We start from the raw sequence: 115,343 nt of genomic DNA on the forward strand, positions 1-115,343 counted from the left end.
CAGAATGGTACGGCGACGATATTTCTGGTTAAACAAAATACTGTACGCCCCTTCAATTTTGACTTTTTGTTCACCTTCTGGCTGCTGTTGGATTTGTTCGCCCACAGAGGCATCAATGCCATAACGCTGCTTTAACATCTTACATGACAACGCATATTTACCCACCCTGGCTGCCCACATGGCAGACTCACCAATAAATACATAGCGTAAAATCATGACCAGTACGGCGAAGCCTGCACCAATAAAGATGCCGTAACGCCATAACTGACCATCCGCTACTTCAGACAGATGTAACGGAATCAATACCAGATACACAATGGTAGTGGATACATACCACCCCATTTGCCACAAGTTGACCGAAGAACCCGACTTTTTCGACGACGTTCCGCGCAATTCAGCCACTGCACTGGTTGCCAACGGGAAGTCGATACCCAGGCCGAATCCCATAATCACCCGCGATACCAGAACCCACCAGATATTAGGTGCAAAAGCCACCGCCGCTGCCCCAATGGTGCATAGCCCCATGCCAATCAAAAAGGCTTTACGTTGACCAAAGGTGTTAATCACCCGGTTTGCCAACAGACCACCAATAAGCGCCGCTACCAACACTGAGGCGTTAACGGTCGCCGCCAGCCCTGGGGAAATACCAAACTCTGCTGCAATAAACTTGTTACCAAAACCTACCATCGCTGCCTGATAGGCATCGATTAAAATTCCACCCAGCGCAATCAGAACAATGCCAATATTCGAGCGCAGTGCCGCATGATTATTGACAATATCAATGACATCCTGAGGGCGACTTATCCGATATGTCGTTCGGGCTGAAGTCTGTGTCATGTTTGTATCCTTACTATTCCAGTAATAGATTAATTTTTGTTTTCAGCTGAAAAGCCGGTAAGCCGGGCAGATAGGTTCTGTTTAATTCTTTGGTTATATTCAGAACTCAGCCACCCGGAGATAAACAAACAACAAGGTTATAAGTAGCCAGACAACAGCCGGTTATTGTTCAAACTTAATCAGTACTTTGATTGAGGTTGGTTGCTTAGCACGGGCAAATGCTTCCGATGCCTGACTGACCGGGAAAACATCCGTTACCAGATCGGTGGTATCGAACAGGCCATCCGCCAGCCAGCCAATAACCACGTCAAAATCTTCCGGCACATACATACCTGAGCTAATTAAATCCCGTTCGAAGCGCTGCATGCTTGGTAATGGAATTTCACGCGGACCGCTCGGTACGCCCATACAAACCACGGTTCCTCCCGCCATGACTTTGGTACAGGCATCCGTTATCGTGGCCTGCGAGGCAACAACATCAATCACGCCAGTAAAGCGTTCATCATCCGCCAGCTCTCCCGGAGCCAGCGCCCGGTATGCACCATATTTAATGGCCAGTTCGCGTTTTTTGCTGTCCGGCTCCACCACCGTGATTTTTTCTGCACCCATAATGCGCAGTGCCTGAATCACTGACAGACCAATGGTACCGGCACCGATAACCAGCACGATTTCACGCGACTCTTTAGGCATACGGTTAACGCAGTGGCGGGCACAAGCCGCAGGCTCGGCAAACGCCAGTACGTTCATCGGTAATGATTTTGGTGCGATATGCAGGTTTCTGGCGGGGACTACATGGGAAGATCGGGCAAAACCCGGCGCCCGGAATCCGGCAACCTGAGGCGGTTCACACAGATTAAAGCGCCCGGCTTTACAGGCCCTGCACTCCATACAGGCCATAATCGGGTCAACCACCACATGATCCCCAACGCTGACATTAGTGACGCCAGAGCCAATTTCTTTAACTACGGCGGCAATTTCATGTCCCGGAACAATGGGCGGTTTAGCGAACGGATGACCATCAGCCAAAACATGGAGATCGGAACCACAAATCCCCAGATAAACGGGTGCAATACGCACTTCGTGGGCCGCCAGAGGCTTCACCGGCAGATCGTGATATTCAGTGGTCACTTCCCCTACCGCTGAGAATAAGACATTTGTGACTTTGCTCATCATAAAGATCCTTACCAATCATAAAGAAGCTGTTATTCAGGCCATCGGGTGATGGTTACCCGATGGTCATCAGAAAAGTGAAACTATGCGGTCGGTCAAAACTCCGCCGCTTTACCGCTACTGCCAAACAGGCGAATCTTTTCTCTTACTCGCTGTTGCATAAACTCAGAACCGCGCCCCAAAGAGATAGCCAGGGTGTACTCATCAGGATCTTTAGCTAACACATCCAGCACGCCTTCAGTAAATGCCTGACGCAGTTCGGTATCCACATTCACTTTGGCTACGCCCAGTGAAATTGCCCGGCGAATTTGCTCATCGGGAACACCAGAACCGCCGTGCAGCACAATTGGTTTTTTCACCGTATCGCGAATCTCACTTAAACGCTGAAAAGCCAGCTTGGGTTCCTGCTTATACATGCCATGAGCAGTACCAATCGACACTGCCAGATAGTCCACGGCTGTTTGTTCGGCAAACGCTAACGCCTCTTCACAACTGGTAATAAAGGCATCTTTCTCATCAACGGAAATATCATCTTCCGTTCCTCCGATTTTACCGATTTCTCCTTCAGAACCTATATCTAAAGCGTGTGCAACCTGCGCAACTGCATGAGTAATTCTCACATTCTCTTCAAAGCTCAGGTGCGAGCCATCAAACATCACCGAATGGAACCCGGCCCGTACTGCCTGCATGGTTTGTTCAAAGCTACGGCTGTGGTCCAGATGAATACATACCGGCACTGAACACTCCGCCATAAACGCATCCACCATCTCTTTCATTGGTTGTAAACCCAGAGTATTAATTACCCGCTGACCAATCTGGATCATCACCGGTGACTGTTCCTGTTCGGCTGCCAGCAAAATAGCGCGAATAGTTTCAGCGTTATGTGCACTAAAGGCACCAATGGCGTAGCCCCCTTTCCAGGCCTGCTGAATCATTTGTTTACCCGATAAATACGGCATTATTTTCTTCTCCCTTAATTTCTGTTTACGATTAGGTTATGGGGTTTGGGTTATGCTTCACTACGGCCGGAAATTTTTCGCACATGGGCCAGAATTGCGGTCCAGTCTTGTCTGCCTCGCCCCGCAGCTCTGGCCTGGCTGTATACTTCGCGCGCCGCCGCGCCAAGCGGCATAGGCACATGCAGTTGATTGGCTACGTCCAGCGCTATGCCTAAATCTTTGTGGGCAAGATCGATCATAAAGGCCGGGCTGAGGTCACCTTTCAGCACTTTATTAGGCCAGCTGGTCGTAAAATGCCCTTTTCCCACTGGCGTGTTGGACATCACCTGAATAGCAACATCTAAAGGCAAGCCAAGGGCCTCACACATCACAGCTGCTTCCGCTGACAGGGCATTCAAGGCAATACTCATATAGTTATTAATCAGTTTGACCCGAATCCCCATACCCGGGCCGGAACAATTCACCAGCTCGGAGCCCATACACATCAGAACAGATCTGGCTTTTTCCACCTGCGCCTCCGTTCCACCCGCCAGAATCAACAGCGTTCCGGCAATGGCATGGTCAGAGGTGCGTCCTACTGGCGCATCCATATAGCTGAAACCCTGTTGTGACATTTTTTGACACAAACGATCGCTGTGTAATGGATGGATGGTGGACATATCAATCACCAGTGCCTGTTTTGACAGCGATTCATTTACCCCGCCATCACCAAACAGTACCTGCTCAACCAAATCGCCGTTGGGCAGCATAGTAATGACAAACTCGGCACCTGAAGCCGCAGCTGATGGGCTATCCGCACTTCTGGCCCCTAAGCCCGTTAACACTTCAACCGCCTGACGATTAACGTCGTATACACAGAGCTGATGCCCTTTTTTAATCAGGTTAGCGGCCATCGGAGCGCCCATCTGTCCCAATCCAATAAATGCTACGAATGCCATCCCCTACCTCCTGATCATTATTGATAGAAATTGTTCGTTTTTGTCATTTTTGAAATTGAATTTGATGTTATTTGTAATTTTAAGTAATTAAAGTGACGCAAATCACTCTTTCAGCATTTATTTGAATTAAAATGGACAGCAATACGACAATATCTGACAATAATGAAAAAGGAGCCTGACAATGATAAAGATCGCCTGTATTGGTATTGCGGTTCAGGACCGCCTGTATTACGTGGAAAAGCTGCCTCAGGGCGGCGGAAAATATGTTGCACAGGACTACAAAGAAATTGGAGGTGGACCCGCAGCAACCGCAGCGGTTGCCATTGCCCGACTGGGGGCTCAGGTCGATTTCATCGGCAGGTTAGGTGATGATGCAACAGGAAAAACCTTGCTATCAGAGCTGGAATCATCCGGTGTAAATACCTCGCTGACCAAAATCTTCAGTCAGGCTCGCTCATCTCAGTCGGCGGTATTGGTAGATCAACAGGGTGAACGCATTATTATTAATCACCCAAGTCCTGACCTTTCTTATGACCCGGACTGGATGAAACAGATTGATTTCAGTCAATACGATTTGGTACTGGCGGATGTTCGCTGGCATCAGGGGGCTGAATATGCCTTCACTCAGGCCAGAGCAGCCGGGGTTCCTACCTTGCTGGATGCGGATATTACCCCACAAGACATCCTGCCATTAATCCAGTTGGCGGATCATGCTGCCTTTTCTGAACCAGGATTAATCAAAGCTACCGGTGAAAACGATGTGACAAAAGCGCTCACTCTGGCAGACCACATGACACCGGGAACCGTATATGTCACCAGGGGAAAATCCGGCTGCTTTTGGCTGGAGCAGCAAGAGCTACAACATCAGTCTGGTTTTAGCGTGAATGTGGTAGACACGACCGGAGCCGGGGATGTATTCCACGGCGCGCTAGCTTTCGCACTGGCAGAAAAACAGCCGTTGGCGCAGGCAGTACGTTTTGCCAATGCGGTTGCCGCCTTAAAATGTACCCAGCCGGGAGGACGAGCCGGCATTCCGGATCGCCATCAAACTGACGCCTTTTTGTCACTTTGTGTATAGAATAGTCACCATTAAAGCGAAGCGATGTCAATTTATGGGAGACAGAGGATGGAATTGACGGAACTAACGGGTAATCCGAGGCACGATCATCTGATTACGCTGATAGCCGAACACGGTTATATGAATATTGAAGATCTGGCGCAGATTTTAGATGTATCTACCCAGACGGTACGGCGGGATATCCGTAAGTTAAGCGAGTTAGGGCTGATTTCCCGACATCATGGCGGGGCTGGCCGACCTTCCAGCGTGATGAACACCGCTTTTGAACAGCGTGAAATTTCCTATACCAATGAGAAAATTGCCATTGCCCGCAACATTGCTGAGTACATCCCTGATGGCTGTACTCTGTTTATGACCATTGGTACCACGGTGGAACACGTCGCCAGAGCATTAGAAGTACGTAAAAATTTACGGGTTATCACTAACAGCCTGCGCGCCGCCCATATTTTGTATAAGCATACTTCGTTTGAAGTGATGGTTCCAGGTGGAACTATTCGCCCGCATAACGGCGGAATCATTGGCCCCAGTGCGGTGTCGTTTGTTGAGGGTTTTCGCGCTGACTATCTGATTACCAGCATGGGAGCCATTGAGAACGACGGCAGCATTCTGGAGTTTGATGTTAACGAAGCGGCGATAGTGAAAGCGATGATCGCACATTCCCGCCATATGCTACTGGCGGCGGATCACACCAAATATCATGCTTCTGCAGCCGTAGAAATTGGTAATGTAAATCAGGCTACCGCCCTGTTTACCGATGAAATGCCGCCGGTACAGCTGGCTTCTTATCTGAAGCAGCAGCAGGTTGAGATCCACGTTTCTCCCCCGGAGAAATAGTTTACAACCTTACTATTGCCCGCTGATGCTTTTATCAGAGGGCAATATTTTCCTCCCATCTCAAGCTCAATCTTTCTCCCATTTTTCCCTAAAGATTTATCGATTCAAATCACACTTTAGCTAATTAATAGCCAATTTTTCGAATAATGGTTGAATTGTTTTTCCTCTCTCTATATGTTTTCTGTAACGGTTCACTAAAACGTTACAGAAGAAAAAATGAACAATGCTTTAAAGGATAAAGTCTGATGGTATCCGCCCTACCGGAAAGGACTTTATTACTTAAAAATCAATAGCGTGAAGACTACAGGAAAATAATCATGAGCGACAAGATTCAGCATTCTTTACGAAAGACTTTAGTGTGTACCTGCATGGGTTTAACTATGATGGCAGGATCGGCCATTAGCAGTCTGGCTAATGCCGCCCCAACCGTCTCATTTCGCGTTTACTCCTCATTGCCTGCTGACGAAAACTCAGCTCACTACGTTTGGTTTCAGCGTTTCCAGAACAATCTGGAAGCCAATGAAAATTTAAAAGGCAAAATCAAACTGAATTACTTCCCTAACGGTATGTTAGGCAAAGAGGCCGACGCGACTCAACAAGTGCGTATCGGTGCTATCAATATGATGATTTCCGGCAGCTCCATTTGGGCCACACTGGTACCTGAAGTGGGCGTGCTGGACTTAGGTTATCTGTTTAAAGACTACGAGCACGTTGGCCGTGCGCTGGATGGTAAGCCGGGCAAACAGCTTTCCGATATGATGATGCAAAAAGCTAACGTGATGGTTCTGGGCTATGGCTATAGCCTGGGAGCCCGCAATATCTACACCAAAAAAGTGGTGGATAGCCCTGCCGATCTGAAAAACTTAAAAGTGCGCGTATTACCGGTGCCTAACTTTATTGCCACATTAAACAGTATGGGAACCGTCGCCATTCCAATGCCCGGTGGTGAAGTTTACTCCGGCTTGCAAATGGGTGTGATTGACGGCGTAGAACACGATGCGGCTACCGTATTTGCCAGCAAATATTATGAAATTGCCAAAAACGCCACCCTCACCCAGCACATTTACAACCCGGTGCTGATTGCCATGAACAAAGCCTCATTTGAACGCATTCCGGAAAACCTGCGCGCCGATGTACTGGCAGCGGCAACCGAAGCCACCAACTACGAGCGTCAGCAATCACAATCGATGGAAAAAAATGCCATTGTTGAACTGGAGAAAAAAGGCGTGGTGTTTAAAACCACTGACCGGGACTATTTCAAACAACAGGTTCAGCCGGTATGGAATGAATTTATTACCAAATATCCGGATATCAAACCTATTGTTGATGAAATTACCAGCGCTGAAAATAAATAATTAATTAGAAAGGTTATTCCAGAAATAACAGCTGGGCGCAGAGAAACTCCACTCTATCGCTCCGGGGATCCCTGCGCCGTTATTTCACTGATTGACCACCGACAGAGGTACATTATGTCAGACTCCTCTCTTATCGAAAAAGAGATCGGCACGGCGGAAAACGCGCCAGCACAAGGCCCGAGAGATATTATGATTCTCAGTAGCCTGAGTCGATTCCTTACCAAAATTACCGCCGGTGCGGGAGCCCTGGTGCTGTTTATCAACGTAGTGGTGGTATTCGCCTCGGTTATCTGGCGCTATGCCCTGCACTCACCGCTGCACTGGGCAGAAGAAGTCGCCAGAGCCTTAATGATTGCGCTGGTCTTTTTTGGTGTTGCCACCTCAACCGGTCGCGGAGGCCATATCGGCGTAGATCTGTTTTTACGCTTTCTGCCGCCGCACGTTCGCCCTTATGTGGTACATGCCAGCCGCTGGATACTGTTTATGGTTTCTATCGGCCTGGTGATTTCAAGTTACGATCTGGTTCAGGCCGCCCGCCTGCAAACCACCGAAACCGGTCTGCCGCAGGTTATCTATGTTATTCCTGTATTTATTGGCTCGGTGGTAATGGTGGTTGCCGCGCTGGAACATGCGCTACGGGAAAGGCTAAGAGTGGTGGTGCTGAGCGCCGTGGCGATCGCCATATTAGTTGCCATCGGTTACGCCAAACTGTCGTTTATGGATGATCCTTCCTCTGCGGCGGCAGTATTAATGCTCTCCTGCTTTGTGCTGGGTATTCTGGCCGGTGTACCAATTGCCTTTACGCTCGGCATGTCAGCCATGGTGTTCTTCATTTGTGATCCGTCACTGCCGTTTGTCTTCTTCTCCCAGCAGGTTGCTGCCGGTGTTGACCACTTTGTGCTACTGGCGATTCCGTTCTTCCTGCTGGCCGGTGCCGCCATGGAAGTCAACGGCATGTCCACCCGGCTGGTGGAGCTGATTGTGCGCGGTATGGGTAAATTCCGCGGCGGTCTGAATATGACCACGGTGCTGGCCATGGCGTTCTTCTCCGGTATTTCCGGCTCCAAACTGGCGGACGTCGCCGCTGTGGGCGGGGTATTAATGCCAGCAGTGCGTCGTGCCAAACAGGATAGTGAAGAAGCCGCCGGCGTGTTTGCCGCCTCGGCCATGATGGCAGAAACCATCCCGCCATGCGTTAATCTGATTGTATTGGGCTTTGTCGCCAACATCTCCATTGGCGCACTGTTTATCGCCGGTCTGGTGCCCGCCGCCTGTCTGCTGGTGCTATTACTGATTGCCGCTAACTTCTTTGGTAAACGTATCAGTATTTCTGATGCCTACCCGATTCTACGTCCACGTAAGCAATTACTGCTGGGTGCGGCGGTTGGCCTGATTATGATTCTGATGATTGGCCGTGGTGTGGTTGCCGGTATTGCGACCTCTACTGAAATCTCCGCCTTTGCTGTGGTATATGCCCTGGTGGTTGGTCGTCTGGCCTTTGGTGAACTGACCTTAAAAGCAACGGTAAAACTGTTTGTGGATATCGCCGCGATGTCCGGCGTACTGCTATTTATCGTGGCCTGTGCCACCAGCCTCTCTTATGCCCTGACTATCCAGATGATTCCGCAAATGATTGCCGACGCACTGGTTGCCATCGGCTTTAGCCACGGTGCCTGGCTGTTCCTGATACTGACTATCGTGATTCTGATTATCTTTGGTGCAGTACTGGAAGGTGCTCCGGCGCTGATTATCTTCGCTCCGATTCTGGTACCGATTGCGGTTCAACTGGGTTTCGATCCGCTGCACTTCGGTATTGTAATGGTGCTGGCAATGGGCTTTGGCCTGTTTTCACCGCCAATCGGGCTCGGACTCTATACCACTTGCGCCATTTGCGGCGTAGAGATGAAAAACGTAATTCGCCCGATGCTGAAATATCTGGCCGTGGTTATGGTCGGGATCATCGTAGTAGCCATGGTGCCAACTATCACAGTTTGGTTGCCAAGACTGATGGGCTACTGACAGTAATTTGCGGCAATGCTCGATATTGCGAAATGTATAAACAATAAATTAATCATTAAAAACAACCGAGGTTTATTATGTTAAGAGAATTAAAAGGAAAACGCGTTCTGATCACCGGTTCAACTGCGGGTATTGGACTGGCAACCGCCAAACTGTTTTTACGCTACGGGGCTAAAGTCGGTATTAACGGGCTGAGCGGTATTGATGATGCTAACACGCTGGCGGAACTGGATCAGTTACCGGGTGAATATTCACTCTTCCCTGCGGACCTGACTAAAAGCGACCACTGTGAAAAACTGGTAAGCGATTTTATCACTCAGTTTGGTGGTATGGATGTGCTGATTAACAACGCCGGTGGCCTGGGTGGACGCAGCAATCTGGAGAATATTGACGATGCGTTTTACGACCACGTCATGGATCTGAACGTACGCTCAGTGCTGATGGTAACCAAATATTCCATCCCGCATTTACGTGCAGCAGCCAAAGAGACCGGCCTGACTACTGCAGTGCTCAGTACTGGCTCGATTGCCGGACGTGACGGTGCCGGTATCGGCGCGGGTATTTACGGCAGCGCCAAAGCCTGGGTTCATAATATCCATCGCAACTGGGTAAAAGAATTTACTAAAGATAATATCCGTTTCAACATTGTCTCACCGGGCAGTATTGATACCGCCTTCCATCACGGTAAAAGTGAGGAAGTGCTAACTAATATGCGCAACTCTATTGCCATGGGCCGTTTTGGCACCATTGAAGAAGTGGCACCAACCTATCTGTTTCTGGCGACCCATGCCTTCAGCGGTTATATCACCGGACAGATTGTGGATGTAAACGGCGGCCAGATGGCGCCATAAGCGTTCTGATTTGCGATAGCGGGCCCAGTGAACCGTGCTGTCGTAAATAGATATCGCTTACGGATAAAAAACCTTTAGAATCATTGATAAAAATAAACCAGCAGCAGGGAATAACATGGCAAATATTCGTGATGTAGCAAGTCGTGCAGGCGTATCGGTCAGTTCGGTCTCCAATGTTCTTAATGGGCGAACCGATCAGATGCGTCAGGAAACGCTGGAGCGCATCGAAAACGCCATGCTGGAACTGAACTATCACCCGAATCGGGCGGCCCAGCAGTTAAAAACCGGGCACGCCAAAATGATTGGGCTACTGGTCCCTTCTATCGTGAACCCCAGCTTTGCAGCGCTGGCGCGGGAAGTGGATCTGGCGGCCAAAAACAATCATGGCTATCGGGTGCTGTTGGGAAATACCTACCGGGAAGAGGACGAAGAGCAGGCTTTTCTCACCGATTTAATGTCCCACGGCGTACGTGGCGTTATTGTGGTTTCCAGTTCTATCGAAAAGAGCCACTTTTCCGAAGCGGCAGAAAACGGTCTGGTGATGGTGAATTATGACGGAAGTTCGGTAACCGATGCGGAGTCCAGACAAATTCTGTATGACAGCGTTTCGATGGATAACCGACAGGCCGGGCGTATTGCCGCTCAGTACCTGATCGATCAGGGCTGTCGCGAAATCGCCTTTGTCACTGAAACCACCCGTACCATCAGCCGTTGCCACAAGATAGAAGGCTTTCTGGCACTGTCTGCAGAAAAGGGAATGAAAACCCATGCCCGGGTGATTGAAGGCAAAGCCACCAAAGCTTACGGTGATACTGAAATGGTTGAGCTGGGAAACCAGCTGGCGGCAACCATTAGTGAATTACCACTAAAGCCGGATGGCATTGTCGCGATTAACGACGTGCTGGCCATTGGCCTGATTGCCGGTCTACGTAGCAAAGGGATTCGGGTTCCGGAAGATATCTCCATTGTGGGGATCGATAATATCTCACTGTCGGGATTAATCACCCCTGCCCTAACCTCGGTGGCCCCGCCGCTGGCGGATATGGCAACCGTTATGGTGGAACGGCTAATCAGCCGCCTGAATTCTCCCAATATCAATGCTGAAGAGTTTTTATTTACACCGACTCTGGTAGTCAGAGATTCTGTAATTAAACGCCCGGATAAATAACGCAACACCTGCGTTTTTCGCGGCACAAAGACTAATAAACACTGTACCAGGCTGATGATAATCAATTATCTGCCGGGGTAACTATGACCTGAATTTACTATGGAGCCGTTATGAGCAATGCATCTTGTGGCTATTGCCATCCTGAAAATGAGTATGTGCTGTGGCGCGACGACCAGTGTCGGGTACTGTTTGTGGAACAGACCGATTTTACCGGCTGGTGCCGGGTAGTGTGGAATGAACATCTGGCTGAATTAAGCGATTTGGATCAGCAGCAGCGCAATCGCATTATGCAGGTGGTGGCTGAAGTAGAGAAAAATATTCGCCAGTTACTCAGCCCGAAAAAAATGAATGTCGCCAGTCTGGGTACCGGCCTGCCGCACCTGCACTGGCATATTATTCCGCGTAATGAAGACGACAGCCACTTCCCGGAGCCGGTGTGGTGTCAGCCGCTGCGTCAGGGCGTGGTACGTCCATTACCGGAAAACTTTGTCGCTGAGATGAAAGCACGCCTGAATGCGGCGCTGTAAGTCTCAACGAAAGTAATTCAGCCTCTTCATTGTTCCGATGCGATGAAGAGACTGTAAGGCACACAGAGGACCAGAAGACCGCTGTGTGCCGCCAGCAGTAAGAAGTACCGATGTAGCAACCAACATGGCTAACGTCTCTTTGTTTGTTACCAGCAATAAAGAACACCGATGCTATTACGATTGCGCCAAAGTAGTACCCGGTGGCCGCAAGGCCACCAACTATTGCTTATCGGCTATTTTCAAACCAGTTAGATGAAATTTAAGGGATAACGCTTGCGCGGTGTTGTCTGACAGGTATAATGCCGAAGTTTTCCGCATTCTGCTCAGTGCCTGAGTGGCGAAATCGGTAGACGCAGTTGATTCAAAATCAACCGCCTTCGGGTGTGCCGGTTCGAGTCCGGCCTCAGGCACCATCTTGTTGTCCATAGACGTATCAATCAGTCTATAACATGATGAAAAATAGAGTAAAATATACATTCACATTCCATTAATGTCTTACTGAGTCTATTGACAGCCATTCTTTTTGGGGGTCATATTAGGGGTCAGGATGATATCATTATGGAGTGCTCCCAATGCCGCTAAACGATACCCAAATTCGCAACTACAAGCCTAACGAAAAATTATATAAGAGAGCTGATGGTCTTGGCCTCTATATTCAAGTAAATCCTAACGGTTCAAAACATTGGTATCGAAAGTATTCCTTTCAAGGAAAAGAAACTCGAGCCTCATATGGTCGATATCCTCAAGTATCTTTAGCTGATGCCAGAAAAATGCGTGATGCTGATATAGCCCTATTGGCAAAAGGCATCAATCCTAATACTGAGCGTCAAAGTAAAAAAAGAAGCCCAAAATATAGATAATTCTTTTGAAGTTATCGCAAGAAAATGGCATTCAAATCAAACTTGGTCTAAACATCACTCAGACAGAATTCTAAAAAGAATGCAGTCCTATTTATTTCCAGAGATTGGAAAACATAATCTTCCAGACCTTAAAACTAAAGATCTTCTCGAAGTTGTCGAAAAAGCAGTTGAAAAGGGTTACTTAGATGTAGCTTCTCGATTACAGCAATATCTTACTGCTATCATGCGTTATGCTGTGCAAATTGACATAATTCAATCTAACCCCGCTCGAGACTTAGCGGGTGCATTTCCTACTAATAAAGCACAACATAGAGCCGCACTGCCTTTAGAAAAAATACCTGATCTGCTACAAAGAGTTGACTCATTTAAGGGAAGAAATTTAACGAAACTGGCTATTAAATTAACGTTACTAATCTTTATCCGTTCCAGTGAACTTCGCTTTGCTCGTTGGTCAGAAATCGATTTTGAAAAAAAACTTTGGACTATACCAGCAAAAAGAAAACCTATTGAAGGTGTTAAATATTCACATAGAGGGACAAAAATGCACGACACTTCACATTTAATTCCCCTTAGTGCTCAAGCTATCTCCATATTAAAAGAAATTAAAACAATAAGTGGAGAATATGAATTTATCTTTATCGGTGCCCATTCACCAAAGAAGCCAATGAGTGAAAATACAATAAATAAGGCATTAAGAACGATGGGCTATAACACACAAACAGAAGTATGTGGACATGGATTTAGAACAATGGCTTGTTCGACCCTTTTAGAATCAGAACTATGGGATTCTGAAGCAATAGAACTACAAATGAGCCATAAAGAAAGAAACTCCGTAAAAGCAGCTTATCCGGTGTGCCGTAAAACCCTGTCCTTCAGGGCGGGGATATAAGGCACGGTTTTCTACCTAACTAGGTGTTTGCTGTTGCTCAATGTACTGTCGGATGATGGATATTGGCGCACCACCGCAACTACTAGCAAAGTAGCTCGGAGTCCACAGAACACCTTTGTAGTAATACCGTGCACCAATATCTGGACGGTCACGGCGGAGTAACCGACTGGATACCCCTTTGAGGCTGTTGACTAAACTGGATACCGCTAATTTTGGCGGGTAATTGACCAGCAAGTGAACGTGATCTCCTTCACCATCCATCTCGACCAGTTCAACATCAAAATCGGCGCATACGCTAGCAAAATAGCTCCGCAACCTATCGATAGCATCCTGATCAAATATTTTACGTCGATACTTGGCAACAAATACCAAGTGAACATGCATCAGGAAAGTACAGTGTCTTCCTCGACGAATATCGGTTTCTTTTGTCATAGGCCAAAAGTATAATCTTCCATATGAAACGACTACAAGCCTTCAAATTCCAGTTAAGACCTAATGGTCAGCAAGAGCGCGATATGCGTTGCTTCGCTGGGGCATGTCGTTTTGTGTTCAACAAATCGTTGGTCTTGCAGAACGAAAACCATGAGGCGGGTAACAAATACCTTTCCTATGTAAAAATGGCGGCATGGCTGGTTGAGTGGAAAAAAACACCTGAAACGCAATGGTTGAAAGAAGCACCATCCCAGCCTTTGCAACAGGCTTTAAAAGATCTTGAGCGAGCCTATAAAAACTTCTTTCAGAAACGGGCGTCATTCCCACGGTTTAAAAAACGGGGGCAAAGTGATGCATTCCGCTACCCGCAGGGTGTGAAACTGGATCAAGAGAACAACCGTATATCGCTGCCAAAACTGGGCTGGATAAGTTATCGCAATAGCCGTGAAGTCATTGGAGAAGTGAAGAACGTCACTGTCAGCCAGTCATGCGGTAAGTGGTACGTCAGCATCCAGACGGAATATGAAGTCACTGAACCAGCTCATGTTTCAACATCGATGGTTGGTCTTGATGCTGGCGTGGCGAAGCTAGCTACACTATCAGATGGCACCATTTTTGAGCCTGTACACAGCTTTAAAACCAATCAAAAGAAGCTCGCCAGACTCCAGCGTGAAATGAGCCGCAAGGTGAAGTTCAGCAATAACTGGAAGAAGGCTAAACACAAAGTACAAAACCTGCACTCTCGTATCGCGAACATCCGCCGAGACTACCTTCATAAGGTCAGCACGACAATCAGCAAAAACCACGCCATGATCGTCATTGAAGACTTAAAGGTTGCCAACATGTCAAAGTCAGCCGCGGGTACGGTCAGCCAGCCGGGGCGCAACGTCCGGGCAAAATCAGGCTTAAACCGTTCGATATTAGATCAGGGTTGGTACGAACTGCGCCGCCAGCTTGAGTATAAGCAGCTCTGGCGCGGTGGTCATGTGCTGGCGATTAATCCGGCCTACACTAGCCAGAAATGTGCTTGCTGTGGTCATACAGCGAAAGAAAACCGCCAGTCCCAAAGCCTGTTTGAGTGTCTGGAATGTGGATATACAGAGAATGCCGATATAAACGGCGCTCGTAATATTTTAGCGGCGGGGCACGCCGCGTTAGCCTGTGGAGAGATGGCAGCTTTAGGCCGTTCGATGAAGCAGGAACCCACCGAGGCGAGTCAGACTTCGGTCTGAACGCTGTAGGAATCCTCGCCCTTTAGGGCGGGGAGGATGTCAACTATTTTATCTCTATTAATTATTAATCTATTTAAATCAGAAGAATAAACTTCATAACTAAATGTTCTATTTGATAGAGCCGATAGAATATTAACTGCTATTCTTTTAAGGTACTCATTTTCTATTCCAGGAGTTTTAAATAATGTAGCCAATTGAAAGTCAGCAGATTTATTTCTATATTCGTGAGATAACATTAACTCCTCACTTTCAATTAATGTTACAAAGCAATTGTTATTTTTTAGATTTGATATTATTTGAGGTGAGTGTGTAGCAATAATAAAATGACATCCTTTAACATGCGTAAATACCTCCATTAGTAAATGTATATATGTTTCCTGCCACTCTGGATGTAAACTTATTTCAGGTTCATCGATTAATATTAATGAGTCATTTTCAATACTTACTGCAATACCAAGAAAATTTAATAAGATACACTGTTGACCAGAACTAGCATCATTAATACTGAAAGATCTATTATCTCCTTGCCACAAATACCATTCAGTACTAACTTGACTTATTTGGTTATTCTCACATTGGACATGAACTACAACATCATGAATACTTAATAGACCTATATCAGAAAGTATTTTTATACCTGATAAAAATTCTCTATCCTCCTCACTTACTTCTTTAGTAAAATCCATATAAAATGGAATAATTCTGTAAGAATCAACTTTTGCACAATATTCATATAATGAAGTAAAAGCAGAGCATAACTCCTGATAACCTACCCCATATTCTTTTTCTAAATATATTCTACTTTTCTTTGACATATTTTCAATATAATCCATGAAATCATCTGGTATCATTTCACGTAAATTGACCATGAATTTATTTATTTCACGTTTAAGTCTAAAGCTTAAGTCAAATACAGGGTAAAAACCTAGAAAAGATAATAATCTAACAACAGTATCTTTATCTCTACCTAATAAATCTCTATTGATTGAAAAAAATAATTTTTCGACAAGAGATAATACTGCCCTACTTTTTGCTTTATCATTTAAACCATAATAATGATAAAACCTATTATTTGATTTATTTTCTGGAGAAAAATACACACTTTCTTCAGGGAACTTATCAAATGGGCTTGTTGAAACAGCAATTAACCTTTGAGGGCACAATAGTTTTTCTTTATAAAGATAGCCACTTAAACCAATGCTACGCCCATTAACATCAACTTCATACTCGTTATTATCTGAAATAATTGTCAATGAAGAATAATGATAATCTTGACTATATTGTCCAACTGTTCCTATATTTCTTTTAAGTAGCTTATTTCCAACAAAAACTGAACAAAGAATATTAGTTATAGCACTTAACACCCTACTTTTTCCAGAACCATTTTTACCAATTAAGACAGTATATATATTATCACTATTATCATTTTTCTTTATACAAAGAGGAATTTCATTCCCCTCAAAATTAACATTGTTGATTTTATAACTCATAACATATCCTCGGGATAATTATGTTTATTTAAAATAAATACTGTTTTAGAGCTATTACATCAATGATATATCATTAAAAACTTAATTCAAACGACGCACATTACATTTATAATAATACTATATGATTTTTTGGCGGAAAGTCACAGGAGTCGAACCTGCCAGGGACCGCTGGCGGCCCCATCTGGATTTGAAGTCCAGCCGCCCCACCGGGGACGATGACCTTCCGTTTTAGAAGCAACAGAAGTGCTGTAACAGATGAGCCCGTCGATTATACCGTTAAACGAATGGGATGGAACTGCTAATTTTCCTCGTATCTCGCGGTTTTTGCTCATGCTCACAACTACCGTGAAACCGCAATCAGTACACCAGCTCGCCGAACTTATCCCGATACTCTTTTGGTGTGATGCCGTACTCTTTCTTAAACACCGAATAGAAATACTGTAACGACGGATAGCCGCACATCTGGGAAATCTCGTTAATCGACAGGGTACTGGCGGCTAAAAACTCACTGGCGCGATTCAATTTTTCCTGATGGATCAGGCCATGAATGGTGTTGCCGGTTTCATCACGAAAGCGCTTCTCAAGATTAGAACGGGAGATACCTACCGCATCCAGCACCTGCTCCACTTTAATTCCCTTACAGGCATGGTAACGAATAAAATGCATTGCCTGAATCACCGCCGGATCGTGCAGAGAACGATAGTCCGTGGAGCGGCGCTCCACTACTTTCACCGGCGGCACTAAAATGCGCTGAACCGGAAAGTCACCCTGCTTCAGTAATTTATGCAACAGCTTAGCTGCCTGATAACCCATCTGGCGTGAACCTTGTGCCACCGAAGAGAGCGCCACCCGTGACAAATAGCGGGTCAGTTCTTCATTATCAATGCCGATAACGCACATCTTCTCCGGCACCGCGATATCCAGATGCTCGCATACCTGTAGCAAATGGCGGGCTCGCGCATCGGTAACGGCGATAATCCCCGTATGGGCAGGCAGATTCTGTAACCAGTCCGCCAGACGGTTCTGGGCGTGTTTCCAGTTCTCCGGTGCGGTTTCCATTCCCTGAAAAATGGAGTGACGGTAATTTCCTTCGGTAACTAACTGACGGAAAGCGTGCTCCCGTTCCGTTGCCCAACGATGAGAGATATGGTGCGGTAATCCATAAAAGGCAAAGTGGTTTAGCCCCTTCTCCTTTAAATGCATAAAGGCAGTGCTCACCAAAGCATGGTTATCAGTGGCAATATAATGAACCGGAGGATAATCCTCTGGTCGATGATAAGAACCGCCAACCCCAACAACCGGAATATTCGCCTGGCTTAACGCCAGCTCGATTTCCGGATCGTCAAAATCGGCAATCACTCCATCACCCAACCAGTCTTTAACGCTGTCTATCCGGCAACGGAAATCCTCTTCGATAAAGATGTCCCAATCGCATTGAGAAGCCTGTAAGTACTCGCCAACACCTTCAATAATCTGCCGGTCATAAACCTTATTGGCATTAAACAACAGCGTAATACGGAAGCGTTTTTCAAACATGGCGTTCAATTTCCCGATCAACACACAAGATAAATCACCACTGCCGCTGGGTCGGCAACCCTCTGTTCAGGTTGAATTGAGTAACACAATTATCCATAGCCTGTCAGGTCACACTGCTGAAAGTACAACGCTCCGCACACTTTTCAGCTAACCAATAAACACATAGCTGAAAATATGTACGGAGCCTTTGGGTCGATCTATCAGGCACGTTTTTTGGTTGCTGAATCCATCCATACCGCCAGCAGTAAAATGGCGCCTTTAACGATGTACTGCCAGAAGGTAGGAACGTCCAGCATACTCATGCCGTTATCCAGTGATGCCATGATAAATGCCCCCATCACTGCACCGGCCACGCTGCCTACACCACCTGCCAGACTGGTTCCACCAATAACGCAGGCAGCAATAGCGTCCAGCTCGGCAATGTTACCGGCAGAAGGCGAACCAGCCCCTAAACGAGAACTAAGGATCAAACCGGCAATCGCCACCATCAGCCCGTTAATAGCAAACACCGCCAGTTTGGTGCGCTCAACGTTAATACCCGACAGTCGGGCCGCATCAATATTGCCACCAATAGCGTAAATACGACGGCCAAACGCGGTGCGGGTTGCCATAAAAATCCCCACCATCATCAGTGCAGCCAGTATTAATACCGGCGTTGGAACACCACGATAATCATTCAGAAGATAGATAGCGCCCAGCAAAATCACTGCGGTGATGGCCTGACGACCCACATCGCTGCCTTTACCCGGCACCGGTAATCCCAGCGCTTCCCGATGCGCACGCTGACGCCATTGCCAGATGACAAACAGCACCATTACGCCGATACCAATACCAAAACCCAGGCTGTCCGGCAGATAGCTCTGCCCGATTTGCGACATGGCATTACTGGTTGGGGAAACGGTGGTACCGTTGGTGATCCCGACCAGAATTCCGCGGAAGGCCAGCATTCCTGCCAGCGTAACGATAAATGATGGCACTTTGCGATAGGCAACCCACCAACCATTCCATGCGCCTAACAACAGGCCCATAACCAGCGTGACAATGATTGTCAGCGGCAGAGGCCAGCCAAACCAGACGTCAAAAATCGCTGCCGCGCCGCCAAGTAGTCCCATCATTGATCCAACCGACAGGTCAATCTCTGCGGAAATAATGACAAATACCATCCCTACCGCCAGAATGCCGGTAATCGCCGTCTGGCGCAGCAGGTTAGAAATGTTACGTGCGCTGATGTAGGCTCCATCCGTCGCTACGCTGAAAAACAGAATGATCACCACGATGGCGGCCAGCATCACAAAAACCTGCAGGTTAACGCGCTTAGGCTGAGCCGGGCCAGCTGCTTTTCCGCCAGTGTTTCCCGTGGTTGATAATGTTTCATTAGACATGTTGTTCACTCCTGAGTGCCGCTTCCATAATCTGTTCTTGTGTCAAAGACCGGTTGGCTAAATCCGCTTTAATACAGCCTTCGTGCATCACTAATACCCGGTCGCTAAGGCCCAGCACTTCGGGTAGTTCTGACGAGATAACAATCAGGGCAATACCCTGTTCAACCAGTTGATTAATCAGCTTATAAATTTCATATTTGGCACCGATATCAATGCCCCGGGTTGGTTCATCCAGAATCAGAATTTTAGGATTAAGTAACAGACACTTAGCCAGAATGGCTTTTTGTTGATTACCGCCGCTCAGGCGGGCAATGGCTAATTCCGGCGATGAGGTTTTTACCTTCAGCCGCTCGATTGATTGCTGGATAATGGACTGCTCTTTGGCATCGTCCAGTATGCTCAGCCAGCCGCTAAAATCATCCAGCGCCGCCAGCGTCATATTGGCACCGACGCCCATCACCGGGATAATTCCGTCCTTTTTACGGTCTTCCGGCACCATCGCAATGCCGTGGCTGATGGCGTCCTGACAGTTGCGAATTTTTACCGCTTTGCCACCAACTTTAATTTCCCCTTCCCAGCGCCCGCGATAGGCACCAAACAGACACTGGACGGTTTCGGTTCTTCCTGCTCCCACCAGACCAGCAATACCCAGAATCTCGCCTTTATGCAGTGAGAAAGAGACGTTATTCACCCGACGAATATGGCGGTTAATTGGGTGCCAGGCGGTCAGGTTATCCACCCGCAGCACCTCTTCACCAATGGTATGTTCTGACTGAGGGTAGAGCTCTTTCAGCTCGCGGCCTACCATCATGGCGATAATATCGTCTTCGGTCATCTCGCTGGCCTGACGGGTACCAATATGTTTACCGTCACGAATCACACAGATCAGATCGGAGATGACTTTTACTTCGTTCAGTTTGTGGGAGATATAGATACAGGCAATATCGTGGCTTTGCAGGTCGCGGATAATATTCAGCAAAATCTCGGTTTCGCTTTCTGTCAGTGATGCGGTTGGTTCATCCAGCACCAACAGGCGTACCTGCTTATTCAGCGCTTTGGCGATTTCCACCAGTTGCTGTTGGCCTAATCCCAGTTCACCCACTTTGGTATCAGGGCTTACCGCCAGCTTCACCTGTTGTAACAGGCGCTGGCAGCGTAAAAACATGCTGTCGTAATCCATGATGCCGAAACGCCCGCGCTCCGAACCAAGGAAAATATTCTCCAGCACGGTCATCTCTTTCACCAAAGCCAGTTCCTGATGGATGATGGCAATGCCTTTCTGCTCGGTATCGCGAATGGTTTTTGCCTGTATCACATCACCGGAAAACAGAATATCGCCCTGATACTGGCCGTAAGGATAGATGCCGCACAGCACCTTCATCAGCGTTGATTTACCAGAACCATTCTCTCCACACAAAGAGAGCACCTGCCCGGCATCTAACGTTAACGAGATGTCATCGACAGCTTTGATATCACCAAAAGCTTTGGTGATATTTTTCATTTCTAACAGATGTGGCATCACATGTACTCCACAAAGAGATAACGACCATTAAGCTGATACTGGGTGCTGCTTATGCAGCACCCGATTGCAGGTAAATCAGTTATAGATGCTCTCTTTGCTGTGGAAGCCATCGGCCACAACCGTTGAATCGATGTTGGATTTATCTACCTGAATTGGTGTCAGCAGATAAGATGGCACATCCTTTTTACCATTATTCAGAGTGGCGTTCGCTTTTGGTGTCTCGCCTTTACCCATTTCTACCGCGATCTCCGCCGCATCATTTGCCAGCTTGCTGATTGGCTTATACACCGTCATGGTTTGAGTACCGGCAACGATACGTTTGATACCAGCAAGGTCAGCATCCTGACCGGAGATGGCAACTTTACCCGACAGCCCCTGAGCTACCAGTGCCTGAATCGCGCCACCGGCAGTGGCGTCATTAGAAGCAACGACGGCATCAATTTTATTGTTGTTAGCGGTTAAGGCGTTCTCCATGATTTTCAACGCGTTCTCTGCTAACCAGGCATCAACCCATTGGTCGCCAACTATCTTGATTTTTCCTTCTTTAATCAGTGGATTAAGCACGTTCATCTGCCCCTGACGGAACAGCTTGGCGTTGTTATCCACCGGTGAGCCTCCCATCAGGAAGTAGTTGCCCTGAGGCACACGTTCAACCAGGCTTTGAGCCTGTAGCTCACCCACTTTTTCATTGTTAAAGGAGATATAAAAATCGATATCCGCATCGTTAATCATGCGGTCATAAGCCAGTACTTTGATGCCTTCACGTTTAGCTTCTGCAATAACGTTACTCAACACCTGACCGTTGTAGGGAATGATCACCAGTACGTCTACGCCACGGTTGATCATATTTTCAATCTGCGACATTTGGGTTTCTTCGTTACCGTTGGCAGACTGTACGAATACTTTGGCCCCTAATGACTCAGCTTTGCTGACAAAGATGTCGCGATCTTTCTGCCAGCGTTCTAAACGCAGATCGTCAATCGCCATACCTATTTTAACTTCTTTGGCATTTACCATGTGTCCTGATAGCGCCAGTGATGCACAAACGGCAAGTAAAACATGCTTTAATTTCATTTGATAACATCCTATTTTGGTTAAGCTATTTCAGTGAAAGCGGGTATTTCCCCGTTTCTATTTATTACCGATAAATATTTAACCACTATAGTGTTATCAGTTATAACCAGAGTATCAATTACAGATTCTTACCCCGTTATTACGTTTTTTAGTTTATTTTCATTTTTATGAGAGAGGTCATGTTTTGCTGAGTAAATAAAAATAGCAATCAATGTTTTTATTTCAAAAATAAATCATAACAAACTGTATATAAAAGAAATATTTAAAATTAATGATAAAAACAAACACCATTAAAAATAATTTCCTTACCGTTTTAAGGTTTATTATTGTGAGCATAATCACAGTAGTTAAATTTCATAACTCACTATTCAAATCTAGGAATAACCTTCATTTTTTTAAATCTCTATGATTCCGACAATATAAAACAAATAGCGCTAAAACTGCGTCAATTTATATTTTTAAGAAATGTAATAACGCAATTTTATTATTTATTGAGCGAGCAGTTTCAGTGATAAATAAATCGCGCTAAATGCTATTTGACCGAATGACCTAAATACATCGCTTAAAGGAAACCACCATGACTCAGTATTTCGATAAACTTGACCAGGTGCGCTACGAAGGCACCGCCAGTAACAATCCACTGGCTTTCCGCCACTACAACCCGGATGAGTTGGTTCTGGGTAAGCGTATGGCTGACCATCTGCGCTTTGCCGCCTGTTACTGGCACACCTTCTGCTGGAATGGTGCCGATATGTTTGGCGTAGGTTCATTCGATCGCCCATGGCAATCGGCGGGTGATGCCATCAAGCTGGCAAAAGCCAAAGCAGATGTTGCCTTCGAGTTTTTCCATAAGCTAAATGTACCTTTCTATTGCTTCCACGATGTGGATGTATCCCCTGAAGGCAGCACCATTAAAGAGTATCTGAATAATCTGGCGCTGATGACCGACGTACTGGCAGAAAAACAACAGTCAACCGGTGTGAAACTGTTATGGGGCACGGCGAACTGCTTTACCAACCCACGTTACGCTGCCGGTGCGGCAACTAACCCGGACCCGGAAGTATTCGCTTACGCCGCCACTCAGGTGGTCAGTGCCATGCAGGCCACCCAGCGTCTGGGCGGTGAGAACTATGTGCTGTGGGGGGGCCGTGAAGGGTATGAAACCCTGTTAAATACCGACCTGCGTCAGGAGCGCGAGCAGCTTGGGCGCTTTATGCAAATGGTGGTAGAGCATAAACATAAAATTGGTTTTAACGGCCCCCTGTTGATTGAACCAAAACCACAAGAGCCAACCAAACATCAGTATGACTACGATGTGGCAACGGTATATGGCTTCCTGAAGCAGTTTGGTCTGGAAAAAGAGATTAAGGTCAATATCGAAGCTAACCACGCTACGCTGGCAGGTCACAGCTTCCACCATGAAATCGCCTCTGCCATTGCGCTGGGTATTTTCGGCTCGGTTGATGCCAACCGTGGCGATGCTCAACTGGGTTGGGACACCGACCAGTTCCCGAACAGCGTGGAAGAAAACGCACTGATTATGTATGAAATCATCAAAGCGGGCGGTTTCACTACCGGTGGCCTGAACTACGACGCTAAAGTCCGTCGCCAGAGTACCGATAAGTACGATCTGTTCTACAGTCATATTGGCGCGATGGACACCATGGCACTGGCGCTGAAAGTTGCCGCTAAAATGGTACAAGACGGCAAACTGGACCAAAAAGTCTCCGAGCGCTACGCTGGCTGGAATGGCAAACTGGGTCAACAAATCCTGGAAGGCGAAAGTTCACTGGAATCACTGGCAAAATATGTGGAAAGCAATAACCTGCAGCCACAGCATAAGTCAGGACAGCAGGAGTTACTGGAAAATCTGGTGAACCGATATTTATTTGGATGATCCAAAAATCAGTATCAGTGTATATTTCGTCCGTAAAAGTGCAGTGTCTAAATTAGCTATCGTGTAGCGGCCGAGTAAGGGGCGTTAAGGCGAACGCCCCTTACAACCCCGCGCCTACGCTGCCGAATGTTGACCGCAGCTTTGCTGCGGCAACCTCAGTCAGCCTGAAGGCTTAACGCACCGACATAGAGCCGCTCCCGGCGGCGCTATGTCTTTCGCAGCATCCATGCTGCTCATGCTACCTTCAGTCCTCCTTCGGCAACATTCGGACGCTTGTACTAAAGGTCAAGGGCCTATTACTCCCTACAACAAGGATCTCTCACCATGTACATCGGTATCGACCTCGGCACTTCCGGCGTAAAAGTTATCCTCCTCAGTGAGCAGCAACAGGTTATTGCCACTCACTCTGAAGCGCTTTCTATTTCCCGTCCTCATCCCCTTTGGTCAGAGCAAAATCCTGATGACTGGTGGCAAGCCACCGATAAAGCGATGCAGGCGCTGGCGGCTCAGCACGATTTAAGCTCAGTTAAAGCCATGGGCCTGACCGGGCAAATGCATGGTGCAACCCTGTTAGATAAACAGATGAAGGTATTGCGCCCTGCCATTTTATGGAACGATGGCCGCAGTGCCGCCGAATGTGCCGAGCTGGAAAAAATAGTTCCTCAATCTAGAGCCATTACCGGCAACCTGATGATGCCAGGCTTTACCGCCCCAAAACTAAAATGGGTGGAAAAACATGAACCTGCTGTTTTTCAGACAACAGACAAAGTGCTGTTACCAAAAGATTATTTACGCTTGCTGATTACCGGCGAGCTGGCCAGCGATATGTCCGATGCGGCTGGCACCATGTGGATGGACGTTGGCAAACGTGACTGGAGCGATGAGATCCTCGCCGCCTGTAACCTAAGCCGCGATAATATGCCGACACTATTTGAAGGCTGCCAGATTACCGGCAACGTTAAAGCAGATATCGCCGCTCGTTGGAAGATTAATCAAATCCCGGTGGCGGCCGGTGGCGGTGATAACGCAGCCGGTGCTATCGGTATTGGGCTGTATCGTGAAGGTCAGGCGATGCTTTCTCTGGGAACTTCCGGTGTTTATTTTGCCGTCAGCGATGGTTTCCTGAGTAATCCGGAAAGCGCGGTTCACAGCTTCTGCCACGCGCTGCCAAACACCTGGCACCTAATGTCAGTAATTCTCAGTGCCGCTTCCTGCCTCGACTGGGCTTGTAAGTTAACCAATATTTCCAGCGTGCCAGCGCTACTGAAAGCCATTGAGCAAACGCCTCCTGCCGATACGCCAGTATGGTTTCTGCCCTATCTTTCCGGAGAACGCACACCGCACAACAACCCGGCAGCTAAAGGCGCATTCTGGGGGCTAACTCATCAACATAATGCAACCGATCTGGCCAGAGCGGTACTGGAAGGTGTGAGTTTCGCGCTGGCAGAAAGCATGGACGTATTACACGCTACTGGTCTGAAACCCACTCAAATTGCACTGATTGGCGGCGGAGCCCGTAGTCCGTACTGGCGTCAGCTTCTTGCTGACATCAGCGGTCAAACGCTGGAATACCGTACCGGTGGCGATGTTGGCCCGGCATTAGGTGCAGCCCGACTGGCACAAATTGCCATGAACCCTGGTATTGCGCTGGCAGACCTTTGCCCGGAACTGCCATTGGAACAACGCCATCAACCAAATCCTGAGCTTTATGCTCACTATCAGGAAAGAAGAGCTACATTTAAAACGCTTTATCAGCAACTTCTGCCATTGTGTTAATTAAATCCAAACCTGCTCGTCAAATTCATATGGCGAGCAGATTTAATCAACCAAATGAATAATAAAGAATTATCTCTCCTTTTCGGTTCTTCATGTCGATAAATTTTTCTGCCCCTCTGTGTCACTTTATTACCACAAGGACTATGCTTATCACGTTTTCCGCTATTTAAAGGGAGTAATTGTGATGCGTATTTCTTCTGTATTACCCGTTGTATTAAGCCTTTGTTTTTTATCCGGTGCAGCAATGGCCGCCGACACAACAGCAAAAGAACCAACCAAAGCTCAAACTGCCCAGCGCGATAAAATGAGCAGTTGTAATAAAGAAGCAACAGATAAAGACCTTAAAGGGGATGAGCGTAAAACCTTTATGAGCAACTGTCTGAAAGCTAAGCCAGCAGAAAGCGAAAAGAAAATGACCGCTCAGCAACAAAAAATGGCCGACTGTAATAAAGAAGCCGGTGATAAAGCCCTGAAGGGTGACGATCGCAAAGCCTTTATGAGCAGTTGCCTGAAAGGCAAAGCGGATACCGCTGAAAAGACGATTACCCCACAGCAACAAAAAATGGCCGATTGTAATAAGGAAGCCGGCGATAAAGCACTGAAAGGTGACGATCGCAAAACCTTTATGAACACCTGCCTGAAAAAAGCCGCCTGATTCTTCCCGACATAACAAAGAATATCCCGCCACAAGGCGGGATATTCCAGATTTGAGTTTTAATATAGTCAATTGTCGGGAGGGGCTCCCGTGGGGGTCGACTTGGCGTAAGCCAACGAAGCGCCCGTAGGGAGGCCAGGCCCGACATGCACTGAAGCCAAGTACAAGCGGTCTTCCGGTCGAGCACAAAGCCAATATAAGCACTTAATATTTTACGACCGGAATATTCAGTGAGGCCAATTTATCTGGTTTGTTAGCCGTCTCATATACCTCACCTGACACCTTCACTTCCCACTAATAACACGATCATTTTTTATCACCCACTAATTGACCCTACCTCAAGGTCAGTGCATACTTGTAATTGTTATATTATAACATATCAATTCAGGAGTTATCATGCAGGTACTAAGTTCTCTACGCTCCGCTAAACAGCGCCATCCAGACTGCAAAGTAGTACGCCGCCGGGGTAAAATCTACGTTATATGCAAAACCAACCCACGATTTAAAGCAGTACAGGGTGGAAAGAAAAAGCGTTAACCATTATCCCTTTCGATTTAGTGAAAAGCACTCTCCCAGTGAGTGCTTACTAACTATTTATCTTTACCCATTAACTTTTCAAGTAATCCGCATCAAATACTGAAAAAATAAATATCCATAATAATCATGATAATAATTTTATCTTCGCAATTAAGTTAGTAACCACTAACTTAATCGGTATCTATCCCCCTGTTTATTGCTCGCTTTTTAACCTCATTCAACACACTTTGTATTTAATCCGTTCACATAACGCTCTATTGTTAATACCAAGAGGCTATTTACAATACTTAAAAACGATCTAATAGCGGGAGGATGTCGCAATGTTGGCTGGATTAGAACAAAAAAAATGCAAAGTTAATCATATAGATATTAGTTATCGCACTACCGGTCAGGGGCCTGCACTGCTGATGCTGCATGGTCATCCCCAAACCCATATGATGTGGCATAAGGTGGCTCCGGCTCTGGCACAGCACTTTACCATTGTGACTGCCGATCTGCGTGGATACGGTGACAGTGACAAACCGGTGTCACCACCAGACCAAAGCCTCTATTCCAAACGCCTGATGGCTCAGGATATGTATGAGTTGATGAACAAACTGGGATTCTCTCAATTCTATGTATTGGCGCACGACAGAGGCGCTCGCGTAGCCCACCGTCTGGCTTTAGACCATCCAGACGCAGTATCAGGAATGGTACTGCTGGATATCGCCCCAACGCTGGCGATGTATCGCCAAACCGATGAAAAATTTGCCCGCGCCTATTGGCACTGGTTCACATTGATTCGCCCTACCCCTTTCCCGGAAAAATTAATTGAAAGCGATCCCTTACTTTATCTGCATAGCGTAATGGGCGTTCGCAGTGCCGGAATGGCGTCATTTACCCCACATGCACTGGCTGAATACCAACGTTGCCTGAGCCTTCCCGGTAGCGCTTATGGCGTTTGTGAAGACTATCGGGCCAGCGCCGGTATTGACCTGGAACATGACCAGCACGATCTGGATAGAGGACACCAGGTTACCAGCCCGATGCTGGCGCTGTGGGGACAGCACGGAGCAATAGAGCAATGCTTTGATGCGCTGGCAGAATGGAAAAAAGTGGCGACCAATGTTCGAGGCAAAGCCATGCCGTCCGGTCACTACATTGCTGAAGAAGTTCCTGAGCAGCTCACCCGAGAAGTGCTGGACTTTTTTGCCTCCATTCGCTGAGGGGCGTGGCCTTTTCAATGCCAACCATAAAATTAATCAAGAGAACAACACCATGGCTTGTGCAAAAACCTTATATCGAAAACTGATTGATTCCCATACTGTCCGTGAACTGGACGATCAGGGCAATGTACTATTGTATATCGATCGCTCCATCCTGAATGAGTACACCAGCCCGCAGGCATTCAGCGGACTAAGAGAGAAAAACCGCAAGGCATGGCGACCAGAAAGCGTCTTGCTGAACGTGGACCACGTAAACCCTACCCGTCCAGTGCGCGATGACAAAATGACCGATCCTGGCGGCCAGTTGCAGGTTGATTACTTCCGTGAAAACAGTCGCGATTTTGGTATAGAGCTGTTTGATGTTTTAGATACCCGTCAGGGCATTGAACACGTAGTCGCACCGGAACAAGGTTTTGTATTACCCGGCATGGTGATTGCAGCGGGTGACAGCCATACCACCACTTATGGTGCCCTCGGCGCTTTTGGTTTTGGTATTGGTACTTCTGAAATTGAGCACTTTCTGGCAACCCAAACTCTGGCCTACAAGCGACTGAAAACCATGCGGGTTAAGGTCAGCGGTAAACTCGGCCCGGCGGTGACGGCCAAAGATATCATTATGCTGCTGATTCAGAAGATTGGCGCTTCCGGCGCTACCGGTTTTGCCATCGAGTTTACCGGCCCGGTAATTACTCAGCTCAGTGTTGAAGGTCGAATGACCATCTGCAATATGGCGGTAGAAGCCGGTGCACGAGGTGCCTTTATGGCGCCGGATGAAAAGGTGTATCAATATCTGCAGGACAAGCCCCGTGCACCAAAAGGCGAAATGTGGGAATTAGCACTGCAATCATGGCAGAACTTATATACCGATGAGGGTGCGGAATTCGATCGGGAAATAGAACTGGATTGCGATAAGCTCGAACCCATGGTGACTTGGGGTATCAGCCCGGATCAGGCCGATAATATCAGCGGCGTACTACCTGACCCGGCAGATGAAAAAGATCCTCAGAAGCGTCTGGCTCAGGAAAAAGCGCTGGCCTATATGGCGCTTAAGCCAGGTACGCGTTTAACCGATATTCCAATTTCTCACGCCTTTATTGGTTCCTGTACCAATGGGCGGATTGAAGATCTTCGTCTGGCGGCAGAAGTGCTGAAAGGTAAGAAAATTGCCCCACACGTAAGAGGCATGATTATTCCCGGCTCTACACTGGTACGGCAACAGGCGGAACAGGAAGGTCTGGCGAAAATCTTTATCGATGCCGGTTTCGAGTGGCGTCAATCGGGCTGTTCTATGTGTCTGGCGATGAATGAAGACGTACTGGAACCCGGCGATCGCTGCGCCTCCAGCACCAACCGTAACTTTGCCGGTCGACAGGGTGCCGGTTCCCACACCCATTTAATGAGCCCGGCGATGGTCGCGGCGGCGGCAATCGCCGGACATCTGGCCGATGTGCGTTCAATCAACGGTGGAGAACAATAATGCAAACTTTCACAGTAGTAACAGGGAAAGTGGCACCGATGATGGATGCCAATATTGATACCGATGTCATTATGCCAAAGCAGTTTTTGAAGGGTATCGATCGTCAAAATCTGGATCGCGGCCTGTTCTTTGACCTGCGTCTGTTGCCCGATGGCCAGCCCAATCCGGAGTTTATCCTCAATCGCCCGGAGTGGCACGGTAGTTCATTTATGGTGGTTGGCCCTAACTTTGGCTGCGGCTCCAGTCGTGAGCATGCAGTATGGGGCTTGCAGCAAACCGGCATTCGCGCCCTGATTGGTACCTCATTTGCCGGTATCTTTGCGGATAACTGTCAGCGCAACGGCGTACTGCTGATTTGCTTAACGCCGGAGCAGGTTGCGGAAGTGGCAGCGGTGGCTGGTGAACCACAACACAATACGATCAGTATTGATTTGTCGGTGCAACAGATTCAGTTGGATGATGGTCGGGTAATTGGCTTTAAGCTGGATGAGAGAAACAGGCTGGCGCTGATGAAGGGATTGGATGCGATTGGGGTGACGATGGAGTATCAGGGGGAGATTAGAGATTTTGAGAAGCGGTATGGGGTAGGGAGTCCTTGGTTGGGGATTAATTGAGAACTGTAAATATTTAGCCCGGATCAATTTCGTCCACTAATCGTGCAGAATATAGATTAGCTTTCGTGCAAGTGGCCGAGCAAGGGGCGTTAGGGCGAACGCCCCCTGCACCCCCGCGCCTTCGCACCCGAATCCAGGTCGCTACGCGACTTCCCTCCGCCTTCATTCAGCCTTAACGCACCGGCACTGATTCGCTCCAGGCGAAGCAGTGCCTCGCCAAACATCCATGTTTGGCGTGCTGGCTTCTCTCAGTTGTCGGCTGGAATTCCAGTGCTTAATGAGAAGGGCAAAAACAAGGTCAAAATTAAGAGCAAAAGCAAATTGGAGAGTGGCTCTTCACAGAAAGGATTTATTCCTCTATATCTGCCCACTTAAAATAGAGTTGCAGGAATTCTACGCAGACTTTTAGTTTGGCGGAGTTTGAGAGGCGCATGGGGTATACCGCCCAGATGTCGGCATTTTGGGTATATTCTGGTAGTACGTTGATCAGTTTGCCTTCGTCAATATAGCGCTTGGCATCCCACATGGAGCGCAGGAAGATACCGTGGCCTTCCAGGCCCCATTGCAGCACGATAGCACCACTGTTGGAGGAAAGTCGGCCGTCAACCCGGATAGTTTGTGGTTTTTCATCTTTGTCACTTAATAGCCAGCTGCCAAAAGGGGTATCCCGCTCTTTGATCACCAGACAGTCGTGATGGACTAAATCATCCAGGGTTTCGGGCTGGCCTTTAACGGCCAGATAGTCTGGTGAAGCGCAAAGCACACGCTGGTTATCCAGCAGTTTTTTTGCCATATATTGATTCGGCAAATCGCTGCCGACGCGGATTTCTAAATCAAAGCCCTCTGCAACCAAATCGATAACGTGGTCTGAAGTAACCAGTTGGATAGCCAGATTAGGATACTGCTTTGCCAGTTGGGAAATTGCCGGGGCGACAAACTGGCGACCAAAGCCAAAAGAGCTGACAATACGCAATGTGCCCTGCGGTTCATGGCGCGCCTCTGAAACGTCACTGATAAAGTCGTCGAGATCCCCCAGAATCCTGTCTGCCCACACCCTGGCTTTCTCGCCCTCTTCTGTTAATACAATGCTGCGGGTACTGCGATGAAACAGTTTTATATCCAGTACCTTTTCCAGCACATTAATCCGTTTACTGATGTAAGCGGGAGATACTCCCAGCTCAACGGCAGCTTTAGCAAAGCTATGCTTTCTGACTACGGTGAGAAAAACCCGTAAATCTTCATTTAACGGCAATGGAGAGCGGCTAATCGACATAAAAATAACCCTGAAGTAAAACGATACACCTTAAAGCAAACTGCCAGATGGGCTTTCTGTTTTATTATTGTTTAAGGTTCTATGATTTTATAAACAGAAACCCCGATTAACTCAGGAATATCCTGATATCTGACTATATTTTAACCCTGCTAACAATGCTATGGGAGCACTCGATTAAAGTGTGATAAACTTCACATTAATTAGTGACTGAAACAGCCATTCCCGAAATGACCTGATCAAGAGTATCTCTGAACCAACCTGAGTGATGCGATTCACTTCTCACGTTTTATTATCTGCAAAAAAATAACATTGTTTTCTGTAAGGAAATTCTGGTCATGACATTTTATTGGGCCGCGCAGGCCGTGGGCGGCGTGGCGTTTCTGGTAGGTATTACCATGTTTTTTAACCGCAACGAACGCGGTTTTAAATATCAACTTTCTGCCTACTCAACCATCATGAGCTGTCACTTCTTTATGATGGGTGCCAATGCTGCCGCAATGAGCGTACTACTTAGCGCAATACGTACTATCACCTCTATCTGGTGGCGTAATCTTTGGGTAATGATGATTTTTATTACTCTGACGCTAATCTTAGCCACCATGAAAATTCAGCACCCGATTGAGGCACTGCCAATTGCCGGGACTATTGCCAGTACCTGGGCGATGTTCCGTACACATGGTTTAAAGATGCGCAGCATTATGTGGTGCTCAACCGCCTGTTGGGTTACCCACAATATTTGGGCTGGCTCCATTGGCGGAACCCTGATTGAAGGGAGCTTTCTGCTGATGAACGGCTTCAACATTATTCGCTTCTACCGTATGCAAAAACGCGGTATCGACCCATTTGCCATTGAAAGCAAAGTGGTTAAAGCGGCAGAAGAAGAAAGAGCATTAGAAGAACAGCGCCCGGAAGAAAAAGTAGTAGAACAAAAGTAAGCCCGCGTTTTATCGCGTGGGCTTAACAGACTGATGACAAAGTCTACTAGCTCAGTTTAGTCCCTTAATAGAGCCAATCGATGGGAGGGACGGGTGTTGGGGTCGACTTGGCGCAAGCGCTGGCCCGCAGGGTGAAACACCGCAAGGTGTTTCATAACCGCCCCTAACCCGGCCAAGCCCATCGCGCTCCGTAGCTAAGTACAGAGTGTTTACCGACCGTTATCGGGGCCGATATAAGCAGAGAGTTTTTACGGTCGGAATATTTGCAGATGCTAATTTATTAGGTTTGTCAGCAACCTAATCCAAAAACAACCCCTGATCGCGAAGTAAGTGGTCGTTGCCACGCCGGCGGGTAAAGCCGCTGCGGTCAAAAAACTCCAGAACCTGAATCGCCAGCTTACGCCCTACTCCCAGCCGATCGCGAAAATCGGCTGCGCAGGTGCTGCCCTGCGTGGTGTGCATAGTACGAATCAAATCGGCAAACTGGCGAATACGACCACTCAGATAATAGCGATCGCGAACCACTGCGGTAATGTGACCCAGCTGCGCCGCTTTACGCAATACGCCTCTCACCAACTGCTCATCCAGCGCCAGCTCGGCGGCTAAATCCCGCACCCAGTAAGGGTCATCACCAAATATCTCTTCTATACGTTGCCATATCGCCTGTTCATCAGGAGTGAATGCCAGACTAAACTCCGGCAGATGCAACCATCCCCGGCTGTTGCTCAGACGCTTGTCTGCCAGCAGCATATCAATCAGCGAGAACACCAGCGCTTCCGGCTCAGAGGGTAACGCCATGCGACGTAGTCTGGCTCGCCCTACACCCAACTGATCTAAATGTTGCTGATGGAAATCTCTCAGAGTATCAATCAACCGTTGTTGGAACTCCTGCACTTTTTCCTGTTGCAGAGCGGTATCACCCACCACTTTACAGCCTGATGCCGTTAACAGTATTTGCAGCCCATCGTCAGTTAACTGACGCGCCCAGCCAAATGCTTTAAGGGATAAACTGCCTTCTGCCAGACGCAGCTGTAAAGCCTGCATATCATTTTGTGCCTGACTGAGCTGGTTAAGCTTTTCAAGATATTCCGGCTGGCGCTTACCTCTGCGCGGTGGCTGAAGTAACAACACTCGCGCACCGCCCAACGTTTCACGGGCGCTGATATCACGCACAATAATGCGATCGTTCTCCGCCAGCAGTAAGGCTTCATCCAGCACCAGCTCCACTAATACGTCACTGCCAGCGCTAACCGCCCCTTCCTGTAACAGAGAAATACGGCCGGTAATATGGTTAACTGAATGATGCAAATGTACCGACTGCCAGTGGCGAAGTGGCTTATCACAATGCAGGATCGCAAGGACCCGGTCTCCGGCTTCTGGTGGCGTTTGCTGCAATAGCCAGTCTCCGCGATTTACATCCTGCTTACCCATATCGCCGGTAATGTTTAACGCAATACGCTCACCGGCACCCGCCCGCTCTGCCGGTTGATTCTGAGCGTGGATACTTCTTACCCGCACCGGTCGATTAACCCCCGTCAGCCACAGGGTATCCCCTACGCTAACCTGTCCGCTAAATGCGGTGCCGGTGACCACCAGGCCGCTACCTTTGATAGTAAAACTACGGTCAACCGCCAGGCGAAAGCGATGGATTGATGCTTCATTATCTTCGATTCGGTGCTGATATAAATTAATTAAATGCTCGCGCAGTTCCGGGATACCCGTCCCCTGTGGAGCCGCGGTGACAAAGATCGGGCAATCATCCCAACCCTGAGTACTTAGCTCATCGGTAATCTGGCTTTTGACGCTGGCAATACGCTCAGGCGTGACCCGATCCGCCTTGGTTAAGGCGACGGTAATGGCAGGAATACCCACCAGGCGTAAAATCGCCAAATGCTCCCGGGTTTGCGCCATGATGCCGTCGTCACAGGCCACCACCAGCAGGGCATGTTGAACACCGTCAACACCAGCCAGCATATTTGCCAAAAACTTTTCATGACCCGGAACGTCGATAAAACCCAGCACCTGACCATCTTCCAATGGTAAGAAGACATAGCCTAAATCAATGGTCATTCCACGGCGTTTTTCTTCCGGCAGGCGATCGGTGCTGCCTGCTCCGGTCAGTGCTTGCAGCAGCGTGGATTTTCCGTGGTCAACGTGTCCGGCGGTGGCAATAATCATGCTAACAACATCTCCAGCAATTCAGATTCATCTTCAAGGCAGCGCAAATCCAACCATAGCTTTCCTTCCTGTATCCGACCAATCACCGGTTTTGGCAGCGCGCGCCATTTTTCCGCCAGCGCTTCCAGCGTTCGGCCGCGGCCATCTTTTGGCTCGAAAGTCAGGGCATAGCTGGGCAGACGATCGACCGGTAATGAACCGCTGCCAATTTGTGACAGGCAAGGCTCTGTCTGTACGGTGAAATGTCCGCCGTAACAGGCCTGTAATGGCGATAATAACTGCATTGCCATTCCTTGCATTTCAGCCGCATCACGGCTTAACAAACGTAGAGTCGGCAGGGAATAAGCTAAACGTTCTGGCTGTTGGTAAAGGCGTAATGTAGCTTCCAGCGCCGCCAGCGTTAGCTTTCCGGCGCGCAGGGCGCGTTTTAATGGGTGACGCTGGATTTTCTCAATCCACTTTTTCGAACCAAGGATAATCCCCGCCTGCGGGCCGCCCAGCAATTTATCACCGGAAAATGTCACTAAATCCACACCCGCCGCAATCAGGTCTTGGGGCATTGGCTCAGCAGGTAAATCATACTGCTGTAAATCGATTAATGAGCCGCTACCAAGATCAGTGGCTACCGGCAAATTCAGCTCTCGACCCAGTGCCACCAGCTCCGACTCATCAACCGCAGCAGTAAAACCCTGAATACTGTAATTGCTGGTATGCACTTTCATTAACAACCCGGTGCTTTCGCTCACCGCATCACGGTAATCACGCAGGTGGGTACGGTTGGTCGTACCCACTTCCACCAGCTTACACCCCGCCTGACGCATCACATCCGGCACCCGGAATGCGCCGCCAATTTCCACCAGCTCACCACGAGAAACGATAACTTCTTTATCTGCTGCTACCGCAGCCAGCATCAGCATCACCGCAGCGGCATTGTTATTCACAATACAGGCCGCTTCAGCGCCAGTTAATTCACTCAGCAGCTCGGAAATCACATTATCCCGATGGCCGCGCCCGGCACCGTCCAGATCGTACTCCAGCGTCACCGCATGACGCATGGCGCTGGCAACTTCATCAATCGCCTCTTCTGCCAACAGCGCCCGCCCCAGATTGGTATGCAGCACGGTTCCACTCAGGTTGAATACCGGTTGTAAACCGCTGCGCTGTTTCTGCGTCAGATGATGGCTAACCGCCTCAATCCAGTTGTGGCTCCACTCAGGTAATCGATTGAACTGGCTAATCTCCTGTCGGGCCTGCTGCTGTAAATGACGCAGCGACGCCACCACCAGATGTTGACCGAATTGAACCAATAGCGGCTCCATATCCGGCTCATTAAGTAAGCGATCCACCGAGGGAAGCTGGCTGTACAGGGATTGAGTTTGATTATTCATGAGTGCGACCTGTTAAAAATCAATGACGCTAATATATCGGCTCAGCGCCATAACGTGAAGCGTAAGCTGCTCAGGGCGTGAATGATATCGATGAAATGGTGAAATCAGTCAATGGCGGCTACGCTTAATAGCAGTCAGCATAATTTTTATGCTGTATGGATGCGGCCCGTTTTACTTCCGCTCATCCCTCTTTTTATTCCGTCAGCGCTACAAGGTGATAATCACTATGACTATGAATATTCGCAGCTTTGCTGCCACTTCCGCTACGTCTCCCGTTGCTCTTCACGCCATTATTCGTCGTGACCCGCGAGAAGACGATGTAGCAATCAAGATTTTATACTGTGGCGTTTGCCACTCTGATATCCATCAGGCCCGCAATGAATGGCACAACACCATTTATCCGGTAGTTCCCGGCCATGAGATTATTGGTCAGGTAACCGCCGTCGGCAAAAACGTCACTCATTATAAACCGGGAGATTGGGTTGGCGTTGGCTGTATGGTGGATTCCTGCCAGCATTGCGCCTCCTGTCAGGATGGCCTTGAACAGTTCTGTGAAAACGTGGCTACTTTTACCTACAACGGCAAAGACCGCCATGACGGCACCATTACATATGGCGGCTATTCTGAATCTATCGTGGTTTCCGAGAAGTTCGTGTTGCGCCTGCCGGAAAAACTCGACCCTAAATCCGCCGCACCTTTGCTGTGCGCTGGCATTACTACTTACTCACCGTTACGCCACTGGAAGATTGGCAAAGGCCATAAAGTGGCAGTGGTCGGCTTAGGTGGTTTAGGCCATATGGCACTGAAATTTGCCAAAGCCTTAGGCGCTGACGTCACCCTGTTCACCCGTTCAATGAGCAAGGCCTCGGAAGCCATCCGACTGGGAGCCGACCATGTAGTACTGTCCTCCGATGCCGATCAGATGAAAGCGGTAACAAACCACTTTGATTTCATTCTGGATACCGTTCCTCAACAGCACGACCTTAACCCTTACCTCGCCACCCTAAAACGCGACGGCACCTGCGTACTGGTTGGCCTGCTGGAACCGGTCGAACCACCCATGAACAGCGGACTGCTGGTGATGGGCCGCAAAAGCCTGGCTGGCTCCCTGATCGGCGGCATCGCTGAAACTCAGGAAATGCTCAACTTCTGCGCCCAACACAACATCACCAGCGACGTAGAAATGATCAACATTCAGGAAATCAACCAGGCCTACACCCGAATGCTAAAAAGCGACGTCAAATACCGGTTTGTCATTGATATGAAATCGATAGAGACAGAAAACCTGTAACCCCAATCCTTACCCTTTAGGTCCTTATCCCTTGACCTTCAAAAGAGCACTGGAATTCAGCCGACAACTGAGAGAGGGTAGCACGCCAAACATGGATGTTTGGCGAGGCACTGCTTCGCCGGGAGCGAATCAGTGCCGGTGCGTAAGCCCGAACGAAGGCGGAGGGAAGTCGCCTAAGCGACCTGGATTCGGGTGCGAAGGCGCGGGGGGTGCAGGGGGGCATTCGCCCAAATGCCCCCCTGCTCGGCCACACCCACCACAGTCAATCTGTACGCTGTACTATTCGTGGACGAAACCCACTCAAAACCAAATATCCACATATTAATCAACAAATTAAACAATAACCCCTAATTAACTCCATAAAAACCATTCCCTAACTCCCAAAAATCTCTTCCCCCCTCAAACACCTCATGCAAACCTTAACAACTCAACAACAATAACTTTAATTCCATCACATTTAATTAACAATCGCTCATCCTCACCTTGTCATACCCCCCTTTCCACCCATACTTAATTTTGTCTATAACCTGATAAACAATGGGAATACTAGCATGTCCAGGAAATCAAATTTATTCATCGTCAGTATGCTAACCCTGTCCGTTGGTTCCGCTCTGGCTGCCCCTGAAAACTACCCTGCCGACTACCAAAAAATTATCGATGCTGCCAATAAAGAGGGCAAAGTGGTGATCTATTCCACCACCGATACCGCCGCCGCTGCACCGATTATTAAAGGGTTCGAAACGCTGTATCCAAATATCACCGTTGAATATAACGATATGAACAGTACTGAACTGTATAACCGTTATATCAGCGAACAGGCTTCATCCAGCGGCAGCGGCGATGTGGTCTGGAGCTCTGCAATGGACACCGGCCTGAAGCTGGCAACCGACTATGCATTAACCTATAAATCACCGGAAGCCGGTAAGATCCCAACCTGGGCGGTATGGAAAGATACCGCTTATGGCACCACCTATGAGCCGTTGGTATTTATCTATAACAAGCGCCTGATTAAAGAAGATGAAATTCCTAAATCTCACGCCGCTCTGGGTGAACTAGTGAAAAGCCAGTCGGACAGATTTAAAAACAAAGTCACCACTTACGATATCGAGAAATCCGCTCTTGGCTTTATGCTCTCGGTTGAAGATATGAAAAACGATCCTAAATACTGGGATCATCTGAAAGACATCTCCAGCGCGGGAATGGTGGTTCAGTCATCAACCGGTACTATGCTTGAGCGCGTCTCTTCCGGAGAGAATCTGATCGGTTACAACATTCTGGAACCCTACGCTAAAACCCGTGCGGCTAAAGATCCATCCTTGGGCATCGCTTATCCATCGGATTACACCCTGGTACTTTCCCGCGTGACCTTTATCAGCAAGCAGGCGAAAAACGTTAACGCCGCCAAGCTATGGCTGGATTATCTGCTGTCACAAAAAGGCCAGGATATTGTCGCCAATCAGGCCAACATCACCTCTATTCGTGACGATATCAACGGCGATAACGACGTAGCGGGCACCACTAAATTACTGGGTAGTTCACTGAAACCTATTCCGGTTAATGAAACGCTGCTGGAATATCTGGAGCAGAATAAGCGTCTGGATTATCTGAAAAAATGGCGTTCTGTCACCGGTAAATAATAACAAACGACTCTAACGACAGGGGTCATGGTGCCCCTGTCGTTAACCTTCTCTTTTCTACAGGGTTTTATCATGTACTCGTTGCGCAAAATAAAGCAGAGCTTGCCGCGCGGTGTAGTAGTGATGCTAACGGCACTGTTTATCTACGGACCCTTAGCGCTTATTGTCACCCAAAGCTTTCTGTCTGCTCCTTTTTTTGTTCCTGACAAAACCTTCAGCCTCGACGCCTACCGCTTCGTTTTTGACGATCCGGACGTTTATAAGGCGCTAAAAAGCGGCTTTATTCTGGCTATCGGGCTGGTGGTCATTGTTATTCCTCTGGGCGGTATTCTGGCTTTCCTGATTGTCAGAAGCGATCTGCCGGGCCGTCGTTGGATAGAACCAATGATTCTGGTGCCGGTGTTTGTCTCTCCAATGGTATTGGGGTTTGGCTATGTGGTTGCCGCCGGTCCGGTTGGCTTCTTCTCCCTGTGGATGCAGGATCTGTTTGGATTTGTGCCGTGGAACATCTACTCTATGACCAGCATTATCATTATTGCTGGTCTGATGCATGTGCCACACGCCTATCTGTATATCTCATCTGCATTACGCAATATGGGTTCTGATGTAGAAGAAGCGGCGCGCATCTCTGGAGCATCGCCGTTTCGCGTGATGGTTTCTGTGAGCCTGCCGATGGTCAGACCAGCGATTCTGTACGCCACCGTGTTGCTGTTCTTCCTCGGTCTGGAAGTGTTCGGCCTGATGTTAGTGCTGGGAGATCCTGAAGGTAACCTGGTGCTGGCAACCTACTTATACAAACTGACCAACAAACTGGGTATCCCTTCTTACCATCTGATGGCGGTGGTCGCGGTAGTTCTGATCAGTATTACTATTCCGCTGATCATGCTACAACGCCGCTTAATGCGCACCGCGAATCGCTTTGTCACAGTAAAAGGCAAAGCGTCACAGGCGCACGTGCTGCCACTGGGCAAATGGCGCTGGGTATCTGCGGCCGTGGTTATCCTGTGGTTGATTGTAACCATTTTTGTACCGCTCACCGGCATACTGCTGCGGGCATTTGTCTCTAACTGGGGTGTGGGCGTTTCGCTGTTTGATCAGCTATCGCTGGATACCTTCCGCACCGTGTTCTCACAGCCAAACCTGATTCGGGCCATTATCAACTCGGTGGCTATCGGCGTGTTCGGCGGAGCGCTGGCGGTAATCTGTTACACCTTTATTGGTCTGGCAATGCACCGTAAACCGGATCGCACTACCCGTTTTCTCGACTATAGCGTGCTGATCCCTCGGGCGGTGCCGGGAATACTGGCCGGTCTGGCTTTCTTATGGGTATTCCTGTTTACCCCTATGTGGATGGACAAGTCTCTGGCTGATGGCTATATGTCGGTTCTGCCCGGCGCCCAGTGGATGCGGGATAACGTCATTGTCTGGATGCGGGCAACCCGCAATACCATTTTCAGCGTCTGGTTAGCTTATACCGTGGTATGGCTGGCTTATGGTCTGCGGCTTATCTCCTCAGCGCTGTTACAGGTAGGTGCCGAGCTGGAAGAAGCCGCTCGCAGTACCGGCGCACAGCGTAGTCAGGTTACCCGACAAATTACCGTACCGCTGGCCCGTTATGGCCTGATTGGTTCCTGGCTGCTGATGTTCCTGATCTTTGAGCGGGAATATTCAACGGGCGTGTATCTGCTATCGCCGGGTACGGAAACCATCGGTTCGATGCTGGTTTCCCTGTGGGCTACGGGTGCTGTCGATATCGTCGCTGCCCTGTCATTTATCAATATTGTTTTAGTCATGTTCGGCTTAGGCATCGCACTGCGTTTTGGAGTAAAACTCAATGACTGAACTCACTGTAGAGAGTCTGCATTTAAATTACGGCACTAACCCGGTATTAAAAGGGGTTTCGATGCAGCTAAAAAAAGGCGAGGTTGTCACCCTGCTCGGTCCATCGGGCAGTGGAAAGACCACGCTGTTACGTGCCGTCGCCGGGTTGGAAGCACCCTGTCAGGGTCGTATTATCATTGGGGATCGCGTGGTGTATGACGGCAACACCAACCAGGAGATCCCGGTGGAAGAGCGCAATCTGGGGCTGGTTTTCCAGTCTTATGCCCTGTGGCCCCATATGACCATTTTCGACAATATTGCCTATCCTCTTAAACTACGCAAAACCCCAACTGCCGAAATGAAGCAGCGGGTTCAGGCGGTACTGGATCAGTTAGGGCTGGGTCACTTAGGCCAGCGTTATCCTCACCAGCTATCGGGCGGACAGCAACAGCGAGTGGCGATTGGTCGGGGGCTAGTTTATAACCCGCCGGTGCTGCTGCTGGATGAACCGCTTTCCAATCTGGATGCCAAACTGCGTGAAGAAGCACGGGTGTTCCTGCGCAGTTTGATTGTTGATTTAGGGCTATCGGCACTGATGGTAACCCACGATCAGAACGAAGCTATGGCGATTTCCGATCGCATTCTGCTGCTGAATAATGGCGTGATTGAGCAACAGGGCACCCCACAGGAGATGTACTCTACGCCAACCACCCTGTTCAGCGCTGAATTTATGGGCAGCAACAACCGGCTTTACGGCCACGTTGCCGAACTTGCGGGCGACTATGCCTGCATTCAGGGAAGCAGTTGGAAGCTGTGGGGAAAACCGGGTGGCGCACTGAAAGTCGGCCAAAACGTCACGGCGGTGATTCGCGTTGAGCAGGTGAAACTCAATGATGTCGCCGAACAAAACAGTCTGGAACTACCGCTGCTGACCGGTATGTATCTCGGTAGCCACTGGGAGTATCTGTTCCGCGAGTCTAACGAAGACTCTCCGGTACTGCGGGCTTTCGGTACCACCAAGCCGGCCAGCGGAAGCCAGTGTCGACTGTCTATGCCTGCGGATCAGGTGTGGATATTTCCTGGTTAATTGTTTTTTGTGTTAACCAATAAGCAGTCTCAGCGCTTTTATGGCGTAAGGAGCGCTGAGATTGATGACAAATCAGATAAATTGGCTTTAGTGAATATTCCGGCCGGGCACAACGATGTCGCTCAAATCATCGTTGTGCCCGGCCGGAAGACCATCTGTACTTAACTGTAGAGCGCTCCATTTCACCAATGAGGTGGGCCTCATCAAGCGGGCGCATTGAGATAAAATTCCATACCCCTCCACCGTCATTCTGTCTTAATATGCATTCGATATGAGTTTAGCTAATCAATGGAATGAACTATGGTCATAGCGATCTTCGCGGGTATCGTTTTTATTATTATCGCTCGCGCATTTATTAAATCGGTACGGGAAAATCTGAAGAAGCTGAATACCGATAAGCTGATGCAGCAACGAAATGAGTGCTCACCGGCAGAACTCAAACTGGTTGCCTGCGCACAGCCACTGCGCTGTTTAGAGTTTTTCTTTAATAACCAATTCACCCCCGAAAATCATATGCCGGGATATTATCTGGCAGAGCAAAAGGCCCAATTAACAGGGATTCTGGCGGATGACTTTGGCGTTACCGGCGCTAGCGATGTGAATGACTATCGGGCCGCCGTTCTGTGGGATCTGCTATTAACTTACCTCTCTCCCCAGCAGTTTATTGAGCTATTCCACGTATCGCCCCTGTCGCTGATTGCGATTAAGCAGAACTGTTCAGCGACGGAATACCAGAACCTGCTGACTGAAATTAATATCCATACCATCAACGACGCTCTACAGGCCATTGCACAAATTCATCCTAAAAAAATGGCTCCACTGCTTACAGATAAACATTTGGCTGACCATATCCGGCATATTGAAATCCTGTATAAAGCTCATGTTTATACTCTGGCCTGTGAAGTGGGTTATCTGGGTAAGGCGCAACTGATGCAGATGACGGCGGATATCGGCGGGCAAAAAATTAACTGGAAACAGTACGATCGATCTTTTGCTTTCCTGAACCGCATGATGAAGACCGGTCTTTTTACCAACTATATGATTGAGCGGAAAAAGGAAAAGGTATGCTGGAATGAGTGCGGAGTCTGGACTTTACAGCAGCAACAGGGGTTTCAGCAGGAATCTGACGCTGGAGTAGCGTTTTCCCACCTTCAATAAATGATGAAACCGTTATTCCGATAACAATCGGAATAACGATTAAAATACCGCGGAGTTAAACTACTCTCCCGAAGGGAACAGGAATGGGTTTAGCGCGCTGCGGGCAAAACCTTCTTCCTCTACCTTGGCATCCAGCACCAGCGAGGCTAAATCGTCAGCTACTGGCTCAACATACTGATCTTTCTCCTGATATAAAATCTTCAGGTAGCTTCCGCAGTCGCCACAACTTTCGGCTCTGACCGGGGCAGTTTCACTGTCCAGCGACCAGTAATTCAGCTTACCGGTTTGTTCGCAGTTAGAGCACTTCACCCGCACCATATGCCATTCGCTTTCGCACAGGCTGCAATGCAGGTAGCGTAAGCCTGCTTCAGTACCGATATGGACCATGCTGGCAACCGGTGCACTGTCGCAGATTGGGCAGTTATGACGGCCTTCACCATAGTCTGCACGCGCTTTGCCTGGTATTTGGGTCGCCATTTGCGCCCAGTAAACCGACAGAGCCGCCCACAGGAATGGTGCTTTATCACTACCCACTTTACCGATTTCGCCGGTTAGCAGGTCAGTGGCCAGATTTTCCAGCTCCTGAGTCCCCATCTTCTTCAGCGATTCCAGAACCGGTAATACGTGTTCTGGCGCTTCCGGCTCCAGCTCGGCAATAATGGCCGACAGCAGCTGTTGCCAGTGCTGAGTACGCGGAAAATACTTCACCGACAGAGGTGGATTTCCGGTGGCCGCCGAGATTTTCAGCGTTTCGGACAGGTCGATGCTTAACGGATGGTCATGCTGAGCATGGCTCTGGGCATCCACCACCGTCGCGACAAACTTCAGGTAGTCGCCTAACGGATGGTTTTCAGCCAGCTGACGCAGGCGCTCAGCGCGACGGGAATAGAGACTCTTTAAATTGGCAAATAACAACGGCGGGATTGCTCCCGCCGTTTTTGCCACTTCGTCCGGGGAGACGATGCGGATACTACTCATTCTTTTTTTCTTCCTCGGCTACAACTTCACGATACCAACGAGGATGATGCTTGGCGGCCCACTTGCGGCTGACCTTGCCTTCTATCATCCCGGTAATAGAACCTTTCACCCAGAATGCCATATAAATATGGATAAGGATAGCGTGAATCAGCACGATAGCCGCTACGGCATGGATCATTAAACCTAAGCGGATAGCCCATATTGGGAAGAACTCAGCAAAGTAAGGACGCCAGATAATCACGCCGCTCACCAGCAAAACAAGGATTAACCCCATAATGCTCCAGAACATCGCCTTCTGACCCGGGTTATATTTACCCACGTCAGCCACTTCATGCTCTTTGCCTTTCAGTACATCAACAATATGGACGAACCAACTGATATCCTCTTTCTTCGGGATGTTGTGTTTCACAAAGCGGAAAAACATCAGTACCAGCACACAGAAAATCAGTACGCCAAAGAAGGGGTGCAAAATACGCCCCATCTGTGGTGTACCAAAAGTCTGAGTTAACCAGCTCAGGGTCGGGAAGAACATCGCGATGCCCGACAGCGCCACCAGAAAGAAACAGATGACCACTGTCCAGTGACACGCTCGATCGATAAACGAGACTCGTTTAATCATCTTACTTTTCTTCATGATGATCCTCCTCGTCATCGTCTTCATCTACTTTGTTCGGCCCAACGCCGATGTAGTGATAAATCAGGCCTGCGAAGCTGGCAACAAACGCGGCTGCTGACAGCGGTTTCAGAACGCCTTTCCAGAAGCCAACCACCGGACTGATCGTTGGATCGTTCGGTAAGCCGTGATACAGCTCAGGACGGTCAGCGTGGTGCAGCACATACATCACATGCGTACCGCCAACCCCTGCCGGGTTGTACAGGCCAGCGTTCTCATAGCCGCGAGTGTGCAGCTCAGCAACGCGTTCTTCTGCCAGTTGAATCATTGCCTCTTTGGTACCAAAGTGAATGGCACCCGTCGGACAGGTTTTCACACAGGCAGGTTCCTGACCTACGGTTACCCGATCGACACACAGGGTACATTTGTACACCCGGTTATCCTCTTTGTTCAGACGAGGAACGTTGAACGGACAACCGGCGATGCAGTAACCACAGCCGATACAATGTTCTGACTGGAAGTCGACAATACCGTTGGCATACTGAATAATCGCACCCGCAGACGGGCACGCCTTCAGACAGCCAGGGTCGCTACAGTGCATACAGCCGTCTTTACGGATCAGCCACTCCAGCTTGCCGTTTTCTTCCACTTCAGAGAAGCGCATCACGGTCCATGATTTGGCAGTCAGGTCAGCCGGGTTGTCGTAGACACCTACGTTATGACCGATTTCATCACGAATATCGTTCCACTCTGAACAGGCCACCTGACAGGCTTTACAGCCGATACAGGTGGTTACATCAATCAGTTTCGCCACTTCTTCCTGGTGATGACGCACCTGTGGAGGCGGCGTCAAAGCGTTGGTGGCGGAACGCTTAATAATGTCTTGAGATTGCATTGACATATTTTCTCTCCGTTACACCTTTTCTACGTTAACCAGGAACGCCTTGTACTCTGGCGTTTGCGTGTTGGCATCACCGACAAACGGTGTCAGGGTGTTGGCCAGATAGCCTTTTTGAGCTGCTCCGACAAATCCCCAGTGAATCGGAATACCGATGGTTTCCACATCCTGACCGTTAACTTTCAGGGTGCGGATACGTTTGGTCACTACCGCCTTGGCTTCAATATAGCCACGCTGGGAACTGACTTTCACCGTATCACCATGCTGAATACCTTTCGCCTGCGCCAGACCTTCACCGATTTCAACAAACTGTTCCGGCTGAGTAATGGCGTTCAGTACCGAGTGCTTAGTCCAGTAGTGGAAGTGCTCGGTTAAACGATAGGTGGTACCCACGTATGGGAAGTCTTTCGCCGATCCCATATTGGCCAGATCCGATTTAAATACACGGGCAGCCGGGTTAGAGATCACATCTTTATGCAGCGGGTTAGTGCTGATTGGCGTTTCAAACGGCTCATAGTGCTCAGGGAACGGACCTTCAGCCATTTTATCGGTAGCAAACAGACGGCCCATACCCTCGTTTTGCATGATAAACGGACCGACGTCGCTGCCCGGAGGTGCGGCGCTGTAGTCAGGAATATCAATACCTGTCCACTTAGTACCATCCCACTCAATCAGCTTACGTTTTGGATCCCATGCTTTACCCTGTGGATCCGCTGAGGCACGGTTGTACAGAATGCGGCGGTTAAGCGGCCATGCCCATGACCATGCCAGCGTGTTACCCAGACCGGATGGGTCAGAGTTATCGCGACGGGCCATTTGGTTACCGGCTTCAGTCCAGCTACCGGTATAGATCCAGCAGGCGCTGGAGGTGGTACCGTCATCCCGCAGTTGAGCAAAACTGTCGAGCAGTTGGCCTTTCTTAAGGATCACTTTGCCGGTGGCATCGGTGATATCAGCCAGCGCACGACCGTTAGACTCTTTCGCCATCTCTTCTGACTGAGGATGCATTGGCTCCAGATAGTTCCAGGTCATATTCATCAGCGGCTCAGCACCGACGGCGTTAGCGCCATCCTGTGCGTACAGCTCACGGATTTTGAATAACAGACCGGCCAGAATTTCGCCATCGGTTCTTGCTTCTCCTGGTGGTTCGCCGCCCTTCCAGTGCCACTGCAACCAGCGACCGGAGTTAACGATAGAACCATCTTCTTCGGCAAAACAGGTACAAGGCAGACGGAACACTTCGGTTTGGATTTCCGCCGGTTTCACGTTGTTTTGCATACCATGATTTTGCCAGAACTCTGCGGTTTCAGTGTTCAGCGGGTCAATGGTCACCAGATACTTCAGTTTAGACAGTGAACGAACAACTTTATTTTTGTCCGGGAATGAGGCAACCGGGTTAAAGCCCTGGCAGATATAGCCATTCACTTTGCCCTGATCCATCATGTCAAAATACTTCAGAACGTCGTAGCCCTGATCCCATTTCGGTAACCAGTCATAGCCCCAATCATTGTCTTTCTGGGCTTTATCACCATAGAAGCTCTTCATCATACTGATAAAGAATTTCGGATAGTTGCCCCAGTAGTTCACCTGATCCGCCAGTGCTTTTTTCGGCGTGCTGGCATCGAGGTAGGTTTGCAGCGTTGGCTGTTTCTCTGACGGTAAAGTCAGATAGCCAGGCAGAGACTGTGACAGTAAACCAAGGTCGGTCAGACCCTGAATGTTGGAGTGACCACGTAAGGCGTTAACCCCGCCGCCGGCCATACCCATGTTGCCCAGCAGCAGCTGGATCATTGCCATGGTACGGATGTTCTGAGAGCCAACGGAGTGTTGAGTCCAGCCCAGGGCGTACAGGAACGAGGTGGTTTTATCGACGGCGCTGGTTTCAGCAATCAGTTCACACACTTTGATAAAGTCATCCTGTGGCGTACCACAGATATTACTGACCACTTCAGGGGTGTAGCGACTGACGTGTTTTTTCAGCAGGTTCCATACGCAGTTTGGATCGGTCAGCGTCGGGTCGCGCTTGGCGAAGCCGTCTTCACCAACCTGATAGTTCCAGGTGGTTTTATCATACTGACGTTTTTCTGCGTCATAGCCGCTGAACAGCCCGTCTTCAAAGGTAAAGTCTTCACGCACCAGCAGACTGGCGTTGGTGTAAGCCTTCACATATTCAGCATTGATCTTGTTGTTTTCCATCAGGTAAAGGATAACCCCTGACAGGAACGCAATATCAGTACCGGAACGAATAGGCGTGTAGAAATCGGCAACGGAGGCCGTACGGGTGAAGCGTGGATCGATGACGATCAGCTTAGCGTTGTTATGGATTTTCGCTTCCATTGCCCAGCGGAATCCTACCGGGTGTGCTTCAGCTGCGTTACCGCCCATCACGACGACGAGGTTTGCGTTTTTGATGTCAACCCAGTGGTTGGTCATCGCACCGCGACCAAATGTTGGAGCAAGACTTGCTACCGTTGGTCCGTGTCAGACGCGTGCCTGGTTATCGACTGCGAGCATACCGAGCGCCCGCGAAAATTTCTGAGTCAGTAAACCATTTTCATTGCTGGAAGCAGAGGCAGCGAGTAATCCGGTGGTTAACCAACGGTTGACGGTTACGCCACTTGCCGACGTTTGCTGGAAGTTTGCGTCACGGTCTGCCTTCATTAATTTGGCGATACGGTTAAAGGCATCGTCCCAACTGATTCTCTGCCATTTGTCAGAGCCCGGAGCACGATATTCCGGATATTTCAGGCGACTTGCGCTGTTAACATAATCGATAAGCCCTGCCCCTTTAGGACAAAGCGCGCCACGGTTGACCGGATGATCCGGATCTCCCTCTATGTGGAAGATACTGGCTTTGGCATTTTTGGCACCATCACCCATGCTGTACATTAACAGACCACATCCCACCGAACAGTAGGTACAGGTATTACGTGTTTCCTGAGCGCGTAATAGCTTGTAGCTACGCGTCTCTGCCAGCGCCATCGAGGGGGCGAACCCCAGCGCTGCTGCCGTTGTACCTGCCATACCGCCAGCGCAGATTTTAAAAAACTGCCTTCTGCTGACCTGCATGGTTTTCTCCTTTTTTCTTATTACTGTTACATTGCTCGAATAATTTACGTACAAACACTTTGCTGGTTACTTGCTTAAGGATTATTTAGCAATTTGTTACTGCTTTCTTAGCAAATCGAACCAAAAAAGAAAAAATACAACCAAATAGACTGTCTTTTTCACCTGGTGCGCCAGTTGTTCCAACTAACCAATAAAGACATTATTATTGTACGAAGATAGAATAGTGATTAACTTGATCCATCTCGTAAATGTTACAAAAATTAACTTTTTGTTGGCTATTTTCGTTGCATTTGTACCTCTAATGTTAACCCGAAAATAATATTCATCAAGTCCCCAATATTTGAAGGTCTATACGTGAAAACCGATATCCCTGTGCAAAACGACTGTTCTCAATCTGTTGTTGGCGTGAAGCAACTCACTGTGCGTCGACACAACGCTTTAAATGCACCAGAGCCAGACTGGGTTGCAGAGGAGGTTCCGGTTGCCCTGAGCTATAACGGTATCTCTCATGTGGTGATGATGGCTACGCCAAAAGAGCTGGAAGAATTCGCTATTGGTTTTTCTCTGGCGGAGGGAATTATTGAGTCGCCGCAGGAAATTTATGGCATCGATATCAGCAACGGTTGTAACGGCATTGAAGTTGAGATTGAGCTGGCTACCCGTCGTTTTGTTGGTTTGAAGGAGCGGCGTCGGGCCATGGCCGGACGCACCGGCTGTGGTGTATGTGGCGTTGAGCAGTTGGGTGAGGTGTTACGGCCGCTTAAGCCGCTGCCGTTTACTCAAAAGTTCGATCTGGGTCTGTTGGATGGGGTGTTGCCGCAGCTTAATAAGGTGCAGATTGTTGGTCAGTTGACCGGTTGTACTCATGCTGCGGGTTGGGTCTCTTCTGACGGTCAGATGCTGGGGGGCTGTGAGGATGTCGGTCGTCATGTGGCGCTGGATAAGCTGTTAGGCGTGCGGGCTAAGCAGGGTTGGCAGCAGGGTGCGGTGTTGGTTTCCAGCCGTGCCAGTTATGAGATGGTGCAGAAAGCGGCGATGTGTGGGGTGGAGATTTTGTTTGCGGTGTCGGCGACTACGTCGCTGGCGGTGAAGGTGGCGGAAGAGTGTAATTTGACGTTGGTGGGGTTTAGTAAGCCGGGGCGGGCGACGGTGTATACGTGTCCGGAGAGGATTATTGTTAGTTAGATTTTGTGGATATTCCGGCCGTAAGTAGCAATGTGAGGATATAACCGTTGTGCTCGGCCGGTAGACCATCGGTACTTTAGCCCGGAGTGCGTCGGGCCTACCTTTCCTAGGGGCGCTTCGTTGGCTTACGCCAAGTCGACCCCAACGGAAAGCTCTCCCTCCGTTTGGCTTTTAGGGCTAATAAAACCGTTATAGTTTGCCCTGAACTGCCAGCGTTTTTAGGGTATCCATCCGCTGGGTCATTTCAGCATTATTGATAAACTCTGCCTTTTCTTCATTGTAGCGGCTGAATGTCTGATTTATCTGTTGTTCCAGCCAGTTATCATCAGTGTTGTTTTGGGGTTCTTCATCTATACAAAAATGGATTGTAGCCATAACACGCCTTCCTTGGTTGTATCATTGGGATATCTGCATTTTGTTCTATTTAAAGGGATAGCTATGGCTATCCCTTTTTCGTATTGATTAACCGTGATTCAGGTTTTGGTTTTGGTTCTGCATCTGAAATAGCCGGGTGGTTGATTGTTCGTATAGCTCAAGCAGTATGGGAATGATGTGGGCAGAGGCTTTTAGCCATGCGCCGATTTGTCCGAGGTTTTGTGGTTGGGTTTGAATTCCGTTTTCCAGTGATTCTCCGGTATACAACAGTCCGTGGCATAGCCCTTCGATGGATTCGGCGGCAATGCTGCTGAGGTCGTGTAGCTCGATGTCGCTAAGTTGGGTGAATTTTAGATCGGCGATTAGGGTGCGGAGGATGGTGATTGAGGTGTCGGGGGTGGTTTCAGTAAGAGTGTTAGTCATCATTAGTATCTCGTGTAAGTAAGATTCAGATAACCACCCAAGACGCTAAACTCGGGCGGTAGCTCAGACGAGGTTAGCGTACCGGCTTACACGAATCCGGCGCTTCTTTCGAAGCCCCCGCCTGAGCCACCATTATTTGGGGTGAATCAAAGCGCATGACATTATCACATAATGTCATCGTGTAAGTCTCGGAACGCTAACTCCGGCTACGGATTTTGCCGTAGTGGGGTGACTATATGCTTGGGGTTTTGTTAATGGAATAGGTTGAGGGGATTTACATGGAGTTGTATGCGGAGATGGAATGTGTATCGCAGGAAATGGGGTAATTCGTCAATTTAATTAGATTCTAAATTGCTATGAGTAGGTCTTGATTTGTATTAGTTCATACTTGAGCTAATACTCTTGTTACTTTAAATTCAATCAGAGCTGACTATTTGCTTAGAGTGCCAGAAGAGGAAATTGCAAGGAGTAGTCTATGTCGATCAATAGGAAGTAGGTCAAGTTGTGTAATTTGAGTGGCAGTAATGGGTAGTCCTCATTCATAAATAATCACTTTACAGAGCATAGCCATCTGGCTTGTTCATCCTGTATTCTGGCTTTGTGACTTCCTCAGCAAGGATGAAATATGTACAACAATAAATTAAAAGTATTTGCGCAAGCGCAGGAGCAAAAGTTGATCGACGCCCTGGCAAGTACCAGAGAACACTCTGGCCCCCATTTTGAAGCAAGAAACCGAGATGACTATCAGCGGGATTACGCTCGCATTCTGTATTCATCATCATTTCGCAGATTGCAAGGAAAGATGCAGCTCTTTGAAGTCGATCCTGAAAAATTCAACAGAAACAGGTTAACGCACAGTCTTGAGGTAGCGCAGATCGCCCGGGGTATCGCATCAGACCTCGAACTGGTTCATCCCGTGGTGGTTGAGCTGGCAGCTCTGGCACATGATATCGGCAATCCCCCTTTCGGTCATTCAGGTGAAAAACTGCTTAACGAGCTGTCTGAGGATATCGGCGGTTACGAAGGTAACGCCCAGGCGTTGCGCATCTTGAGGAGACTTGAAAAAAAATACGCAGACTGCAGCGGGTTGAATCTGACTCATCGCAGCTTGCTTTCGGTTGTCAAGTATCCCAATTCCCGGTCCACTTCTGACAAATTTATTTATGATGACGACTTTGATTTTTACACTAGCCTGCTTGCTAAATACCAGCTCAATCTGCAATCTGGAGAGAAAACGATTGATGCGCAAATAATGGTTCTTGCGGATGAAATTGCTTATGCAGCACATGACCTAGAAGATGCTCTAAGCAGAAACATGGTCACGATCGAAGATATTGAGTATGAGTTTCTGATTTCTGGCAAATTCCAGAGCGCGTTGGGCCAATTCAGGAAAATTGTTAATAAGTCTAAAAAAACAGCCTTTCAGGCAAATTCACTCAAGACCTCAGAAGAATTTGCCATGATTTTCCGTAAGGAGTTGACCTCCAATATTGTCAATCGCCTCGTCACGGATATTTCTATCATTAAGAACGAAAATGGCTTTCGCGAGCTTGGGTTCGGAAAACTGAATACGTTATCTGAAGGGCTCAAAAAGCTTCTTTTTAAAGTCATCATGCGAAAACGCAACATACTCACCTATGAGTTCAGAGGGAATGTGATAATCAGGGACTTATATGTATTCTACAATAAGGATGAAAATTATAAGTTCCTCTCCCCTGAACTTAAGTTTTCCTTGCCCGAAAAAAAACTGATTCGTTTGAGGCCAAGAAAAAGCGGGCAGTGGTTGACTATATTTCAGGCATGATGGACACGTTTGCTATAAAAGAATGGGAAACGCACTGCCTGAAATAATATAATTAGTTACCGGAGGCGTGAATATATATCACAGTTGTTCTGTCTTCATGCCTTTCGGTAACTGGCTGTCTTTAAAGGCTGTGAAATCATGTATGCGGCGATCGTTCTTTTCGTTTCTCTTCTTATTTAGCTTAACCGATCTATGCTCCTTCTCTTAACAGAACTTCCATGATTTCATCCTTTCGTGGAAGGTATTAGTTTTACTGTTTGTGGAATGTCTCCTCTTCGCTCAAAGCTGTCCGTCAACTTCTGCCTACTTAAAAAACAGTCTTAATGTGGGATATTTTCCGTTTTCCATGCGGCCCCTAGTTGGGGGACAAGCAGCTTACTTACTATTTGTTTTTAGTTGGTTTTGATCTATCAATAGCCTCGCAATCGGCTAAAACCTGAGTCAATTGCGATGGGTCATCAAAACAATTTGCTTCTTTTATGATAATCGTGGGGGGTGGTGGGTAAAAGCGCCTCCAATTTTGACTCAACTTCATCCATAATAGGCTTTAGCACTTTTAAATCTCGGTCCATTATTTTTTTTGCCTCCTCTAGGGAGTGGATACCATTATGGATTCTTTCAAGTAGCGATATTTTTTGAGCTAAAAAAAAACCATCTCCATATACCTCTGAATAATCACCTCTGAGAACCTTATCCGCTGTGTCCAACAGAGTTTCCGAAACTTGCCTTAACATCACATCTTTTGGCAAGACAGTGTCAGGAAATAATTTATCAATCAGCGATTTCGGTAAGTCTTTAAAATTACATCTGGATGCTAGTCGCCTAAATAAATAAGGTTTCCAAATCTGCGAACTGAATCTATGTATTTCATTATTGTCAACCAAGGGGCGGCAATAATAAGACTCCATAATCTCCACCTGATTACCGATAAAACTTAGCATTGACTCGTTCAGCGTCATCTTGATTTCAGCAACCTGTTTTAACAAAGACCTAAGCTCTTCAGGTTGTAGATAGCGGAAAAAATCTTTACTGAAACCGAAAAAATCTACAAACCCTAGCCGTACCCTTTTATTCGGCATCTGCTCACCTATACGTTGCTGTATGATCTTCAAATCTTCATCTGTAAGCAACTTCAAACCGTGATCTTTTAACGCCTTTCTTATTATCCGTTCTGCTCCGCTGTTATCAATAACGGTTCGAATGTTAAAAAACTCTTGCAGAATGTCAGTATATTTTGATACACGACCGGAAAGGTCTGAGCCGTTTGAAAAATGAACAGTTATAGATCTTAATAGTGTGCTTAGCTCATCTAAAGGTATGGCACCCCGAAAACTAATAAAAGCCTCATAGTCTTCACTCACGTCTTTTGCATATTTTTCAATAATGCCGCTGTTTATATGGACGTCAATTTCGTGTCGAAATCCGTAGATTAATTTCAAAGCCTGTTCATTGCAGTCATTTGAAGAATAGATGTGGTAAATGAAATTTTTCGAATTCGGAATAATTGAACTATCTAAAATTGAATGCAGTAGAAGCTTTAGTAGCTCTTTCAATACGTGGGGTAAAGTCAGCCTACCAGAATACTTCTTACATTGAATAACACCGTTAGGGATGTTGCTCAAATATAGTGTACAGTCCCGTCCGCGATCTCCCACTCCTTGCATCAAGGCGACCTTGTCCGACGTTATAAATACCCCTTCCTCAATCTCTCGCTTAACTAATTTGTAGCATAAAATCTCAAACTCCCTATCGCTTAGCATCGACAGGGGTAATGACTGAAAGCTTGCATCAGTGGCTGTTGGCTTATATCCAATAGAACTCTCTTCTTGAAGTTGCTCAGCTGTAATTTCGTATCGCAAATCTCACCTCCGATCTTAAATTTTTTCGGATTTTAACCTTCCTAGAAGAAGCTATAATAGCTTTAGCAGTAAGAGCTAAAATATTCCTGCACAACTCAAACAACACACGACGGTAAGTGGTCGGCAAACACGCCTTCAAAGCATCAAGAACGCAGAGAGGGCGCTATGTCACTATGTATTTGACTACTATCCACAGGAGATAGATCCCTATTGTAATCTATACAATCCGGATTCCCCATAGAGTATATTGCCACGTATGGCGTTCGATAGCGTCAACCTCTGCTACAGCCGGATAGTATGGCGACTTTATCGTCAGGTGTTCAAGCTGATGTCCGCTTTTCGCTCTTAACCGACATTCAATCCATATGTAACCGAAGTATTCCTTAAGTAATAGACCTCTTACAAAGCCAAAGTAAATTTTGTCGATGTCGTACCACAAGTACAACGACTACGACTCACACTGAATATGCCTTTTGCAGAAATCAACGACCCATGCGGATTCTGCAAAGACGTCTCCAACGTTGGTCGCTGGGGTAGTGGTGATGTTGAGCTAGGGTTTGAAAACCTGGAAGACCTTCCGCAAATCATGACACTAGTCATTCAGGCATTTGAGTGGCAAATGAACAACTAACATCCTGAAAGCAAACTACTGGCGCGGATACCCCTCCAACCGCGCCAGCCATAAAACAGCAAAAACACTACGGCAATTTAAAACACGAACCCGGCGTTTTATCACAATCAATAACCTGTTGAATCGTATGCCCACCACCTTTCTCAAATTCAACTACCCACGGAGCAGGAACAGGCCGATCGCTCGTATCCATTGCCGCCGATCTTAGCGCCCCACCCGACACCGGATATATAACCCCCCGATACCCAATCGCCAACGGTGCATCATAATAACGTTTCAAACTCACCGCCGTATCCGACTTATAATTGATCGTGGCCGCTACGCCAAAACCCTCCATCGGCGTTCCCGCAACAATATCGTTGATATTCACTTTATTATCGCTGGTGGTCACTTTGAATTGTTGTGTGGTTCCATCCTTCTTCTCTAAACTTTCATTGATGCCGCCACTGGCTTCAAAACTACCGCTCATACTGATGTCAAATACGCTGGAATAATAAACCTCGGTTGGAATCACTAATGTTAACTGGCATCCTTTCAGGCTACGGCATATATTGCGGCCCACTTCTTCTAAATTATCCAGGCTGCCGCTGGAGATAGGGATATATTTTTTTACGCTTTCGGTCGGGTCTAAAGCGGCAAAACTCAACTCCTGATAGGTCAGCTTCTTATTAAATTCCAGCGGTTTCTTCTGATTAAAAACAGACAACAACGCCGACTGGCTAATACCGTAATAAACCGCCGAAGGCACAGAAACAGAAAAGGTATCCACTTTTTTGGCCGAAACTCCAAATCGGGATAATGCTGCGGTTGGTAATACAGCTCCCAGACTTCCACCGGCATTTTTCTCTACCACATAATCAGGGAAACCGACTTTTTTCAGCCGGTAATTGTTTTTGATACTGGTAATATCGCCGTCGTAATAACAGCTGGATAAGGTTTCGGGCTTAACCTGAAGGGTTTTGGTTTTTCCGTCAGCACTGGCGACTTCTTTAAAAACGTCTTTGCATACTCTTGGGTCCACCTTAAATGCCGGTAAATCCTTATTGTTATCTTCAATAAGATATTTCAGTAAATCTTTATCAACGGTGGCGACTTTCACTGATGCAAACTGGCATCCTGATTTCTCCTCTCCTTTTTCACACTCTTGTGAACGAGCCTGTAAATAAATCCCCCCCACATACACATCCTCTCCCTGTCCGGCGCATCCCGTTAAGACAATAAAACAAACCATCAGATAGCGTTTCATGTGACCACCATAAAAATTAACTGAATTACTTTAAGCATTGGTGTGAGAAACAAGGGCAACCATCATACTTTTTTATCAATTTATCGTTGGAGAAATACATGGGTATTTTCAGTAGCTGAATAATCTTCAGGAAATTAAACCAACAGCCCCAATTTATACCGGGAAGTTATTTAGATATAAGATCGATATGGCAGGAAATAATAAATAACCAGTCGGAAGGTAATTACCGTGTTTCTTCACTTAACGCCAATACCTGCTGGCGACAAACCCCCAACACCACCCCCCTCAACCAACGATGCCCCGGATCCACCTCTGCCCGAGGATGCCACATCTGCGACACAGTAATCCCTTTAGTTTTTACCGGCAGCTCAAAACAACAGAGTGTGGCTGCCGCTCCAGCCATTGACTGATTAATCAGAAAAGAAGCCGGAACCAGCGCCACCAAATCAGATGCCTTAGCCACCGCCAGCGCTGCCGGAAAACTGGGAACCACAGCGGCGACCTTGCGCTTTAAACCTGATTCAGCCAGCGCTTCATCCACTGGCCCGCTGATATGTTCACGGCGGGAAGCAACCACATGCCCGAAAGCGATATATTGTTCGACGGTAACCTTAGCGTCTGACTCAAGGGGATGCCCCTTTCTGACCACGCCCACAAACCTGTCTCTGAACAGCGCCTGTAAACGAATTTCTGGCCCCATCACCCCTAAAACACCGATTTCAAGATCCACCAGCCCTTCACGCAAATATCGGGAACTCTTCTCTGGCTTGGCAACAAAACGCAGGCACACCAGAGGAGCAACCTGCGCAGCGGCGGCAATCAGTGAGGCACCAAAAGCCTCCACAAAGCCATCGTTAGCCCGAATGGTAAAGGTTCGTTCCAGCGTTGATAAATCCAGCGCTGTTGATGAGGGGCGAAGTAAAACCTGCGCTTCAAACAGCGCGTTTTGAGTACGTCCGCGTATCTGTTCAGCATAAGGGGTTAATACCATATGACGTCCGGCCCGAACCAACAGAGGATCGCCGGTAGCGGTACGCAGGCGGCCGAGGGTTCTGCTCATAGCCGAAGCGCTTAACCCTAAACGGCGGGCAGCACCAGCCACGCTCCCTTCGGCAAGAAGCACATCAAGCGCGATGAGTAAATTAAGGTCCGGTTCAGTCATACTGGCATAGTACTCCGGGCGGATAAATAAGAGAAGGCGTCTGATGCAGGTTATAAATGCAAATACTGCGTCTTCCGCCATATCTTTAACAGGATTATATTTGCTGAACTAATCTCAACTAACCAGCCACCGCGGCATTAACAAAGGCAACACCCGTATGGAATTATTTTCTGACCTGCCAGGCGATGAAGGGCTTCCCGGCCGTCAACGTCGTTTAGCCATGATGGCGGTAATGACCATGACCACCATGGCCGTATTCGATGGCTCGATGATTAACATCGCCCTGCCTCAAATAGCGCGGGCGTTAGGGGTTTCCTCCAGTGATGCGGTCTGGGTTTCTAACGGATATTTGTTATCAGCAGCAATGACGCTGGCGATATTTGCCGCCATTGCCAGCCAGATTGGCTTTCGGACCCTGTTTGCCATCGGTTTAAGCGTATTCACGCTGGCATCAGTAGGCTGTGCCCTTTCGTCATCGCTGGAAATGCTGATCGTTATGCGCATATTGCAGGGCATTGGCGGTGCGGCAACATTGAGTATTGGCCCGGCAATCCTGCGATCCATTTTTCCCAACCGCCTGTTGGGGCGAATACTGGGGCTGAACGCTTTACTGGTTGCCGCCAGCACCGCTATCGCTCCGGTGCTCGGCGGTACCATCTTATCCGCCCTGAGCTGGCAATGGCTGTTTGCCATTAATATTCCATTGGGCATTATCGCCATCGTACTCGCACTGCGGGTTATTCCCGGTAAACAAACCACCGTACGGGAGCCGTTCGATATTGCCGGAGCGGTGCTGTTAGGCGCACTTATTATGGCGGCAGGGGCATTTTCACGCCCTGAGGGTGTAGAGTATTCATTTAGCCCACTGATAACTTCTGTAGCCTACGGGCTAACCGCGATTGTAGCCGGACTGGCCTTTATCTGGCGTCAGCGTCGTGCGCCTAAGCCTCTGCTTCCCCTTAGTATGTTTGCTTCTTCACGATTTTCATTGGCGGCATTAACCTCTCTGGCTTCTTTTGTCAGTCAGGGCATTACCTTCGTTGCGTTACCGTTCTTATTTCAGAGCGTTTATGGCTACAGCGCGTTTATGTCAGCGCTGCTTTTTACCCCCTGGCCAATCGGTATCATTCTGGCGGCTCCTTATGCAGGACGACTGGCGGATCGCTATCCGGCTGCCATCATTTCTACCGTAGGGCTGTGCCTGTTTGCTATCGGGCTGGTGTTGCTGGCACTGTTGCCCGCTCAGGCTCATGAATGGGATATTGGCGCTCGTAGTTTGCTGTGTGGTATCGGCTTTGGTTGTTTTCAAAGTCCGAATAATCGGGAAATGTTGTCAAATGCATCCCGTGAGAACAGCGGCTATGCATCCGGCGTGCTGGCGATCATGCGGACGTTCGGCCAGTGTCTGGGCGCGGCGTTTGTGGGAGCCATTTTATCGGCCTATGCGCAGTCCAACAGCGAGCCGATAAAGCTGGCGATGCAGGAAGCACAAGCGGTAAGATTGAGCCTTTGGGTAGCGGTGGCAGCGACAATATTGGCCATTACGATTAGCTATATGCGTAATACTAACCGCAGTGAGAAGCAAGCCTGAGTTCAGACAAACGAAGTCACTATCTGGCTTTATGACGCACCATAAAGCCAGATGTTCAGATGAACCATTAGTCCCCTAACAGCACCGAATCCATGGCGATTTCTACCATCTGATTAAATGAGGTCTGGCGCAGTTCTGATGACAGCGCTTCTTCGGTACGAATATGGTCGGAGACAGTGCAAATACACAGCGCTTTAGCGCCATATTCTGCGGCCACGCCATAGATACCCGCCGCCTCCATTTCGATACCCAAAATGTTATATTTTTCCATTACGTCGAACATCTGCGGGTCCGGGTTATAGAACAGATCGGCAGAAAACATATTGCCAACGTGAACCGGAATGCTCTTCGCTTCTGCTGCGGCAACCGCATGGCGTAATAAATCGAAATCAGCAATGGCCGCAAAGTCGTAGCCCTTAAAGCGGGTGCGGTTAACGCCCGAATCGGTACAGGCTCCCATTCCAATCACGATATCCCGTACTTTTACCTGCGGTAACAGAGCACCACAGGAACCAATACGAATAATCTTATCCACCTGATATTCGGTAATCAGCTCTTTGGTGTAGATAGAACAGGAAGGGATCCCCATACCGTGCCCCATCACCGAAATACGCCGCCCCTTATAAGTACCGGTATAACCGAGCATATTTCTGACGTCGGTGACTAATCGCGCATCCTGCAGCATAGTTTCTGCAATATGTTTCGCTCTGAGTGGATCGCCGGGCATCAAGACAACATCAGCAAAATCACCCGGTTCAGCATTAATATGTGGCGTCGCCATATCCGTTTCCTTTCACAAAGTGGTTAAGATTTTTAAAATAATGTTTTGCCGTAATCCATCGCCGACAGATCCAGGTGCTTCGCTACCGTTTGCCCGATATCCGCAAAGGTATGTCGCAGCCCCAGCGGACCGGGTTTCACTTTCGGACCATATACCAGTACCGGAATATGTTCCCGAGTATGGTCGCTACCGGCCCAGGTAGGATCACAGCCGTGATCGGCGGTCAGAATCAGCAAGTCATCTTCACCAATCAGTGACAGCATTTCCGGCAGGCGGCGGTCGAAATGTTCCAGCGCAGCAGCATAACCGGCAACATCACGGCGATGACCATAAGAAGAGTCGAAATCAACAAAGTTGGTAAACACAATGGTGTTATCACCCGCCTGTTTGATTTCCCGCAGCGAAGCGTCAAACAGCTCATCGATACCGGTGGCTTTAACCTTTTTGGTAATGCCTTCATCAGCATAAATATCGGCAATCTTACCGATGGAGACAACCTGCCCCTGCTTCTCCTCAACCAGTTTGTTCAGTACGGTGGGTGACGGAGGTTTTACCGCATAGTCATGGCGATTACCGGTACGTTTAAAGTTCTCCGGTTTATCACCAACGAAAGGTCGGGCGATAACCCGGCCAATGTTATAGCCGCCTTCGGTGAGTTCTTCACGCACCAAAGCACACAGCTGATAGAGATTCTCCAGACCGTAGGTCTCTTCATGACAGGCGATTTGAAATACTGAATCCGCAGAGGTATAGAAAATCGGTTTACCGGTTTTCATGTGCTCAACCCCCAGCTGTTCCAGAATGGCGGTGCCGGAAGCATGACAGTTGCCCAAATAGCCCGGCAGTTTTGCCCGATCCACCAGTCGCTGTAATAGCTCCACAGGGAAGCTATTATTGACATCGCTGAAATAACCCCAGTCGAACAGCACAGGCACACCGGCGATCTCCCAATGACCGGACGGCGTATCTTTACCGGAAGAGAGCTCTTCCGCATAGCCATAGGCACCTATAATTTCTGCCTGTGGATCAAGCCCCGGAGGAAACTGGCCTGAAGCCTGCTCATTAGCCTTACCTAAGCCTAACCGGCTTAAGTGAGGTAAGGTTAACGGACCGCTGCGACCAATATCCGCCTCCCCCTTTTGGCAGGCCTGCGCAATGTGGCCTAACGTATTTGAACCCACATCACCAAATTTATCCGCATCTCGCGTAGCGCCAATACCGAACGAATCGAGAACCATAATAAAAACACGTTTCATTGCTCATATCCTTCAGATAGTCGTCACTGGCATTTTGGCAAAAACCAGCCGTATGGCAGAGAGGGGCTGTATCAATACAAAAGCCGGGTTCCCTGCTGTTTAAAATAGTGCAGCCAGGCGCTGTCAGGCTGACGGTCGGTTACCACGCAGCTAAACGCATCCAGAGAGGCAAAACGCCCCACTCTTACCTGTTCAAATTTATTATGATCGGCAACCAGAATACTTTGTGCCGCCGTTGCCATTGCCTGAGCCTTTAACGCAATTTCATCGAGAATAAAGGTAGTTACTCCCTGCGTTAATGAAACGCCAGCGGCAGAAATGAAAGCCTTATCGGGGCGCAGATAATTCAGCTCATTATGACCACCAACGGCGGTAAAAATATGGGTGCTGGTTTTAAATTCACCCCCGCACAGGATCACTTTACAGTGCGGTTTTTCCTGCAGGGCCATAAAGGTATTTAGTGAGTAACAGATGCCGGTGAAACGGCGCTCATCCGGGATACTTTCAATAATAAACGGTACCGTAGTGCCCGAATCGAAAAGAATCACTTCGTCGTCGTTAATCAGTTGAGCAGCCAGTTGACCAATATGGCGCTTTTCATCAATATTTTTAAACTGCTGTTCACAAAAGAAATATTGATTAGCGCCATTCACTTTCGGATCGGTGACAATATATCCACCCAGTAATATCAGTGATGAAGGTTCTGCGTTCAGGTCGCGGCGAATGGTCATTTCCGACACATTCAACTGCTGGGCCGCATCGCGTACATAGACCTTATCGGTATCTTTTAAAATCTGGGTAAGTTTATAGATTCGCTCCGTCCGACGACTGCTCATTGGTACTCCTGCCAGGTTAGTAATCTTTCTGTTCGCCCACCTGCCCCGACACAATACTTACGCCCGAGCTGGTACCGATCCGAGTGGCGCCAGCATTGATCATCTGAGTAGCCGTTTCTCGTGAACGTATACCACCGGATGCTTTAACGCCCATTTCTTTCCCGACAGTGTTACGCATCAGTGACACATGTTCAACTGTTGCACCACCGCTGCTGAATCCGGTCGATGTTTTAACAAAGCCCACCTGCAAATCGCGACATATTTCGCAAACCTTAACGATTTCTTCATCAGTAAGCAGGCAGGTTTCCAGAATCACTTTTAGCGTAACCTCACCACAGGCTTGTTTAACTGCCTTGATATCCGTGGCTACGTCATCAATCCAGCCACTTTTAAGCCAGCCCACATTGATGACCATATCGATTTCCTGTGCCCCTGCTTCAATCGCGGCTTGAGCTTCATAAACTTTCACTCTGGTCAGACAGGCTCCTAACGGAAAACCAATTACACTACACACTTTTACCGGACTTGCGTTTAATTGCTTGCTGACTAATGGCACATAACCTGAATTAACACACACCGCAGCAAAGTTATATTTCAGCGCTTCGCGACAAACCTGAATAATTTGTTCCGCCGTGGCATTCATTGCCAGCAATGTATGATCAATATATTGCTCATAACGTATTGATTGACTCATTATTTTACCTTTTTTATTCAGTCCGACAGGAAAGTCTCGCCAATATAATCACAAAATGTTATTTAAATAACATCACACAAAATCATTAAAATCAATAATATTGATATTTTCATATTGAGATAAATGTCACAGTAAAAACATTTGTGAATAATTAATGTTACTCCGCAAACAATAGACCACATTAATACTGGAATCTCAATTTTCATTAATCATGAAAATGTGCCCCAGTGCTTATTCTATCCGCTGTATTGGCTATCGCGAATTACGGAGTGTTCTGTGAAATATCTTATTGGAATAGCAGGTATTATTGTTATTTTAGCGCTGGCGCTATTAGTCAGTAATAATCGAAAAAAGGTCAGATATCCTTATATTTTTATTATGCTTGGCCTGCAATTCTTATTGGCCTTTTTGCTATTAAACACCACTGGTGGCAGCACGCTTATTGGGGGAATTGCCAGCATTTTTGATAACTTATTGAAATATGCAGCAGAGGGCGCGAATTTCGTTTTTGGTGGTTTGCTAAACGAGAATAAATTTTCTTTCTTTATCATGGTATTAATGCCTATCGTTTTTATTTCCGCGCTTATTGGAATAATGCAGTATATCCATCTGCCGAGCCGGGTGATTATTATTCTCAGTGCGTTATTAAGAAAAATTGGTTTAATTAAGAGTAATGAATCCGCCTCCTTTTTAGGTCAGTCATTTTTGACCATGATTATTAAAGGCATCGGTATTCTATTAAGTAAAGTGAACGGCATGGGCAAGCTGGAATCTTATAATGCCGTAGCCTCTGCCATTCTTGGTCAGTCCGAAGTTTTTATTTCAGTAAAAAAATCATTGGGTTTTCTTCCACAACATCGTCTCTACACATTATGTACTTCGGCTATGTCGACGATTTCTATGTCCATCGTCGGTGCCTATATGACGCTGTTAGATCCGGTGTATGTGGTTACCGCCATTGTGTTAAACCTGTTTGGCGGATTTATTATTGCTTCCATGATTAACCCTTATCGGGTTGATCCTGAGGAAGATGTTTTGGAGGTGGTGGCAGAAGAGAAGCAGAGCTTCTTTGAAATGTTGGGGGAATATATCCTCGATGGCTTCAAAGTTGCCATTATTGTGGGCGCAATGCTGGTTGGTTTTATTGCCATCATCGCCATGATCAACGCTATCTTCAGCTATTTATTTGGTATTTCTTTCCAGGATTTCCTGGGCTATGTGTTCTCGCCGCTGGCCTTTTTAGTCGGTATTCCCTGGGATGAAGCCGTTAGCGCCGGTAGCCTGATGGGAACCAAGCTGGTGAGTAACGAGTTTGTGGCGATGGATCAACTTAAGCAGGGAATAGATAACGGTACCTTCCTGTTTTCGGAACACACCAAAGCCATTATTTCGGTGTTTCTGGTCTCTTTTGCTAATTTCTCTTCTATTGGCATTATCAGCGGCGCCATTAAAGCGCTGAACCCTCAGCAGGGCAATGTGGCATCACGCTTTGGTTTGAAATTACTGTATGGTGCAACCTTAGTTAGCTTCCTGAGCGCTGCCGTTGTCGGGCTGATTCATCATTAGAATGCTGTATTTTTGCCGGTCCTGATGACCGGCATTCAGATAATTTTAAACCGGCGTTATTAGCCGTTTTACTCAATAAGAAGGTAAATACTATGAGAATCGTTGATCTGATTGCCAAAAAACGCGACGGCAAAGAGCTCTCCGCACAAGAAATCGAATTCTTCGTCAAAGGCTATACCGATGGCTCCATCCCTGACTATCAGGCCAGCGCTATGATGATGGCAATTTACTTTCAGGATATGACCGATCGCGAGTGCGCAGACCTGACGATGGCTATGGTGAACTCCGGTGATACCATTGATTTATCGGCAATTGACGGTATCAAAGTGGATAAGCACTCCACCGGTGGCGTTGGTGATACCACTACGCTGGTGCTGGCTCCATTAGTTGCTGCTCTTGATATTCCGGTGGCGAAGATGTCGGGCCGTGGTCTGGGGCACACCGGCGGTACACTGGACAAGCTGGAGTCAGTAAAAGGCTTCCATATTGAGATCAATAAAGACCAATTTATCGACTTAGTGAATCGCCACAAAGTGGCCGTTATTGGTCAGTCGGGCAATTTAACCCCGGCGGATAAAAAGATGTACGCCCTGCGGGACGTTACCGGCACCGTTAACTCTATTCCACTTATCGCCAGCTCCATTATGAGCAAGAAGATTGCCGCAGGTTCCGACGCCATTGTGCTAGATGTTAAAACCGGCGCTGGCGCATTTATGAAAACCGATGAAGATGCCATTGCGTTAGCCAAATCGATGGTGCGTATTGGTAACAATGTGGGTCGACATACCATGGCGGTAATTTCTGATATGTCGCAACCTCTGGGCTTCGCCATTGGTAATGCACTGGAAATGCAGGAAGCCATTGATACTTTGCGAGGTAAAGGTCCGGCAGACTTGACTGAACTAACATTGGTATTGGGCAGCCAGATGGTGATGTTAGCTAAAAAGGCCAAAACTCTGGAAGAAGCACGCCAGATGCTGCTTGAAGTGATTAACAACGGTAAGGCGCTGGAGAAATTCAAAGAGTTTTTAGCCAATCAGGGCGGTGATGCGTCGGTTGTCGATCATCCGGAGAGATTGCCTCAGGCGAAATTCAAAATTGAAGTACCGGCCAAAACGGCTGGCGTGGTGGCAAACATTATCGCAGATGAAATTGGCGTTGCCGCCATGCTGCTGGGAGCAGGTCGAGCCACCAAAGAAGATGATATCGATTTAGCCGTTGGGCTGATGTTGCATAAAAAAGTCGGTGATAGCGTGCAGACAGGTGATTCACTGGTCACCATTTATGCCAATCGGGAAGAGGTTTCCAGCGTGATGGACAAGATCTATAACAGCATAGAGATAGCCAAACACGGGCAGGCACCGAAACTGATTCATACGGTTATTACCCAGTAATCCATCGGGTAACCTGCCATCTTTTTATCACAAGGAAATTACCATGACTGATAATGAACTGATTGAACAAGCGAAAAAAGCCCGCCAATCCTCCTACAGTCCCTATTCTAATTTCGCCGTTGGCGCAGCATTACTGGCGGATAATAATCAGGTTTTCCTCGGCTGCAACGTTGAGAATGCTTCCTATGGCCTGACCAACTGCGCAGAAAGAACCGCCATATTCAAAGCAGTATCGGAAGGTCAACGCCAGTTCAAAAAACTGGTGATTATCGGCGATACCGAAGGCCCAATCTCCCCGTGTGGCGCCTGTCGTCAGGTGATTAACGAATTCTGCGCTCCGGATATGCCGGTTTTGATGGTGAACATGAAGGGTGAGGTAAAACATACGTCGATTGCTGAGTTATTGCCATATTCATTTGGGCCAGCAGACCTAAGTTAAGACAAAGCCCTTAGCAGTTGACCTTATCTTTTGGTCTTTTGGTCTTTTGGTCTTTTGGTCTTTTGGTCTTTTGGTCTTTTGGTCTTTTGGTCTTTTGGTCTTTTAATAGAGCACTGGAATTCAGCTGACGACTGAGAGAGGCCAGCACAATCCGCAGGGATGCGGATTGAGGCGCAGCGACGTCGGGAGCGGCTCTGCGCCGGTGCGTTAAGGCCGAACGAAGGAGGAAGGAAGTCGCCTAAGCGACCTGGATTCGGGTGCGAAGGCGCGGGGGTGCAGGGGGCGTTCGCCTTTTAACGCCCCCTGCTCGGCCACTCGCACATCTGCCTATTCATCCACGATACTCTTAGTGGACGAAACTTACCCCAGACAGAATCACCTATCACACCAATAGAAAATAACCCTACAAACGATAATGATTATCAATTCATATTCAGTGCTATACTGATAACCCAGCACGAAATTGAAATGAGCTGTCTTATAAACAGCATAAACCACCTTTGAGGAGTGATACGATGAGTTATACCCTTCCTGCCCTGCCTTATGCTTACGATGCTCTGGAACCTCACTTTGATAAACAAACCATGGAAATCCACCACAGTAAGCATCATCAGGCTTATGTAAACAATGCGAATGCTGCACTGGAAACGCTGTCTGACGATCTGAAAAAACTGTCGGCAGAAGAGCTGATCGCTCAGTTAGATAAAGTGCCTGCAGAGAAACGCACCGTATTAAGAAACAACGCGGGCGGTCACGCTAACCATAGCCTGTTCTGGAAAGGCCTGAAAAAAGGCACCACTCTGCAGGGCGATCTGAAAGCGGCAATCGAACGTGATTTTGGTAGCGTTGATAGCTTTAAAGAGAAGTTTGAGCAAGCTGCCGCTACCCGCTTTGGTTCTGGTTGGGCCTGGCTGGTATTAAAAGATGGCAAACTGGCCGTGGTTTCTACCGCCAATCAGGATAGTCCTCTGATGGGTGAAAGCGTATCCGGCGCATCAGGCTTCCCGATTGTAGGTCTGGACGTTTGGGAACATGCTTACTATCTGAAATTCCAAAACCGTCGTCCTGATTATATTAAAGAATTCTGGAACGTGGTGAACTGGGACGAAGCTGCCAAACGTTTTGCTGAAGCAAAATAATAAGCTGATGTTTTAAGTTTCATATAAATAATGGAGATGATAGTAGCTAACCTGCTATTGTCTCCTGAATAAACATTGTGTTATCCAGCTCTCAATCAGATTTCCTCTCCTGCGTCCTGAAAAGATAAATGTTCTTTCAATAAAAAAGTGATTTTTCGCTATGAAAAATTATTTTCCCTACAGAGCATTTCCTTCGCCAGCTATCACCTTCATAAGCCGACGGTTTATCCATGTGATAAAAGTGGTCATTTGTAGTAGAATAGCGCCCTGATTTTATTCACATTCTATTTTTAGGGAAATTGACATGAATTCTATTCCAGCCTGCCCGGTCTGCTCATCAGAAAATACCTATCCGGACGGAGCCATGTTCATCTGCCCTGATTGTGCTCACGAGTGGAACCCTTCAGAGCCAGAGTCAGCAGATGGTGATGCAAGAGTGGTGAAAGACAGTAACGGTAACGTATTAGCTGACGGCGACTGCGTAACCCTGATTAAAGACCTGAAATTAAAAGGCTCTTCAACCGTACTGAAAGTGGGTAGCAAGTCCAAACCTATTCGTCTGGTTGACGGTGACCATGAAATCGACTGCAAAATCGATAACACCAGCATTATGCTAAAAGCCTGCTTCGTTAAGAAAGTCTAAACAGATAAGCAGCAATGAAAGCCACCGCTTTTTCTGAAAGCCGTGGCTTTATTTTTTCTTTCTCTCACCAACGTTAGCCGCACTGTCCCTAAATCAAAAACTGGATATGACCTGTAACAGTCAGTATGCTGAAATGAAATAGTCACTCAGTAATACCGGCGGTTACCATGCACTCTCCCCCTCGTCTATATTGGCAAAATTAAACCCTATTATGACCACTCTCCCAGCGCCATCGATAAGCGTGCGGTTGATGGTGAGCTGATACTCACTCCACTGGGTTTTGAAGGCGACCAGCAGGCAGACCCCCGTCATCACGGTGGTGCCGATCGCGCTTTGTGTCACTATCCACGAGAACATTACGATTACTGGAAGCAACGTTTCCCTGAGCAGGCGGATCAATTTACCGCCCCGCTGTTTGGAGAGAATCTCTCTACCCAAAATCTGACCGAGGAAACGGTTTTTATCGGCGATATATTCCGTTGGGGGCAAGCATTAATTCAGGTTACTCAACCCCGCTCTCCTTGTTATAAACTGAATTATCACTGTGCGATTAATGGATTCGCCCGCATCATGCAGGACAGCGGTCGCTGCGGTTGGCTCTATCGTGTAGTTTCAGCCGGTAAGGTCAATCCCGGCCAACCGCTGGAGCTGGTAAGCCGTAACAGCGATGTTTCCGTTGCCGAAGCCATTTCTATTGCTTTTAACTCCCCTTTTGATGAAGAGCAGTATCGTCGCTTGCTGTCTGCCAGCTGGAGCAAGAATATGCAGATGAGAATCCTGACTAAACGTATCGAAGATATGGAGAGTCGACTGGTAGGCGCTTCTGGTGATTAATGAATACATAATCCGTGTTACGATAGACCCGCTTTCAGGTAGTTCCCTGTCTCTTGATAACTGATGATGGATATGTTGATGACGAAAACCACTGCACCTTCTATGGCAGAATCCCTGACGCGCGATATTGCTATTCGCATTATGCGTGGTGATTTATCACAAGTGCCGTCTCTGCCGGGCGAAAACGAGCTGGCACTGCAATATCAGGTTTCACGAACCACCATTCGAAATGCACTGCAGGTTCTTTCAGCCAAGGGTATGGTCTCTATTCAGCCCAAACGCCGTAGCGTCGTCACTCCCCGCGAACAGTGGAACTTCCTTGATTCTGAAGTTCTTCTCTGGCTGACGGAAGGCGGAATGGATCAGGAAATGGTTGAACAACTCATGGTTACCCGCCTGATCTTCGAACCTAACGTTGCTGCACTGGCAGCGGCTAATGCCACCGGTCGGGATTTAGCCGCCATGGAAGATGCCTGCCACTTAATGTCTGAGGGGCAGCAGCAGAATTCCCGTGAATTATTTGAACGAGGCGATCTGGCCTTCCACCTTGCGCTGCTGCGCGCCAGTCATAATCCTTTTCTCCTGTCGCTCAGTAATGCGCTCTCTTCTGCGATGTCGCTCTCTTTTAAACAAACGCTGGAAGAAGATGTCCGTCTGACCAAAGAGGCGGTCACTCAACACGTCACTTTATTGGATGCCATTCGCCTTAAGCAGGTGGATACCGCCAAGCTGCGGATGCGCGATATCCTGTTGAAAGCAGCGCAAAAACGGCTACAGGACCATCAGCCAGAAATCTTTACCCACATCGACTAATTGCTGAATTTTTTCACAATACGATCTGCTTCACAGATCGTAATATCCTTTTGCCTTACGCTTCTTGTATTACAAGATTGAAAAGGTTGTCATACTAATGACCAAATGGATTGCTGTTGATTGGGGTACCACTAACTTCCGGGCATTTTTAATGCAAGGGAGCAACTGTATTGAACGCTGTGCCCGGGGGCCGGGCTTACTACAAATTGAACCGGGAAACTTCGAAGCAGAACTATTCCACCTGTTACAAAGCTGGTTTGCAGAAGCACCCTATCCAATGGTTATGGCCGGTATGGTCGGTTCACAGCAGGGGTGGCATGAAGTGCCTTACGTAGAAGCTCCCTGTACTTTTTCTTCATTAACAAAACAGGCGTACGCTTTCACTACCCGCTGGTCGAGCCCGGTATGGATCATTCCGGGGGTTCGTTGCCATAGCCCTTACCAACAGCCGGACGTGATGCGCGGAGAAGAAGTGCAGTTAGCCGGGCTTTCAGCTATCAATGGGCCCGGAAAATATCAGGTTATTTTACCCGGCACCCATAGCAAGCATGTATTGATGGATAACCAGTCTATCTCTCACTTTTCTACTTATATGACAGGCGAGCTGTTCGCTTTATTAAGCCAGCACTCCATTCTCGGCAGGGCACTTCCTCCACAAGAGGATAATTTAGCCGTTTTTCATTCCGCTATTGAAGTCGCCCAGCGTAAAACACCGCTCAGCCACCAGCTGTTTTCAGCCCGGACTTATCGCTTAAACAAAGAGATAGCAGAACAGCATATTCACAGTTACCTCTCAGGTTTGCTGATTGGCGCGGAACTGGTTAACTGCGAAACAACGCAATCCGTATGGTGCGTCGGCTCAAGCAAACTCACAGAAAACTACTCACGAGCCGCTAAATACCTGGGTATAAATCTTCATACCATTGATGGAGATGAATGTTTTATTCGGGGAATTAGCCATCTGTACCAACATATCGCAGGAGAACAGTAATGACCGCTGAACAGTTTCATAATCAATTACGCCAGAGCGAATTACCGTTGATCGCCATTTTACGCGGCATCACCCCAGATGAAGCTCATGACGCGGCTCAGCTACTGGTGGAATGTGGATTTCGCTTCCTTGAAGTTCCGCTTAACAGCCCGCAGCCGTTAAAAACAGTAAAAATGATGTTGGACGCCGTAGCCGGAAAAGCGCAAGTGGGAGCCGGAACGGTGCTAACGCCTGAACAAGTTAAGCAAGTTCATGATGTTGGTGGTCAGTTAATCATTTCACCCAATTATTCTCCTGCCGTAGTTAAAGCCAGCGCGGAACTAAAGTTAACCAGCCTGCCCGGCGTAGCGACGCCATCAGAAGCGTTTGCTGCCATTGAGGCTGGTGCCTGTGGTTTGAAACTTTATCCCGCGGAAATACTGCCGCCATCGGTGATGAAAGCCATGCGCGTAGTACTGCCTAAAACCATTGCCTGCCTGCCGGTTGGCGGGATTCAGGCCGACGCAGCACAAATGAAAGCCTATTGTCAGGCTGGTGCTGACGGTTTCGGATTGGGCGGAGGGCTCTATCAGGCTGGCATGAGCATGAAAACGCTGGAAACCAATGCATTACGCTACCGTGATGCCTGGATAAATAGTCTGAAAGGATAATCAGAACCTTGACGAATTAAAAAGAATAAAGCAGTTATCGCTTTATAACAGATGAAATGCTTTCTGATATTTAACCGGGAGCCATTTATCTTCTTGATATGACGTAGTAATCAAAACAAACGATTCATTTCTTAACGTTTAAGAAAAGAAGGGCAACCATTTCTCTTTTTTAAGCAGGAATCGTAATATTTAACCAGAAATATAATAAGGACAACCTATGTCTGAAATCACAATAGAACAGGCGCAATCGGCCGCTTCGGCAGAAAAAAGCGTCTACCAAAAAATAACCCGAAGGCTAATTCCTTTTCTAATCCTGTGTTATTTCTTTGCCTATCTGGACCGCGTTAACGTCGGCTTTGCTAAATTGCATATGCAGGATGCACTCAGCTTCAGTAATACCGTTTACGGCTTAGGTGCAGGTATATTCTTTCTTGGCTATTTTATCTTTGAATTACCCAGTAACCTGTTAATGCAGAAATACGGGCCACGTTTTTGGATTGCCCGGATTATGGCAAGCTGGGCAATTATTTCAGCGGCAATGATGTTTGTTACCACACCAACCTCATTCTATATTCTACGTTTTTTACTGGGTGTCGCTGAAGCAGGCTTTTTCCCTGGCATCGTTTTCTATCTCACCCTATGGTTTCCATCATGGCGTTCAGCCAGAACACTAGGCTTGTTTATTCTGGTCACGCCACTTTCTACCATTATTGGCAGCCCGCTCTCCGGTCTGATCCTCAAGCTGTTTGAAGACGTTGGTGGCCTGCATAACTGGCAGTGGTTGTTTCTGGTAGAAGCCATTCCCTCTTTCCTGCTGGCTTTTGTGGTACTGCGCTTTTTAGATAATGATGTGAAATCGGCCAAATGGCTAACCGATGAAGAGAAAGCCATTGTGATTCGTGACCTGGCAAAAGATCAGGAAAATAAACGCATCGCTAACCACGGGAAAATGGATACCAGCCTGAAAAGCATGTTGAGTAACCCTTATATCTGGTTACTGTCGCTGATTTTCTTTAGCTTCAATATTGGCTACTACGGGATTAACTTCTGGTTGCCATCCATTATTAAAACTTCCGGCGTCACCGATGACTTCCATATTGGCCTGCTGACTGCACTGCCTTATCTGTTTGGTGCCTGTGTCATGGTCTGGAACAGCCGCCATTCTGACCTGAAAAATGAACGCCGCTGGCATATTGCCATTCCGGCCATTATTGGCTGCGTTGGTTTGGTACTCAGTACTTACTACAACGGTTCAACGTTCTGGATGATGGCCTGGATTTGCGTGGCCATGTGCGGAACGTTGGCGCTTATTCCAACTTACATCAGCCTGCCGGGTTCTATTCTGTCAGGTACCGCTGCCGCCGCAGGGATTGCCGTGGTGAACTCTATTGGTAACCTGGCGGGATTCTTCGGCCCTACTGTTCTTGGCTGGCTGAAAGATCAAACCGGTCGCACCGATATGGGGCTATACATTCTGGCTGGATTCCTGCTGCTTTGCGCTCCGTTGATCTTCACGCTCCCAGCTCGTCTGGCCAATCCACAGAAAAAGATTTAATCGTAATAACGTTTGCTCAGGCACGACCGATAAGGCGTGCCTGATAATCAAAAAACAATAAACACAGAGAGTTTGCTATGAGTCAATGTGGAGGCTGTTCCAACTGTGGTTCTCATTTTAACCCGGTACTGGAAGGCGATGATGGCGCGTTAAAGCGAGCATTATATAAATCAATGGGGCACACCGACGAACAGTTACGCAAACCGGTGATTGCGGTGGTCAACAGCTATACCAATGCTACCGCTGGTCATGCCAACCTGAATGACCTGACGGCAAAAGTGCTGGAAGGTATCGAAGAAGCTGGCGGCGTAGGTATGGTATTCGGCACTATTGCCCCTTGCGATGGTATTGCCGAAGGCCATTTAGGTATGCGCTATATTCTGGCTGCCCGCGAAGTTATCTGTGCATCAATTGAAGTGATGATGCGGGCACATCGCTTTGACGGTATGGTACTGCTCGGTTCCTGTGACAAAATTGTACCCGCCATGCTGATGGCCGCCGCCCGACTGGATGTGCCTGCCATTTTAGTTAATGGTGGCCCGATGTATCCCGCTGAATACAAAGGCAAACACTGGGACGGCAACATTGTTACTGAAGCCATTGGCTGGAAAAAGCGGGGAGAAATCAGTGAAGAAGAATTCGCCCATATTGAAAATATTGCAGAGCCCGGAGTGGGTTCCTGCACCATGTATGGCACAGCAAATACCATGTGCTGTATCGCCGAAGTTTTAGGTATGAGTCTGCCGGGTAGCAGTACCCACCCGGCAATATCACAAGCCCGACGAGATGTGGCGGTTGAGAGTGGAAAAACTGCCGTTGATCTGGTTAAGCGCGGCGTTAATGCCCGGCAGATCTTAACTCCGGAAGCAATTCGCAACGCCATTATTTATCTGCTGGCTACCGGCGGTTCAACTAACGCTATTCTTCACCTACAGGCTATTTACTACGAAGCAGAGTTAGGGCATTTACCGCTATCTACCTTTGATGAACTCAGTCATCAGGTGCCTTTAGTTGCCTCGCTGTATCCTGCATCCGAATATGACATGATCGATTTCTGGGAAGCCGGTGGCGTACAGGCCGTTGAGTATGAAATCAGCCGATTAATGGATACCAGCGCTCTGACAGTGAGTGGACAGACCAAAGCGGAAATCTTGAGTATTGCCCGGCGCACCTCCCGTCCTGAAGTGATTCATACTCTGGCGATTCCGGTACGCAATGAGTCCGGCGTGGCCGTATTGCACGGAAATATCTCTCCATTAGGCTGCGTAGTGAAACCTGCCGCAGTACCGGATCATCTGATGAAGTTCACTGGTCCTGCCGTCATCTTTAACAGTGAGCAGGAATCAGTAGATGCCATCATGTCAGGTGAAATTAAACCCGGTAGCGTGTTAATTCTGCGCTATGAAGGCCCTAAAGGCGGCCCGGGTATGCCAGAAATGTACAAACCAATGAAAAGCCTTGAAGGCATGGGGCTATCAGACAGTTGTGCTCTGATTACCGATGGTCGCTTCTCTGGCTCGAATCGGGGTCTGTTCGTTGGTCATATTTCACCGGAAGCCAGTGATGGCGGCGTGTTAGCGCTGGTTGAAGAAGGTGATTTGATCACCATCGATATTCCTGAACGTTTACTGGATCTGCATGTAGATGAAACCACACTGGCAACCCGCCGTACACAGTGGAAACCTATAGAGAAGCAGGTACCACGCGGTTTCCTTCGCCTTTATCGCCGTTGGGCATTACCCGCCGCACAGGGCGCAGTACTGGCAGACAGAGAGGATGATGAATAATGGCTCGTTATAACTCAAATGATATCTACGGTGTAAACCCCATTGCCGCCATGCCTTTCACCACCGCGGGGGAAGTGGATGAAAGCAGCTTTATTCGTATGCTGGAGCACCTTGCCCACAGTGGCGCTAATGGCGTAACGTTGTTTGGCATTGCCAGCGAATTCCCAAAGCTGGAGGACTTTGAGCGCCAGCGTCTGGCTGAGGTATTTATTCATACGCTACAGGGCCGTTCACTGTATCGGGCCATATCCGTTACTGCACACAGTACAGAAGTGGCCGTAAAATGGGCCAAACGCTACCAGACAATGGGAGCCGACGCGTTAATGCTGCTGCCCCCCTTCTTCCTACAGCCCAGTCCACAGGCAATACAGCAACATATTTTCAGCGTGCTTGAAGCAGTAGAGATACCGGTACTGGTGCAATACGCCCCCGGAGAAACCGGACTGCCCATTACGCCACAGCAACTTGCCGATGTATCGAAACGCTACCCTCATGCGGTGTTTAAGATTGAGTGTAATCCTCCGGTAGACTACACCCGTGAGTTCTTACAGCTGGCACCACAGGCATCAGTACTCAACGGCTATGCGGGTCTATATATGCTGAAAATGCTGGCAGCAGGTGGTAAAGGCGTCATGCCCGGCTGTTCATTTACTGAGATCTATGTGCGTATTTATCAGCACTGGAAACAGGGAGAAATAGAACAGGCAGAAGCGCTGCATGCCGCACTGCTCCCCTACATACAACAATGGATGACCCACTGTGAATATATTATTCAGGTGGAGAAAAACATCCTGATGCGCCGGGGAATAATCAGTAACGGCTATTGCCGCCTTCCGGGATGGTCACTTACTCAGGACGACTATCAGCGTATAGAACGGTTTATTGAAGAGTTTCAGCTGCATTGTTGATAAGTCCAATAAATCAGCGCATTCGAATATTCCGACCGTAAAAACAGGGTGCTTATATCGACATCGAGAACGGTCGGTAAACCATCTGTACTCAACTATTGAGCGCGTTGGGTCTGGCCGGGTTAGGGGCTGTTATGAAACACCTTGCGGTGTTTCACCCTTCGGGCCATAGGAAAGGTAGGCCCGACGCACTCTGGAGTTAAGTGCAGATTGTCTTCCGGCCGCACTCAATGGATATATAAGCACTCTGTTATTACGGTCGGAATATCCGCTGATGCCGGTTTATCAACAACAATCCTAAAACTTACCCCTGGCATACCCGGTAACCTCTTTCAGCCCCATCTCACGCCCCAGCGCGGTCATCGGGTGAACGACTTCCAGTCCTTTTACCGTTTTCTTTAATGCGCCCATATCGGCCTGCTCTGCCTTAGTAATAGGACGACTAAACGGCATCTTTTGTATTTTTTGGGCTTTAGCGCTCAGAACCTGGCTCTTTTCTTGTCTGAGTCTCTCAATTTCAGCCTGCAGCGTTGCTTTTTCAGCATCAATCTCACTGAGATCGGTATCCAACCCTTTGATTATAATCTCTTTTTCTTTACGATTCAGCGCATCGAGACGGTCGCTCAACCGCTTAATTTCTGCCGCCTGTTGTTTCATAACTCGACCTTAAATTCTGGCTTTAAATAATGAGGTATCCCGCAACACGGGATGGTCTGACAGGGAGTATAAACGTAACCTAATCTCAGTACTAATCCTGAGTGTAGAATCATAACTTATCTGAAGTGTTCATAAAAAAACGGGTCACTATAATAAGTGACCCGTTCTGTCTTTTCACTGAAAATTCAGCGAATATTACATGATTTGTGCAATTTTACGTGCAATATCCATCAGCGCCTGCTGATTTTTTTGCAAAGACTCATTCATTTCATTGAATTTATTCAGTCCAGCCTGCTCAGTAAATTGAACAACCGGGCCGTTATATTCAATTTTATCGCCCTGAGCTTTCAGGAAGTCAGAAATAGTCAGGATATCGCTAAAGGTAGAATCCAGCAGCGTTAAGGTTTGTCTGCTTAAATCACCTTGCTGAGTAACCACTTTTGCATAAGCTTTGTCATAAACCGCTTTTAAATCTTCTGGCAGTTTCATTGCTGCATAGCTATCAGCAGTTTGCTTAACGATGTCATCTAACTTAGCATGAACTGCTTTAGTTTCTGCCTGAGCTTTTTCAACTTTCTCGCGGTTATCAACCATCGCTTTCATGCTGTTCAGCGTTCTTAACTCAGTCATTGAAGACTGCATAGCGCCTGAAAAAGCACTGTCCAGCTGGCTGGTAAAGTTAGTTAACAGCGCATAATCTTTGGCGTAATTACCAAAAGCTTTTTCCTGGTCTTTACTTAATTCTGGTAAACGAATTTTAGTGCCATCAATCACTTGCGTCTGTAGAAACTCACTGAACGCTTTACGCTGCTCTGGCTCGTTATCACCACAACCCGCTAATTGAAATACCAGACCTAAAGCAAACAGAGGGGCTAAAAAACGAACCCATGTTTTTTGTGTAACTAAAGACATACATGCTCCTGAAATTTATTCACTAATAATCCATTAATTACCCTGCGGAAAACGAATCCTTCGTTCACATATCGATAGACCGCAGAAACTGAGATACGTTAGCATTCGGTGTTAATGGAATAAAGCGATTAAACTAAAATACCGAATATAATTACATAGTTAATTGAAAATTATAAGATTATTTAACAACGTAATAGCCATAGTTAATAACACGGAACAATAACTAAAACAAAAAAGTGGGAAGGAAGTACTGGTTCTTATTTAAGGTGTATCTGAAAATAAAACTTACTGAAATATTGCTTATAGCAGGCATCAATATAACGAATAACTTCGTGTTTTATGAATAAAAAAAGCCTCAGCAAACTTTTTTGATGAGGCTTTTTTATTACTAAACTAACTGGTTAATTACTTCTGGCCCAGTAAATATTTAACAACCTGGCTGTATTCCTGAATGAAGCCTTCAACACTCTTGGCTTCCAGACCATCATTTTTCACCAGATATTTTCCGTTAACGATAACAGAAGGCACGCTTCTTAAATTAACATCCTCGGCCAGTTTACGCTGTTGAGCAGTCAGAGATTTAACAATGAAGCTGTTCCACGCACTGTCGAACTCTTCACCGCTCACACCTGCTTCAATAAACGCCTGACGAATGCCATCTAAATTACGAATAGTTTGAGTTTTTTGGATACCGTTAAAAATCAATGGAGCAACTTTATCCTGAACGCCTAAAGTAATGGCAACGGCCCATGCCTGAGTCAGTTGAGAACCTAATTCGCCACCCATAAAGTCAACGTGATATTTAACAATTTTGCCGCCTTCTGGCAGCTGTTTCTTAAATTCGTCAGTCATGTGATAGACGTTTTCGAAGTCATAACAGTGTGGACAGAAAAAGGAGAAAAACTCCAGTACCTGTGGCTCTTCTGTCGCGCCGCGGTTCAATGTTTCAAACTGCTTACCATTTTGGAAATTGGATGCCACTACGACTGAGCTGCTACCGGTAGGCTTAGAATCTGCATTTGCCGGGGTAGAAGAATTTGACCACATAAAAAAAGCACCGACAGCAACAACTGCACACACCAGCACCAACCACAACTTTTTCATAAAAATACTCCGTAAAACAATAATCAGTACATTGGCATCAGTTGCAACGGCGGAACCTGTAACAACTTAGCCTGTTCAGTAAACAGCGATGGCTGCGCCTGCCAAAAATCATTATCTGCAATCCAGGGAAAGCTTTTTGGAAACGCGGGATCCTCCCAACGGCGAACCACCCAAGCAAGGTAATAAACCATTCGCATACAGCGTAATGGCTCGATCAGTGCCAGCTCCCTCTGATCGAAATCAGCAAACTCACTGTAGGACTCCACAAACAAATCCAGCTGCATCAGCTGTTCTGAACGCTCGCCCTGCAATAGCATCCAAATATCCTGCACTACTGGCCCGTTACGGGCATCGTCCAAATCAACAAACATTGGACCATCGTGCCACAGAATATTTCCCGGATGACAATCACCATGCAGACGGGATAATGCCCAATCTGTATGCCAGTGCTGTTCCACGGCCTGAATTAACTCATCCAATACCGGTAATAGCAGCGGTTTAACGCTTGCAGGCACCAGAGAACTTTCCTCCAGTACCCGACGGGGTTGGTAAAGATATTCATCCAACCCCATGGTTGGTCGGGCAACAAACGGCTGTTGTCTGCCAACCTGATGAATTCGTCCCAGAAAACGAGCAACCCATTCCAGATGGTCAAGGTTGTCAACTTCATACTGACGCCCGCCCATGCTGGGGAAAACAGCAAACATATATCCCTGATGGTGATGTAATGTCTGCTTGTTTATCACCAGCGGAGCGACAACCGGGATCTCTGTATCAGACAACGTTAAAGAGAAATCGTGCTCTTCTTGTATCTGTTCCGGTAACCAGCGCTCCGGGCGATAAAATTTCGCTACATAACGTTTACGATCTTCATCCATAAACTGATATACGCGATTCTCATAACTGTTCAGCGCGGTAAGGCCTGAATCCACACGCAACCCTACACTTTCCAGTGCATCCAGGATCATGTCGGGCATTAAGGTATGGAAAGCAAATGCTGCTGAATTCATAAGGAGTTTATATCACCACAGGGTTATCCGGACTACCAGCCGGTTATCATACACAGGGTTTAATCTTTTAAAATACCACGTGCGCGTAATAAGGCGGTTTTAAAGTCTTCTTCATAATCTTTCTTTAAACCGGGAATGACTTCAGTACGTTCGCTGTCACGCATCTTAAGATGGTAAATCAGCACATCATCAGTTAATTCACTCAGCGGGCCGGTAAAACCTGCCTCTGTCGCCAGTTTTTGCAGAAACTGAATCAGATTCAGATCCGGGTCTTTCTGCCAGGCTGGGTGGATAAGTTCAATCAGTTCATTGACGCGATGGCATTTCATAACGTCTCTCCCTTTTATTCAAAAGAGTCACAAGGTATCAGGGTTAATCAAATTTTAACAGCTTGTTATTTCATCATGCGAGCCATATTAATCGCTTCGATTAACTTAGCCCGATTAATTTGCGGATTGTTGCTGTCCAGCAGTTGCTGCCAGATATCAATCGCCTGCTGATATTGTGCGTTTAAGAAGTGATCTGATGCCAGAAGCATCAAGGCTGTCACCTGACCAGGTTCCTGAGCCAGTGCCTGATTGATTAAAGTCTGCGCCTGAGGCGTCATGCGCTGGCCAGCCTGATAATAGAGCGTAGTGGCTTTCGCCGTAAGTACTTCTGCATCGTTGCCGCGCAGCTGTGTTACCCGATCAAAAGCAATTAACGCGTTTTCAAATTCATTACTGTTGAGATAGCGTTGACCAAGCAAGAACCAGGCTTCAGGATCGCCAGGTGACTGACGGATGCGCTGCTGAAGCTCTGCTACTACCTTATCCTGAATTTGGCTGATATCCATGCCGGAGAACGGATCAGTGTGGTTTTCCCGGCTGTATTGTGCTGATTCCTGATACTGACCAATGTACCCATACCCTACTGAGGTAATCAGTACCACTGCCAACGTCATCACCGCCGGAATGATTTTCGATGGTCGGTTAGACATCGCCGGAGCCGTTTTTTCCGTCGTCGCCATATTCTGCAACAGGCTTAAGGAGAGTTCCTGCTGATACTCATTCGACAGGCCATTAGCTTTTTCTTGTTCGGAAAATAGCTTTCCGGCTAAAGCTACTTGCTGCTGATAAAGGGCTACGTTGGTATCATTACGTAAGTCCCGCTCGCTCGCAGCTGGCATATTCGAACGAATCGCTGGCAGCCAGATAATCAATAGAATCAGGCAAAGCATCAGTCCGGCACCGCACCAGAAAATCATCATGACTTATTCTCCAGCCATTTATCTAACTGACGCTTTTGCTCTTCTGTTAACGCAGGAGGGGGTAACTGACGGCGTTTCTTCACATAAAGCCAGATAACCAGCATCCCAAACAGCAACAGAACCAACGGGCTATACCACAACAGTGCGGTCTGACTATTAAAACGAGGTTTATATAAAACAAAATCACCAAAACGTTGAGTCATAAAACTGACAATTTGCTCATTAGATTTTCCTTCATCTACCATACGGTAAACTTCCAGACGTAAGTCATGAGCAATGGGAGAAGTCGATTCAACCAGATTCTGATTCTGACACTGTGGACAACGTAGCTGTTTTGCCAGACTAATAGCCCGCTGCTGATTCTCCGGATTTTTAAACTGCCAGGTATCGACAATTTCAGCCCGTAGCGGCAATGCCATTAACATCAGCAATATCAAACGACAAAACAGACGCATCATGAAGAACCTCCCAATGCCATATTTTGCAGCACTTCAATTTTGGGCTGAAACTCTTTTTGCCAGACTTCCTGATTTAACTCACCAGAATAGCGGTAACGAATAATGCCCTGACTGTCGATCAGATAGGTTTCTGGCGTGCCGTATACGCCTAACTCCAGCGCCAGCTTGCCGTTTGGATCATAAACCGAGCGGATATACGGATTACCCAACTTATTGAGCACTTCCAGCGCCGCCGGGCGGTTATCCCGGTAATTCAAACCATAGAGTTTAAAATCAGGGCGTTCACGCAAGGTTTGCAGGAATGGAAACTCCAGTTTGCAGGACGGACACCAACTGGCCCATACGTTTAACACCGTGATATGCCCGGTAAAGTCTTGCTGGCTAAAGGTTTTATTACGCAGCAGCAAATCTTCAGCTATAAACTCAGGCATCGGCTTATCCTGCTGAGTCAGCCCTAACTGATGAGGGTCTTGTTTTAAGCCAAAATAGAGGGCAACACCCATTAAGAGCACCAGAAACAGAGGCAAAAATAGTTTTAGTCGATTCATGATGCCACCTCATTCTGATGACAAATCACCGCATTATCTTTTTTTCTGCCGCGTTTGCTCCACAGGCTACATCCACCACCCAGCACCATCAATAATCCACCACCCCATACCCAGCGGATAAACGGCTTATGGTGAAAACGCAGGGCATAGTTCTGCTTATCAACTTTCTCACCCATCACCACATACAGATCCGCAAGCAGGTTCCAGGAAATTCCCGGTTCACTCATTAACATGGTTCGGACCGTATAGTGACGACGCTCTGGCATTAATAATGCCACTTCTTTACCTTCACGAGTCACGCGAATAACTGCCTGCTCCGCCGTGTAGTTTGGGCCAATCAACAGCTTGGTTTCATCATAATGGAACTGATAGCCACTCAGCGTACTTTGTCCCCCCGGCCCCATTTTGACACCGGTCTCTGTGGAATAGTAACTGGATAAGGTAATACCAATCGCGGTAACGGCTACACCACAATGGGCTAACAGCACGCCTGAACGCCGTAATGACAAATGCCTGACAAAAGTAAGATTACTGACAATAACCCATACCGACAGTACCAAAGCAACAGCCACCATCGGATAGAAACGATCGAACATCAGGGCAGCTACACAACCTGTAATCACTGCCAGTAACGCTAAAGCAACAAGCCATTTTATCTGACCTGATGCCATACTTTTCCAGCGGCTTAGAGGAGAGATCCCCATCACCATAAGTATCAATAACACTGGTGGTACAAAGGTGCTGTTAAAGTAAGGAGCGCCAACCGAAATAGAACCTAATCCCAGCGCGGTAAATAACATCGGGTAGAAGGTGCCAATCAAAACAATCAAAGTCGCAACGCTCAACAATACATTTGCCATTAGCAAAAGCGCTTCGCGAGAAAACAGGCTAAAACGAGCAACAGCGGACTGGGTGTTGGCTCTGAGAGCAAACAGCGTTAGTGCACCAACAATCGCCACACCCAGCAACAATAACAACATAATGCCGCGGTCGGGATCGACAGCAAAAGCATGAACCGACGTTAATACGCCGGAGCGAACAATAAAGGTACCCAGCAAACTTAAAGCAAAGGTAAAAATCGACAGCAGTAAACTCCAGTAACTGAACGTGCCGCGTTGTTCCGTCACAATCAGTGCGTGCAGTAATGCTGTTCCTAGCAGCCAAGGCATTAAAGAGGCGTTTTCAACCGGATCCCAGAACCACCATCCGCCCCAACCCAATTCATAATAAGCCCACCAGGAACCTAAAATAATACCAGCGGTTAAACAGATCCATGCGGCCAACGCCCATGGGCGGCTCCAGTAAGCAACCGCAGCATCCATGCGCCCACTGAGCAACGCTGCAATAGCAAAGGCAAAATTAACCGCAAATCCTACGTAGCCCAAATATAGCAACGGAGGATGAAAAATCAGGCCGATATCTTGCAACATCGGATTAAGATCTCGCCCTTCCATCGGTGCAGGAAACACTCGCTCAAAAGGGTTGGAGTACAGCAGGATAAACAGACAGAACCCCACCATAATCAGGCCAAGAATCGCCAATACGGTGCTATTGATTTGTATATCCATCCGGCGACGCAATGCGGCAACCAGCGCGGTCCATATTGAGAGAGAAAACAACCCGAACAACATGGAGCCTTCATGCCCGCCCCATACGGCCGCAACTTTAAAAAACAACGGTAGCTGGGAGTTAGAGTGCTGGGCAACATACATTACGGAGAAGTCATCGGTTGCAAAGCTGTAACCGAGTAACGAAATAGACAGGGTAATAAGCAGGCAAACCCCGTGACTCAGGGGAGCTGCATAGCGAATGAGTAATGCCCGCCGGCAATAAATACCTGCCAGCGGAACAATACTCAGTAATATCGCAAGTGCCAAAGCACCTGACAGGGATAGCAGCCCCAAATCAGGGATCATGCTATATCCTTTTTATCAAACATTCAGGCTACCGTCATTTGACCGGCATACAGGATAAAGAAACGTAATAGCAGTATGCCGGAGAGTCCCATACATGCGACCGCTATTATATAACTTTTACTGTGCTGAACGCTCTTGCTGCATACCATACTCATGATCAGCGGCAACAAAATTCCCAATCCGATCACGCCAAACCAGAAAACGTTCGACCAGAAACCGCCGCCGATTGCCGCAACTGCCGCTGCTTCTCTCTGACCACCGCCAAAGAACAGACCAACAAACAGTGCCAGCAACAGGAACAGTTCAAACAGTACAACAGGTTTTTCAATCTGATGAACAAAGTGAACTGACGGACTATCTACCGGCTGCTTAAACCAGGTAATACCAAACAGTACCGCTGCCGCCGCCCCGGATGAAATACCAGAGAACAGGAACAGTACAGGAAGTACCGGGTTATTCAGCATTGGGTAAGTTTTCAGTGCGGACAACAGGAAGCCGGTATAAGCCCCCAGTGCTACCGCCAGGAAAATCATTAACGGTTCCAACACCCGCTCAAAACGGGCTAGAGCCGAAATAATGCCATTGATCCAACTGAGCCCTTTGAAGCGTTGCTCCAGAAAGTTAGCTATCTCCTGACGAAACAGCACCGCCAGCCAGACGATCAGAATTAACATATACACCTGAAATAGCATAACCCCCATCGACATAACCGATGTCGGGCTATAGAAAACCATCAGGTACCAGAAAGTCCATGGACGTGTCAGGTGAAAAATCAAAATCACCAGACCAACAATCACCGTCAGCGGAGCAATAATTGCTGTCGCTTTAATGATGCCATCGCGGCTTGCGCCATCAGCTAATACACGGCGTTTAAGAAATACGGCGATGGTCGCCATACCTGCAGAAACACCAATCAGGAACAGATAAATGGCGATTGGCCAGTCCCAAACCAGGGATTCAAAATGGAAAGCGCTGCTCATCCTTTAATCTCCCCATGTTTGCTTGGAATACGATACATTTTCGGTTCGGTTCCTAAATGTACCTTCGCACGGTAAGTGGTCTTATTCTCTATCAGTTTCACAATTTCGCTATTTGGATCATCCAGATTCCCAAAGGTTAATGCCTTGGTAGGACAGGACTCCACACAGGCTGGTAGTTTGCCCTGAGCTAAATTGGTGTCGCGACAGAAGTTACATTTGTCTGCGGTTTTTCTGACCGGATGAATAAAACGTACGCGGTACGGGCAGGCAGCAATACAGTACTGACAACCAACACAGCGTTCCGGATTGACTTCAACAATACCCGTGGCAGCATCTTTGTAAGAAGCCCCTGTCGGACAGACATCCACACAAGGCGGGTTATCACAATGCTGACAAGAGTGACGATAGAACTGATATTTTGCCTCAGGAAACTCTCCTGTCGGGCCAGAGCGGATAATATTTAGCCGCGATACCCCTTCAGGAACTTTATTCACCTCCCGGCAAGCATCCATACACGCGGTGCAGCCAATACAACGAGTCTCGTCATACACCATGCCATAACGAATACCATTAATTGACATAGTCTGCGCCAGCGTACGGTTAACCGGGCCGGTCATAAAGATTACTGCTCCCATACCGGCAATAAAATGACGGCGTGAGCAACTCATGGTGTTTCCTTCTCTTTTTGGTATTGCTGCTGTTGTTTACTGTGGCAGTCAACACATAGCTTTATCTGACCTTTTTGATCCAATCCTTGTACCGGATCTTTAGTCGGATGCAACTGGTGACAGCTGGCACACGAAGTTTTCAGGATATGGACATCATGCGCCCATAACGCAGTACGTAATTTTTCCGGCTGGTGACAAGTCATACAAACCTGATTTTGCTTATCAACCGGGAATACGTCTTCGTTAAAACGCATAGCATCCGCAACGCCATTACGGTGTTCCGGAGTGATTTTGCCGTGACAGTTGGTACAGGTCACTGGCAGTTGGTTATTTGGATTAATCGCTTTTGAGTGCGCGCCGTGCATGCCATCTTTAGTGTCTTTATGACACTGAGTACAGGCATAGTCACGATTGCGCTGTAACTCTACTTTATATTCGGACGACGCTTCTGTTTTCTGCTCCGGTACCGGTTCTGCGGATGACGACATGGCCGTCAGTGCAAACATTGATACCAGCATTAACAGTCCGCCCTTAAATAATGAACGTAAACTGCCCATGATAATTCCACCTTATTTGGGCCCCGGTATCCCGGGGCCGATAACTTTATTTGCTTAACAAGCGCTCTTCTTTCTTGGCGTTTGCGTCCCACTCCGCTACGCGGGTTTTCAGGAACTCTTGCTTGTCGCTCTCAAGTTTTTGCATATCCATGCCTAATGCTTTTTGAGCATTAGCTTTAGTGGAAAGATCAGGTAATGCGATTTCGTGAGTAATACCTTTAGTTGCTAACAACCGAGCCAGTTTGGTACGGGCATCAGCCGCTTTATCTAACGCAGTACCCAGAATTTTCAGACCAACTTCAGGTGCGTGCATATGAATACCATGCGAAGCAATCGCATAGTCCCAACGCCATTGCGCATGACGGATATCCATCAGGATTGGTTTCATTTCTTCTTCTGTTGCACCGGCATCCCATGCTGCTTTTGCTTCAAAGTGAGCATGAACTAACTGAGCTTCAGTTTTCTTCTTCAGCTCTCTGACCGCTTCTTTTCTGGTTGCTACGATATCTTGTAATTGTTCTTTAGTTTGAGTGTGGCAGCTGGCACAAGTATCATTGAATCGATTGAAAGGATTACCAATTTTATGGTCGGTATACAGTTTGCCTTCTGCGTTTTGTACTTTCGGCATATGACAGTCAATACAGGTCACATTGTTTTTGCCGTGGATACCCTGGCTCCAGGTTTCATACTCTGGATGTTGAGCTTTCAGCATTGGTGTTTTAGATAACAGATGAGTCCAGTCAGAGAAAGCGATGTTGTCGTAGTACTCTTCCATTTTCTCTACGGTCATCCCTTTATCCCAAGGGAATTTAACGGCTTTGTTTTTACCATCGAAGTGGTATTCAACGTGGCAGTTACTACAAACCATTGATTGCTGATCCAGATGGCTGGCTTTATCAAATGGTTTACCAATAACCTCTAATGCACGAGCAGTATAAGGACGGGACATGTAAAGCGCTGGCTTACCCTCAGCAAAATCTTTAGATGCCGTGTCGTGACAGTCTGCACAGCCGATTGGGTTAACAATCTGCGCGCCGCCTCTTGACCACATGCCTTCAAAATATTTGTCTTCACCACCTTCATCAATCAGACGAGCTACATCCGGGCTTTTACAGCTCCAGCAAGCCATCGGCAGTGGACCATCCGTATCTTTCATTGGTGCTGCAGTACGCAGAGTTTCACGTACATCAGTAATGGCATAGAAGTGACCACGTGCTTTTTTATAATCTTTTGCAAATGGATAACCGGCCCAAAGAATAACCATATCAGGATATTCATCCAGACCACCACCTAACTTATTTGATTCGCTGGTTGCGCGCCATGAATCGTATTGATCCGCATGGTCTTTTGCAAAGACCTCATTGCGGGCCTCTACGTTCGGTTTATTAGCTAATGCTGTATTGCTCACCAGTAATGATGCAAACAATATCAGTAAGCTAGCTGATAACTTTGCCTTAATCTTGCCCACGATAAGTACTCCCATTTATTATAAGTTCGGCATTCGTTGAGCCGATTACCAAGATATAGATATCTTTTTATGTGCTGCTTCCAGTGCACTAAACTACTACTCAAGTAGTATTTTATTATCCCCCTAAATATAACTATTCAGAGAGCAAATAAATATTTGTCTTAATATTGGTTGTTTTAGATCAATGAATAACGCGGGTAAAAATCATTTTCTTGATAGGGTTCAAATATTATTTTTAACAACAATTTGAATATAATCATAAATAGTTATATAAGGAATTAACCATTTATAGGTATATATTTTACCTGTAATTAAATAACTATACCTAATAAGAGTTATCTCTGTTTTGAAATAAAGAAATATACAAATAATATATAAAATCTCAATTTAATATTTGAATGAAAATTATTATCAACAATAGAATAAACAGGACTATTTGCCGGCGAACGCGTTAAAATGGTTCACCTTGTTGATTGGGTTAAGGGAAACTGTAATGTCGATACCTTCAATTACCGGTGCCATTCTGGCTGGTGGGCAGGCAACCAGAATGGGTGGTACAGATAAGGGCCTGGTTACGGTTAATGGAACACCACTATACCTGCATGTCCTCGCTCGTCTGAAACCTCAGGTAGGGGACATTATCATCAGCGCTAATCGCAATACAGACGAGTATAAAAAAAGCGGCTATAAGGTATTTCAGGACTCAATTGAAGGCTTCAAGGGTCCTTTAGCAGGCATATTAACTATGCTTGAAAATAGCCCAACGGAATGGGTTCTGTTTGCGCCCTGCGATACACCTCTAATTCCCAGTAGTCTGGCTGAAAGATTGTGGAATAACCGAAACAATCAGCCAGTGTCTTATGCCGATGATGGAGAACGGGCACATCCTACTCTGGCATTAATGAATACCTGTCTGATAACACCGCTACGCAATTATCTTCAGGGAGGAGATCGTAAGCTTATGATCTTTTTATCCCAACAACAGGCCACGGCGGTTGATTTTAGTGATATGCCCCAGGCTTTTAAAAATATTAATACGTTGGATGAATGTCATAACTGGAATAAATAAAACATGGCAATAATAACCAAACAAAACATTCCTCTGTTAGGCATAACTGCATATAGCGGCACGGGAAAAACCACATTACTTAAACAGTTAATTCCGGCTTTATCCAACATGGGTATTCGCTGTGCGCTTATCAAACATTCTCATCACAATATGGATATTGATATACCGGGAAAAGATAGTTACGAATTACGTAAAGCCGGTGCATCACAAACTATTGTGGCCTGCGATCAACGCTGGGCTTTAATGACAGAAACACCCAATAGAGCAGTAAATCTGGCGGAACTGGCCGATAAATTTGATGTTAACCAGATCGATTTAGTATTAGTTGAGGGCTTTAAACATGAGCATATCGATAAAATAGCTCTATTTCGCCGCTCAGTAGGTAAACCTCTTGAAGGATTAATAGATAATCATGTTATTGCATTAGCAACTAATGAGGATATATCTGTTAATGTTCCTCTATTAGATATAAATAACATTGGGCAAATAGCTAACTTTATTCAATGTTGGTTAAATGATAAAAATATAATAGCCAACTAACAATAGCGTTTGTTATATCGGTGAAAAGTAGTCCATATTAGTATTGAAATATTATTGCTAAAGCGTTTCATCAAAATTAATTAAATGAAAATTGACCATCCTTACTCATTATTAATGCTAATTTATTTGTTTTATGGCGTTTTCGATATTCATTTTTTGCCTACTGGCGGAAATACACTCTCTTTTGTATCAGTCTGCTGATAATTTTGACAAATTAGCTTCAGTAAACATTTCGCCCGTAACAAGTATGTGCTTATATGATTAAAGTGCCCGGCCGGTAGGGCCAGTCTCTGAATATTTCACAATCGATATAAAGCAAAAAACCCCCAGCTTTCGCTGAGGGTTCTTCTTAATTAAAGCCTGGCAGTTCCCTACTCTCGCATGGGGAAGCCCCACACTACCATCGGCGCTACGGCGTTTCACTTCTGAGTTCGGCATGGGGTCAGGTGGGACCACCGCGCTATCGCCGCCAGGCATATTCTGTTTCATGAACCGTTGCATTCAATATCACTATCGCACACAACCATTCATTCCAATCCTGAACATTCGCTGAAATCTGACTTCTTTACTCTCTCAATCCCAAAACACCTTCGGTGTTGTAAGGTTAAGTCTCACGGTTCATTAGTATCGGTTAGCTCAACGTATCGCTACGCTTACACACCCGACCTATCAACGTCATAGTCTTTAACGTTCCTTCAGTGGACTTAAAGTCCAAGGGAAGACTCATCTCGAGGCAAGTTTCCCGCTTAGATGCTTTCAGCGGTTATCTTTTCCGCACGTAGCTACCGGGCAATGCCATTGGCATGACAACCCGAACACCAGTGGTGCGTTCACTCCGGTCCTCTCGTACTAGGAGCAACCCCTCTCAATCTTCCAGCGCCCACGGCAGATAGGGACCGAACTGTCTCACGACGTTCTAAACCCAGCTCGCGTACCACTTTAAACGGCGAACAGCCGTACCCTTGGGACCTACTTCAGCCCCAGGATGTGATGAGCCGACATCGAGGTGCCAAACACCGCCGTCGATATGAACTCTTGGGCGGTATCAGCCTGTTATCCCCGGAGTACCTTTTATCCGTTGAGCGATGGCCCTTCCATTCAGAACCACCGGATCACTATGACCTACTTTCGTACCTGCTCGAGCCGTCACTCTCGCAGTCAAGCTAGCTTATGCCATTGCACTAACCTCACGATGTCCGACCGTGATTAGCTAACCTTCGTGCTCCTCCGTTACTCTTTGGGAGGAGACCGCCCCAGTCAAACTACCCACCAGACACTGTCCTCAACCCGGATTACGGGCCAAAGTTAGAACATCAAACATTAAAGGGTGGTATTTCAAGGTTGGCTCCACGATGACTGGCGTCACCGCTTCAAAGCCTCCCACCTATCCTACACATCAAGGCTCAATGTTCAGTGTCAAGCTATAGTAAAGGTTCACGGGGTCTTTCCGTCTTGCCGCGGGTACACAGCATCTTCACTGCGAGTTCAATTTCACTGAGTCTCGGGTGGAGACAGCCTGGCCATCATTACGCCATTCGTGCAGGTCGGAACTTACCCGACAAGGAATTTCGCTACCTTAGGACCGTTATAGTTACGGCCGCCGTTTACTGGGGCTTCGATCAAGAGCTTCGCTTACGCTAACCCCATCAATTAACCTTCCAGCACCGGGCAGGCGTCACACCGTATACGTCCACTTTCGTGTTTGCACAGTGCTGTGTTTTTAATAAACAGTTGCAGCCAGCTGGTATCTTCGACTGGCTTCAGCTCCATCCGCAGGGGACTTCACCTAATGCCAGCGTGCCTTCTCCCGAAGTTACGGCACCATTTTGCCTAGTTCCTTCACCCGAGTTCTCTCAAGCGCCTGAGTATTCTCTACCTGACCACCTGTGTCGGTTTGGGGTACGATTTAATGTTACCTGGAGCTTAGAGGCTTTTCCTGGAAGCAGGGCATCAACTACTTCACCACCGTAGTGGCTCGTCATCACGCCTCAGTGTTAACAGCCAACCGGATTTACCTGGTCAACCCACCTACACGCTTAAACCGGGACAACCGTCGCCCGGATAGCCTAGCCTTCTTCGTCCCCCCTTCGCAGTAACACCAAGTACAGGAATATTAACCTGTTTCCCATCGACTACGCCTTTCGGCCTCGCCTTAGGGGTCGACTCACCCTGCCCCGATTAACGTTGGACAGGAACCCTTGGTCTTCCGGCGAGCGGGCTTTTCACCCGCTTTATCGTTACTTATGTCAGCATTCGCACTTCTGATACCTCCAGCAGACCTCACAGTCCACCTTCGCAGGCTTACAGAACGCTCCCCTACCCAACAATACTTTCGTATCGCTGCCGCAGCTTCGGTGCATGGTTTAGCCCCGTTACATCTTCCGCGCAGGCCGACTCGACCAGTGAGCTATTACGCTTTCTTTAAATGATGGCTGCTTCTAAGCCAACATCCTGGCTGTCTGTGCCTTCCCACATCGTTTCCCACTTAACCATGACTTTGGGACCTTAGCTGGCGGTCTGGGTTGTTTCCCTCTTCACGACGGACGTTAGCACCCGCCGTGTGTCTCCCGTGATAACATTCTTCGGTATTCGGAGTTTGCATCGAGTTGGTAAGCCGGGATGGCCCCCTAGTCGAAACAGTGCTCTACCCCCGAAGATGAGTTCACGAGGCGCTACCTAAATAGCTTTCGGGGAGAACCAGCTATCTCCCGGTTTGATTGGCCTTTCACCCCCAGCCACAGGTCATCCGCTAATTTTTCAACATTAGTCGGTTCGGTCCTCCAGTTAGTGTTACCCAACCTTCAACCTGCCCATGGCTAGATCACCGGGTTTCGGGTCTATACCTTGCAACTATACGCCCAGTTAAGACTCGGTTTCCCTACGGCTCCCCTATTCGGTTAACCTTGCTACAAAATATAAGTCGCTGACCCATTATACAAAAGGTACGCAGTCACACCCATAAAGAGTGCTCCCACTGCTTGTACGTACACGGTTTCAGGTTCTGTTTCACTCCCCTCGCCGGGGTTCTTTTCGCCTTTCCCTCACGGTACTGGTTCACTATCGGTCAGTCAGGAGTATTTAGCCTTGGAGGATGGTCCCCCCATATTCAGACAGGATGTCACGTGTCCCGCCTTACTCATCGAACTCACAATCTGTGCATTTTGGTGTACGGGACTATCACCCTGTACCGTGCGACTTTCCAGACGCTTCCACTAACACACAAACTGATTCAGGTTCTGGGCTCCTCCCCGTTCGCTCGCCGCTACTGGGGGAATCTCGGTTGATTTCTTTTCCTCGGGGTACTTAGATGTTTCAGTTCCCCCGGTTCGCCTCATACGACTATGTATTCATCGTATGATAGTGCAACGAATTGCACTGGGTTTCCCCATTCGGGTATCGCCGGTTATTACGGTTCATATCACCTTACCGACGCTTATCGCAGATTAGCACGCCCTTCATCGCCTCTGACTGCCTAGGCATCCACCGTGTACGCTTAGTCACTTAACCTCACAACCCGAAGGTGTCTCGAAAGACAACATTCTAAAGTCGTAAACAATTGAGAGACTCGCTCAGTCCAATTAGTGTCAGTGTATTACTCACTATTGGCTGAGGATTCAAATTTCAGCTTGTTCCGGATTGTTAAAGAGCATAATACTTCACAGCATACTGTTGCCAATATACTCTGAAGTATTGATTTACAGGACTAAATGGTGGAGCTAAGCGGGATCGAACCGCTGACCTCCTGCGTGCAAGGCAGGCGCTCTCCCAGCTGAGCTATAGCCCCATATAGTCACGTACAGATACCTTAATAACTCATCAGTTGATGAGTCAGCCAATTTATTTCCAGGCAAGGCGGAGTCATACGACGTTTGCATCGGCAAACGAGTGTGACGACAACGCAGCATGGGAAGAAATTGGTAGGCCTGAGTGGACTTGAACCACCGACCTCACCCTTATCAGGGGTGCGCTCTAACCACCTGAGCTACAAGCCTATAAAGGTATTTCTGCTCGTTATTCTTCATCAGACAATCTGTGTGGACACTGCACTCAATCAGTATCTTTCAGGTAAGGAGGTGATCCAACCGCAGGTTCCCCTACGGTTACCTTGTTACGACTTCACCCCAGTCATGAATCACAAAGTGGTAAGCGCCCTCCCGAAGGTTAAGCTACCTACTTCTTTTGCAACCCACTCCCATGGTGTGACGGGCGGTGTGTACAAGGCCCGGGAACGTATTCACCGTAGCATTCTGATCTACGATTACTAGCGATTCCGACTTCATGGAGTCGAGTTGCAGACTCCAATCCGGACTACGACGTACTTTATGAGGTCCGCATGCTCTCGCGAGGTAGCTTCTCTTTGTATACGCCATTGTAGCACGTGTGTAGCCCTACTCGTAAGGGCCATGATGACTTGACGTCATCCCCACCTTCCTCCGGTTTATCACCGGCAGTCTCCTTTGAGTTCCCACCATTACGCGCTGGCAACAAAGGATAGGGGTTGCGCTCGTTGCGGGACTTAACCCAACATTTCACAACACGAGCTGACGACAGCCATGCAGCACCTGTCTCAGAGTTCCCGAAGGCACATTCGCATCTCTGCAAACTTCTCTGGATGTCAAGAGTAGGTAAGGTTCTTCGCGTTGCATCGAATTAAACCACATGCTCCACCGCTTGTGCGGGCCCCCGTCAATTCATTTGAGTTTTAACCTTGCGGCCGTACTCCCCAGGCGGTCGACTTAACGCGTTAGCTCCGGAAGCCACTCCTCAAGGGAACAACCTCCAAGTCGACATCGTTTACAGCGTGGACTACCAGGGTATCTAATCCTGTTTGCTCCCCACGCTTTCGCACCTGAGCGTCAGTCTTTGTCCAGGGGGCCGCCTTCGCCACCGGTATTCCTCCACATCTCTACGCATTTCACCGCTACACATGGAATTCTACCCCCCTCTACAAGACTCTAGCCTGCCAGTTTCGGATGCAGTTCCCAGGTTAAGCCCGGGGATTTCACATCCGACTTGGCAGACCGCCTGCGTGCGCTTTACGCCCAGTAATTCCGATTAACGCTTGCACCCTCCGTATTACCGCGGCTGCTGGCACGGAGTTAGCCGGTGCTTCTTCTGTGGGTAACGTCAATACATGAAGCTATTAACTTCACATCCTTCCTCCCCACTGAAAGTGCTTTACAACCCTAAGGCCTTCTTCACACACGCGGCATGGCTGCATCAGGGTTTCCCCCATTGTGCAATATTCCCCACTGCTGCCTCCCGTAGGAGTCTGGGCCGTGTCTCAGTCCCAGTGTGGCTGGTCATCCTCTCAGACCAGCTAGGGATCGTCGCCTAGGTGAGCCATTACCTCACCTACAAGCTAATCCCACCTGGGCACATCCGATGGTGTGAGGCCCGAAGGTCCCCCACTTTGGTCCGAAGACATTATGCGGTATTAGCTACCGTTTCCAGTAGTTATCCCCCTCCATCGGGCAGTTTCCCAGGCATTACTCACCCGTCCGCCACTCGTCACCCGGGGAGCAAGCTCCCCTGTGCTACCGTTCGACTTGCATGTGTTAGGCCTGCCGCCAGCGTTCAATCTGAGCCATGATCAAACTCTTCAATTAACAGCTTGATGCTCAAAGATTACTTTCAATAATTCAAATGAATTACTGTCTGGTCACTCTTTAAGACTTGGTATTTTTTGTGTCGTTACACCGAAGTGCAATGACGTGAGATACCGTCTTGTGAGTGCCCACACAGATTGTCTGATAAATTGTTAAAGAGCGATGTTGCGGCGAAAAACTTCCCGCAACACGGGCTGCGTATACTACGCTTTCCCGCGTCAGAGTCAAGTGTTAAATCACAGATTTATGCACGATAACGTCTGAACTGAAGCGGCTGTTGCCGTGTCAGTGGAGGCGCATTATAGGGACTCAGAATCATCTGGCAAGTGCTAATTGATAAAATCATTCTGACTGCTGATTGTTTAGCCAAAACTCAACTTTGTTTAACCTCTATGGGTGACTTTTCCATCCATGCAAACCATTTACGCTTTTCTGCAGGTTCTTTTACCGAATAGCGCTTACTTACCCAGTTAGCCACTAAATCTAATGACAGGCAGAAAATGAAATAGACCAGCGCAATAAACAGGAACACTTCGGTTGGGTACACCATACTGCGGTTATTGACCTGCGTTGCCAGAAATGTCAGTTCACCAACGCCGACAATATACGCCAGTGAAGTATCTTTAATCAGTGAAATCCATTGATTAATAAATGAAGGCACCATCATCCTTAAAGCCTGTGGCAATACGATATACCACAATACCTGCCAGCGATTGAACCCTAATGACATTCCTGCCTGCCATTGACCTGCGCCAATCGCGATAATGCCCGCTTTTACACCATGAGCTAAATAGGCTGATGAGATCAACGCCAGTGCACAAACAACCGAGGTAAGCGCCGGGATATCAATACCAAACAGCATCGGTAGCATAAAGTAGGCCCAGAAGATCAGCATAATCACTGGAATAGCGCGAAAGAAGCCAAGGATACCGGCAATCATTCCACCAACCCAGCCACGGAACATAGCCAGCGCCACACCAAGAACAACACCTAAAGCCGCAGATATCACACCTGCAACCAGACTGATAATCAGCGTTAGTGCCGCCCCACCAATAGGTCCATCCGGATAAGCCCCCCACAGCAGATAATCCAGATTGTCATAAATAACGGTGAAATCCATCTTAGCGGCGCTCCTTTGCTAACAGGCGATGTTCATACCACATACCCCAGGCTTCCATCACGGCAATTGCGACGATATATAGCACGGTGGCAACGCCAAAGGCCTGAAACGCTCTTAGGGTTTCGGTCTCTACCTGACGTGAAGCATAGGAAAGTTCCGCCACGCCAATCGCCATGGCCAGAGACGTACTTTTAACAATATTCATGTACTGGCCCAGTAATGGCGGAAACGCAATTTTTAATGCCTGTGGCAAAATCACATAGCGCATTGATTGCCAGCCATTAAGCCCCAGCGCCAGTGCTGCATATTTCTGTCCAGCCTTAACACCCCGAATACCAGAACGAATCTCTTCGGCAATAAATGCCGAGAAGTAGACCGTCAATCCGAATAGGGCGGCAATAAATTCAAAGGAGGGCCAGGCCAGCGTGAGTCCAAACAGCGTTATTTCATGAGGTGTGTTTAACCAGGGAATAACTCCGGCAGGCAGCAACTTACCCACACCGAAGTACCAAAAGAATAGTTGCACCAGCAAAGGGGTATTGCGAAACAGGGAACAATAGGCAATCACCGGTAAGCGCAAAACAGCCTGTTTACTGTCTCTGGCTCCGGCAACTACCATACCCAACGCCGTAGCGGCAATAATAGAGACAGCAGACAACCCCAACGTCAATAAAAAACCGTCCCACAACCATCCCAGATATTCAGGCGCTAATAGTAATTTTGTTAATTTTTCATCGAACATAAGCACCAGCTATTTATTACGGTTATCCACTAACCCTACTCTATTCCAATTAACGTCGGTATAACCGGCAACCCTTGTGTCACGACCTAAACAGAAAGCTTTATTCTCTACAAACCAAAACAGGGCACGCCAAAGCATGCCCCGATCTGACTACCCGCAATTGAGTCTGTTAACTAACTCAAGCTTTCGATGGATCAGGCGTTACCGTACCAAACTTAAATTCCCCGCGCGGCATGGAAGATTTGGTTTCAGGCCCAAACCAGCGGTTATAGATTTTGGTTGCTTCGCCATCTTTCTCCAGCTCCAGCAGCACTTTGTTAACTTCTTCCGTCAGGCGAGTCTCACCTTTAGTCACACCCACACCCTGATACTCTTTAGTGATACTAAATGGTGTAATTTCAAAGTCTGCTTTTACTGCATCAGGCAGGTTCGCCAGCAGACCGACTAACTTGGCATCATCCTGAGTAATAGCCTGAACGTTACCATTACGCAGTGCAGTAAAGGCAACCGGAGTATCGTCATAAGAGATAACTTTAGCGGTTGGGTATTTATCCCGCAGAGTGATTTCCTGTACGGTACCTTTATCAGCCCCGATACGTAACTTAGCAATATCATCCGGCTGTTTTAACACGCCTTTATGAGAAATAAATTTTTGCCCCGTGGCAAAATAGGGCACGCTAAAATCAACTTCTTTAGCGCGCTGAGGCGTGATGGTGAAGTTAGCCGCGATTAAGTCGACTTTCCTGGATGTCAGTAAAGGAATACGGTTGGCCGGATTCGTCGCTTTCAACTCAACTTTAACCCCTAATGCTTTACCAATCGCATTAGCGATGTCCACGTCATAACCCACAATCTTCTTAGTTTGCGGGTCGACATAACCAAACGGAGGGTTACTGTCGAATACGGCAATATTTACCACCCCGGCCTTTTTGATATCGTCCAGTTGGTCCGCATGGGCTACTGCTGCAGTGCCGGAGAGAGCAGCCAGTATAGTTAATGAAAGTACGCTTTGTTTTAATGTCAATTTCATGGCTGAATCCCGATATATGAAAGAAAGAATCGTGTTTGTGTCAGCCAGTTAAATGCAAATCAGAGATGGAGTGAAATAATATAAACAGATTTAATATGCTATTTAGTTATAAGCATTTCTTTCGAAAAAATAGCCTCTTACTGACCCATTGCTATTTTCATGGCTGTCTGGTCAGCTTAAAACACCATCAAACCATCGGTTGAAATGTGAAACAAATGTTTAGATAGGATCTAAAACCTATCTGATTCATACAATAAAAACATCACGATACTATTCATTATCCATTTACAAAAAACAGTTATTAATTATATAAAATTCAAATAAATAATAAAAAAAATCACATGAAATCAAAGAAAAACTTACTATGGATCATGTCTGATTATCAGATAACCATCTGATTCAAAAAACAAAATATAACAACATTTCATTAACATAACACACATCACAAAATTAAGGCTTGTTGAAGTTAATTTTTTAAATGATAATTATTATCAATTTGCTATTAATTATCATTACCAAGTGGCTTTCATGAAAACTCTATCTTCCCAGGAACGCCCGGAAATAAAACGACCGGCGGATCCCGCCTCCCCATTACCTCAGGTAAGCAGCCAACAGCTGTTAGGGGAATCTGGCATTTTGTTGATTCAGCATCAAGGTCAGCAGTACCAGTTACGCATTACCAAAACCGGAAAACTAATTTTAACCAAATAATCCTTAATACATAAAAACAGCCAGCCACCCAGACCTTCCTATTTAGTCCAGGCAGCCAGCAACTTTCATTTAAAACATTCATGGAGAGTTGCAGTTATGCTTCGTCTGTCATCTTTAACGATTGCCGTTACCTGTGCATTGCCGCTATTGGCCAATGCGGAAACTCCGGCAAAAACTACCAATGAAGTCATGACCGTTACCGCAACGGGAAACGACCGCAATGCGTTTGAAGCCCCAATGATGGTAACCGTGGTCGATGCTAACGCCCCGGAAAATCTGGCGGCAAACAGCGCAGCCGATCTGGTGCGTTCTATTCCTGGTATCACCATCACGGGTACATCTCGTAGTAACGGACAAGACATCAACATGCGCGGATATGATAAACGCGGCGTGTTAACACTGGTAGACGGCATTCGTCAGGGTACGGATACCGGGCATCTGAACGGTATTTTCCTCGATCCGGCACTGATTAAACGTGTTGAAGTAGTACGTGGCCCTGCAGCTCAGCTTTATGGTAGCGGTGCATTAGGTGGGGTTATCTCTTTTGAAACCGTTGATGCGAAAGACTTACTGCGCAGTGGCGAAGCGGGTGGCGTCAGACTATTTACTTCTGGCGCTACGCTGGATCACAGTCAGGCTATGGGTCTGACAACCTTTGGCAGAACTGACTCTCTTGATGGCGTATTTTCCGCCAATTTCCGTGATAAAGGTAATCTGCGTTTAAGTAACGGTGAAACGGCACCTAATGATGAGCAAATCGGCTCTTTCCTGGCGAAAGGAAAATGGGCTATCACCGATGCTCAATCTTTGATGGCTAACCTGCGTTATTACAATAACGACGCTAAAGAGCCCAAAAACCCACAGAATCTGAGCGCCGGAAGTACCACTACTGATGTGATGACTAACCGCACCACAGAGAATAAAGATGCCCAACTGGTATACAACCTGAATCCTGCGGATATGGACTGGTTAAACGCCACTACTCGCGTTTACTACTCTGAAACCAATATCGACTCTTCACCTACCGGTCAGAAAGCCGAAGATCGTAAGCAAAAAACTGAAGGTATCAAGCTGGATAACCGTTCACGCCTGTTCCAGCAAAGTTTTATGCCAAGCCAGCTGACTTACGGTGCTGAAACTTATAAGCAAAAACAGACCCCAAGTGGCGCAACCACCAGCTTCCCGGATGCTGAAATTCGCTTTGCTTCAGGTTGGTTGCAGGATGAAATTACCCTGCGCGACCTGCCTGTTTCTCTGATTGGTGCGATCCGCTATGACAATTACAAAGCAGAAAGCAGCGGCTATAGCGATATTGATGCCGACCAGTGGTCACCAAAAGTTGCCTTATCTATTTTCCCTACTGAATGGTTAAGCCTGTTTGCTTCTTATGCTGAGGCCTTCCGGGCGCCAACCATGGGTGAAATGTATAACGACTCTCTGCACTTCAGCATGGGTCCTACCATGAACAACTACTGGAAACCTAACCCGAACCTGAAACCAGAAACTAACGCCACTCAGGAAGTTGGTTTTGGACTGCGGTTTGACAACGTTCTGCTTGCCGATGATGACCTGAAATTCAAGGCCAGTTATTTCGGCACTAAGGCTGACGATTACATTTCCACTTCCGTCAATATGCAGATGGGATATCGCCCGGGAGTTGGCGTGATTTGCTCTCCGTGTGAAACCACATCCGTCAATATTCCTAATGCCAAAATCTGGGGTTGGGATGTGATGATGGATTATCAGAGCCGCTATTTTGATTTAAGCGTGGCTTATAACCGTACCAGCGGTAAAAACGAAGATACCGGCGAATGGTTATCAACCGTCAACCCGGACACGGTTTCTACCCGCCTGAACGTTCCTGTTGGCCACAGTAATGCATCCGTTGGCTGGATGGGGGTGTTTGCTAATCGCATCAACGATACACCAACACCACAGCGCGGTTATGCCACCCACGATTTCTATCTTAGCTACAAACCGGAAATTCTTTCCGACAAATTAACCACCAGTGTGGTTATCGCTAATGCCTTCGATAAAGAGTACTACGCACCTAATGGTGCCCTTCAGGATGGCCGCAATGTGAAGTTATTCGCAAGCTATCAGTTCTAACCACGACCCCCTGTTTACAGGGGGAATATCATTATTCAGGAATAAAAAATGACCACTTCTTTATATCAGAGCTACTTGCAGGCAAAACAGCAACACCCAGAAAAGTACGCCAGAGATCTGGCACAGCTGCTCAACATTAGCGAAGCGGAGTTAACTCATTCCCGTGTCGGCCACGATGCCGTTCGCCTGAAAAGTGATATCAAGGCCTTACTGGCCGCACTGGAAAGTGTTGGTGAAACCAAATCGATTACCCGTAACCAACACGCCGTACATGAGCAAGTCGGCAAATATACCAATCAACATTTAGGCGATCACGCCGGATTGATTCTGAATCCATATGCCCTGGACTTACGTCTGTTTCTTGAGCACTGGTTATTTGTCTTTGCTTTAGAAGAGGAAGGTAAACGCGGCACTCGTCACAGCATCCAGTTCTTTGATGAATATGGCGATGCATTACATAAAGTCTACACCACCGAAAATACCGATATGGATGCCTGGCAAAAGGTTCTTGATACTTTTGCCCAACAGGATAACCCCTCACTGAAACTTGATGCAGTGCAACAAGCATCTGACAAGCACGCCGCTATCGATAACCAGGCTATCGACAGTGAATGGCGCGCCATGACCGATGTACACCAGTTTTTCAAACTGCTGAACAAACATGGCATTACCCGTCAACAGGCTTTTAACGCGGTTGAAGACGATTTGGCACAGCGAGTAGATAATCAGTCTCTGAGACAAATTCTGCAAATGGCGAAAAACGAAGCTAACGACATTATGGTATTCGTCGGTAACCGGGGTTGTGTGCAAATTTTCACCGGGAAAATCGATCGCGTAGCACCGATAGATGGCTGGATTAATATTTTCAATAAAGAGTTTGTACTGCACCTGATTGAAAACGATATTGTTGAAAGCTGGGTGACTCGTAAACCAACCAAAGATGGTTTTGTCACCAGCCTTGAACTGTTTGCCGCTGACGGTACGCAAATTGCCCAACTTTATGGTCAACGTACTGAAGGGCAACCAGAGCAGCAAATCTGGCGTACTCAAATAGACACCCTGTTACAACAAACGGTATCCGCATGAAAGGGCTAATCAACCGAGGGCTGATAGCCCTCCTTTCTGTGTTATCACTCAATGCACTGGCCAGTGAACGAATTATCAGCATTGGTGGTGACGTAACAGAAATCGTGTATGCGTTAGAGGCGCAGTCGCAGCTGGTAGGGCTTGACTCTACCAGTACCTATCCTGAAGCAGCGAAAACGCTGCCTGATATTGGCTATATGCGCCAGTTAAACGCTGAGGGTATTCTTTCACTCAAACCCTCGTTGGTACTTGCCAGCGACCAGTCGTTACCGGCACTGGCATTAGAGCAGGTTAGCCAGAGTGGAGTAAAAGTTGTCAGTATTCCAGGTAAACCATCGCTGGAAACCGTAACAGATAAAATCCATGCAGTAGCTCAGGCACTGGGCAAAGAGAAGCTGGGAGAAAAACTGATTGCTGATTATCAGAATCAGTTAGCTGCGCTGCCGAAGAACCCATTGCCATCCAAAGTGTTGTTTGTCATGAACTACACGGGTTCAACACCGATGGCAGCCGGGCAAAACACTGCTGCTGATGCCATTATCACTATTGCTGGTGGTAACAATGCCATGCAGGGATTTAACAAATATCGCCCACTTTCTCAGGAAGGTATTATTGCCGCAGCACCAGATATCCTGTTAATCACCTCTGCGGGATATGCGACCTTTGGCAGTGAAGACAATATCTGGCAATTAGCCGGTATCAGCCAAACTCCTGCCGGAAAGAATAAACGTTTGCTGGTAGTAGACGATCTTTCGCTGCTTGGTTTTAGTCTGAAAACACCGGAAGTTATTGCTGAGCTGCGTAAAGCTATGGAACACGCGGGATGAATAGCCGCATTTCACCACGCTACTGGCTGGTGGCAATGTTAATGGCATTGGTCATCCTGACGCTGTTTGCCGCTAATCTGGGGCCGGTCAAACTCTCGTTTTATACCCTACTTACCCGCTCGGGAGAGGAAGGAAGCTGGCACATCTGGTTGAACATTCGTCTTCCGAGAGTATTGCTGGCAACCCTTATCGGTGCTGCTTTAGCGGTATCTGGTGCCATCATGCAGGGGTTATTTCGTAATCCACTGGCTGACCCGGGATTGCTGGGAATCAGCACCGGCGCAGCCTTGTGTGTAGCACTGGCAATTCTGCTTCCGCTGCCACTAACCGGCGTTCTGAAACTATACGGACATACGCTGGCCGCCTTTGGCGGCAGCATTGCCGTTTGTTGCTTACTTTACGCGTTGAGCAAAACCGGTCATGGAAATCTCACTCGCTTACTGCTGACGGGTATCGCACTTAATGCACTGGCTGGCGCAGCTATTGGCGTTATTAGCTATATCAGTGATGACCAACAGTTACGGCAATTCTCCCTTTGGAGTATGGGCAGTTTAGGCCAGGCTCAGTGGTCAACACTAATTATTGCAGCCTCGTTAATTTTGCCTGCGATTGCAATAGGCCTGCGCCTGTCACGGCTGTTGAACATATTGCAGTTAGGAGATGAAGAGGCTCACTATCTTGGCGTTAATGTCGAATCGGTAAAGCTAGGTTTATTGATGCTAAGTGCACTACTGATCGGTACTGCTGTTGCGATGAGCGGAATCATTGGTTTTATTGGGCTAGTTATTCCCCACTTAATCCGTTTACAGCTGGGCTCCGACCATCGCTGGCTGTTACCCGGATCGGTTCTCGGGGGAGCTTGTCTGTTACTGCTGGCCGATACGCTGGCCAGAACGCTGGCATCTCCGGCAGAAATTCCGGTTGGATTAATTACCAGCCTGTTGGGTGGCCCCTATTTTTTATGGCTTATTTTGCGCCAAAGGGAGATACCTCGTGCTTAAGGCTGAACATCTAAACTATAGCCGGTATAACCGCGACATTATCAATCAGGTTTCTTTAACTCTAAACCCCGGCGAGCTGGTGGCGATTATTGGCCCCAATGGAGCAGGGAAATCAACGCTGTTACGTATTCTGACCGGATATATCCAACCGGACAGCGGCCAGTGTCAGTTGCAAAATCGTCCTCTGCATCAGTGGCAGCATAAAGATCTGGCAGCCGTTCGTGCCGTAATGAATCAGTACAGCGCGCTAACATTCCCTTTTAGCGTACAGGAAGTGATAGCTATGGGGCGTACGCCTTATGGTCGTCATCATCAAAATCAACAGGCTATCGATCATGCGATAAGCATAACGCAATGCGAACCGTTGCTTAAACGCCAGTACAACCAACTGTCTGGCGGAGAAAAACAGCGGATACAGTTAGCCCGACTGCTGGCTCAACTCTGGCATCCAACACCGGTAGAACGGCTGCTGTTTCTTGATGAACCCACATCGGCATTAGATCTCTATCATCAGCAGCAAACATTACGTTTACTAAAGCAAATGACGCGTCAGGTGCCATTCTCTGTATGTACCGTGCTGCATGACTTAAATCTGGCGGCACTGTATGCAGACAGAATTCTACTGTTACATCAGGGAAGTATTGTTGCCAGTGGAACGCCGGGGGAAGTGCTAAAAGATGAGTTGCTAACGCGCTGGTATCAGGCAGATCTCTGCGTTTATGGACATCCTGAAAATACGGAAGTGCCTCAAATTTGTCTAAGAAGATAAGTTCATGCCCGATTCATAAAACATCTGAGCCGGGCATGAAAGAACCGAGGTTTTACTTTTTCGCCAGCAGATTCTCAACCTCATCACCGCTGCGGTGACGGAAATCCTGCCCTTTTACAAAGTAGAAAATAAACTCACAAATGTTCTGACAGCGATCGCCAATACGTTCAATAGAACGCGCACAAGCCAGCGCGGTTAACACGCTGGGAATCGAACGCGGGTCTTCCATCATATAAGTCATCAACTGACGGATAATTCCTTCGTACTCCTGATCGACTTTCTTGTCTTCCCGGTAGATACGAACCGCTTCATCAATATCCATGCGTGCAAAGGCATCGAGCACATCATGCAGCATTTGAACCGTATGGCGACCCAAAGACTCCAGATTTACTAACAGTGGCTTATGCTGGTGAGAGAACTTTTCCAGCGCCATACGACAAATTTTATCCGCCACATCACCAATACGCTCCAGCTCGGAAACCGTTTTCGTGATGGCCATAACTAAACGCAGATCGCTGGCGGTTGGCTGACGCTTGGCAATAATTCGCACGCAGGCTTCATCAATCGACACTTCCATATTATTTACTTTACGGTCGTCTTCAATCACCCGACGGGCCAGCTCTTCATCCGCCTGATGCATGGCATTGATGGCATCGGTTAGCTGTTGTTCTACTAACCCTCCCATCACCATGACTTGAGTACGAATATGTTCCAGTTCCGCATTAAACTGACCGGAAATGTGTTTGCCTAAATTAAGGTTTTCCATGTGGGCTCCCCGTTATTAACCATAGCGGCCAGTAATATAGTCTTCAGTCTGTTTCTTCTGCGGTGCGGTAAACAGCATATCGGTATTGGAATATTCAATCAGCTCACCCAAATACATAAATGCAGTATGGTCAGAACAGCGAGCCGCCTGTTGCATATTGTGAGTTACTATCACCACAGTGTATTCGGATTTTAATTCACTAATCAGCTCTTCAATACGGCCGGTAGAAATGGGGTCAAGCGCCGAACATGGCTCATCCAACAGCAGCACTTCCGGGCGAATGGCAATACCGCGGGCAATACACAAACGCTGTTGCTGACCACCCGACAGGCTATAACCACTCTGATTGAGTTTGTTTTTAGTTTCATCCCACAACGCGGCTTTAGTTAATGCCCACTGCACACGCTCATCCATCTCTGCACGCGGCAAACGCTCAAACAGGCGCACTCCAAAGGCAATATTGTCATAAATCGACATCGGAAATGGCGTTGGCTTTTGGAACACCATACCAACTTTCGCCCGCAGTAACGCCACATCCTGATTATCTTCAAGGATATTTTGTCCATCTAACAGAATTTGTCCGGTGGCATTCTGTTCCGGATAAAGCTGGTACATTTTATTGAACGTCCGCAACAGGGTCGATTTACCACAGCCGGATGGCCCAATAAATGCAGTGACCTGATTTTTGGCAATATCCAGGGAGATATTCTTTAACGCATGGAATTTGCCATAATGAAAATTCAGATCCCGTACCTGAATCTTGCTTTCAGTTGAGCTGTTGTCACTCGTCAGATTCATTAAGTCGTCTCTCTAGTGTTTTTTACTGGCAAAAACTACACGCGCCAGAATATTTAATAACAATACGCACAGGGTAATCAGTAATACGCCAGCCCAGGCTAACTGTTGCCACTCGGCAAACGGGCTCATGGCAAATTTGAAAATAGTTACCGGCAAGTTGGCAATCGGATGACTCAGGTCGAGGCTCCAGAACTGGTTGGACAATGCGGTAAACAGCAAAGGAGCGGTTTCCCCGGCAATGCGGGCAATGGCTAACAGCACTCCGGTCACAATGCCTGAAAGAGAAGCTTTCAGCGTCAGTGACAAGATAATCTTCCACTTAGGCGTTCCCAATGCATAAGCGGCCTCTCTCAGACTGTCGGGCACCAGCCGTAACATATTCTCGGTGGTACGAATAACGATCGGTACCTGTAATAACGCCAGCGCAATGACACCAGCCCAACCGGAAAAACGTTCCATCTGCGTGACTACAATGGTGTAAACAAACAGACCAACCACGATGGAAGGAGCCGACAATAAGATGTCGTTAATAAAGCGCACGGTGGAAGCAAAGATTGACTTACGCCCGTATTCCGCCAGATAGATACCCGCCAGAATACCCAACGGAGTACCAATCACCGTCGCCCATAAAATCAGCAAGCCACTACCTGCAAGGGCGTTAGCTAATCCACCACCGGCAGTATTCGGTGGCGGTGTCATTTCGGTAAACAGCGCCATCGACATACCGTCGATGCCTTTAGTAATGGTTGAAAACAGAATCCAGATTAACCAGAACAGGCCAAAAGCCATGGCCATCATCGAAATGAATAGCGCAATACGGTTTTTTTGACGACGCCATGACTGCATACGTCTGCGACCGGCATCAAAAGAAGCGATTTCAAATTTATCGATAGTGGTCATCTTAGCGCCCCTCATTCTTGTTTAATCTGAGAACCATTAATTTAGACAGGGACAACACAATAAAGGTGATAACAAACAGAATTAATCCCAGTTCCATCAACGCTGAGGTATGTAAGCCGGATTCAGCCTCAGCAAACTCATTAGCCAGTGCAGAGGTAATACTGTTGCCCGGCATATACAGGGAGAAGCTATCCAGCTGGTAAGTGTTACCAATAATGAAGGTAACCGCCATGGTTTCCCCTAAGGCGCGGCCTAACCCAAGCATAATGCCGCCAATCACACCATTTTTGGTATAAGGCAGCACAATATTGCGGATCACTTCCCAGGTAGTACAACCAATGCCGTAAGCGGACTCTTTTAACAGCGTTGGCGTTTGCTCAAACACGTCGCGCATTACTGCGGCGATATAAGGAATAATCATGATGGCCAGAATAATACCGGCGGCCAAAATACCGATACCAAATGCCGGGCCAGAAAACAGCGTACCGATGATAGGGATGTTTGCCACCACATCTCCCACCGGCTGTTGAAAATATTCGGCAAACAGCGGAGCGAAGATAAACAGCCCCCACATACCGTAAACAATGCTGGGAATCGCCGCCAATAGCTCGATGGCAATACCCAACGGGCGTTTTAACCATTTAGGTGAGAGTTCAGTCAGGAACAGCGCGATACCAAAACTTACCGGTACCGCAATCAGTAGCGCAATAATAGAGGTTACGATAGTGCCGTAAATAGGAACCAGCGCCCCAAACTCATCGGCTGGCGCATCCCACTCTTTATGCCAGAGGAAGCTGATGCCAAATTTTTGAATGCTGGGCCATGATGCAATAACCAGAGAGATGATTATGCCGCCCAATAATAAAAGGGTAATCAGCGCTGCCAGTTTAACCAGCGCGCCGAAAATAATATCACCCTGTTTTCCCGGAGCTTTCATTACCGGCTTATGTACCGCCATTGAGTCTCTCTTTCATATATACGGCCCTCTTCCGGTATAGGGAAGAGGGCGGTTAGGAATGATTAATAGAGCGCTTTACCGCTGCTATCTTTAACCTGTGTTTTCCAGGCTGCACGAACTTGTTCAATCACGGTGTCTGGCAGTACAGCATAATCAAGCTCCGTTGCCAGAGAACCGCCTTTTTTGTAGCCCCAGTCAAAGAACTTCAGTACTTCTGCACCACGTTTGGCATCTTTCTGGGTTTTATGTACCAGAATAAATGTGGTTGAAGTAATCGGCCATACGTCTTTACCCTTCTGGAAAGTCAGGTCCTGAGCAAAAGATTTCGACCAGTCGATGCCTTTAGCCGCCGCGCTGAACGATTGTTGCGTCGGGCTTACCGCTTCACCATCTGCTGATATCAACTTGGTATAGGCCAGATTATTTTGCTTGGCGTAGGCATATTCCACATAACCAATGGAACCCGGCAAACGCTGAACAAAGGCTGCGATACCATCATTGCCTTTACCACCTAAACCCACAGGCCACTTAACGGTAGAACCAACCCCAACCTGGTCTTTCCAGTCCGCATTCACTTTTGCCAGATAGCTAGTGAACACGAAAGAAGTACCGGAACCATCAGCACGACGCACCACTGCGATATCCTGCTCAGGCAGTTTGACGCCCGGATTCAGTTTCGCTATTGCCGGGTCGTTCCACTTTTTCACCGTACCCAGGTAGATATCCCCCAGGGTTTTTCCATCCAGCGTCAGTTCACCTGATTTAATTCCCTGAACATTCACTGCCAGTACCACACCACCAATAACGGTTGGGAACTGGAACAAATCGTCTTTAGCCAGCTTCTCATCATCCAGAGGAGCATCTGACGCACCAAAATCTACTGTATTAGCATTAATTTGCTTAACGCCACCGGATGAACCAATCCCTTGGTAATTGATATTATTACCGCTCTCTTTTTGATAGCTGTCCGCCCATTTGGCATAGACAGGTGCAGGGAAGGTAGCGCCAGCACCGGTAATATTCTCTGCCGCAAATGCTGACAGAGTTGTCAGAGAAACGGCTGTTGCAATACCATAAGCAATAGTTGTACGTATCAGTTTCATCATTCCTCCTAAAGGAATTTATTGGCTCTGTATCGTTAATAATCAGACTGGTGATGAGTACAAGCGCAAAGATAAGACCGTTTAGTGACAGTATAATGTCAACCAGGTTACAGTTTTATGACAGTGGGGAATTTCGATTTAACTTAATGATATTTTTGATAAAAATAATTTTATCCTGAATGTGATGTTACCTACAAACGTCCTGTGGCAGAAAAAACATTAAAGTGTGCAATTGCTATAGCCTATTTTCGCAAACTGATAACGCCATCACTCACCCTATTATCTCCTCCTCTATTATTTCTTTTTGGGGGGAATTCAATTAATTAAAACAATGCCAAACTGAATAAAAGATAATCATGGGATTAACCTTATGAAAAAGCTACCTCTACTGTTTCTGCTGTTTCCCGGGCTGGTGCAAGCTGCCTGGACGGTACCCGGAATGCCTGAGTTTAAACAACAAAGTCCAGGCTTGTTTATCAGTGAAACAAAGCTTGAAAAGGGCTCGCTGCCATTAAATCTCAAATCAGATCAAGCGTGCTGGCAGCCCGCGGAATCAATCAAACTTAATCAGGCACTTTCACTAAAACCATGCGCAGGAGAAGCTCCCATCTGGCGCTTATTTCGTGAAGGCGATTATCGCGTACAGATCGACACGCGCAGCGGTACTCCGACACTGACTCTGAGTGTCAATAACGAGGCGCAAGCAGCACCAGTTGATATCACCCGCCAGTGCCCGAAATGGGATGGTAAACCGCTAACGGTAGACGTCAGTAAAACTTTCGCCGAAGGCAGTGAAGTACGCGATTTCTACAGCGGCTCAACAGCAACAGTCAAACAAGGCCAAATTACCCTGATGCCTGCGGCGAGCAGTAACGGTCTGTTACTTCTGGAATCCGCTGCCACACAACAAGCCTCAACGTTTAGCTGGCATAACGCCACGGTCTACTTTGTTCTGACCGACCGTTTTGTAAATGGTAATCCAGACAACGATAACAGCTATGGCCGCCATAAAGACGGCATGCAAGAGATCGGTACCTTCCACGGTGGCGATCTGGCTGGCTTAACGCAAAAACTCGATTATCTACAGCAACTGGGGGTAAACGCGTTGTGGATTAGCTCACCGTTGGAACAAATTCACGGCTGGGTTGGTGGCGGTACAAAAGGAGATTTCCCGCATTATGCCTACCACGGCTACTACACCATGGACTGGACAACACTCGATGCCAATATGGGTACTGAAAATGAGTTGCGCACACTGGTGGATGAAGCCCACAAACGCGGTATACGTGTTTTATTCGACATCGTCATGAACCACACAGGTTACGCAACGCTTGCCGACATGCAGGAATATCAATTTGGCGCCCTGTATCTTAAAGGCGACGAACTGACTAAAACGCTCGGTAAACATTGGACTGACTGGAAGCCAGGCCCAGGCCAAAGTTGGCACTCCTTCAATGATTACATCAACTTTAGCGACAGTACGGACTGGCAAAACTGGTGGGGTAAAAACTGGATTCGTACTGATATTGGCAATTACGACACCCCAGGTTTTGATGACTTAACCATGTCGTTGGCTTTCCTGCCTGATTTAAAAACAGAATCTACGCAACCTGCGGACTTACCGGTCTTTTACCGTCATAAACCCGATACCCACGCCAAAGAGATAGCGGGTTATACCGTGCGAAACTATCTGACTCACTGGCTTAGCCAATGGGTACGTGATTATGGTATCGACGGCTTTCGGGTGGACACCGCAAAACACGTTGAAAAGGCAAGCTGGCAGCAGTTGAAAACACAATCTGTTGCTGCGCTGGCTGAATGGAAAAAAGCCAATCCAGACAAAAAGATGGATGATGCGCCGTTCTGGATGACCGGAGAAGCCTGGGGCCATGGCGTGATGAAAAGCGACTATTACAACAGCGGTTTTGACGCAATGATCAATTTTGATTATCAGGAGCAGGCGGCAAAAGCGGTAGATTGTCTCGCAAACATCGATCTCACCTGGCAGCAAATGGCGACCAAATTGCAGGATTTTAACGTTCTTAGCTATCTTTCTTCCCACGATACTCGCTTGTTCCGCAAAGGAGGGCAGCGTGCAGCTGAATTACTGCTGCTGACGCCGGGTACGGTACAGATTTTCTATGGTGATGAAACGGAGCGCCCGTTTGGCCCGACAGGTTCTGACCCACTTCAGGGAACGCGTTCGGACATGAATTGGGGGCAAAATATCGCCACGCTCTCTCATTGGCAGAAAATCGGTCAATTTCGCGCTCGTCATCCGGCAATTGGTGCGGGTAAACAAAACACACTGAGCATGAAACAAGGCTACGGCTTTAGCCGTGAATCCGCAGACGACAAAGTGATGGTTGTCTGGGCGGGGAACCAGTAATTCAGAATGGATGGCATACAACACCTGTAACTTGCCTGACGGCTGCGTTGATTTAGCCATAAAAAAATCCGGTATGCTTTTTGAACAGCATACCGGATTGACTTCGTTTATAACGCTATTGCCCTATAGAGATCGTTGTTGTTGGTCCACAGGGCTTACTATTAATTACTCTACGGTTACCGACTTCGCCAGATTTCGCGGCTGGTCAACGTCAGTCCCTTTAATCAACGCAACGTGATAAGAGAGCAACTGTAGCGGAATAGTATAGAAAATTGGAGCTACCAGCTCTTCCACATAAGGCAATGGAATAATGGTCATGCCTTCGGAATCACTGAATCCGGCATCTTCTGCGGCAAACACATACAGCTGACCACCGCGAGCACGAACCTCTTCAATATTCGACTTCAGCTTTTCCAGCAGTTCGTTATTAGGTGCTACCACGATTACCGGCATATCCGCATCAATCAGTGCCAGAGGACCGTGTTTTAACTCACCGGCGGCATAAGCTTCAGCATGAATATAGGAAATTTCTTTCAGCTTCAGCGCACCTTCCATTGCGATAGGGTACTGATCGCCACGGCCGAGGAACAAGGCATGGTGCTTCTCAGAGAAGCCTTCCGCCAGAGTTTCAATGGCTTTATCCAGAGACAGAAGTTGATCGATACGGTTAGGCAGAGCCTGCAGAGCATGAACAATATCGCGTTCTGCTTTTTCTGACATGCCATGTAAACGACCTAAACGGGCAACCAGCATCAGCAGTACGGTTAACTGAGTGGTAAAGGCTTTGGTTGAAGCCACGCCAATTTCAGCACCGGCACGAGTCATCAGTGCGATATCTGATTCACGAACCAGTGATGAACCACTCACGTTACAGATAGCCAGAGAACCCAAATAGCCCAGCTCTTTTGACAGGCGTAATGCAGCCAGAGAGTCGGCGGTTTCACCAGACTGAGACAGCGTCAGCAGCAGGCTACCTTTACGTACCGCCGGTTTGCGATAACGGAATTCTGAAGCAATTTCGATATCACAAGGCACACCAGCAATCGCTTCAAACCAATAACGGGCAACCATCCCTGAATGGTAAGAAGTACCACAGGCAACGATTTGAATATGCTCAACCTTCTCTAACAGCGCAGTAGCTGATGGGCCAAGCTCTTCCAGATTTACCAGACCATGGCTGATACGCCCTTCAAGGGTGTTTTTAATTGCCAAAGGCTGTTCATAAATCTCTTTTTGCATGTAATGACGGTAAATACCTTTATCACCGGCATCATATTGACTGGTTGATTCAATGGATGGACGATCCACCAGCGTTCCCGCTTTATCAAAGATAGTTACCGAACGGCGGGTAACTTCGGCAACATCGCCTTCTTCCATATAGATAAAGCGACGGGTAACCGGCAGCAACGCTAACTGGTCAGAGGCAATGAAGTTTTCTCCCAAGCCTAAACCAATTACCATTGGGCTACCTGAACGGGCTGCCACCAAAACGTCAGGATTACGACGATCGATAATTACCGTGCCGTAAGCACCACGCAGTACTTTCAGTACGCGCTGTACCGCTTCCAGCAGGCTAAGTTCACTGTTGTTTTTTAGCTCTTCATGCACCAGATGGGCAATAACTTCGGTATCAGTCTCAGAAGTAAAGACATAACCTTTCTCTCTCAACGCATCGCGCAGAGGCTCATAGTTCTCAATAATGCCGTTATGTACTACGGCAATAAAACCTGATTCGTGAGGGTGTGCGTTAGTTTCTGAAGGCTCACCATGAGTAGCCCAGCGGGTATGTGCAATACCGGTACCGCCAGACAGTGGATATTCATCCACGGCGTCACTCAGCATTTTCACTTTACCCAAACGGCGAACACGCTGTAGGTTGTGGGCTTCATCAATAACCGCCAGGCCCGCAGAGTCATACCCGCGGTATTCCAGACGACGTAAACCTTCTAACAATATTTCAGCTACATCTCGTTGTGCTACTGCACCAACAATTCCACACATCGTTTATATTCCTGATTTAAGAACCGGAGGATATCCTGATTCTGCGATGCCCTTGACCTTTTTGTTGCCGGTTTTTCCGGCCTCCCCGAGCCTGTAGAGTTGGGGATTATTATGTTTTGCTATCGTCTCTCTGGTCACTGGATCAAAAAAACCATAGCAAAACAGTAAATAGCCATGGAGCGGTATTTAACACCGCTCCATCACTTATTGAGTTATTTCTTTTTCTCTGGTCTTTTCCAACCGGAAATCTGACGCTGTCTGACCCGGCTAATCACCAGCTCATTTTCACCCACATCCTGAGTGACAGTGGTACCAGCACCAATGGTGGCACCTTTAGCAACGGTAACCGGAGCAACCAGTTGGGTATCAGATCCAACAAATACATCGTCACCGATGATGGTTTTAAACTTATTTGCACCGTCGTAGTTACAGGTAATGGTACCGGCACCGATATTAACCCGATCGCCAATATCCGCATCACCAAGGTAAGAAAGATGTCCCGCCTTAGAACCTTTACCCAGACGCGCTTTCTTCATTTCAACGAAGTTACCAACGTGCGCTTCATCTTCAAGCTGTGCACCAGGGCGTAAACGAGCAAATGGACCAACGGTACAGCCAACACCCATCTCAGAATCTTCAATGACGCTGTAAGGGCTTATCACGCTGTCATTACCAATAACGCAGTTTTTCAACACGCAGCCGCTTTCAATACGTACTCGATCCCCAAGGACTACACGACCTTCAATGATAACGTTAGTATCGATCACCACATCACGGCCATGAATCAGTTCACCGCGTAAATCAAAACGGGAAGGATCGTTTAGCATCACACCCGCCAGTAATAGGCGATCTGCCTGTTCTGACTGATAGACGCGTTCAAGACGAGACAGTTGCAGGCGGTTGTTTACCCCTTCAACTTCGCTCAAACGGGAAGGATGTACCGCTTCAATGCGGTTGCCTTCTTCATAAGCCAGAGCGATAACATCAGTAATGTAATATTCGCCCTGTGCATTGTTATTATTCAGTTTGCCTAACCAGCGTTTTAAATCTTTGCCACTGGCAACCAGAATACCGGTGTTTATCTCATTGATTTTATGCTGCTCTTCGCTGGCATCTTTATGCTCAACAATACTAATCACCTGACCATCTTTACGTACGATACGGCCGTATCCGGTTGGGTCATCCAGTTTAACGGTCAACAGGCCAATGCCGCCAACCGGTTTGGCTGCCACTAAACGACGCAGGGTATCTTCTGAAATAAGTGGCACATCGCCGTACAGCATCAGGACATTTTCATCATCGGCAAAATAGGGTGCAGCCTGTTGCATTGCATGGCCAGTACCCAACTGCTCTGCTTGTAATACCCAGTTAATTGGCTGATCGGACAGCGTTTTCTTCAGCAGGTCGCCACCGTGTCCGTAAACTAAATGAACCTGTTGGGCACCCAGTTTAGATGCGGTATCAATGACATGTTGCACCATTGGCTTACCGGCTAAAAGATGCAGTACCTTTGGAAGATCTGAATACATCCGTGTACCCTTGCCAGCGGCAAGAATAGCTACGCTAAGTTGAGACATTGACATAAACAACCTGCTAAAAAATTGATTGGCGAAAGTAAACCTGTTTAGTAACAAAAATGCTACTTATTTTTCATCAAAAAATGCCGATAAGCCTTGTGGCACAAGGGTTGATGAAAAACCCAGCTTTACCAGAAAATAGCTGAAAAACTGTCGGCATTCGGAGACAGATTTTTAGCCGCTATCGGTGAATAATAACGTGTTACCACCTGTGATAAACCACTTTTTTTTCAACGCGTATCAAGATGATTAAAAAGTGAAGAAAAGGGTGAATTAGATGATTATTGTTAAAGTAACAGGGGTGTATGAGTGGTGAGGGTGTCAGGCAGACATGTTTATTTTAATTTTGGTGGATATTCCGGCCGTAAACTCACTGAGCGAACATAATAATTGTGCTCGGCCGGAAGGGCCATATACTTAGATTTAGTACGCATCGGGCCTACCTTTCCTAGGGGCACTTCGTTGGCTTACGCCAAGTCGACCCCAACGGAAAGGTCTCCCTCTGATTAACTATTGAGCGGTATGTGTTATTACCTCTGAAACCTTTCTCTTTCTACCGCCAAATCAAAAGCCAAAGACCGTAAGTTTGGTGTGTGGTTGATTAATGCCCGATGGGTTCTGGCTTTGCTGATATAGACAAAACTTTCTCCCCAGGGTTGATGGTGCCCATCGCGAATCACAGGCCCGCAACGTTGAGACAATAAACCACTTAATGGCAGGTGATCGTCTCCCTGTTCCAGCACTTGTGAAGCCAGCTGCGGGATATCACGCTGAATAGCCTTGGTTTCAAAGTACCAACGATGACCATCGTAGACGGCAGTTTTTACAGCGGTATTGTTATCGCTTAAGAACCACACCTGAGGAATCGCTTGCTCCAATGTGGAAATCCCTTCAATACTGGCCGCCAGCTCACGGGCTTTTTGTAAGTTTTGTCCAAGCTGTTCTCTGGCGCGCTGGCAAACAGGAGTTATATCAATTCCCGATGCCCGATAAGGCCCCATACGGTATTCCTGCCAGCATTCAGGGCTATAAATATCAAAACCGGTTAAAGGTTTGCCCTGAATATCCACAACTTCGGGCCGGGAAGGCAACAACTGATAAGCGCTGGGGTAGCTGGTAACCTCATCAGCAGAAAAACCGTGGAACAGTCGGGTTCCCGGATAGTACCCCGTCTCCATCATTGATAGTGCATGATAAGTACCCTGCCATGGCGGACCAAAAGCGTACCATTTGGCTATCATCTCCCGGTTTTCACTGGTAGTCGTTCGCAGCCAATAGCGAATAGCCAGATTGGCTATCGATTGTCCCATCAATATAATTTTCTGTTCGTTACCAAACCGGGCTCTTAGCCGTGCAAACTCCTCATCCAACCGCCCGGCCAGTGAACGAAGATCCGCCCGCCAGTCATGGGCCATAAAGAACAGGTCCTGCCCCTCTTTATAGCCCAGTCCTGCCTGTAAAACCTGCTTTAGCTCCGCGGTAACCAGAGTATGTACTAATCCCGGAACA

Annotated in this window: 96 protein-coding genes, 4 tRNA genes, 3 rRNA genes and 2 pseudogenes (2 of these 105 only partly in view); 49 read left to right on the plus strand and 56 right to left on the minus strand. The window is 47.6% G+C overall.

The features are described from left to right. The 4 genes from GOL65_RS13085 to yihU form a co-directional block, all read right to left on the minus strand. Positions 1–837: the 5' portion of an MFS transporter gene (locus GOL65_RS13085; RefSeq protein ID WP_140919166.1), read on the minus strand. Its footprint begins 606 nt before the window's first position; 837 of the gene's 1,443 nt are visible here — the first part of the coding sequence; its start codon is at positions 835–837; the stop codon falls past the left edge of the window. Positions 838–999: 162 nt separating this feature from the next. Further along, the gene (locus GOL65_RS13090) at positions 1,000–2,007 is read right to left on the minus strand and encodes a zinc-dependent alcohol dehydrogenase (RefSeq protein ID WP_140919167.1); all 1,008 of its coding nucleotides are present in this window, start codon (positions 2,005–2,007) and stop codon (positions 1,000–1,002) included. 95 nt (positions 2,008–2,102) lie between these two features. Then, the gene (locus tag GOL65_RS13095) at positions 2,103–2,966 is read right to left on the minus strand and encodes a class II fructose-bisphosphate aldolase (protein WP_140919168.1); all 864 of its coding nucleotides are present in this window, start codon (positions 2,964–2,966) and stop codon (positions 2,103–2,105) included. A gap of 50 nt (positions 2,967–3,016) precedes the next feature. Then, a complete protein-coding gene (gene yihU / locus GOL65_RS13100; RefSeq protein WP_140919169.1) occupies positions 3,017–3,904 on the minus strand; it encodes a sulfolactaldehyde 3-reductase in 888 nt (295 codons plus the stop codon). 181 nt (positions 3,905–4,085) lie between these two features. On the opposite strand from yihU, the gene GOL65_RS13105 reads away from it, so the two are divergent. From GOL65_RS13105 to GOL65_RS13145, 10 genes are all read left to right on the plus strand, one after another. Then, positions 4,086–4,982 carry a sugar kinase gene (locus GOL65_RS13105; protein WP_140919170.1) on the plus strand — a complete coding sequence of 299 codons (897 nt, stop codon included), beginning with the start codon at positions 4,086–4,088 and terminating at the stop codon, positions 4,980–4,982. A 48-nt stretch (positions 4,983–5,030) separates the two neighbouring features. Further along, positions 5,031–5,816, plus strand: a complete 786-nt coding sequence (locus GOL65_RS13110; protein WP_140919171.1) for a DeoR/GlpR family DNA-binding transcription regulator — start codon at positions 5,031–5,033, stop codon at positions 5,814–5,816. Positions 5,817–6,133: 317 nt separating this feature from the next. Further along, positions 6,134–7,171 carry a TRAP transporter substrate-binding protein gene (locus tag GOL65_RS13115; RefSeq protein ID WP_179038343.1) on the plus strand — a complete coding sequence of 346 codons (1,038 nt, stop codon included), beginning with the start codon at positions 6,134–6,136 and terminating at the stop codon, positions 7,169–7,171. A gap of 114 nt (positions 7,172–7,285) precedes the next feature. Further along, positions 7,286–9,190 carry a TRAP transporter large permease gene (locus GOL65_RS13120; RefSeq protein WP_140919172.1) on the plus strand — a complete coding sequence of 635 codons (1,905 nt, stop codon included), beginning with the start codon at positions 7,286–7,288 and terminating at the stop codon, positions 9,188–9,190. A 77-nt stretch (positions 9,191–9,267) separates the two neighbouring features. Then, positions 9,268–10,041: an SDR family NAD(P)-dependent oxidoreductase gene (locus GOL65_RS13125; protein WP_140919173.1), complete on the plus strand. Its 774-nt coding sequence runs from the start codon at positions 9,268–9,270 to the stop codon at positions 10,039–10,041. Between the two features lie 115 nt (positions 10,042–10,156). After that, on the plus strand, positions 10,157–11,209 hold the full coding sequence (locus tag GOL65_RS13130; RefSeq protein ID WP_140919174.1) for a LacI family DNA-binding transcriptional regulator: 1,053 nt from the start codon (positions 10,157–10,159) through the stop codon (positions 11,207–11,209). 110 nt (positions 11,210–11,319) lie between these two features. Further along, the gene (locus tag GOL65_RS13135; RefSeq protein WP_140919175.1) at positions 11,320–11,736 is read left to right on the plus strand and encodes an HIT family protein; all 417 of its coding nucleotides are present in this window, start codon (positions 11,320–11,322) and stop codon (positions 11,734–11,736) included. Positions 11,737–12,064: 328 nt separating this feature from the next. After that, positions 12,065–12,149: transfer RNA gene (locus tag GOL65_RS13140), tRNA-Leu, on the plus strand. Between the two features lie 159 nt (positions 12,150–12,308). Then, on the plus strand, positions 12,309–12,596 hold the full coding sequence (locus tag GOL65_RS22240; RefSeq protein WP_140919176.1) for an Arm DNA-binding domain-containing protein: 288 nt from the start codon (positions 12,309–12,311) through the stop codon (positions 12,594–12,596). Positions 12,597–12,609: 13 nt separating this feature from the next. Continuing rightward, positions 12,610–13,485 carry a tyrosine-type recombinase/integrase gene (locus tag GOL65_RS13145; RefSeq protein ID WP_407657500.1) on the plus strand — a complete coding sequence of 292 codons (876 nt, stop codon included), beginning with the start codon at positions 12,610–12,612 and terminating at the stop codon, positions 13,483–13,485. Between the two features lie 15 nt (positions 13,486–13,500). On the opposite strand, the gene tnpA is transcribed toward GOL65_RS13145, so the two are convergent. Then, positions 13,501–13,917, minus strand: coding sequence for an IS200/IS605 family transposase (gene tnpA, locus GOL65_RS13150; protein ID WP_140921536.1), 417 nt, complete (start codon positions 13,915–13,917; stop codon positions 13,501–13,503). A gap of 23 nt (positions 13,918–13,940) precedes the next feature. Here tnpA and GOL65_RS13155 point away from each other — a divergent pair, with 23 nt between their 5' ends. Beyond that, positions 13,941–15,149 carry an RNA-guided endonuclease InsQ/TnpB family protein gene (locus GOL65_RS13155; protein ID WP_140921535.1) on the plus strand — a complete coding sequence of 403 codons (1,209 nt, stop codon included), beginning with the start codon at positions 13,941–13,943 and terminating at the stop codon, positions 15,147–15,149. Here the strand turns inward: GOL65_RS13155 and GOL65_RS13160 are convergent. From GOL65_RS13160 to xylF, 6 genes are all read right to left on the minus strand, one after another. After that, on the minus strand, positions 15,134–16,639 hold the full coding sequence (locus GOL65_RS13160; protein ID WP_140921185.1) for an AAA family ATPase: 1,506 nt from the start codon (positions 16,637–16,639) through the stop codon (positions 15,134–15,136). The genes GOL65_RS13155 and GOL65_RS13160 overlap by 16 nt on opposite strands. A 130-nt stretch (positions 16,640–16,769) precedes the next feature. Beyond that, positions 16,770–16,864 (minus strand) — tRNA-Sec (locus GOL65_RS13165). A 132-nt stretch (positions 16,865–16,996) separates the two neighbouring features. After that, positions 16,997–18,175: a D-xylose utilization transcriptional activator XylR gene (xylR, locus tag GOL65_RS13170; RefSeq protein WP_140921186.1), complete on the minus strand. Its 1,179-nt coding sequence runs from the start codon at positions 18,173–18,175 to the stop codon at positions 16,997–16,999. Positions 18,176–18,375: 200 nt separating this feature from the next. Continuing rightward, the gene (xylH, locus tag GOL65_RS13175; RefSeq protein WP_140921187.1) at positions 18,376–19,557 is read right to left on the minus strand and encodes a xylose ABC transporter permease XylH; all 1,182 of its coding nucleotides are present in this window, start codon (positions 19,555–19,557) and stop codon (positions 18,376–18,378) included. Further along, positions 19,550–21,076 carry a xylose ABC transporter ATP-binding protein gene (locus GOL65_RS13180; RefSeq protein WP_140921188.1) on the minus strand — a complete coding sequence of 509 codons (1,527 nt, stop codon included), beginning with the start codon at positions 21,074–21,076 and terminating at the stop codon, positions 19,550–19,552. Before GOL65_RS13180 ends, xylH begins: the two co-directional genes overlap by 8 nt. A 78-nt stretch (positions 21,077–21,154) precedes the next feature. After that, entirely contained in the window at positions 21,155–22,153 is a 999-nt protein-coding gene (gene xylF, locus GOL65_RS13185; RefSeq protein WP_140921189.1) for a D-xylose ABC transporter substrate-binding protein, read from the minus strand. Positions 22,154–22,730: 577 nt separating this feature from the next. On the opposite strand from xylF, the gene xylA reads away from it, so the two are divergent. From xylA to leuD, 7 genes are all read left to right on the plus strand, one after another. Next, complete coding sequence (xylA, locus tag GOL65_RS13190) at positions 22,731–24,050, plus strand: xylose isomerase (protein WP_140921190.1); 1,320 nt, start codon at positions 22,731–22,733, stop codon at positions 24,048–24,050. A gap of 324 nt (positions 24,051–24,374) precedes the next feature. Next, a complete protein-coding gene (gene xylB, locus GOL65_RS13195) occupies positions 24,375–25,826 on the plus strand; it encodes a xylulokinase (protein WP_140921191.1) in 1,452 nt (483 codons plus the stop codon). A 244-nt stretch (positions 25,827–26,070) separates the two neighbouring features. Further along, entirely contained in the window at positions 26,071–26,481 is a 411-nt protein-coding gene (locus tag GOL65_RS22605) for a PsiF family protein (protein ID WP_407657501.1), read from the plus strand. Positions 26,482–26,877: 396 nt separating this feature from the next. After that, positions 26,878–27,018: a type B 50S ribosomal protein L36 gene (gene ykgO, locus GOL65_RS13205; RefSeq protein WP_130593376.1), complete on the plus strand. Its 141-nt coding sequence runs from the start codon at positions 26,878–26,880 to the stop codon at positions 27,016–27,018. Between the two features lie 320 nt (positions 27,019–27,338). Continuing rightward, complete coding sequence (locus tag GOL65_RS13210) at positions 27,339–28,223, plus strand: alpha/beta fold hydrolase (protein ID WP_179038345.1); 885 nt, start codon at positions 27,339–27,341, stop codon at positions 28,221–28,223. A 52-nt stretch (positions 28,224–28,275) separates the two neighbouring features. Beyond that, the gene (leuC, locus tag GOL65_RS13215) at positions 28,276–29,700 is read left to right on the plus strand and encodes a 3-isopropylmalate dehydratase large subunit (RefSeq protein ID WP_140921239.1); all 1,425 of its coding nucleotides are present in this window, start codon (positions 28,276–28,278) and stop codon (positions 29,698–29,700) included. Continuing rightward, complete coding sequence (leuD, locus tag GOL65_RS13220) at positions 29,700–30,314, plus strand: 3-isopropylmalate dehydratase small subunit (RefSeq protein ID WP_140921194.1); 615 nt, start codon at positions 29,700–29,702, stop codon at positions 30,312–30,314. The genes leuC and leuD overlap by 1 nt, the downstream gene beginning before the upstream one ends. 349 nt (positions 30,315–30,663) lie before the next feature. Here leuD and GOL65_RS13225 read toward each other — a convergent pair whose 3' ends face one another. Beyond that, on the minus strand, positions 30,664–31,587 hold the full coding sequence (locus GOL65_RS13225; RefSeq protein WP_140921195.1) for a LysR substrate-binding domain-containing protein: 924 nt from the start codon (positions 31,585–31,587) through the stop codon (positions 30,664–30,666). Positions 31,588–31,922: 335 nt separating this feature from the next. Here GOL65_RS13225 and GOL65_RS13230 point away from each other — a divergent pair, with 335 nt between their 5' ends. Beyond that, positions 31,923–32,522: a YgjV family protein gene (locus tag GOL65_RS13230; protein WP_140921196.1), complete on the plus strand. Its 600-nt coding sequence runs from the start codon at positions 31,923–31,925 to the stop codon at positions 32,520–32,522. A 297-nt stretch (positions 32,523–32,819) separates the two neighbouring features. Here the strand turns inward: GOL65_RS13230 and selB are convergent, their stop codons facing one another. Both selB and selA read right to left on the minus strand, forming a co-directional pair. Continuing rightward, complete coding sequence (gene selB / locus GOL65_RS13235) at positions 32,820–34,700, minus strand: selenocysteine-specific translation elongation factor (RefSeq protein WP_140921197.1); 1,881 nt, start codon at positions 34,698–34,700, stop codon at positions 32,820–32,822. Continuing rightward, positions 34,697–36,088, minus strand: coding sequence for an L-seryl-tRNA(Sec) selenium transferase (selA, locus tag GOL65_RS13240; RefSeq protein ID WP_140921198.1), 1,392 nt, complete (start codon positions 36,086–36,088; stop codon positions 34,697–34,699). The genes selB and selA overlap by 4 nt, the downstream gene beginning before the upstream one ends. Before the next feature lie 226 nt (positions 36,089–36,314). Between selA and GOL65_RS13245 the strand changes: the two genes are divergently transcribed. The 5 genes from GOL65_RS13245 (at position 36,315) to GOL65_RS13265 (ending at position 43,082) form a co-directional block, all read left to right on the plus strand. Beyond that, positions 36,315–37,379, plus strand: a complete 1,065-nt coding sequence (locus tag GOL65_RS13245; RefSeq protein WP_140921199.1) for an NAD(P)-dependent alcohol dehydrogenase — start codon at positions 36,315–36,317, stop codon at positions 37,377–37,379. Between the two features lie 551 nt (positions 37,380–37,930). Further along, positions 37,931–39,016, plus strand: coding sequence for an ABC transporter substrate-binding protein (locus GOL65_RS13250; protein WP_140921200.1), 1,086 nt, complete (start codon positions 37,931–37,933; stop codon positions 39,014–39,016). A 72-nt stretch (positions 39,017–39,088) separates the two neighbouring features. Beyond that, positions 39,089–40,858 carry an ABC transporter permease gene (locus GOL65_RS13255; RefSeq protein ID WP_140921201.1) on the plus strand — a complete coding sequence of 590 codons (1,770 nt, stop codon included), beginning with the start codon at positions 39,089–39,091 and terminating at the stop codon, positions 40,856–40,858. Next, positions 40,851–41,924, plus strand: a complete 1,074-nt coding sequence (locus GOL65_RS13260) for an ABC transporter ATP-binding protein (protein WP_140921202.1) — start codon at positions 40,851–40,853, stop codon at positions 41,922–41,924. The genes GOL65_RS13255 and GOL65_RS13260 overlap by 8 nt, the downstream gene beginning before the upstream one ends. A gap of 300 nt (positions 41,925–42,224) precedes the next feature. Next, positions 42,225–43,082, plus strand: coding sequence for a hypothetical protein (locus tag GOL65_RS13265; protein WP_140921203.1), 858 nt, complete (start codon positions 42,225–42,227; stop codon positions 43,080–43,082). Between the two features lie 60 nt (positions 43,083–43,142). Here GOL65_RS13265 and fdhE read toward each other — a convergent pair whose 3' ends face one another. Genes fdhE through fdnG form a run of 4 tightly spaced genes read right to left on the minus strand, consistent with a single transcriptional unit; the run spans position 43,143 to position 48,640 of the window. Continuing rightward, complete coding sequence (gene fdhE, locus GOL65_RS13270; protein WP_140921204.1) at positions 43,143–44,060, minus strand: formate dehydrogenase accessory protein FdhE; 918 nt, start codon at positions 44,058–44,060, stop codon at positions 43,143–43,145. After that, on the minus strand, positions 44,053–44,694 hold the full coding sequence (fdnI, locus tag GOL65_RS13275) for a formate dehydrogenase-N subunit gamma (protein WP_267079638.1): 642 nt from the start codon (positions 44,692–44,694) through the stop codon (positions 44,053–44,055). The genes fdhE and fdnI overlap by 8 nt, the downstream gene beginning before the upstream one ends. Further along, positions 44,681–45,574, minus strand: coding sequence for a formate dehydrogenase subunit beta (gene fdxH, locus GOL65_RS13280; RefSeq protein WP_140921205.1), 894 nt, complete (start codon positions 45,572–45,574; stop codon positions 44,681–44,683). Before fdxH ends, fdnI begins: the two co-directional genes overlap by 14 nt. A gap of 12 nt (positions 45,575–45,586) precedes the next feature. Next, a complete protein-coding gene (fdnG, locus tag GOL65_RS13285; protein WP_140921206.1) occupies positions 45,587–48,640 on the minus strand; it encodes a formate dehydrogenase-N subunit alpha in 3,054 nt (1,017 codons plus the stop codon). Between the two features lie 405 nt (positions 48,641–49,045). On the opposite strand from fdnG, the gene fdhD reads away from it, so the two are divergent. Then, complete coding sequence (fdhD, locus tag GOL65_RS13290) at positions 49,046–49,825, plus strand: formate dehydrogenase accessory sulfurtransferase FdhD (protein ID WP_407657502.1); 780 nt, start codon at positions 49,046–49,048, stop codon at positions 49,823–49,825. A gap of 189 nt (positions 49,826–50,014) precedes the next feature. Here fdhD and GOL65_RS13295 read toward each other — a convergent pair whose 3' ends face one another. Then, entirely contained in the window at positions 50,015–50,200 is a 186-nt protein-coding gene (locus GOL65_RS13295) for a hypothetical protein (RefSeq protein ID WP_140921208.1), read from the minus strand. Between the two features lie 87 nt (positions 50,201–50,287). Beyond that, complete coding sequence (locus GOL65_RS13300; RefSeq protein WP_407657485.1) at positions 50,288–50,626, minus strand: hypothetical protein; 339 nt, start codon at positions 50,624–50,626, stop codon at positions 50,288–50,290. Between the two features lie 622 nt (positions 50,627–51,248). Here GOL65_RS13300 and GOL65_RS13305 point away from each other — a divergent pair. Continuing rightward, a pseudogene (locus GOL65_RS13305) lies at positions 51,249–52,474 on the plus strand (deoxyguanosinetriphosphate triphosphohydrolase family protein). A gap of 411 nt (positions 52,475–52,885) precedes the next feature. On the opposite strand, the gene GOL65_RS13310 reads toward GOL65_RS13305, so the two are convergent. Beyond that, positions 52,886–54,286: a hypothetical protein gene (locus GOL65_RS13310; RefSeq protein ID WP_140921209.1), complete on the minus strand. Its 1,401-nt coding sequence runs from the start codon at positions 54,284–54,286 to the stop codon at positions 52,886–52,888. A gap of 397 nt (positions 54,287–54,683) precedes the next feature. On the opposite strand from GOL65_RS13310, the pseudogene GOL65_RS22255 reads away from it, so the two are divergent. Next, positions 54,684–54,917: pseudogene (locus GOL65_RS22255) on the plus strand (DUF5655 domain-containing protein); the annotation flags it as partial. Between the two features lie 67 nt (positions 54,918–54,984). On the opposite strand, the gene GOL65_RS13320 reads toward GOL65_RS22255, so the two are convergent. Both GOL65_RS13320 and GOL65_RS13325 read right to left on the minus strand, forming a co-directional pair. Beyond that, entirely contained in the window at positions 54,985–56,163 is a 1,179-nt protein-coding gene (locus GOL65_RS13320; protein WP_140921210.1) for a hypothetical protein, read from the minus strand. 223 nt (positions 56,164–56,386) lie between these two features. After that, positions 56,387–57,325, minus strand: coding sequence for a LysR family transcriptional regulator (locus tag GOL65_RS13325; protein ID WP_140921211.1), 939 nt, complete (start codon positions 57,323–57,325; stop codon positions 56,387–56,389). Positions 57,326–57,482: 157 nt separating this feature from the next. On the opposite strand from GOL65_RS13325, the gene GOL65_RS13330 reads away from it, so the two are divergent. Next, the gene (locus GOL65_RS13330; protein WP_179038347.1) at positions 57,483–58,916 is read left to right on the plus strand and encodes an MFS transporter; all 1,434 of its coding nucleotides are present in this window, start codon (positions 57,483–57,485) and stop codon (positions 58,914–58,916) included. 67 nt (positions 58,917–58,983) lie between these two features. On the opposite strand, the gene deoD is transcribed toward GOL65_RS13330, so the two are convergent. From deoD to deoC, 4 genes are all read right to left on the minus strand, one after another. Beyond that, a complete protein-coding gene (gene deoD, locus GOL65_RS13335; RefSeq protein WP_140921213.1) occupies positions 58,984–59,697 on the minus strand; it encodes a purine-nucleoside phosphorylase in 714 nt (237 codons plus the stop codon). A 32-nt stretch (positions 59,698–59,729) separates the two neighbouring features. Further along, a complete protein-coding gene (gene deoB, locus GOL65_RS13340) occupies positions 59,730–60,953 on the minus strand; it encodes a phosphopentomutase (RefSeq protein ID WP_140921214.1) in 1,224 nt (407 codons plus the stop codon). Positions 60,954–61,024: 71 nt separating this feature from the next. Then, complete coding sequence (gene deoR, locus GOL65_RS13345; protein WP_140921215.1) at positions 61,025–61,789, minus strand: DNA-binding transcriptional repressor DeoR; 765 nt, start codon at positions 61,787–61,789, stop codon at positions 61,025–61,027. Between the two features lie 16 nt (positions 61,790–61,805). Next, positions 61,806–62,483: a deoxyribose-phosphate aldolase gene (gene deoC / locus GOL65_RS13350; RefSeq protein ID WP_140921216.1), complete on the minus strand. Its 678-nt coding sequence runs from the start codon at positions 62,481–62,483 to the stop codon at positions 61,806–61,808. 276 nt (positions 62,484–62,759) lie between these two features. On the opposite strand from deoC, the gene GOL65_RS13355 reads away from it, so the two are divergent. The 12 genes from GOL65_RS13355 (at position 62,760) to GOL65_RS13410 (ending at position 75,202) form a co-directional block, all read left to right on the plus strand. Continuing rightward, positions 62,760–64,049, plus strand: coding sequence for a NupC/NupG family nucleoside CNT transporter (locus GOL65_RS13355; protein WP_140921217.1), 1,290 nt, complete (start codon positions 62,760–62,762; stop codon positions 64,047–64,049). A 92-nt stretch (positions 64,050–64,141) separates the two neighbouring features. Beyond that, on the plus strand, positions 64,142–65,443 hold the full coding sequence (locus GOL65_RS13360) for a pyrimidine-nucleoside phosphorylase (RefSeq protein WP_140921218.1): 1,302 nt from the start codon (positions 64,142–64,144) through the stop codon (positions 65,441–65,443). A 43-nt stretch (positions 65,444–65,486) separates the two neighbouring features. Continuing rightward, positions 65,487–65,882: a cytidine deaminase gene (gene cdd, locus GOL65_RS13365; RefSeq protein ID WP_140921219.1), complete on the plus strand. Its 396-nt coding sequence runs from the start codon at positions 65,487–65,489 to the stop codon at positions 65,880–65,882. Positions 65,883–66,397: 515 nt separating this feature from the next. Continuing rightward, entirely contained in the window at positions 66,398–67,021 is a 624-nt protein-coding gene (gene sodA, locus GOL65_RS13370) for a superoxide dismutase [Mn] (RefSeq protein WP_140921220.1), read from the plus strand. A gap of 304 nt (positions 67,022–67,325) precedes the next feature. After that, positions 67,326–67,664: a zinc ribbon domain-containing protein YjdM gene (locus GOL65_RS13375; RefSeq protein WP_130593421.1), complete on the plus strand. Its 339-nt coding sequence runs from the start codon at positions 67,326–67,328 to the stop codon at positions 67,662–67,664. Positions 67,665–67,853: 189 nt separating this feature from the next. Further along, on the plus strand, positions 67,854–68,498 hold the full coding sequence (gene yiiM / locus GOL65_RS13380; protein WP_140921221.1) for a 6-hydroxyaminopurine reductase: 645 nt from the start codon (positions 67,854–67,856) through the stop codon (positions 68,496–68,498). Between the two features lie 78 nt (positions 68,499–68,576). After that, positions 68,577–69,311 carry a FadR/GntR family transcriptional regulator gene (locus tag GOL65_RS13385; protein WP_140921222.1) on the plus strand — a complete coding sequence of 245 codons (735 nt, stop codon included), beginning with the start codon at positions 68,577–68,579 and terminating at the stop codon, positions 69,309–69,311. A gap of 97 nt (positions 69,312–69,408) precedes the next feature. After that, a complete protein-coding gene (locus tag GOL65_RS13390; protein ID WP_140921223.1) occupies positions 69,409–70,302 on the plus strand; it encodes a 2-dehydro-3-deoxygalactonokinase in 894 nt (297 codons plus the stop codon). Then, positions 70,302–70,952 carry a 2-dehydro-3-deoxy-6-phosphogalactonate aldolase gene (locus GOL65_RS13395; protein ID WP_140921224.1) on the plus strand — a complete coding sequence of 217 codons (651 nt, stop codon included), beginning with the start codon at positions 70,302–70,304 and terminating at the stop codon, positions 70,950–70,952. The genes GOL65_RS13390 and GOL65_RS13395 overlap by 1 nt, the downstream gene beginning before the upstream one ends. A gap of 217 nt (positions 70,953–71,169) precedes the next feature. Then, on the plus strand, positions 71,170–72,507 hold the full coding sequence (locus tag GOL65_RS13400) for an MFS transporter (protein ID WP_140921225.1): 1,338 nt from the start codon (positions 71,170–71,172) through the stop codon (positions 72,505–72,507). Between the two features lie 77 nt (positions 72,508–72,584). After that, on the plus strand, positions 72,585–74,294 hold the full coding sequence (gene ilvD / locus GOL65_RS13405) for a dihydroxy-acid dehydratase (RefSeq protein ID WP_140921226.1): 1,710 nt from the start codon (positions 72,585–72,587) through the stop codon (positions 74,292–74,294). After that, the gene (locus GOL65_RS13410; RefSeq protein WP_140921227.1) at positions 74,294–75,202 is read left to right on the plus strand and encodes a dihydrodipicolinate synthase family protein; all 909 of its coding nucleotides are present in this window, start codon (positions 74,294–74,296) and stop codon (positions 75,200–75,202) included. Before ilvD ends, GOL65_RS13410 begins: the two co-directional genes overlap by 1 nt. Before the next feature lie 297 nt (positions 75,203–75,499). Here GOL65_RS13410 and GOL65_RS13415 read toward each other — a convergent pair whose 3' ends face one another. The 13 genes from GOL65_RS13415 to nrfA all read right to left on the minus strand — a co-directional run bounded on the left by GOL65_RS13415 (position 75,500) and on the right by nrfA (position 86,744). Beyond that, a complete protein-coding gene (locus GOL65_RS13415; RefSeq protein ID WP_140921228.1) occupies positions 75,500–75,859 on the minus strand; it encodes a YibL family ribosome-associated protein in 360 nt (119 codons plus the stop codon). 195 nt (positions 75,860–76,054) lie between these two features. After that, a complete protein-coding gene (locus tag GOL65_RS13420) occupies positions 76,055–76,771 on the minus strand; it encodes a DUF3053 family protein (protein ID WP_140921229.1) in 717 nt (238 codons plus the stop codon). Between the two features lie 405 nt (positions 76,772–77,176). Next, positions 77,177–77,875, minus strand: a complete 699-nt coding sequence (dsbA, locus tag GOL65_RS13425; protein ID WP_407657486.1) for a thiol:disulfide interchange protein DsbA — start codon at positions 77,873–77,875, stop codon at positions 77,177–77,179. Between the two features lie 23 nt (positions 77,876–77,898). Further along, on the minus strand, positions 77,899–78,885 hold the full coding sequence (locus GOL65_RS13430; RefSeq protein WP_140921230.1) for a serine/threonine protein kinase: 987 nt from the start codon (positions 78,883–78,885) through the stop codon (positions 77,899–77,901). 59 nt (positions 78,886–78,944) lie between these two features. Beyond that, positions 78,945–79,214, minus strand: a complete 270-nt coding sequence (locus GOL65_RS13435; protein WP_140921231.1) for a YihD family protein — start codon at positions 79,212–79,214, stop codon at positions 78,945–78,947. A 65-nt stretch (positions 79,215–79,279) separates the two neighbouring features. Next, positions 79,280–80,134, minus strand: a complete 855-nt coding sequence (ccmI, locus tag GOL65_RS13440; RefSeq protein ID WP_140921232.1) for a c-type cytochrome biogenesis protein CcmI — start codon at positions 80,132–80,134, stop codon at positions 79,280–79,282. Further along, positions 80,131–80,589, minus strand: coding sequence for a heme lyase NrfEFG subunit NrfF (gene nrfF / locus GOL65_RS13445; protein ID WP_140921242.1), 459 nt, complete (start codon positions 80,587–80,589; stop codon positions 80,131–80,133). Before nrfF ends, ccmI begins: the two co-directional genes overlap by 4 nt. Next, positions 80,589–81,140, minus strand: coding sequence for a DsbE family thiol:disulfide interchange protein (locus tag GOL65_RS13450; RefSeq protein WP_140921233.1), 552 nt, complete (start codon positions 81,138–81,140; stop codon positions 80,589–80,591). Before GOL65_RS13450 ends, nrfF begins: the two co-directional genes overlap by 1 nt. Further along, positions 81,137–83,056 carry a heme lyase CcmF/NrfE family subunit gene (locus tag GOL65_RS13455; protein ID WP_140921234.1) on the minus strand — a complete coding sequence of 640 codons (1,920 nt, stop codon included), beginning with the start codon at positions 83,054–83,056 and terminating at the stop codon, positions 81,137–81,139. The genes GOL65_RS13450 and GOL65_RS13455 overlap by 4 nt, the downstream gene beginning before the upstream one ends. A 23-nt stretch (positions 83,057–83,079) precedes the next feature. After that, positions 83,080–84,036, minus strand: a complete 957-nt coding sequence (nrfD, locus tag GOL65_RS13460; protein ID WP_140921235.1) for a cytochrome c nitrite reductase subunit NrfD — start codon at positions 84,034–84,036, stop codon at positions 83,080–83,082. Further along, entirely contained in the window at positions 84,033–84,704 is a 672-nt protein-coding gene (nrfC, locus tag GOL65_RS13465) for a cytochrome c nitrite reductase Fe-S protein (protein WP_130593437.1), read from the minus strand. The genes nrfD and nrfC overlap by 4 nt, the downstream gene beginning before the upstream one ends. Next, complete coding sequence (gene nrfB, locus GOL65_RS13470) at positions 84,701–85,261, minus strand: cytochrome c nitrite reductase pentaheme subunit (protein ID WP_179038348.1); 561 nt, start codon at positions 85,259–85,261, stop codon at positions 84,701–84,703. Before nrfB ends, nrfC begins: the two co-directional genes overlap by 4 nt. A 46-nt stretch (positions 85,262–85,307) precedes the next feature. After that, positions 85,308–86,744: an ammonia-forming nitrite reductase cytochrome c552 subunit gene (gene nrfA / locus GOL65_RS13475; RefSeq protein ID WP_140921237.1), complete on the minus strand. Its 1,437-nt coding sequence runs from the start codon at positions 86,742–86,744 to the stop codon at positions 85,308–85,310. A gap of 478 nt (positions 86,745–87,222) precedes the next feature. Between nrfA and mobA the strand changes: the two genes are divergently transcribed. Continuing rightward, positions 87,223–87,798, plus strand: a complete 576-nt coding sequence (gene mobA, locus GOL65_RS13480) for a molybdenum cofactor guanylyltransferase MobA (protein ID WP_140921238.1) — start codon at positions 87,223–87,225, stop codon at positions 87,796–87,798. A 3-nt stretch (positions 87,799–87,801) separates the two neighbouring features. Continuing rightward, entirely contained in the window at positions 87,802–88,338 is a 537-nt protein-coding gene (gene mobB / locus GOL65_RS13485; RefSeq protein WP_179038349.1) for a molybdopterin-guanine dinucleotide biosynthesis protein MobB, read from the plus strand. 358 nt (positions 88,339–88,696) lie between these two features. On the opposite strand, the gene rrf is transcribed toward mobB, so the two are convergent. The 8 genes from rrf to GOL65_RS13525 all read right to left on the minus strand — a co-directional run bounded on the left by rrf (position 88,697) and on the right by GOL65_RS13525 (position 96,839). Beyond that, positions 88,697–88,812 (minus strand): 5S ribosomal RNA (gene rrf, locus GOL65_RS13490). A 126-nt stretch (positions 88,813–88,938) separates the two neighbouring features. After that, a 23S ribosomal RNA gene (locus GOL65_RS13495) occupies positions 88,939–91,845 on the minus strand. 201 nt (positions 91,846–92,046) lie between these two features. Then, positions 92,047–92,122 (minus strand) — tRNA-Ala (locus GOL65_RS13500). 131 nt (positions 92,123–92,253) lie between these two features. Continuing rightward, positions 92,254–92,330 (minus strand) — tRNA-Ile (locus GOL65_RS13505). A 74-nt stretch (positions 92,331–92,404) separates the two neighbouring features. After that, a 16S ribosomal RNA gene (locus GOL65_RS13510) occupies positions 92,405–93,947 on the minus strand. The 16S, 23S and 5S rRNA genes sit together here with 2 tRNA genes alongside, the layout of an rRNA operon. A 373-nt stretch (positions 93,948–94,320) precedes the next feature. Next, entirely contained in the window at positions 94,321–95,067 is a 747-nt protein-coding gene (locus GOL65_RS13515) for an amino acid ABC transporter permease (RefSeq protein ID WP_140920670.1), read from the minus strand. A gap of 1 nt (position 95,068) precedes the next feature. Continuing rightward, positions 95,069–95,809, minus strand: coding sequence for an amino acid ABC transporter permease (locus tag GOL65_RS13520; RefSeq protein ID WP_140920669.1), 741 nt, complete (start codon positions 95,807–95,809; stop codon positions 95,069–95,071). Positions 95,810–95,987: 178 nt separating this feature from the next. Beyond that, positions 95,988–96,839, minus strand: a complete 852-nt coding sequence (locus GOL65_RS13525; RefSeq protein ID WP_140920668.1) for an ABC transporter substrate-binding protein — start codon at positions 96,837–96,839, stop codon at positions 95,988–95,990. Between the two features lie 528 nt (positions 96,840–97,367). On the opposite strand from GOL65_RS13525, the gene hemP reads away from it, so the two are divergent. The 6 genes from hemP (at position 97,368) to GOL65_RS13555 (ending at position 103,342) form a co-directional block, all read left to right on the plus strand. Further along, on the plus strand, positions 97,368–97,550 hold the full coding sequence (gene hemP, locus GOL65_RS13530; RefSeq protein ID WP_130593445.1) for a hemin uptake protein HemP: 183 nt from the start codon (positions 97,368–97,370) through the stop codon (positions 97,548–97,550). A gap of 96 nt (positions 97,551–97,646) precedes the next feature. After that, on the plus strand, positions 97,647–99,659 hold the full coding sequence (locus GOL65_RS13535; RefSeq protein WP_179038350.1) for a TonB-dependent hemoglobin/transferrin/lactoferrin family receptor: 2,013 nt from the start codon (positions 97,647–97,649) through the stop codon (positions 99,657–99,659). Between the two features lie 48 nt (positions 99,660–99,707). After that, positions 99,708–100,745 (plus strand): hemin-degrading factor, encoded by a 1,038-nt coding sequence (locus GOL65_RS13540; protein ID WP_140920666.1) that lies wholly within the window; start codon positions 99,708–99,710, stop codon positions 100,743–100,745. Beyond that, positions 100,742–101,572 carry a heme/hemin ABC transporter substrate-binding protein gene (locus tag GOL65_RS13545; protein WP_140920665.1) on the plus strand — a complete coding sequence of 277 codons (831 nt, stop codon included), beginning with the start codon at positions 100,742–100,744 and terminating at the stop codon, positions 101,570–101,572. Before GOL65_RS13540 ends, GOL65_RS13545 begins: the two co-directional genes overlap by 4 nt. Continuing rightward, entirely contained in the window at positions 101,569–102,573 is a 1,005-nt protein-coding gene (locus GOL65_RS13550; RefSeq protein ID WP_140920664.1) for a FecCD family ABC transporter permease, read from the plus strand. Before GOL65_RS13545 ends, GOL65_RS13550 begins: the two co-directional genes overlap by 4 nt. Beyond that, positions 102,566–103,342 carry a heme ABC transporter ATP-binding protein gene (locus GOL65_RS13555; RefSeq protein ID WP_140920663.1) on the plus strand — a complete coding sequence of 259 codons (777 nt, stop codon included), beginning with the start codon at positions 102,566–102,568 and terminating at the stop codon, positions 103,340–103,342. The genes GOL65_RS13550 and GOL65_RS13555 overlap by 8 nt, the downstream gene beginning before the upstream one ends. Before the next feature lie 52 nt (positions 103,343–103,394). Here the strand turns inward: GOL65_RS13555 and phoU are convergent, their stop codons facing one another. The 5 genes from phoU to pstS form a co-directional block, all read right to left on the minus strand. Continuing rightward, positions 103,395–104,108 (minus strand): phosphate signaling complex protein PhoU, encoded by a 714-nt coding sequence (gene phoU / locus GOL65_RS13560; protein WP_140920662.1) that lies wholly within the window; start codon positions 104,106–104,108, stop codon positions 103,395–103,397. A 15-nt stretch (positions 104,109–104,123) separates the two neighbouring features. Then, positions 104,124–104,906 carry a phosphate ABC transporter ATP-binding protein PstB gene (pstB, locus tag GOL65_RS13565; protein ID WP_140920661.1) on the minus strand — a complete coding sequence of 261 codons (783 nt, stop codon included), beginning with the start codon at positions 104,904–104,906 and terminating at the stop codon, positions 104,124–104,126. 12 nt (positions 104,907–104,918) lie between these two features. Then, positions 104,919–105,806 (minus strand): phosphate ABC transporter permease PstA, encoded by an 888-nt coding sequence (gene pstA, locus GOL65_RS13570; RefSeq protein WP_140920660.1) that lies wholly within the window; start codon positions 105,804–105,806, stop codon positions 104,919–104,921. Between the two features lies 1 nt (position 105,807). Beyond that, positions 105,808–106,764 (minus strand): phosphate ABC transporter permease PstC, encoded by a 957-nt coding sequence (pstC, locus tag GOL65_RS13575; RefSeq protein WP_140920659.1) that lies wholly within the window; start codon positions 106,762–106,764, stop codon positions 105,808–105,810. A gap of 62 nt (positions 106,765–106,826) precedes the next feature. Next, positions 106,827–107,867, minus strand: a complete 1,041-nt coding sequence (gene pstS, locus GOL65_RS13580; RefSeq protein WP_140920658.1) for a phosphate ABC transporter substrate-binding protein PstS — start codon at positions 107,865–107,867, stop codon at positions 106,827–106,829. 370 nt (positions 107,868–108,237) lie between these two features. Here pstS and GOL65_RS13585 point away from each other — a divergent pair, with 370 nt between their 5' ends. After that, positions 108,238–110,256 carry an alpha-amylase gene (locus tag GOL65_RS13585; protein WP_140920657.1) on the plus strand — a complete coding sequence of 673 codons (2,019 nt, stop codon included), beginning with the start codon at positions 108,238–108,240 and terminating at the stop codon, positions 110,254–110,256. Positions 110,257–110,421: 165 nt separating this feature from the next. On the opposite strand, the gene glmS is transcribed toward GOL65_RS13585, so the two are convergent. The 3 genes from glmS to GOL65_RS13600 form a co-directional block, all read right to left on the minus strand. Then, entirely contained in the window at positions 110,422–112,257 is a 1,836-nt protein-coding gene (gene glmS / locus GOL65_RS13590; protein ID WP_140920656.1) for a glutamine--fructose-6-phosphate transaminase (isomerizing), read from the minus strand. Positions 112,258–112,469: 212 nt separating this feature from the next. After that, positions 112,470–113,840, minus strand: a complete 1,371-nt coding sequence (gene glmU, locus GOL65_RS13595) for a bifunctional UDP-N-acetylglucosamine diphosphorylase/glucosamine-1-phosphate N-acetyltransferase GlmU (protein ID WP_140920655.1) — start codon at positions 113,838–113,840, stop codon at positions 112,470–112,472. 524 nt (positions 113,841–114,364) lie between these two features. Beyond that, on the minus strand, positions 114,365–115,343 hold the 3' portion of the coding sequence (locus GOL65_RS13600; RefSeq protein WP_140920654.1) for a lipase/acyltransferase domain-containing protein. The gene runs 278 nt beyond the window's last position; only the last 979 of its 1,257 coding nucleotides appear in the window; the start codon falls outside the window, past its right edge; its stop codon occupies positions 114,365–114,367.

This window comes from Limnobaculum xujianqingii (genome assembly GCF_013394855.1).
Taxonomy (GTDB): domain Bacteria; phylum Pseudomonadota; class Gammaproteobacteria; order Enterobacterales; family Enterobacteriaceae; genus Limnobaculum; species Limnobaculum xujianqingii.

Coding starts and splice junctions, on each gene's coding strand:
- xylR (WP_140921186.1), bottom strand. CDS start 18,175: ATGTTTGAAAAACGCTTCCGTATTACGCTGTTGTTTAATGCCAATAAG.
- glmS (WP_140920656.1), bottom strand. CDS start 112,257: ATGTGTGGAATTGTTGGTGCAGTAGCACAACGAGATGTAGCTGAAATA.
- deoD (WP_140921213.1), bottom strand. CDS start 59,697: ATGGCGACGCCACATATTAATGCTGAACCGGGTGATTTTGCTGATGTT.
- GOL65_RS13225 (WP_140921195.1), bottom strand. CDS start 31,587: ATGTCGATTAGCCGCTCTCCATTGCCGTTAAATGAAGATTTACGGGTT.
- leuD (WP_140921194.1), top strand. CDS start 29,700: ATGCAAACTTTCACAGTAGTAACAGGGAAAGTGGCACCGATGATGGAT.
- GOL65_RS13255 (WP_140921201.1), top strand. CDS start 39,089: ATGTACTCGTTGCGCAAAATAAAGCAGAGCTTGCCGCGCGGTGTAGTA.
- leuC (WP_140921239.1), top strand. CDS start 28,276: ATGGCTTGTGCAAAAACCTTATATCGAAAACTGATTGATTCCCATACT.
- GOL65_RS13430 (WP_140921230.1), bottom strand. CDS start 78,885: ATGAATTCAGCAGCATTTGCTTTCCATACCTTAATGCCCGACATGATC.
- xylB (WP_140921191.1), top strand. CDS start 24,375: ATGTACATCGGTATCGACCTCGGCACTTCCGGCGTAAAAGTTATCCTC.
- GOL65_RS22240 (WP_140919176.1), top strand. CDS start 12,309: ATGCCGCTAAACGATACCCAAATTCGCAACTACAAGCCTAACGAAAAA.
- GOL65_RS13535 (WP_179038350.1), top strand. CDS start 97,647: ATGCTTCGTCTGTCATCTTTAACGATTGCCGTTACCTGTGCATTGCCG.
- pstC (WP_140920659.1), bottom strand. CDS start 106,764: ATGGCGGTACATAAGCCGGTAATGAAAGCTCCGGGAAAACAGGGTGAT.
- GOL65_RS13455 (WP_140921234.1), bottom strand. CDS start 83,056: ATGATCCCTGATTTGGGGCTGCTATCCCTGTCAGGTGCTTTGGCACTT.
- GOL65_RS13265 (WP_140921203.1), top strand. CDS start 42,225: ATGGTCATAGCGATCTTCGCGGGTATCGTTTTTATTATTATCGCTCGC.
- GOL65_RS13320 (WP_140921210.1), bottom strand. CDS start 56,163: ATGAAACGCTATCTGATGGTTTGTTTTATTGTCTTAACGGGATGCGCC.
- ccmI (WP_140921232.1), bottom strand. CDS start 80,134: ATGATGATTTTCTGGTGCGGTGCCGGACTGATGCTTTGCCTGATTCTA.
- GOL65_RS13450 (WP_140921233.1), bottom strand. CDS start 81,140: ATGAATCGACTAAAACTATTTTTGCCTCTGTTTCTGGTGCTCTTAATG.
- GOL65_RS13260 (WP_140921202.1), top strand. CDS start 40,851: ATGACTGAACTCACTGTAGAGAGTCTGCATTTAAATTACGGCACTAAC.
- nrfC (WP_130593437.1), bottom strand. CDS start 84,704: ATGAGTTGCTCACGCCGTCATTTTATTGCCGGTATGGGAGCAGTAATC.
- GOL65_RS13395 (WP_140921224.1), top strand. CDS start 70,302: ATGACCGCTGAACAGTTTCATAATCAATTACGCCAGAGCGAATTACCG.
- GOL65_RS13420 (WP_140921229.1), bottom strand. CDS start 76,771: ATGTCTTTAGTTACACAAAAAACATGGGTTCGTTTTTTAGCCCCTCTG.
- GOL65_RS13245 (WP_140921199.1), top strand. CDS start 36,315: ATGACTATGAATATTCGCAGCTTTGCTGCCACTTCCGCTACGTCTCCC.
- GOL65_RS13155 (WP_140921535.1), top strand. CDS start 13,941: ATGAAACGACTACAAGCCTTCAAATTCCAGTTAAGACCTAATGGTCAG.
- GOL65_RS13090 (WP_140919167.1), bottom strand. CDS start 2,007: ATGAGCAAAGTCACAAATGTCTTATTCTCAGCGGTAGGGGAAGTGACC.
- nrfF (WP_140921242.1), bottom strand. CDS start 80,589: ATGCGTCTGTTTTGTCGTTTGATATTGCTGATGTTAATGGCATTGCCG.
- selA (WP_140921198.1), bottom strand. CDS start 36,088: ATGAATAATCAAACTCAATCCCTGTACAGCCAGCTTCCCTCGGTGGAT.
- GOL65_RS13410 (WP_140921227.1), top strand. CDS start 74,294: ATGGCTCGTTATAACTCAAATGATATCTACGGTGTAAACCCCATTGCC.
- dsbA (WP_407657486.1), bottom strand. CDS start 77,875: ATGAAAAAGTTGTGGTTGGTGCTGGTGTGTGCAGTTGTTGCTGTCGGT.
- GOL65_RS13120 (WP_140919172.1), top strand. CDS start 7,286: ATGTCAGACTCCTCTCTTATCGAAAAAGAGATCGGCACGGCGGAAAAC.
- phoU (WP_140920662.1), bottom strand. CDS start 104,108: ATGGAAAACCTTAATTTAGGCAAACACATTTCCGGTCAGTTTAATGCG.
- hemP (WP_130593445.1), top strand. CDS start 97,368: ATGAAAACTCTATCTTCCCAGGAACGCCCGGAAATAAAACGACCGGCG.
- GOL65_RS13550 (WP_140920664.1), top strand. CDS start 101,569: ATGAATAGCCGCATTTCACCACGCTACTGGCTGGTGGCAATGTTAATG.
- pstB (WP_140920661.1), bottom strand. CDS start 104,906: ATGAATCTGACGAGTGACAACAGCTCAACTGAAAGCAAGATTCAGGTA.
- GOL65_RS13125 (WP_140919173.1), top strand. CDS start 9,268: ATGTTAAGAGAATTAAAAGGAAAACGCGTTCTGATCACCGGTTCAACT.
- tnpA (WP_140921536.1), bottom strand. CDS start 13,917: ATGACAAAAGAAACCGATATTCGTCGAGGAAGACACTGTACTTTCCTG.
- sodA (WP_140921220.1), top strand. CDS start 66,398: ATGAGTTATACCCTTCCTGCCCTGCCTTATGCTTACGATGCTCTGGAA.
- glmU (WP_140920655.1), bottom strand. CDS start 113,840: ATGTCAATGTCTCAACTTAGCGTAGCTATTCTTGCCGCTGGCAAGGGT.
- mobB (WP_179038349.1), top strand. CDS start 87,802: ATGGCAATAATAACCAAACAAAACATTCCTCTGTTAGGCATAACTGCA.
- GOL65_RS13295 (WP_140921208.1), bottom strand. CDS start 50,200: ATGGCTACAATCCATTTTTGTATAGATGAAGAACCCCAAAACAACACT.
- GOL65_RS13400 (WP_140921225.1), top strand. CDS start 71,170: ATGTCTGAAATCACAATAGAACAGGCGCAATCGGCCGCTTCGGCAGAA.
- nrfB (WP_179038348.1), bottom strand. CDS start 85,261: ATGGGCAGTTTACGTTCATTATTTAAGGGCGGACTGTTAATGCTGGTA.
- GOL65_RS22605 (WP_407657501.1), top strand. CDS start 26,071: ATGGCCGCCGACACAACAGCAAAAGAACCAACCAAAGCTCAAACTGCC.
- ilvD (WP_140921226.1), top strand. CDS start 72,585: ATGAGTCAATGTGGAGGCTGTTCCAACTGTGGTTCTCATTTTAACCCG.
- GOL65_RS13105 (WP_140919170.1), top strand. CDS start 4,086: ATGATAAAGATCGCCTGTATTGGTATTGCGGTTCAGGACCGCCTGTAT.
- GOL65_RS13435 (WP_140921231.1), bottom strand. CDS start 79,214: ATGAAATGCCATCGCGTCAATGAACTGATTGAACTTATCCACCCAGCC.
- GOL65_RS13415 (WP_140921228.1), bottom strand. CDS start 75,859: ATGAAACAACAGGCGGCAGAAATTAAGCGGTTGAGCGACCGTCTCGAT.
- fdhE (WP_140921204.1), bottom strand. CDS start 44,060: ATGAGTAGTATCCGCATCGTCTCCCCGGACGAAGTGGCAAAAACGGCG.
- mobA (WP_140921238.1), top strand. CDS start 87,223: ATGTCGATACCTTCAATTACCGGTGCCATTCTGGCTGGTGGGCAGGCA.
- GOL65_RS13210 (WP_179038345.1), top strand. CDS start 27,339: ATGTTGGCTGGATTAGAACAAAAAAAATGCAAAGTTAATCATATAGAT.
- ykgO (WP_130593376.1), top strand. CDS start 26,878: ATGCAGGTACTAAGTTCTCTACGCTCCGCTAAACAGCGCCATCCAGAC.
- GOL65_RS13585 (WP_140920657.1), top strand. CDS start 108,238: ATGAAAAAGCTACCTCTACTGTTTCTGCTGTTTCCCGGGCTGGTGCAA.
- GOL65_RS13520 (WP_140920669.1), bottom strand. CDS start 95,809: ATGTTCGATGAAAAATTAACAAAATTACTATTAGCGCCTGAATATCTG.
- GOL65_RS13390 (WP_140921223.1), top strand. CDS start 69,409: ATGACCAAATGGATTGCTGTTGATTGGGGTACCACTAACTTCCGGGCA.
- nrfD (WP_140921235.1), bottom strand. CDS start 84,036: ATGAGCAGCGCTTTCCATTTTGAATCCCTGGTTTGGGACTGGCCAATC.
- pstS (WP_140920658.1), bottom strand. CDS start 107,867: ATGAAACTGATACGTACAACTATTGCTTATGGTATTGCAACAGCCGTT.
- deoC (WP_140921216.1), bottom strand. CDS start 62,483: ATGAGTCAATCAATACGTTATGAGCAATATATTGATCATACATTGCTG.
- GOL65_RS13230 (WP_140921196.1), top strand. CDS start 31,923: ATGACATTTTATTGGGCCGCGCAGGCCGTGGGCGGCGTGGCGTTTCTG.
- fdnI (WP_267079638.1), bottom strand. CDS start 44,694: ATGAAGAAAAGTAAGATGATTAAACGAGTCTCGTTTATCGATCGAGCG.
- GOL65_RS13300 (WP_407657485.1), bottom strand. CDS start 50,626: ATGATGACTAACACTCTTACTGAAACCACCCCCGACACCTCAATCACC.
- GOL65_RS13130 (WP_140919174.1), top strand. CDS start 10,157: ATGGCAAATATTCGTGATGTAGCAAGTCGTGCAGGCGTATCGGTCAGT.
- GOL65_RS13180 (WP_140921188.1), bottom strand. CDS start 21,076: ATGCCACATCTGTTAGAAATGAAAAATATCACCAAAGCTTTTGGTGAT.
- xylA (WP_140921190.1), top strand. CDS start 22,731: ATGACTCAGTATTTCGATAAACTTGACCAGGTGCGCTACGAAGGCACC.
- GOL65_RS13375 (WP_130593421.1), top strand. CDS start 67,326: ATGAATTCTATTCCAGCCTGCCCGGTCTGCTCATCAGAAAATACCTAT.
- GOL65_RS13360 (WP_140921218.1), top strand. CDS start 64,142: ATGAGAATCGTTGATCTGATTGCCAAAAAACGCGACGGCAAAGAGCTC.
- GOL65_RS13160 (WP_140921185.1), bottom strand. CDS start 16,639: ATGAGTTATAAAATCAACAATGTTAATTTTGAGGGGAATGAAATTCCT.
- GOL65_RS13515 (WP_140920670.1), bottom strand. CDS start 95,067: ATGGATTTCACCGTTATTTATGACAATCTGGATTATCTGCTGTGGGGG.
- GOL65_RS13135 (WP_140919175.1), top strand. CDS start 11,320: ATGAGCAATGCATCTTGTGGCTATTGCCATCCTGAAAATGAGTATGTG.
- GOL65_RS13110 (WP_140919171.1), top strand. CDS start 5,031: ATGGAATTGACGGAACTAACGGGTAATCCGAGGCACGATCATCTGATT.
- GOL65_RS13545 (WP_140920665.1), top strand. CDS start 100,742: ATGAAAGGGCTAATCAACCGAGGGCTGATAGCCCTCCTTTCTGTGTTA.
- nrfA (WP_140921237.1), bottom strand. CDS start 86,744: ATGGGAGTACTTATCGTGGGCAAGATTAAGGCAAAGTTATCAGCTAGC.
- GOL65_RS13250 (WP_140921200.1), top strand. CDS start 37,931: ATGTCCAGGAAATCAAATTTATTCATCGTCAGTATGCTAACCCTGTCC.
- GOL65_RS13525 (WP_140920668.1), bottom strand. CDS start 96,839: ATGAAATTGACATTAAAACAAAGCGTACTTTCATTAACTATACTGGCT.
- GOL65_RS13330 (WP_179038347.1), top strand. CDS start 57,483: ATGGAATTATTTTCTGACCTGCCAGGCGATGAAGGGCTTCCCGGCCGT.
- GOL65_RS13115 (WP_179038343.1), top strand. CDS start 6,134: ATGAGCGACAAGATTCAGCATTCTTTACGAAAGACTTTAGTGTGTACC.
- deoR (WP_140921215.1), bottom strand. CDS start 61,789: ATGAGCAGTCGTCGGACGGAGCGAATCTATAAACTTACCCAGATTTTA.
- cdd (WP_140921219.1), top strand. CDS start 65,487: ATGACTGATAATGAACTGATTGAACAAGCGAAAAAAGCCCGCCAATCC.
- GOL65_RS13540 (WP_140920666.1), top strand. CDS start 99,708: ATGACCACTTCTTTATATCAGAGCTACTTGCAGGCAAAACAGCAACAC.
- pstA (WP_140920660.1), bottom strand. CDS start 105,806: ATGACCACTATCGATAAATTTGAAATCGCTTCTTTTGATGCCGGTCGC.
- xylF (WP_140921189.1), bottom strand. CDS start 22,153: ATGAAATTAAAGCATGTTTTACTTGCCGTTTGTGCATCACTGGCGCTA.
- selB (WP_140921197.1), bottom strand. CDS start 34,700: ATGATTATTGCCACCGCCGGACACGTTGACCACGGAAAATCCACGCTG.
- xylH (WP_140921187.1), bottom strand. CDS start 19,557: ATGTCTAATGAAACATTATCAACCACGGGAAACACTGGCGGAAAAGCA.
- GOL65_RS13325 (WP_140921211.1), bottom strand. CDS start 57,325: ATGACTGAACCGGACCTTAATTTACTCATCGCGCTTGATGTGCTTCTT.
- deoB (WP_140921214.1), bottom strand. CDS start 60,953: ATGAAACGTGTTTTTATTATGGTTCTCGATTCGTTCGGTATTGGCGCT.
- fdxH (WP_140921205.1), bottom strand. CDS start 45,574: ATGTCAATGCAATCTCAAGACATTATTAAGCGTTCCGCCACCAACGCT.
- GOL65_RS13095 (WP_140919168.1), bottom strand. CDS start 2,966: ATGCCGTATTTATCGGGTAAACAAATGATTCAGCAGGCCTGGAAAGGG.
- yihU (WP_140919169.1), bottom strand. CDS start 3,904: ATGGCATTCGTAGCATTTATTGGATTGGGACAGATGGGCGCTCCGATG.
- GOL65_RS13385 (WP_140921222.1), top strand. CDS start 68,577: ATGACGAAAACCACTGCACCTTCTATGGCAGAATCCCTGACGCGCGAT.